Origin of the sequence: Methylobacterium currus, from assembly GCF_003058325.1 — a bacterium.
GTDB lineage: Bacteria > Pseudomonadota > Alphaproteobacteria > Rhizobiales > Beijerinckiaceae > Methylobacterium > Methylobacterium currus.
The window spans coordinates 994,224-1,105,998 of record NZ_CP028843.1 but is presented as its reverse complement, the minus strand read 5'-3'; the positions used below and the strand labels follow the sequence as shown (position 1 = coordinate 1,105,998).

Genomic DNA, 111,775 nt, shown 5'->3' with positions numbered 1-111,775 from the left:
GATCCGCACCGCCTCGACCAGGCCCGATTTCTGGCCCGGCGGCAGGTCGATCTGGCTCGGATCGCCGGTGATGATCATGCGCGAGTTCTCGCCGAGCCGCGTCAGGAACATCTTCATCTGCATCGAGGTGGTGTTCTGCGCCTCGTCGAGGAGCACCACGGCGTTGGTCAGCGTGCGGCCGCGCATGAAGGCGAGCGGCGCGATCTCGATCATGCCGGTCTGCAAGCCGCGATCGACGTGGCGCGCCTCCATGAAGTCGTAGAGGGCGTCGTAGATCGGCCGGAGATACGGATCGACCTTCTCGCGCATGTCGCCGGGCAGGAAGCCCAGCCGCTCGCCGGCCTCGACCGCAGGGCGCGACAGGATCAGCCGCTCGGCATGGCCCTGCTCGAGCAGCGAGACGGCGTAGCCGACCGCGAGCCAGGTCTTGCCTGTTCCGGCGGGGCCTTCCGCGAAGACCAGCTCGTGGGCGCGCAGCGCCTTGATGTAGGCGTCCTGCGCGGCGTTGCGGGCCCGCACGCCGCCGCGGCGGCGGGTGGCGATCTGGTCGAAGGACGGCCGCTCGCCGTTGGCCGGCGCTTCGTCCGGCGAGAACAGGTTGCCCTGGAGCGACGATTCCTGGATCACCCCGTCGACGTCGCCGAGGGTCAGCGGCGTCCCCCCCCCGTCGCGGACGCGGGCATAGAGCAGCTCCAGCACCCGGCGCGCCCGCTCGGTCGAATCGGGCGGGCCCTTGACCACGACGTGGTTGCCGAGCGCCGTCGCCACCACGCCGAGGCGCCGCTCGAGATGGGCGACGTTCTGGTCGTACTGGCCGAAGACCAGGCTCGCCAGGCGGTTGTCGTCGAAGGTGAGCGCGATCTCGGCCGCCTCGCTCAGGCCCGCCACCGCCCGGGGGGCCATCTCGCGCTCGCGCGAGGACTCGCGCGCGGGCTCACGCCCTCTCGGCCCGCGGCCGCCCGCCTCTCCCGTCGCCATCCTGTCGTTCCTCACGCGGCGGCCGTCGCGGCCGCGGCGGCCGTTGCGGCCGCATTGGCCGTCGCGGCCGCATCGGCCGTCGTTGCGGGTGCCGCAGATTCGGTGATCGCCTCGCCGAACAGGCTGTTCGAGCCGGCCCGGGTGATCCGCACCGGGATCACGGTGCCGATCGCGGCCGTGTCGCCCTCGATCTGCACCGCCTGGAGATAGGGCGACTTGCCGGCGACCTGGCCCGGATGCCGCCCCGCCTTCTCGAGCAGGACCGGCACGGTGCGGCCGACCGTGGCGTGATTGAAGTCCTGGCGCTGGCGCTCCAGCAGGTCCTGAAGCTCGGCGAGCCGGGCGCTCTTCACCGCCTCCGGCACCGCGTCGGCGCTCTCCGCCGCCGGGGTGCCGGGGCGCGGGCTGTACTTGAACGAGAACGCGCTGGCGAATCCGATGTCGGCGATCAGCCGCATCGTCTCGGCGTGGTCGGCATCGGACTCGCCCGGGAAGCCGACGATGAAGTCGGAGGACAGGGCGATGTCGGGCCGCGCCGCCCGCACCCGGTCGATCAGCCGGCGATAGGTGTCGGCATCGTGCTTGCGGTTCATCGCGTGCAGGATCCGGTCCGAGCCCGACTGCACCGGCAGGTGCAGGTAGGGCATCAGGGCCGGCAGGTCGCGATGCGCCGCGATCAGGGCCTCGTCCATGTCGCGCGGATGGCTGGTGGTGTAGCGCAGGCGCAGCACGCCCGGGATCGCCGCGACGCGGTGCAGCAGGTCCCCGAGCGTCCAGTCGCGCCCGTCCGGGCCCTCGCCGTGATAGGCGTTGACGTTCTGGCCGATCAGCGTCAGCTCGCGGGCGCCGGCCGCCGCCAGACGCTCGGCCTCCGCCACGATCTTCTGGACCGGGCGCGAGACCTCGGCGCCGCGGGTATAGGGCACGACGCAGAAGGCGCAGAACTTGTCGCAGCCCTCCTGGACCGTGAGGAAGGCCGAGACCCCCGGGGTGCGACGGAGCGGCAGGTGGTCGAACTTGTCCTCGACCGGGAACTCGGTGTCGACGACCCGGCCGTCCTTCGAGGCCGCGAGCAGCTGCGGCAGGCGGTGATAGCTCTGCGGGCCCACCACCACGTCGACGCCCGGCGCGCGGTTGAGGATCTCGCGGCCTTCGGCCTGCGCGACGCAGCCCGCCACCACCACCGTGGTGTCGCGGCCGGCCTCCGCCCGCTCGCCCTTCAGGACGCGCAGGCGGCCGAGCTCGGAATAGACCTTCTCCGCCGCCTTCTCGCGGATGTGGCAGGTGTTGAGGACGACGACGTCGGCCTCCTCCACGGCGCCGGTCTCGACGAAGCCCTCGCGGCCGAGCAGGTCGACCATGCGGGACGCGTCGTAGACGTTCATCTGGCAGCCGTAGGATTTGACGAACGCTTTCTTCAACGAACCGGCCCTGAGCGGAGATGATCGGATGCGGCGGGGGCGGCCCGATGGGGGCCGCGTTCCGTCATTTAAGCCGTCGCGGCCGGAATGAGAATAGGCGGCGCCTCGTGCACCGGCTGCGGCACGGGCACGGGCACGGGCTGGGGCGCGGGCTGGGGCGCGGGCTGGGGCGCCGGCGGGCGCCCGGTCACCGCCTCCTGCAGGGCGCGGCGCACCGAGGCCTCGGCCAAAGCCGTCGCGGCCTTGCGGTCGGTGCCGGCCGCGAAGGCGATCGGCTCGCCCCAGGTCACCTGGACGTCGATCGGGCCGCGCTCGAAGAACAGCTTGACGCTGGGGCCTAGCTCCATGTCGCCGTACCAGGCGATGTCCGGACGCTCGGCCCGGGTGAGCGGCAGGCCGTTGCGGCGCGTATAGGCGATGCAGAGCGGCTGGAGCCGTACCCGGTCGAGCCCGCCCTCGGTGATTGCCGCCCGGGCGGCGCCGACGAGGGAGGTGCGGAACGGCAGGAGCCGGGTGCCGTCGCCGGTGGTCCCCTCCGCGAACAGCACGATCAGCTCGCCGTCGCGCAGGCGCCGGCTCATCTCGGTGTTGACCACGGCGGTGTGGCGCTTCCGGGCGCGGTCGATGAAGACCGTGCGCTGGAGCCGGGCGAGCGTGCCGATCACCGGCCAGCCGGCGATCTCGGACTTCGCCACGAAGGAGAGCGGCCGCACCGCCCCCAGCACCGGGATGTCGAGCCACGAGATGTGGTTGGCGATGACGAGGGCCGCCTCGCCCGCGGCCGGCGGCGTGCCGGTCACGGTGATGCGCAACCGGAACAGCCGCAGGAAGACCCGGTGCAGCCAGCACGGCGCATGGCCGGCGAACCGCCCCCGCCCGAGCTTCAGGGTCAGCCAGTGCGGCCCGGCGAGGAGCGCGAAGGTGAGGGCGTAGGCGAGGAGCCGCAGGCCGGCGACGAGGTACGTCATGGTTCGGGCGGCGGGGGCTCGGCTCGGGGAGGTCGTCTGGCGGGCGGAGCGGCTCCGGGCCGCATCTCCCGCGCCGCATACCAAGTCCGGCCCGGAGCGTCCACCGTCGCCCCGGGCGCCCCTACCCCAGCGCCACCTGCATCATGATCGCGTTGGCGCGGCTGCCGTCGGGCCGTGCGTAGTAGCTCGCCCGGCGGCCGGTCTCGGTGAAGCCGAGGCGGCGGTAGAGGGCGAGCGCCGGGGCGTTGCCGTCATCGACCTCGAGATGGACCCGGCGCACGCCCGCATCCTCCAGGGCGACGAGGTGCGACCGGAGGAGCTGGCGGCTCAGGCCCGCGCCGCGGGAGGCGGGGCCGAGCACGATGGTGAGGATCTCGGCCTCGTCGAGCACCTGGCGCGAGAGCACGAAGCCGCCGATCACCGTGCCGAGCATCAGGGCGTGGGCGGCGTGGCCGCGCTCGCACAGCATGCGCTCGAACTCGTCCGCCTCCCAGGGCCGCGCGAAGGCGGTGGCGTGGAGCGCCGCGAGCTCCCCGGCCCGGTCGGCCGAGAGCAGGGGCGCGACATGGGCGGTCGGGGGGGAGCGGAACGGCATCCACTTCATCGGGGTCTCCGTCAGCGGCGGGCGAGGCGGGCATGGTCCTGCGGCTGGGCGTCCGGCCCGCGCAGGTAGAGGGGACGGGCCAGCGCGTGGGCCGGGTCGGCGACGAGGCCGAGGGAGGCCACCCAGGCGATCTGCGGGGCGATGTGGCCCTCCGGCACCACGGCGCGGTGCCCCTGCCCGGCCGCGGCGGCGGCCAGCGCCGGGGCGGCGGATCCGGCGAGCGCCGCCGGGCCGGGCCCGAGGAGCCGCACGGCCTCGGCCAGCGGCAGCAGGGTCGGCGGCACGGCGATGCCGCCGTCCTGGCTCAGGGCCTGGAAGTAGACGTGGCCGTGGCGGGCGTCGATCGCGGCGGCGAGCAGGTAGCCCTGGCCGAGGTAATCCTCCTCGGCGGCGAGCAGGGGCGCCAGCAGGGCCGACAGGGTGGTGACGCCGACGACCGGGATGCCGCAGGCGAGCCCCACCGCCCGCGCGGCCGAGAGCCCGACCCGGAGGCCCGTATAGGAGCCGGGCCCGACCGTGACGGCGACCCGGTCGAGGCTCTCGAACCCGCCCTCGACCCGGGCGACCACCCGCTCGACGAGGGGCAGCAGCGCCTCGGCATGGCCGCGCGCGAGGTCCATGCTCTCCTGGGCCAGGGGCTCGGGCGTGTCGTCCGCCATGATGCAGGCCGCGCAGCGCTCGAGCGCCGTGTCGATGGCCAGGATCCGCATCACCGTCAGGCTCCGCCCTCTCGCGCCCGCGGGTCTGAACGCCGCGGCCGGCTTCGTGCCGCCGGCCGCGCCGGGTCGCTCGTCGACCCGCCGCTTCGATCCCAGCGTGGCACGCACAGGTTAACACAAGAAGGACCGCCCCGCGTCAGGCAGGGCGGCCCGGTTCGGTTCAGCCTTTAGAGCATCCGCCGCGGCTGAGGAAACCGCCCGGCGGCGGAAAGCGGCGCCGCCTCAGGCGCCGTGCAGGCTCACGAGACCGCCTGGACCTCGCGCACGTCGGGCAGGAAGTGGCGGAAGAGGTTCTGCACGCCCTGGCGCAGGGTGGCGGTGGAGGACGGGCAGCCCGAGCAGGCGCCCTTCATCTCCAGGAACACCACGCCATCGCGAAAGCCCCGGAAGGTGATGTCGCCGCCGTCGCCGGCCACCGCCGGCCGCACCCGGGTCTCGAGCAGGTCCTTGATCGTGGCGACCGTGTCGGCGTCGGCCTCGTCGAAGAACTCTTCGGCCGCCTCCTCGGGGGCGTGGCCGGCCTCGAGGACCGGGGCCCCCGACATGAAATGCTCCATGATGGCGCCGAGCACCGCGGGCTTGACCTGCGGCCAGCCGGGCTCGCCCTCGGCCTTGGTCACCGAGATGAAGTCGTGGCCGAGATAGACGCCGGAGACGCCCTCGACGCCGAACAGGGCGCGGGCGAGCGGCGAGCGCGCCGCGGCGCCCTCGTCCCGCGCCTCGAAGGTGCCCTCGGGCAGCACGACCTTGCCGGGCAGGAACTTCAGGGTGGCGGGGTTCGGGGTGGCTTCGGTCTGGATGAACATCGGTGATCCTCAAGAAGTTCTCTGCGCCGGTTCAAGGCCGGCCGGGAACGGCGCGGGCCCCGCTGAGGCCGCCGCGCCTGCGGCAGATGTGGACCCGAACGGACGAAAGCTCAATGGACCCGTTCGGCATCTCACCCAGCGAGCGCGGTGATCTCCGCCTCGCTCAGGGCGCCGGGCACGATCACGACCGGCACCGGGAAGCTGCCGGCGTTGCGCCCGGCGATCGAGGTGACGAGGGGCCCCGGCCCGTCGCTGCCGGCGGCGGCGCCCAGCACCAGGAAAGCGATGTCCTCGTCGGCCTCGATCTGGCGCAGGATCGCGTCGGCGCGCTCGCCCGTGCGCACCACCAGCTCCGGATCGACGCCCGCGGCCTGGCGCGCCGCCGCCGCCAGGGCCTCCAGGCGCTCGGTCGTCTCGGCCTCGGCCTCGGCCCGCATCGCGTCGCCGACGCCGAGCCATTCCATCGTCTCGGGCGGCTCGGCCACCGCCAGCATCACCACCCGGGCCCCGAGCCGGGCCGCCCGGCGCACGGCGAAATGCACCGCCCGGTCGCATTCCGGCGTCTCGTCGACCAGCACCATGAACTTGAGCCGATGCCCGGCCTCGAAGGACCGCCGCCGCTTGATCTCGACCATGCCCGGACGCGCTCCGCCGACGCCGCGATGCTGCCCGCGCGGTTGGCCCGCCGCAAGGGGGCGCAGGCGTGCGCCGGTCCCGTCCGTCACCGGGCGAATCAGCGGAAGGATCCTCCGGCACGGGACTTCGCAGGCGGCCCGGAACCGGCTATCGCCGCGGCGCGAGCCTGCCATGCGGCGCAGGTCCCTGCGGCAGGATCGGCACCGGCTGCACAGCCGGAAAGCAAATCGCGGATTTTTTAAGCACATTCAGGATGGAAAATCCCCGTCCTCCGATCACGTGGCGAATTTTTCTTCGACGCGCCGCGGGACTTCCTGGCCTCGACGCAGTAACACTCTGGTCAGCCTTGGTGGGCTAACATGACGTGCGGGCGGCTCGGACGAAAGCCTTCGAGCCGGCGGTGTACCGGGCGGGAGAGAGCGGTGCTCGCAACTGACTTCCTGGCGTTTCACGAGGCGTCCCGGCGCAACGGGATCATCCTGTCGTTCGGCGGCGACCTGTCCGAGAACGTGCTGTTCTCCCTCGGCGAGGTGCTGAAGCTGCGCATGCAGCAGGGCGCCACCGACGCGGCGGTGTCGAAGCGGGTCTTCTCGGTCTTCGTCGAGCAGGCCCAGAACGTCATCCGCTACTCCGCCGACAAGCTCGTGCCGCACGGCTCGCCGCAAGGCGGCATGGTGAGCGCCGGATTGATCGTGGTCGGGATCGAGGACGGGCGCTTCTTCGTCGCCTGCGGCAACGAGGTCCCGGGCGAGCATGTCACCGCCCTGCGCGCCCGGCTCGACCACATCGCCGGCCTGTCGGGCGACGAGCTGAAGCAATACTACCGCGAGCGGCTGCGCCAGCCGGCCGAGGAGGGCAGCCTCGGCGGCAGCATCGGGCTGATCGAGATCGCCCGGCGCTCCAGCGCCCCGGTCGAGTACGACTTCCAGGCCCGCGGCGACGACCGCGCGTTCTTCTGCCTCAAGGCCTTCATCTGAGGCACGCGACGATGGACCGGATCCAGATTCCCGCCACCAGCCGCTCGCCGCTGGTCGATTTCGACTTTCCCGCCGGGCGCCTGCTCCTGCGCGGGGAATCCTACCCGGAGGATGCCGCGGCCTTCTACGGTCCGCTGCTCCAGGCCCTGCGCGCCTGCCTGGAGGAGGAGGGCGGGCCGCTGACCGTCGACGTGGCCCTGTCGTACTTCAACTCGTCGAGCGCCAAGGCCCTGATGAACCTGTTCATGCCCCTGGAGGATGCCGCAGAGGCAGGCCGCGAGGTGACGATCCGCTGGCTCTACGCCGAGGGGGACGACACCATCGCGGAGGCGGGCGAGGATTTCGCGGTCGATTTCTCGCATGCCCGGTTCGAGATGGTCCAGGAGACGGCGGCATGACCACCAGGGCGGGCCAGGGCGGGCGCGCGATCGGGCGCGCGGCGGCGACCGACGGCGAGGCGCCCCCGGAGCCCGACGGAGCCAGGATGGACGACGGCAAGAGCGACGGCGGCAGGAGCGATTCAGGCAAGGGCGACGCAGGCAAGGGCGACGCAGGCAGGGGCGACGCAGGCAGGGGCGACGCAGGCAAGGGCGACGCAGGCAAGCGGCAGGAGGGTGGCAAGCGCGCGGGCGGACCGGGCAACGTCTTCAGCCTGTTCGACAACGAGGAGGCCGTCCTCGACCGGACCGAGGTGATGCTGACCCAGCTCGCCGCGGTGGCGGACGGGGTGAAGGTGCTGGCCGAGGCCTATCGCCGGGGCTACCGCGAGCAGCGCCGGCTGGTGCGCCTGAGCGACCGGATGCAGGCCGACCTGCAGAAGGCCAACAAGCGCCTCGGCGAGCAGCAGCGCGACCTGCAATCCCTCAACGAAGCGCTTTCGGGCGAGATCGAGACCAGCGCCCGGCTGGAGGCGGAGCTGCGCCGGCTCGCCGATACCGACCCGCTGACCGGGGCGCTCGCACGCCGGCGCTTCCTGGAGGTCTGCGCCCGGGACTGGCCGCGCCGCCCCGGGCAGAAGGCCTGCCTGCTGATGCTCGACCTCGACCGGTTCAAGCTCGTCAACGACAGCCACGGCCACGCCGCCGGCGACGCGGCCCTGATCGCCTTCGTCGCCGCCTGCCGCTCCTCCCTGCGCTCCCTCGACGCCCTCGGGCGGCTCGGGGGCGAGGAATTCGGCATCCTCCTGGTCGAGACCGCGCCTGAGGACGGGGCGGTGATCGCGGAGCGGATCCGCGCCGCCGTGGCGGCGAACCCGGTCTTCACCGAGGGCGGGCCGATCGGCATCACGGTCAGCATCGGCCTTGCGACGGCCGTGCCGGAGGAGAACCTCCAGGCGGCGATGCGCCGGGCCGACGCGGCGCTCTACGCGGCCAAGCATGGCGGCCGCAACCGGGTCGAGCGAGCCCCTTCCCCGGAGACCGCTCCGGAGACCCTGCGTTGAGCGGCGAGCCCGCTTCGTCCGCGCCGCAAGCCGCCCCCCGTCGCGGCGGCTCCCTGCGGGGCGCCGGACCGATGCGCCGGGGCGACGCGCTCGCCCATCGCGGCTTCACCGGGGTGCCGACGACGCAGGATGGCGGCGCCGACACGATGCGTCCGGGGGCCCTGCGGGGCGCCGCCCGCGGCCGCAACCTCGACGGCCTCGCCCATACCCTGTTCCTGCGCCTCTCGCCGGTGATCGCTTCCGTGGTTCTGGCGACCCAGGTGGTGATCGCCTGGGTCAATTACGGCGACCAGATCCGCCTATCCGGCGAGCGCGCCCAGATGATGGCGGACATGACCGCCCGGTCCCTCGCCCGGCCGGGCTGGACCGCCGATCACGCGTCCCAGCTCCAGGCGCTCGCCCTCGATCCGGCCTTCCGCTTCGCCCTGCTGCGCGATGCCTCGGGGAGCGTCGTGGCGCGGCTGGGCGAGGAGCCGCGGGGGCGCAATTTCGAGCGCATCCAGGTCGCGGCCGAGATCGAGCCCGGTGCGACCGCCCAGCCCGCCGGCACCCTGACCCTGGTCCTGTCGGCGGAGGGCCTGCGGGCCAATGCCGAGAAGCAGTTCGTGATGGTGCTGGGCGCCAGCCTGGCGCTGATCCTGGCCTTCGCCCTCGCCTTGCGGCTGGCGGTGGGGCGGCATGTGCTGGCGCCCCTGCGCCGGCTCCTGTCGGCCATGGCGCAAGTCGAGCACAAGCAATGGGTCACGGTCGACCTCGCCGGCCGCCGCCGGCCGAGCCGCGAGATCGCCGACATCTCCGCCGCCTTCAACCGCATGGTCGAGGGATTGCGCAGCGGCGACGAGGCCCGCCACCTGCTGGCCGAGCTGGAACGCACCCACGCGCAGCTCGCCGAGGCGAACGGCCTGGTGATGGAGAGTCTCGGCTATGCCCGCCGCATCCAGCAGGCGGTGCTGCCAGGCGCTTCCGCCCTGCGCGGTGCCGGGTTCGAGGTCGCGGTGCTGTGGGAGCCGCTGCACGTCGTCGGCGGCGACTATTACTGGATCGAGGCGGTCGACGGCCTCGGCATCGTGGTGGTGGCCGATTGCACCGGCCACGGCGTGCCCGGCGCCTTCCTGACGCTGATCGTCGCGACCGCCCTCGACCGGATCCTGCACGATCAGGGCCTGCGCCGGCCGGACGCGATCCTGGCCGCCCTCGACGGCGTGGTGCGGGCGCGGCTGCGGCAGGAGATGGGGGTCTCGGAGGGGGCGTCGGATGACGGGCTCGATTGCGGGATCTGCGTCGTCGACCGGGCGGGCGGCACCCTGCATTTCGCGGGCGCCGGCCTTGCCCTGACGTTGCTGGCCGATGGGGAGACGACCCGGATCAAGGGCCGGCGTCACGGCCTCGGCTACCGGCGCACCGGGCGGGAGGAGCCGTTCGCGGAGGTCGCGCTCCCGCTCCGCGGCGGCCAGACCTTCTTCCTGATGACGGACGGGGTCAGCGACCAGATGGGCGGGGCGTCCCGGCGGCTCCTCGGGCATCGCGGCGTCGCCGAGATCCTGGAGAAGCACCGGCACCTGCCCCTCGCCGAGCAGGTCGCGGCGCTCGAGGCGGCGCTCGCCGCCCATCGCGGGCCCGAGCCGCGCCGGGACGACATGGCCCTGGTCGCGTTCCGGCCGATGGTGGGGTGAGCGGGGCGGGGAGCCGTCGCGGTCCCCGCCCGAGATCACATCTCGCCGATCAGAACCGGCAGATCCGGCGCGGCCCGTACGGCGTCGGGCGGATGAAGCAGCGGCGGCCGTAGGCCCGCGGCGGACCGTAGAAGCGGCGGCCGTATATCGGCCGGCAGCCGCCATAGGGCCCGCGGGCGAAGCCGGGGCCGCAGCCCTGGGCGACCTGCGTCACCGGCGCCTCGGGAGCGAGCAGGCCGGCGAGGCCGGGTCCGGCAGGGGCGGCGCTCGCGGGGGCGGCCGCGAGACCGCCGAACGCCAGGGCAGCGAGACCGGCGATCTTCCAACGCATCAGCATGGGGGATGGTCCTCCGTATGGTCCTTGGACTGAAGGGTCCGCGGAGCGGCCGGCGCCGCACCGAGCCGAAGCAACACGGTTCCCGCCGTTCCGTTCCCCTGCCCGGCCGGCTTCCGCCCGCCCGGCCGCGTGAAAAAATGCCGTGCCGGCACGTGTCGACAAGCCGCGGCCGTTCCTGTAAGGAGCCGGCAACTCACAACAGGACGCCGAAATCCTGACGCCGGATCCCATCCCGGGACGCGGCGGCGACGGCAGGAGTTTGACCGATGAACATCATCCAGCAGCTCGAGCAGGAGCAGATCGCTCAGCTCAACAAGACGATCCCCGACTTCGAGCCCGGCGACACGGTCATCGTGAACGTCAAGGTGAAGGAAGGCGAGCGCAGCCGCGTCCAGGCCTACGAGGGCGTCGTGATCGCCCGCTCCGGCGGCGGCATCAACGAGAGCTTCACCGTCCGCAAGATCTCGTACGGCGAGGGCGTCGAGCGCGTCTTCCCGATCTACTCGCCGAACATCGATTCGATCAAGGTGGTCCGCCGCGGCAAGGTGCGTCGCGCCAAGCTGTACTACCTGCGCGATCGCCGCGGCAAGTCGGCCCGCATCGCCGAGCGCGCCGAGCGCGGCGCCGAGAAGGGCAAGACCAAGAAGCCCGCCGCCGCGGAGTAAGGGTCTTCGCACTTCGCGAAGCCGAAGAGGCCGCCTCCCCTGCCGGGTCGAGGCGGCCTTGTTGCGTTTCGGAGCCTGTTCGATGGGCTTATTCCCTCCCATCCACGACCTCAGGACGAGGTGGCGGGTAGGATGGAATCTGACCGACCGGATCGGACAGATTCCCGCCTTACCCCGCCCCGAGCGCCCCTGGACCGAACCCGGCCTTGCGGGTGAGCCCCGCCTCCTGGCGGAACTGCAAGTGCAGCCCGCCGACCTTGAGCGCGCCGGAGCGGGCGAGCCGGGTCAGCGGCCCCAGCATCGACAGCAAGAAGCCCGCATCCGAGGCGTAGCGGGCGGCGAGACGCCGGGGATTGCTTGCGAGCCGCCAGGCCCATTCGAGGCCGGTGCGGCGCAGGAAGACCGGCGAGCGGGTCTGCTTGCCGAGCATGAACTCGAAGGCGGCGCCGCAGCACAGGATCGAGGGCGCGACGACGCCGGCGCGGCGCAGGCGCAAGGTCAGCATCTCGCTCTGCGGCGCGCCGACCGCGATGAACACCATGTCGGGCGCGGCCTCCCGCACCCGGGCGATCACGGCGTCCACCGCCGCCGGGTCGTGGATGAAGCCGAAGGGCGGGCGCAGGACCGCGAGGTCCCGGCTCGCCATCACGGATGCCGCTTCCTCCGCCGTGACGTTGCCGATCACCAGGACCGAGCGGTCGCGCAAGCTGCGCCGGGCCGCGAGGTGCTGGACCAGGTCGCTGCCGGTCGCCACGGTCATCCGCCGGCGCAGGAAGCAGGTGTTCAGGAGGTTGCTGTCGAGGGTGACGATCGCGGCCTGGCGGTAGCTCTCGCGGAATTCCGGTTCCCGCGCCAGGAGCCGCAGATGCATCATGTTGAGGGTGAAGATCGTGGTCCGGCCTCGGACCAGGGCCGTCGCCAGGGCGTCGAAGCTCAGGCCCCGGACCACGCAGGTCGGGGCTGTATCCGCTAAGGTCGGCATGAGGGTGCTCCTTCGCCGACGAGTGTCGGAATCTCGGGTGCCCCCTGCCCAGAGCCGAAAACGGCGAGGCGTCGCTCCCCGCCGGATTGGTCGTGACATCGGCAACTACATCCGAAGCGGTAGAAAGACTGGACCGTTCTGACGTCGATCGGGGTGATTAGGGTGTAACGCGTACCCTCGCATTGGCACGATTACTTGGCCGCGCCGGCCGCCTAGCGTCTCAAGCCTGGGATGCGACGGGGGACGGAATGCCGGTCGTGAATGCGAGGATCGATGCCAGCGCCATCATCGCCGATCCCGCCCTCGTCAACGTCTATGGCTGCACCGTCGGCGCCGGGTCGCGGATCGAGCCCTTCGTGGAGATCCAGCGCAGCGCCGTGGTCGGGGCGCGCTGCCGGATCGGCGCCAATGCCTTCCTGTGCGAGGGCGTGAGCCTCGAGGACGACGTCGCGATCGGTCCCGGCGTGATGTTCACCAACGACCGTCATCCCCGCGCCGTCACGGCGGCCGGCACCCTGATGGGGCCGGAGGACTGGACCCTGGAGACGACCCGGGTCGGGGCGGGCGCGGTCATCGGCGCCAATTCCACGATCCTGTGCGGGCTCTCGATCGGCGCGGGCGCCCGGATCGCCCCCGGCTCGGTCGTCACCCGCGACGTGCCGCCCGGCGCGCAGGTCGCGGGCGTGCCTGCCAGAGCCGGAGACGCGGCGGGCGTGACCGCCCAGGCCAGCGATGAGGCCGGCCTGCCAGCCACCCCCTCCCACCCCTCTTCCCTGCTCAACCTCGCGGAGGCGTCATGATCGGGATCGGAGTCATCGGTTACGGCTATTTCGGGCCGAACATCGCCCGCTGCGTCGCGGAGGCGAGCGGCACGACCCTGAAGGCGATCGCCGATCCGTCGCCGGCCGCGCAAAGTCGGGCCGCCACCCGCCATCCGGGGGTGACGATCGACGACAATTGGCAGCGCATGCTGGCCGATCCGGAGATCGACGCGATCGCCATCGCGACGCCGACCCGGCTGCATTACGAGATCGCGCTCGCCGCCCTCATGGCCGGCAAGCACGTGCTGGTCGAGAAGCCGATCACCCCGACCTCCCGCGAGGCCGCCCGCCTCGTGGCCGAGGCGGCCAAGCGCCGCCTCACGCTCATGGTCGACCACACCTTCGTGTATACCGGCGCGGTCCAGAAGATCCGCGAGCTGATCGATACCGGCGTCACCGGCAACCTGTTCTATTACGACTCGACACGGATCAATTTCGGCCTGTTCCAGGACGACGTGAACGTGATCTGGGACCTGGCGGTGCACGACCTCGCCATCCTGGACTACCTGCTGCCGGCCGAGACGCTGGCGATCTCGGCCACCGGCGCCGGCCACATCAAGGGAAGCCCGGAGAACCTCGCCCACATCACCCTCTACCTCGAGGGCGGGGTCACCGCGCATCTCAACGTGAACTGGCTCGCCCCGGTGAAGATCCGCCGCACCCTGATCGGCGGCAGCCGCCGGATGATCGTCTTCGACGACATGGAGCCGAGCGAGAAGGTCAAGGTCTACGACCGCGGCGTCGAGTTCGACGAGCGGCCCTCGCAGGAGGAGATCCGGCGCATCCTGCCGGCCTACCGCATGGGCGACGTCTGGACCCCGCACATCCCGGTCAAGGAGGCGCTCGTCACCGAGATCGAGCACTTCGCCCGCTGCATCACGAACGGCGAGACCCCGCTCACCTCCGGCGAGAGCGGGCTGCGCGTGGTGCGCCTGCTCGAAGCCGCCTCGCAATCCCTGGCCCAGCGCGGCCACCCGATCGACCTGTCTCCCCTGAGGGCCGCCTGATGATCCCGCTTCTCGACCTCGAGGCCCAGTACCGGGCCGTGCAGGAGCCCCTGGAGGAGGCGGTGCTGGCGGTGCTCCGCAGCGGCGCCTACGTGCTCGGGCCCCAGGTCGCCGCCTTCGAGCGCGACTTCGCGGCCCATTGCGGGACCGCGGAGGCGGTGTCGGTGAGCACCGGCACCGCCGCCCTCCATCTCGGGCTGATCGCCGCCGGGGTGCGCCCCGGCGACGAGGTGATCACCGTCGGCATGACCTTCGTGGCCACCGTCGCGGCGATCCTCTATGCCGGCGCCAAGCCCGTCCTGGTGGATGTCGATCCCCAGACCTACACCATGGATCCGGCGGCCTTCGCGGCGGCGATCACCCCCCGCACCCGCGCGGTGGTGCCGGTCCACCTGCACGGGCGCCTCGCCGACATGGCGGCGATCTGCTCGATCGCCGAGCGCCACGGCATCACGGTGGTGGAGGATGCCGCGCAAGCCCACGGCGCCGAGCGGGGCGGGCGCCGCGCCGGCGCCTTCGGGACGGTCGGCTGCTTCAGCTTCTACCCGGGCAAGAATCTCGGGGCCTGCGGCGAGGGCGGGGCGATCACCACCCAGGACCCCGACATCGCCAGGACCCTGCGCTCGTTGCGCGACTGGGGCCAGGAGGGGCGCTACAACCACGTCCGCCCGGGCTTCAACTACCGCCTCGACACCGTGCAGGCGGCCGCACTCGGCGTGAAGCTGCGCTACCTCGACGGCTGGACCGAGGGACGGCGGCGGGCGGCGGCGCGCTACGACGCGCTCCTCTCCCAGGCCGGTCTCAAGGCGCCGAAGGCCGGCGGGCGCGACCACGTCTACCACGTCTACGCCGTGCGGGTGCCGGACCGGGACGCGGTGCGGGCCCGGATGCAGGAGGCGGGCGTCGCCACCGGCATCCACTACCCGAGGGCGGTGCATCACCAGCCGGCCTATGCCGACCGGGTGCGCCTCGGCACGCCCTGCCCGGTCTCGGAGGCGCTGGCCGGCGAGTGGCTGTCCCTGCCGCTCTTCCCCGAGATCACCGAGCGGCAGATCGCCACCGTCGTCGCGGCCCTCACCGACAGTTTGGGAGACCGTTATGCTGAAGCCGTGTGAGCCGTCTCTCGTCGAGCCTTGCCGCGCGCTCAACCGCGTCCTCGTCACCGGCGGGGCCGGCTTCGTCGGCTCCCACATCGTCGACCTCCTGGTGGCGCGGGGCTGCCGCGAGATCGTGGTGGTCGACAACCTGGTCCGGGGCCGGACCGAGAACCTCTCCGGCGCCATGGCTTCGGGCGCGGTCGAGCTGGTCATCGGCGACATCCGCGACCGCGACCTGATGGCCGGGCTGGTGGCGGGCTGCGACACCGTCTTCCACCAGGCGGCTTTGCGCATCACCCACTGCGCCGCCGAGCCGCGCGAGGCGATCGAGGTGATGGTCGATGCGACCGCGAGCCTCGTCGAGCTCTGCGTCGAGGAGAAGGTGGGCAAGGTCGTCTACGCCTCCTCGGCCTCGGTCTACGGCATGGCCACGACCTTCCCGACCCCGGAGACCGAGCCGCATTCCGGCAACCGCACGCTCTACGGCGCGGCCAAGAGCTTCGGCGAGGGCCTGCTGCGCTCCACCAACGACATGAACGGGCTCGACTACGTCGCCTTGCGCTACTTCAACGTCTACGGACCGCGCATGGACCTGCACGGGCGCTACACCGAGGTCCTGATCCGTTGGATGGAGCGGATCGCCCGGGGCGAGCCGCCGCTGATCTTCGGCGACGGCTTGCAGACCATGGACTTCATCGACGTGCGCGACGTCGCCCGGGCCAACATCCTGGCGGCGCTCTCCTCGGCGAGCGACGTGGCGCTCAATATCGGGCGCTGCGAAGAAACCTCGCTCCTCGAACTGGCGCAACGGCTCGCCGCCGTGATGGGCCGGCCGGACCTGGTGCCGGTCCACGAGGCCGAGCGCAGCGTCAACCCGGTGCCGCGGCGCCTCGCCGATATCCGCCTCGCCCGCGCGCTGACCGGCTTCCAGGCCGGGATCGGCCTCGACGAGGGCCTCGACGCCCTGGTCGCCTGGTGGCGGGCCAACCGCATGGCCGCCGAGGCAGCCCCTGCCCCCCGCCCCGCCCCCGTGATGGAGCTCGCCTCGTGATCCCGATCATCAAGCCGAGCCTCGGCGAGGCCGAGGTCGAGGCGGCGAGCGCCGTCATCCGCTCCGGCTGGCTCACGCAAGGACCGCAGGTCGCCGCCTTCGAGGCCGAGTTCGCGGCGGCGGTCGGCGCGCCCCACGCCTGCGCGGTCTCGAACTGCACCACCGCCCTGCACCTGGCGCTGCTCGCCGCCGGCGTCGGGCCCGGCGACGAGGTCATCACCGTCAGCCACACCTTCATCGCCTGCGCCAATGCCATCCGGCAATGCGGAGCCGAGCCGGTGCTGGTCGACATCGATCCCGTCACCCTGACCATCGATCCCGATCTGGCGGAAGCCGCGATCACGCCGCGCACCAGGGCCATTCTGGCGGTGCACCAGATCGGCATGCCCTGCGACATGGCCCGGCTCGTTCCGATCGCCCGCCGGCACGGCCTCCGCCTCGTCGAGGACGCCGCCTGCGCCATCGGCTCGGAGATCCGGATCGACGGGGAATGGCAGCGGATCGGCCGGCCGCTCGGGGACGTCGCCTGCTTCTCGATGCATCCGCGCAAGATCCTCACCACCGGCGAGGGCGGCATGCTGGTCACCCGCCATGCCGCCTGGGACCGGCAGTTCCGGCTCTGGCGCCAGCACGGGATGGGCGTCTCCGACGTCGCCCGCCATGCCAGCCGGGCCGTGGTGTTCGAGGATTATCCCACGACCGGCTACAACTACCGATTGACCGACCTGCAGGCGGCGATCGGCCGGGTGCAGCTCGCGCGGCTCGATGCCATCGTGGCGGAGCGCCGCCGTCTCGCCGACCTCTACGCCGAGGCCCTGGCGGGCCTTCCCGTCGCGGTCCCGGCCGAGCCGGGCTGGGCCCGGTCGAACTGGCAGAGCTATGCCATCCGTCTCGACCCGGGGGCCGATCAGGTCGCGGTGATGCAGGGCCTGCTCGACCGCGGCATCGCCAGCCGCCGCGGCGTGATGTGCATCCACCTCGAGCCGGCCTATGCCGACTTGAGGCTGCGCAGCCCCCTTCCCCACTCGGAGGCTGCGCGCGACCGCTGCATCCTGCTGCCGCTCTATGCCGGCATGGGCGAGGAGACCGTCCACGCCGTCGCGGGCGCCCTGGCGGAGGCCCTGGCAGGCCGCCCCGCCCTGCCCCTCAGCGCCTGAGGAGTCCGGCCCGGTACAGGGATGAAGCAGCGGCGGGCGCCGAGCCCGCCGCTGATCTGTTCTGGTCTGAAGCGATGCGCTGCAACATTTACCGTTAAAAATTATCAAACGATATGGTTGATTGGACATGCCTCTGATGATTGTTGAGCGCGACCGAAGCGCGCCGCCCTAGAGCGGCAATGTCAGGTTCTCTACATAAGATAATGTACAGGATTGGCGATGAGGTGGATCGAGGACGATGGGCGGGGGCTGTTGTCCGCCCTGCTTCCTGACGGGGCTTGCGTGCGCCGCGCCGTCCTGCAGGCGGGTGCCTCCGAACCGGATCATTGCTGACGCGGCTGTATCCATCCATCATGCTCGAGAGAGGCGCTCAGGGCATGCCCCCATGCCGGGCATTGTTCCGGCTCGTGAAGCGCTAACAATCATTCCTGTCCAAGTATAAACCACTCGGGGATCGCATATGTTCCCGCCGAGTGTCTTTGCATGTCTGCATGGCATGCTCTAAAGTAACAAATGTTCCGCGTTGGATTGCGAAATACACGCAATGCGTGTGTATCAAATGATCGTATCTTCGTAGGCAGCAATCAAGTCGTCGGATCTCATCAGTGTAAGTCGGCCTAGACCATCATATTGAGGATTGTAACTGTTTTGTGGCCGTGTTAGGACTGAAATCAGAAGGAGCGGGCGGATGCGAGTGGCCGGATCGACTGGATCACCCAGTCGCGGGCCCGGCGGCGCCGGTTGCCTTCACAGATCCGGCTCCGGACAAGGGGTGGCGCCGCACGGTCTTGCCGGGCCGCGGCCATCAGTCCGGGAGGCGCATCCAACAATAATCATCGATCGTACAGTGGTGGAGGTGAAGCATGTCGACGCCCGCTCTCGTTGATTACGGCCTCGCTTCGCGGGGCCGCCGATTGGTCGAAGTGAGTGAGACCGTGGTGGAGGCGTCGGAGCCGGGCGAGGAAGCCGGCCTGAAGCCTGCCATCGCGATCATCGAGCCGCGGCAGCTGGTGCGGGAATGCCTGCGCAACTGCCTCGCCGAAGCGATCCCGAACCACGAGGTCGTGACCTTCGCGTCGATCGACGAGTGGGAGCGGGGCAAGGTCGGCCACCAGGATGGCGACCTGGTGGTGCTCTACTACGATCCCCGCGAGGCCGGCCGCGGCTCCGCCCAGCGCGAGGCGGCCCTGCGCTCGCGGATCGGGCCGAATACCAGCCTGGTCCTGCTCTGCGACAGCGAGGATCCGGGCGAGATCGTCGATCGCCTCAACGAGGGCGCCCGCGGCTACATCCCCACCAATGTCAGCCTCAAGGTAGCGATCGAGGCGATGCGCCTGGTGCGGGCCGGCGGCGTCTTCGTGCCGGCGAGCTGCCTGCTGCAGCGCCGGGGCGGCGCCGAGGATGCCGGGGCAGCCGATCCCCGCAGCCAGTTCACCCCACGCCAGACCGCGGTGCTGGAGCAGCTGCAGAAGGGCAAGGCGAACAAGATCATCGCTTTCGAGCTCAACATGAAGGAGAGTACCGTCAAGGTGCATGTGCGCAACATCATGCGCAAGGTCGGCGCGACCAACCGGACCGAGGTGGCGATCCGGGCCTTCGAATCCCGCTCCGATCTCAAGCTGTAGGCCAGTGGGCGCGGGGGAGGCCTCCCGCGCGGTCCCGCCCGGGGCGAGCCTGGAGCCGCCCCTTCAGGCTGCCTATCCCCCGACGCGGCCGAGCCGGCCGGCGTCGGATTTTCGTTGTCCCTGCGAGCGGTCTCACGGACCGAGCCTCCACCACCGGCGGCCCAGGTCCGCGGGCAGTCCATGTCTGGAGGCTCATCGTTCGCTTGATCCGCCCGACAGAGCTGAACATCTCCATCGTCATTCCGGGCTCCGCTCTCGCGGGCCCGACATGACGTCGCGGGTATCAGGTCGTCGGGGCAAGTCGAAAGGGATATCGTTTCGGCCGCATCTCGCGCCTGAGTGCACGGAGCGGAGACCCGGCCTGAATTCCTTCCCCGTGCGGGCGACGTCACTCCCCCTTGAGCGGCGGCGGCGGCGGCGCCACGCGGGGGCCGGGGCCGCCCGGATGGGCGGCGTCGTTGTTGGTCACCATCGCCAGCACCGACAGGATCTTGTCCTTGTCGGATTGCAGGTGGTTGATCTGCGCCTCGGTGCAGCCCTCCTCCAGATAGGCGATCACCAGAGTACGGCCGGCGGTGTCGGTGATGTAGCCGCCGAAATCCTGGAACGCCCGGGCGAGCGCCCGCCCCTCCGGTGTGGCGAGGCCGAGACGGCCGAGATCGACCTGCGGCGGGATCGCGAACAGCGCTCCCATCGGGATCAGGCCGGTATGCCCGTTCTGCCCGCCCCCATCGGTGGAAGAGGCCGGCCAGACGATGCGGGTCGGGCTCGCCTGGCTGGTGCTCGCCGCCATGGCGATGGCGTGGCGGATCTCGCCGCGATCGAGTTCGGCCTTTCGCACCAGGCCGCCGACGAGCGAGCCGCCGAAGGCGCGCACGCCCTCCGTGGTGCCGGCCTTGGCGGCGATGCCGCTGCCGCGCAGGTCGGTGCGCACCAGAAACTGCGCCGAGTAGAGGTTGCGGATCGGCTCGAACGCGCCGAGCCATATCTCGTAGGCGTAGCGGCCCTCCGCATCGATGAGGACCGCGTGCCGGTCGGTGCCGCCCAGGAAGGCGATGCCGGGCGGCGTGCGCAAGGTGAACCGGCCGCCGCCCGGGCTGCCGCCATGCGGCCAGGGCACGCCCGGCGGCCGGCCGCGATAGGTCCAGGTCCGTTCCGGGTCGTCCGGTCCCTGGCGGTAGATCCCGAAGGCGTGGCCGCCGATCCACGCATAGGCCCCCGCCGGCCCGCCGGCATTCTGGTTGCGCAGGAGCGCCGTCTCGGCACCGTCGCCGTGCTGGAACACGGCCTCGCGGCCGAGCGGCATGTTCCAGATGCTCGTCGAGGCGAAGGGCTGCGCGACGGGATCCCGGAACGGGTCTTCCGCCCGGGCCGGGGTGGTCAGCAGGGCGAGGCCGAGCGCGAGGGCGGCGGCGGAACGAGGCATCGGCGCGGATCTCCCGTCAAGGACCAGCCGCAGGGTAGCGGGCCGGCGCCTCGCGCGAAGCGTCGCCTTCGGGGCGCGAGGCCGTCCCGCATCTCGACCGGACGGTGCGTGAGCCTTGCGCCTTTCGGTGGTGCCCGTCGCCTTTCTCGGGGGGAGAGCCGCCGGATTGCGCCGCTCCGGCTCGTCCGGCCGCTCTTTAAGCTCTCGTCCCGCGCACCCCCCTCAGGCGGCTCGGCCGTGCTCAAGCGAGGCTTCGGATCGATCATGACGGCAGCCGGTTCGATGCAGTGGATCCTCGCGGTGCCCTTCCTGCGGGACGAGGGCGGCGACTGGATTCCCCGTCACGTCGGCGGGCCCCACCGGTTCGTGACGGCGCCGGCGCCCTATGACCACGACCGCTCGCGGGCCGTGACCGGCGCATCGGAATGGTCGGACTACCTGCGCCACGCTTGGGCCGCCTGGCGCCTGGTGCGGGCGGCCCCCCGTGGCGGCGCCGGCGTGATGACCGGATTCCCGCAGCTCGCCGTGACGGCGGCCCTGGTCAAGCTCGTCCTCGGGCGGCGGGACGTGCCCCTCGTCGCCTGGTGCTTCAACCTCGGCCGGACGCCGGGGGGCTGGAAGGCGCGCCTTGCCCGGGTGGTGCTGGGCCAGGTCGACGTGTTCGTGGTGCATTCGCGCCGCGAGATCGCGCTCTACGCCGAGTGGCTGGACCTGCCCCGCGACCGGTTCGTGTTCGTGCCCCTGTCGATCCACGACGAGCCGCGCGAGACGCGGGAGGACGAGGCGGCGCCCTTCGTGCTCGCCATGGGCTCGGCTAACCGGGACTACGCCACGCTGGTCGCGGCGACCGCGCCGCTCGGCCTGCCGACCGTGATCGTCGCCGGCGCCCACGCCGTGGAGGGCCTCGATCTCCCGCCGACCGTCACCGTGCGCAACGGCCTCACCATCGCGGAGTGCCACGACCTCTGCGGGCGGGCGCGGGTCAACGTCGTGCCCCTGCGCAACACCGATTTCACCTCCGGCCAGGTCACGGTGCTCGAGGCGATGATGCTCGGAAAGCCCGTCGTGGCGACCCGCGCGGCCGGGACCGAGGATTACGTGGTCGAAGGCGAGAACGGCCTCCTGGTGCCGTCACAGGACCCTGCGGCCCTCGCCGCCGCCATCGCGGCCCTGTGGGACGATCCCGATGCCCGGGCCCGCCTCGGCGCGGGCGCGCGCCGCACCGTCCAGGAGGGCACCACCTTCCGGGCGGTCGCCCCCGCGATGGCGGCCGTGCTCGATGCGGCGCGGGTGCGCGCGGCAGGGCCGTCCGGCGCTGCGGTACCGGGGGAGCCGTCGCGGAGTCCGACGGGCTGAGCCAGCTTCACAAGCTCCTGGTGCGAGCAGCGGGATCGCCCACCCGCAAAGTCCAGTCCGGGCTCCGTTTGATCGGTCCCGATGCCGGGCGGGCGCGTCTCCCCTCTCCCACGACGGGAAGAGAGGAGCCGCGCCTTATCGTCGTTCGAGCGGGTCGAGAGAGAAAATCGAGCTATTCCGGTCTCCGCGGCACGGCCCCGGAACGACTTGCCACGGAACGACTTGCCCCGGAACGACTTGCAGAGTGCCACTTCCGTCCGCGCGAGAAGCCGTCCGGATCCAAGCGATCGCCGGGGCTTTGACGCCCCGGCGCGCCGCCTCCTACCCGGCGGATTTCCCTGCCTCGGCCCGCTCGGTGCGCACCCATTCGGTCTGCCGTCGCGCCGCGAAGCGGCCCAGGATCCCGGCCTTGCCGGCGACGAGGCGCGGCAGGGCGGCGAGGTCCTGCCACCGCAGGAGACCCCGGCCCCAGCGCCGGGCCGCGAGGCCGAAGGCGAGGACGAGGACGGCGAGGCTCGCCACCGTGATCAGCAGCGGCCCCGCCCCGCCCCCGACGGCCCACCAGACGAGGGCGAGGCCGGCAAGCCCCGCCTCGGCGAGCGCCAGGGTCACCAGGGGCAGCACGCAGAGGTCGAGGGCCATGGCGGCGAGCCGGGCATCGCCCCGGCGCAGGGCGGCACGGAGAAGCGCGCCGGCATAGGGCAGGATCAGCGAGAGATGGCCGTGCTCCCAGCGGGTCTGCTGCGCCTGCCGCGCCGCCGCGCCGGCCGGGAGCGCGCTCGTCACCTCGGCCTCCGGGCAGAAGCGGGGCGGATGGCCGGCCAGCGCCAGGTCGAGGCCGAGCTTGACGTCCTCGGCGAGGTGCCCGCTCGCCAGCCCGACCGTGCCGAGGAGGCGCGTCGGCACGGCAAAGCCGGTGCCCGAGATGCCGCAGGGCCAGCCGAGGCGGCTCCCCCCGAGCGGCCGGCCGATCTGCTTGAGCGCCGTCGCGACAGTCGCGAGGCGCAAGGCGGAAGAGGCCTGCGGCGGCGGATCGAGGCGGTAGGCCGCCTGGACCGGCCCGTCGAGGGCGGCGCTCAGGCGCGCGATCCGGTCGAGGGCGGCCGGGCTCAGGACGCAATCGGCATCGACCACCACCAGGGTCTCGGGCGGGCCGGTGTGGGCGAGGTGGCGGTAGCCGAAATCGAGGGCGTAGCCCTTGCCGCGCCGCGCGGGGTCGTCGCGCTCCACCACCTCGGCCCCGGCGGCCCGGGCGGTGGCGGCGGTCGCGTCGCGGCAATTGTCGGCCACCACCAGCAGGCGGTCGCCGGCGGCGAGGCCGGGGCGCAGGGCCGCTACCGTGGCGGCGATCTGGCCGGCCTCGTCATGGGCCGGGATCAGCACCGCCAGGGAGGGCCGGCGCGGGGCCGTCGGTGCCGGGCGTAATGCAGGCAGCGAGGCCAGCACCTGGACGGTAAGGATCAGGACCGGCACGGCGCCGGCGAGGACCAGAGCCCAGAGCAGGATGCAGAGGAGGAGATCGATGAGGGTCATCGGCGCAAAGAATCCTCGCCCGGCCGCGCGGGCGCGCAGCCGGGACATGACGGGATGAGGGTCAGTAGGCGGCCTGCGAGCGGAAGACCTCGCGCAGCGTCATCGCGAGGATGATCAGGTCGAGCAGCAGCGACCAATGCTCGATATAGGCGAGATCGAGGTCGACCCGGCGCTGCATTGCGGCGGCGTTCGGCGTCTCGCCGCGGCAGCCGCGCACCTGAGCCCAGCCGGTGATGCCCGGCCGTACCGCGTGGCGCTCGGCGTAGCGCGCGACGGTGTGGGTGAACTGGGCGTCATGCGCCACCGCGTGCGGCCGCGGCCCGACCAGGGACATCGAGCCGACGAGCACGTTCACGAGCTGGGGCAGCTCGTCGAGGCTGGTGCGGCGCAGGATGCGGCCGATGCGGGTCACCCGCGGGTCGTCGCGCCGGGCCTGGCGGACCACGCTGCCGTTCTCGCAGCAGGTCATGGTGCGGAACTTCCACACCTGGAACGGTCGGTTGCCGAGGCCGATGCGGCTCTGGCGAAACAGCACCGGCCCGCGCGAATCGCACTTGATCAGCACCGCGATGACGAGGAGGAGCGGTAGCAGCATGAACAGGCCGAGGGTGGCGCCCACCATGTCGAGCGTGCGCTTGGCGACCGGGCACGCCCCGGGCCGGGCTGCGTCCGCCGGGCGGGGCCGGGCGACGACCGGCGCAGTCCCGGCCTCGATGGCCGGCGAGAGGGTCAGGGTTCCCGGCGTCAAGGTTCCCGGCGTCAGGAGCCCCGGGGCGAGCAGCAGCGCGAGGCCGCCGCTGGCCGGCACCGAACCCCCGCGCCCGCTCCTGGAAAGCCCGTTACTGCCAAGTTCATCACCACCGCCCACGCGGGATTGCGGTCGTGCTCCACGAGCCATGCGCCGTCTCCACCGTTAACGAGGGATTAACGATAGGCAGACGCGCGACCATGAGGTCAATTTCACCACAATATTGCGTGGATATACGTCGCTTCATCTTGGGTTACGCCGTTCGGATGCAGGTGGGTCGACCGAAGAAGCGAAGGTGAACGCGGGTCGGAGGGGCAAGGCGCGGGGGGTGGTGCGGGGCCTACCGCTTATTGGGAGGCTGCGCCTTGGGCCCGGACGACAGAGGGTTCGTGGCAGTTACCGGGACGAGCCCGGCGTCGCGCTTGCCGCCAGGGAAGCGTGCCGGGACGAGAAGGCCTGATCCACATGCGAGCAGCACACCGTCTTCCCGCCTCTGTCCGGCGCGGGCTCGTTCTCGGCGCGCTATGCCTGCCGGCCGGTCTAGCGGACGCGGCGAATGGGCCGCGCCCCCCGGTCGCTGCACCCCAGGTCGCTGCTCCCCCGCCGTCTCAACCGCCAGCCGCCGCGAGCAATCCTTCGGGGAGCCTCGCCAACTACGCCCTCGGGCCGCTCGACCGCGTCCGGCTCAGGGTGTTCGAGTGGCGGGCGAGCCGCGACGAGATCTTCGCCTGGACGGCGCTCAACGACGAGTTCACCATCGGGGCCGACGGCACGCTGTCGCTGCCGATCATCGGCGACATCCCGGTGGCCGGCCTGCCGACCCGGGAGGTCGGCCGGCTGGTGGCGCGGCGCCTGCGCGACCGGATGGACCTGGCGGACCCGCCCGACACCGCGGTCGAGATCGCCGTCTACCGGCCGTTCTACATCAGCGGCGCCGTCGACAAGCCCGGCGAATACGCCTTCCGGCCGGGGCTCACGGTCGCGAAGGCGGTGGCTTTGGCCGGCGGACCGCCGCGGGTCACCGATGGCGGGTTGCTGCGCCTGGAGCGCGACGCGATCACCGCGCGGGGCGACCTCGCCGGCCTGCACAAGGACCGCGATCAGCTCGCCCTGAAGCTGGCGCGCCTTGCCGCGGAGCGCGACGACAAGCCGAAATTCGAGCCGCCGAAGGAGCTGGCCGGGCGCCCGGATCCCGGCCTTCTCGCCCTCGTCGACCGCGAGACCTCGATCTTCGAGGCCCGCCGCAAGGCGCTGTCGACCCAGGTCGACGCCATCGAGGACCTCAAGCGCTTCCTGCGCCAGCAGATCGACGCGCTGAACGGCCAGCTCGCCACCATCGACACCCAGATCAAGCTGATCGCCACCGAGATCCGCAGCAACGAGCAGCTCGCCGAACGCGGCCTCGCCACGCAGCAGCGCACCATCGCGGCCGGCCGCTCGATGGCCCAGATGGAGAGCGAGAAGCTGCGCACCACCACCGACCTCCTGCGTGCCCGCGAATCGATCTCGCGTGCCGACCTGTCGATCCTCGACCTGCGCAGCCGGCGCGCCACCGAGGTCACGGCGGAGATGCGCGACACCCAGCGGAACCTGGAGCAGCTGAAGCCCCGGATGGAGGTGGCCGAGCGGCTGATCCTCGAGGCCGAGGTCTCCGCCCCGCGCTTCCTCTCCGACCGTGCACAGGCCCGCCGCGCCAAGCCGACCTACCGGGTCAGCCGCCAGGCCGGCGCGGCGGTGCAGGAGATCGTGGCCGAGGACACCACGATGCTGATGCCGGGCGATTCCGTCAGCGTCGAACTGCCCAATATCGACCTGCCGGTGGTGTCCTGGCCGGCGCCGCGGACGGGGGCGATGACGTCGTTGAACTGACGCGCGCGCTCAGCCCCGGCCGCGCCACCACGCGACGACCCGTGCCCACTTGTCCTCCAGCCACCGGGCCGACCGCTCCAGCGACGGCTTCATGCCCGGCAGGTCCTCGCTGAGGAGGGCGAGGCCCAGCGGCAGCATCCAGAGGCCAAAGACCGGCAGGACCGCCAGGACGCCGCCGAGGATCAGCAGCAGGGCGGCCGGGATGCGGATCCAGCGCCGGGACGGGGCGCGCAGCCAGGCGATCGCATCGCCCACCCGCCGGGGCAGAAGATCGAGCAGCCGGGCGATCCGGTCGTCCCAGGCCTGTGACAGCGGGTTCGGGGAGCCTTGCGGGGTCGGCATCGCCGTGGGGACGCGCGGGCGCGCGGTGTCGTCGGTGATCATGGCAGGACACTCATGGCGAGACACAAAGCGGCAAAGCGGCCGGACGGTTCCCCGTTCTTCCTCCCTGCGAGGCCGCGCCGCATTGCCGAGCCGCCGGCCGCGACCTAACTCCAGGCCCCATGGAGACAACCGGCGAAGCAGGGTGCGGCGCCACCCCGGCGGCGGGCGCCTTGCAGGTCCGCGTCGTCCAGCGCATCTCCGAGGTCGCGGCGGCCGACTGGGACCGCTGCGCCCTCTCGGCCGAATCGCTCGCGGGGGCGGCGGAGAGCCACAACCCCTTCGTCACCCACGCCTTCCTGTCCTCGTTGGAGGAGTCCGGCTGCGTCGGTGGCCGCACCGGCTGGCTGCCGCTGCACGTCGCCGCCGAGCGCGACGGGACGGTGATCGGCTACGCCCCGTGCTACCTGAAATCCCACTCGCAGGGCGAGTACGTGTTCGATCACGGCTGGGCCGACGCGTTCGAGCGTGCCGGCGGCCGCTACTACCCCAAGCTCCAGGTCAGCGTGCCGTTCACGCCGGTGACGGGGCCGCGCTTCCTGATCGCCCCGGGCGAGGACGTGAGTGAGGCCACCGCCGCGCTCGTCGCGGGCCTGCGGGCCCTGCGCCGGCAGGTCGAGGCCTCGTCGATCCACGCGACCTTCCTGCCCGAGGCGGAAGCCGAGCGGGCGGGCGATCTCGGCTTCCTGCGCCGCGTCGACCAGCAGTTCCACTGGGACAATGCCGGCTACTCCACCTTCGACGATTTCCTCGCGGCGCTGGCCTCGCGCAAGCGCAAGGCGATCAAGCGCGAGCGGCGCGACGCGCTCGCGGCCGGGCTCACCATCGAGTGGGTCACCGGCTCCGACCTCCGGGAGGCGCATTGGGACGCCTTCTACCGCTTCTACATGGATACCGGCTCGCGCAAATGGGGCCGGCCCTATCTCAACCGCCGCTTCTTCTCGCTGATCGGCGAGCGCATGCCGGAGCGCGTCCTGCTGGTGATGGCCCGGCGCGAGGGGCAGTACGTGGCGGGCGCCATCAACCTGATCGGCGACCGCGCCCTCTACGGCCGCAACTGGGGCTGCATCGAGGACCATCCCTTCCTGCATTTCGAGGTCTGCTACTACCAGGCGATCGATTTCGCGATCAGCCGTGGGCTCGACCGGGTCGAGGCCGGCGCGCAGGGCGAGCACAAGCTCGCCCGGGGCTACCGCCCTGTGATCACCCATTCCGTCCACGACTTCGCCGATCCGGGCCTGCGCGCGGCGATCGCCGATTACCTCGCCCGCGAGGCGCGCCACGTCGAGGCGGCGGCCGAAGCCCTCGACGAGGCGACGCCGTTCCGGAAGGGCGAGGACTGACGGCGCCGTAGCGCACCGGTGTCTCACCGGATACGCTTGCTCCACGGAGCCCGCAAAGAGGCTCCGGTTCGGGAGCGAAACATCATGCGGACGAGCGAGAGAGGGCGCGGGCACGCGTCCCGCCGGTTCATGCTGGGCTGCATCGGGGCGGTCCTCGCCGCGCTCGCCACCCCGGCCCTCGCCGATCAGGCCCTGAGGCCGCGCACCGGCGAGGCCCTGGCGCCGGCCCGGCCGGAGGAGGTCGGGCTGTCCTCGGAGCGGCTCGGCCGGATCGGCCAGGTGATGGAGGAGGAGGTGGCGGCCGGCCGCCTGCCGGGTGCCGTGGTGATGATCGCCCGGCGCGGCCGCCTCGCCTATGCCGAGAGCTTCGGGTTCCGCGACAAGGCCGCCGGGGCGCCGCTCGCCAAGGACGCGATCTTCCGCATCTACTCGATGACGAAGCCCCTCGCCTCGGTCGCCGCGATGACGCTGGTGGAGGATGGCCGGCTCCAGCTCACCGACCCGGTCTCGAAATACCTGCCCGAGTTCAAGGACCTGAAGGTGGCGGCAAGCCGCCCCAACGCGCTCGGCGAGGCCGCGCCCGACCTCGTGCCGGCCGAGCGCGCGCCGACCGTGCAGGACCTGCTGCGCCACTCGGCCGGCCTCGCCTATGGCGAGATCACCACCAACCCGGCGGTGAAGGCGGCCTACGCCAAGGCCGGCCTGTTCAAGCCCGATTTCGACTACAACACCACCGACCTCACCCCGGAGGAGTTCACCAGCCGGATCGCGGCCGCGCCGCTCGCCTACCAGCCCGGCACGGTCTGGCAGTACAGCCTGGCGGTCGACGTGCTCGGCCGCGTCGTCGAGAAGGCCTCGGGCCGGCGCCTCGGCGACTACCTGGCCGAGCGGGTCCTGCGGCCGCTGAAGATGTCCGAGACCGGCTTCTCGGTGCCGGCCGACAAGGCCGGGCGGATCGCCCAGGCCCTGCCGACCGATCCGGCCACCGGCACGCCGAACCGGCTCATCGACGGCGCGGTGCCGAAGAACGATTCCGGCGGCGCCGGCGGCTACGGCACCGCGGCCGACTACCTGCGCTTCGCGCAAGCCCTTCTCGACGGCGGCAGCCTCGACGGCGCCCGGGTGCTCAGCCGCACCAGTGTCGAATTGATGACCGCGGACCATCTCGGCGACCGGATCAAGCCCGTCGTCAGCCCCGGCGAGTTGCTGATGGGCGTGCCCGGCTACACGTTCGGCCTCGGCTTCATGGTGCGCAAGGAGGCCGGCATCGCCGGCGTGCCGGGCTCCAAGGGCGAATTCCTGTGGGCGGGCTATGCCGGCACGTTCTTCTGGGTCGATCCCAAGGAGGATCTGGCGGTGGTGATGATGACCCAGGCGCCGGGGCCGAGCCGGGCCTACTACCGGCGCGAGGTCAAGCAGCTCGTCTACGGCGCCATCGCCGATTGAGACGGGCCGGGCGCGGAGGCCATGCATCCGCGCCCCTGGACTCGCGGAAGTCGGCACCGGAGGATGCGCGCCGTCGAGGCCCTGCGCGAGGCGGGCCGAAGTCCGGAGTGTTTCAGCCACATGTCCCCGATCGACCGCATCTCCGCCGACCTCGAGGCGCTCACTGCCATCCGGCGCGATTTCCACGCCCATCCCGAGCTCGGCTTCGAGGAGGTGCGCACCTCCGGCATCGTGGCGTCGATGCTCGCCTCCTGGGGGATCGAGGTCCATCGCGAGATCGGCCGCACCGGCGTCGTCGGGGTGCTCAAGGGCCGCGGCACCAGCCCCCGGCGCATCGGCCTGCGCGCCGACATGGACGCCCTGCCGATCGAGGAGGCGACCAACCTCCCCTATCGCTCGACCGTGCCGGGCACGATGCACGCCTGCGGCCATGACGGCCACACCACGATGCTGCTCGGGGCCGCCAAGTACCTCGCCGAGACCCGCGACTTCGACGGCACCGCGGTGTTCATCTTCCAGCCCGCGGAAGAAGGCTTAGGGGGCGCCCGCGCCATGCTGGCCGACGGGCTCTTCTCGCGATTCCCCTGCGACGAGGTCTACGGCCTGCACAACAACCCGAGCGGGCGGACCGGCGAGCTCTCGGTGCGCCCCGGCCCCGCCATGGCGGCCGCCGACTTCTTCGACATCCGCATCATCGGGCGCGGCGCGCATGGGGCGCAGCCGAACCGCGGCATCGACCCGGTGGTGGTCCAGGCCGCCCTCGTCCAGGCGTTGCAGACCGTCGTCAGCCGCAACGCCGACCCGCTGCAATCGGCGGTGCTGTCGATCACCCAGGTCCATGCGGGTGCGGCCTACAACGTGATCCCGGAGGAGGCCCACCTCGCCGGCACGGTCCGCACCTTCGACGACGACATCCGCGCCCTGGTCGCCAAGCGCATGCGCGAGATTGCGGCCGGCGTGGCCGCGACCTTCGGGGCCGAGATCACGGTCGAGATCCGCGACATCTTCTCGGTCCTGCGCAACAGCGAGGAGCAGACCCGCGCCGCCGCCGAGATCGCCACCGAGCTGTTCGGCGCCGCCAAGGTCGACACGGCGCCGGAGCCCAAGATGGGCAGCGAGGACTTCGCCGACATGCTGCACGCGGTGCCGGGCGCCTATGCGTGGCTCGGGGGCAAGGCCGGGGCGAACCTGCACAACGCCGCCTTCGACTTCGACGACGCGATCATCCCGTTCGGCGCGGCGTATCTCGCCCGTCTGGTCGAGCGGCGCTCGGCGGCCGCGGCCGGCTGAGGCCGGTTCCGGGCGGACGGCCGTTCGGATAAGGTCCTGGCGACGCCGTCTCCCTGCGTCACCCCGGGTTCCGCCGCGCGGCCCCGGGTTGACAGGGAGCATGGCCCGATCGGCGAGCGAGCCGGTCAGACCCGACAGGACAGGACCATGACCGAGACCGCCTACGACCCCCAGAACATCTTCGGCAAGATCCTGCGGGGCGAGGTGCCCTGCCACAAAGTCTACGAGAACGAGCACGTCATCGCGTTCATGGACGTGATGCCCCAGGCCGACGGCCACACCCTGGTGGTGCCGAAAGTGCCGAGCCGCAACCTCCTCGACGCGGATCCGGCCACGCTCGGCCATCTCTACGCCGCCGTGCAGACCGTGGCGCGGGCCGCCAAGGCCGCCTTCGCGGCCGACGGCGTGGCGGTCTACCAGTACAACGAGGCGGCGGCTGGCCAGACCGTGTTCCACCTCCACGTCCACGTCCTGCCCCGGCACGAGGGTGTGGCGCCGCGCCGCCACGTCGATGGGATGGCGGATCCGGCTCTGCTGGCCCAGCACGCGGAGCGGATCCGGGCTGCGCTCGCGAATTAGGCCGGTTCTCGCCTGACGCGATCCAGTATCCAGACTCGCGTTCCCGTCTCCCACACGGAAGAGGGGAACGCCATTTGTTGTGACAGACCGATGCAATGATGGCGCGAGGCTTCCGCCGACGCTTGCTCATAGCCCAAAAAGAAAAGCCGCCCTCCCGGGCGGCTCTCCGATACTCTCTGGTCCTGCGTCGCGCGATCAGCGCGAGTAGAACTCGATGACCAGGTTCGGCTCCATCTGCACCGGGTACGGGACCTCGGACAGGGTCGGCACGCGGGTCATGCGCGCGGTCATCTTGCCGTGGTCGACCTCGATGTAGTCGGGCACGTCGCGCTCGGCGAGCTGGCTCGCCACGACGACGATCTCGAGCTGCTTGGACGATTCCTTGATCTCGATCACGTCGTCCGGCTTCACGAGGTAGCTCGGGATGTTGACGCGAACGCCGTTCACCCGGATGTGGCCGTGGTTCACGAACTGGCGGGCGGCGAAGGGGGTCGCCACGAACTTCGAGCGGTAGACCACCGCGTCGAGGCGGCGCTCGAGCAGGCCGACCAGGTTCTCGCCCGAGTCACCGCGCAGGCGGATCGCCTCGGCGTAGTAACGGCGGAACTGCTTCTCGGTGATGTTGCCGTAGTAGCCCTTGAGCTTCTGCTTGGCGCGCAGCTGCGTGCCGAAGTCGGACATCTTGCCCTTGCGGCGCTGGCCGTGCTGGCCCGGGCCGTACTCGCGGCGGTTCACGGGGCTCTTCGGGCGGCCCCAGATGTTCTGGCCCATGCGGCGATCGAGCTTGTGCTTCGCCTGAACGCGTTTCGACATCGCGTGTCCTCTAGAACTTATCGCATCACGTATGAGAGGAACGCGCCCTCCTCCCCCCGAATCCGGGGCGACAGAGCGGCCGTGACGAGCCGCTCGCGGGTGCGCAAAATGTTTCGGGGCCCCGAACCGGAGCCCCGCGAACCGGGCGCTCTTAGGCGACAAAGCGTGTGGGGTCAAGGGTTAGGGCGCGAGGGTCAGGGCCAAGAGGTCACGGCCAAGAGGTCAGGGCCAAGAGGTCAGGGCCAAGAGGTCACGGCCAGGCGTCAAGGCACCGGCCGGAACCGTCTCTCGGCCTCGGCGTCCCTGACCCCCAGGATCGAGACGTGGTCGCCCGGCACCTCGACGAAGTCGGAAGGGACCTCGGCATGGGCCGTTCGTGCCAGCCGCGCACCGTATTTCGGCGGGATCACCGGATCGGCGTCGCCGTGCACGATCAGGATCGGGACGGAGACGGCGCCGACGATCCGGTCGGAACGCCAGGTGTCGGAGAGCAGACCCGCCGGCAGGAACCGGAAATGGTGGCGTGCCATCGCGGTCATCGAGTCGAACGGTGCTTCCAGGTAGAGTCCGAGAAGACCGGTCCCGCCCGCGCGGGCCGCCGCCGCGACGGCGACCGCCGCGCCGAGGGAGTGGCCGTGCAGCAGCACCGGGACTCCCGGCGCCCGGCGCCGCGCTTCCGCCAGGGCCGCGAGCCCGTCGGCGATCAGGCCGGCCTCGCTCGGGCGGCCGGTGGAGCCCGGATAGCCGCGATAGGCCGGGGCCATCACGCCCCAGCCCCGCGCCCGCCAGGGCCCGGCGGCGAAGCGCTCGGCGTGCCATTCGGGCAGCGAGGCGTTGCCGTGGAACGTCACCACCACCCCGGCCCCTTCGGCCGGCGGCAGCCAGAGGGCGCGCAGGCGCTCGCCGTCCGGCGTCGCCACCGAAATCGTCTCGACCTCCGGCGGCAAACGGGCGCCGGTCACCGGCACCGCACCGCCCTGCCCCGGATAGAGCAGGCCGCGCTGGAACCACCAGAACGCCGCGATCACGGCGCCGTAGAGAATGAACAGCAGGCCGGCCGCGATCAGTGCGGCCCGCAGCAGGGTCAAGGCTCGTGCCTCACTGGAGAACGAGCGGCATCGCCTCGCACGCGATCTCGGCGATGCCGCGGTCACTGAGCGCCGCGCGTAAGGAAGGCGTCAGCCGGTCGCCGGAGGTGAAGGCGGCGAGCACCGGCCCGGGGACGTCGTCGCCGAATCCACGCGCGGGTCCGCCGATCAGCTGGGTCATGCGCCGGGCGATCGCCGGGGCGGGGTCGATCCAGGTCACCGGCCAGGGGGCGAGGGCCTGGTAGCGGGCGAGCAGCAGGGGATAATGGGTGCAGGCCAGCACCACCACGTCGGTGCGCCCCGCCTCGCCCTCGACGAAGCACGGCCCGATCTCGGCCCACAGGTCGGCGTCGGGGACCGGCAGCCCGGAGAGCGCCGCCTCGGTGAGCGACGCGAGGCCCGTCGCCCCGACGAGGGTGACCCGGCAGCCGGCCGCGTAGGTGGCGATCAGCTCGCGGGTGTAGTCGCGCCGCACGGTGCCGGGCGTGGCGAGCACGCTGACGAGGCCCGAGCGGGTCGCAGCCGCCGCCGGCTTGATCGGCGGCACCGTGCCGACGAACGGGATGTCGAAGCGCTGCCGCAGGGCCGGCAGCACCAGGGTCGAGGCGGTGTTGCAGGCCACCACCACGAGGTCGGGGGCATGCAGCGCGATCAGCCGCTCCATGACAGTGAGCACCCGCGCCACCAGGACCGGCTCGGCGAGGCCGCCATACGGGAAGGCGGCGTCGTCGGCGGCGTAGACCACCCGGGCGTCGGGCCGGGCGCGCCGCACCTCGGCGAGCACCGTGAGGCCGCCGAGGCCGGAATCGAACACGAGGACCACGGGGGCACGGGTGATCGGCGCCGGGAGCGCCGCGGCAGTGCCGGCCATCAGATCGAACCGCATGGGAGGTTTTGACCGAGTGGGATGAGAGGTTGCCGGCGAGAGTCCGGCGGGCTCGTTAAGGCTTGGTCACTGCGGCGGCAAAAAGGCTCCGCTCCTCCCGCCACTCACAAGCGCCGTGCAAGCTGCGCGGTAACGCCGCGCCGGAGAAACGAGTTCCCCAGACCCGCGTTAAGCGTGGACAATCAGTCTACGCATAAGGGAAAGTCCGATGGCAGCGACCGCGACCGCGCAGGTTCTCGACACGCGCCCCGCATTCCCCCCGCCCCCCGTCGGCGCCCGCCCGGTCGACCGGGGGGCCTGGACCGCGGCCTTCCGCCACGTCCGCGACGAGACCGAGCGCCGCGCCGCGCCGCTCTCGCCGGAGGACCAGCAGATCCAGTCGATGCCGGATGCGAGCCCGACCAAGTGGCACCGCGCCCACACGACCTGGTTCTTCGAGCAGTTCCTGCTGAAGGCCATGGTGCCGGGCTACACGGTGTTCGACGAGCGCTTCTTCTACCTGTTCAACTCCTACTACGTGCAGGCGGGTCCGCGCGCGCCGCGGATCAGCCGCGGCCTCGTCACGCGGCCGACCTGCGACGAGGTCGCGGCCTATCGCGCCCATGTCGACGCCGCCGTCGCCGACCTGATCGGGAGTGCCTCCGAGGCGCAGATCCCGGAGATCGTCGCCATCGTCGAGATCGGCCTGCACCACGAGCAGCAGCACCAGGAGCTGATGCTCACCGACATCCTGCACGCCTTCGCGCAGAACCCGCTCCTGCCGGCCTATGACGAGGGCTGGCGCTGGCCCGCCCTGTCGCAGCGGTCCGGACAGGTCGCCCTCGAGGGCGGCGTGACGCAGATGGGCCATGACGGCGGCGGCTTCCACTTCGACAACGAGGAGCCGCGCCACGACGTGCTGCTGCGGCCGGTGAGCCTGGAGCGCGCCCTCGTCACCAACGGCGAATGGCTCGAATTCATGCAGGATGGCGGCTACGCCAAGCCCGAGCTGTGGCTGTCCGACGGGTTCGTGGCGGCGCAAGACCAGGGCTGGGAGGCACCGGGCTACTGGCGGCGGCAGGACGGCGTGTGGTCGAGCATGACGCTCGCCGGATTGCGGCCCGTCGATCCGGCCCTTCCGGTGACCCATGTCAGCTACTACGAGGCCGACGCCTTCGCCCGCTGGGCCGGGCGCGACCTGCCGACGGAGGCCGAGTGGGAGGCCGCCAGCGGCTCCCTCGACGCCGCCTTCGGCCATGTCTGGCAATGGACCCGCAGCGCCTATTCCGCCTATCCGGGCTACCGGCCGCTGCCCGGCGCGCTCGGCGAGTACAACGGCAAGTTCATGGTCAGCCAGTTCGTGCTGCGCGGCGCCTCGGTGGCGACGCCGCAAGGCCACAGCCGGCCGACCTACCGGAACTTCTTCTATCCCCACCAGCGCTGGCAGTTCACGGGCCTGCGTCTATCTCACTACGGCGCGTGAGGCGCGGCCGGACGTGCCTCGACACGGGCGCCCGTCAGGGGCGCCCGCCCGATCTCGGAGATTCTTGCCCGTGAACGCCCCCCTTCCCCACCTCGCGCCCGCCGTTTCCCTCGAGAGCACAGACCGTGGCTTCCTGCAGGACGTGCTCGCGGGCTTACGCTCGCCCCGCAAGCACCTCTCCGCCAAGTACTTCTACGACCGGCGCGGCTCGGAGCTGTTCGAGGCGATCACCCGCTTGCCCGAATATTATCCCACCCGCACCGAGCTCGCGATCCTCGACCGCTATGGCCCCGAGATCGGGGCCGGCCTGCCGCCGGGTGCGGCTCTGGTCGAGTTCGGCAGCGGCTCCACCGCCAAGGTGCGGCGCCTGCTGCCCTACCTCTCCGACCTCGCGGCCTACGTGCCGGTCGACGTCTCGGAGGAGTTCCTGCGCAGCGAGGCGGAGGAGCTCGGCCGCGACTTCCCGCGCCTGCGCGTCGAGCCGGTGGCGGCGGACTTCACCAAGCCGTTCGCCCTGCCCGAAGACTTGAAGGACGCGCCGAAGGCCGGCTTCTTCCCGGGCTCGACGATCGGCAATTTCGAGCCCGAGATGGCCGCCGCGCTCCTCGGGAGCTTCGCCCGGACCCTGGGTGCCGGCTCCACGCTGATCGTCGGCATCGACCTCGTGAAGGACAAGGCGGTGCTCGACGCGGCCTACGACGATTCTGCGGGGGTGACGGCGGCCTTCAACCTCAACCTGCTCACCCGGATCAACCGCGAGCTCGGCGCCGATTTCGATCTCGACGCGTTCTCGCACCAGGCCTTCTTCGACGAGAACCTGGGCCGGATCGAGATGCATCTCGTCAGCCGGCGCAGCCAGCTCGTCACTGTGGCGGGCGTGCCGTTCCATTTCGGCTCCGGCGAGACGATCCACACCGAGAACAGCTACAAGTACACGGTGCCGGGCTTCCGGGCGCTCGCCCGGTCTGCGGGCTGGGAGCATCGCAGCGTCTGGATCGATCCGGACGGGCTGTTCTCGGTCCACGCGCTCACCGCCAGCACCATCCGGCGGCATTGACCGGGCGATGGGCGGTTCGGGCCGCGACCTCGACCCGGCGCGGGGCGGCGCCATCGACGCCTTCCTGGAGACGGCGCGGCAGGTCGCCTCGCCCTCGTCCGACGCGCCGCGGCTGATCTTCGCCCTCGACGCCACGATGAGCCGGCAGCCGACCTGGGACCTCGCCTGCGGGGTCCAGGCCGGCATGTTCGAGGCGACCGCCCGGCTCGGCGGCCTCGCCGTGCAGCTCGTCTACTTCCGCGGATTGGACGAGTGCCGGGCCTCGCGCTTCGTCGCCGACGCCCGCGCGCTCACCGGCCTGATGCGGGGCGTGGCCTGCCTGGGCGGCCGGACCCAGATCGGCCGGGTGCTGCGGCACGCCCGCAACGAGGCCGGGCGCGGCCCGGTCAAAGCCCTGGTGCTGGTCGGTGACGCGATCGAGGAGGACATCGACGACCTCTGCGGCGTCGCGGGCGAACTCGGCCTCCTCGGTCTGCCGGCCTTCTGCTTCCATGAGGGGCCCGATTCCGCGGTGGCGGCGGGATTTTCCGAGATCGCCCGGCTCAGCGGCGGCGCCTCGGCGCGCTTCGACCTCGCGGCGCCCGACGTGCTGGCGGCGCTCCTGCGCGCCGCGGCGATCTACGCCACACGGGGACTCGACGGATTGCGCCTCGCCGCGCATGAGGATGCGGCGGCGCGCCGGCTCCTCGCCGGCATGACCGGCCGGTCAACACGGCGTCCCGACGCCCGAGATCGAGAGTGACGTATAACGGATGATCGCCCTCGGCCTCGGTGTCCTGGTCCTCGTCGGCCTGTGGTGGCTCGGCCGCCACTACGCGACGGCCAACCCCGCGACGATCGCGCGGGTGATCCGCCAGGCCGGCGGCTGGCTGGCCCTGGCGGCGGCGGCCTTCCTGTTCCTGCGCGGGCGCTTCGACATGGCCGGCGCGCTCGGCCTCGGCGGCGCCTGGCTGCTCGGGTGGCGTCAGGGCGCTCCCCTGCCCTTCGGCCTCGGCAAGCAGGGACTCGGCCGGTTCGGCCTCGGGACCGCCGCCCCCCGCGCGGACGCCGTCTCGCGCGTGCGCTCCGCCATGCTCGAGATGGAGCTCGACCACGCGAGCGGCGCGATGCGCGGCACGGTGCTGACGGGGCCGCTGGCGGGCCAGGCCCTCGACGGCCTGGGCCTGCCGCGCCTCGTCGCGTTGCTCGCCGAGTGCCGCGCCGGCGACCCGGACGGTGCCCGCCTGCTAGAGGCTTATCTGGACCGCCGGTTTGCCGGATGGCGCATAGACGCTCAGGCTGATCGCGACCCGCGGACGGGCGGCGCGGCGCAGCCAGGGCCGATGACGGAGGAGGAGGCCTATCAGATCCTGGGGCTTCAGCGCGGGGCGCCCCTCGAGGAGGTGCGCCGGGCGCACCGGACCCTGATGAAGCGGCTTCACCCGGACCAGGGTGGGTCCGACTACCTGGCGGCCCGCGTCAACGCGGCCAAGGACTTTCTGCTCAACCGACATCGCTGATACTCCACGCGCGTGTCGACGAAGCCGCGGCAGGGACGCGCCGCGGCGGGGGATATTGTTCTCAGTGTTGACGAATCGGGCGCGGGATCCCCTCTCGCGTGTGGGAGAGGGGGGACCCGCGCCTCTTCCTTGTAGCGGACAGCCCTACCCTCCCGGGCAGGGGAACCTCATGCTAGCTCCGGGTCGCGAAGCAGGTGAAGCCGTTGCGCTTGAGGGCGCGGCAGGCGTCCTGCGCGGCCTCCGCCTCGGAGAAGCCGGAGAAGCGGGCACGGTAGAGCGTGGTGCCGCCATGGGTCACCCGCTCGGTGAAGGGCGCGGCCTTCGCCAGCGACCCGCCGCTGCGCTGGCGCGCCTCGGCGAGCATCGACTTCGCCTTGCCTTCGTCGTCCATGGCGCCGAGCTGGATCACCCAGGGCGTCACGGTGACGGGCTTGGCCGCCGGAGCCGCGGCCTCGCGCGGGGCCGGCGCCCGGGCCTCGCCGGGCTCGGAGGCCGGAAGGCGCGAGGCGTATTTGCCGTTGGCGGCCGGGAAGGCCGCCGTGGCGGCGGGGGCGTAGGCCTGGGCGCTCGCCGGCACGGCGCCGGCCGCACCCGCCCGCCACTTCGGCGCGGATTGCGGCGTGGCGCCGCCGCGGGGCGCGATGTCGAGGGGCTGGCCGGTGGAGTTCGTGGTCTCGATCGCCTCGTCGTCGTCGGCGGAGGCCACGAGGGTGCGGGTCGCGACCGGGCGTTCGGCCACCACGGCGGGGCGCGGCCGCTCGGCCACCTCGACCACCGGGGCCGCGGTGCGGGCGCCCGCATAGGCCACCGGCAGGTTGGACTGGACGAGCTTGGCCATGATGTTGTCGCGGCTCGCCACCGACTTGCCGCCGAGCACCACCGCCACGATGTGGCGGTCGCCGGTGCGGGCCGAGGTCATCAGGTTGAAGCCCGAATCGCGCGTGTAGCCGGTCTTGATGCCGTCGACGCCCTCGACCCGGCCGAGCAGGTGGTTGTGGTTGCCGATCACCCGGCCCTTGAAGGCGAAGGAGCGGGTCTGGAAGTAGCGGTAATATTTCGGGAAGCGGTCCTGGATGGCGCGGGCCAGGATCGTCAGGTCGCGGGCGGTGGTGATCTGGTCGGAATCGGGCAGGCCCGAGGCATTGGCGTAGTGGGTGCGCGTCATCCCGAGGGCGTGCGCCTTGCGGGTCATCATCTCGGCGAAGGCGGCTTCCGAGCCAGCGATGTTCTCGCCGATGGCGCAGGCGATGTCGTTGGCCGACTTCGTCACCAGCGCCTTGATCGCCTCCTCCACCGTCACGGTCGAGCCCGGCCGCACGCCGAGCTTGGAAGGCGGCATCCGGGCGGCGTTGGCCGAGACCGTCAGCGGGGTGTCGAGGTCCATCTTGCCGCGCTCGAGCTGCTCGAACAGCAGGTAGAGCGTCATCACCTTGGTGATCGAGGCCGGGTGGCGCAGGGCGTCCTCGTTGACCGCATGCATCACGCGGCCGGTCTTGGCGTCGACGACCATCGCGGCGTAGGGCGGATTGTAGCCTCCGCCGCCGCCGTGATGGGCGCGCCGGCGCGCCTCGGCGGGCGAGGCGGTGAGCGCCGTCAGCACCGCCGCGGCGGCGAGCACGGCCGGCAGCGCGGGTCCAGATTGGCCGTGAACGCAACGCATCACGCACATACCCCGTTCGACTGAAGGGGGCGCCTGCGACGGAGGCGGCGCCCTCGAACCGATGGCGCCCCGCGAAGACGGCGTGGCGCAGCGGCATCACTGTCAATCAGGCTAGGGAGGCGCGGTTACGCCCCGGTTAATCGGGCGCAAATTCCGATGCTCGAATTTGCTCATTGTGCGACGCACAATAACCCTTGACGGATTTTGTGCGGTGCACATATTGCAGGCCAGCGGGGCGCGACGCGCGGGTGCCCTGCCGAAGCCCTGAACGCCGCGCGAGGAGGGGCGCCCCCCTGAGGCGCCGCCACACCATGAACCAGCAGAACATCAGCCAGCAGGCCGAGGCGGCCCAGAAGTTCGGCAAGGACAGCATGGACGCGATGCTGCGCAGCTTCGGCACCCTGTCGAAGGCCAGCCAGGCGATCACCGTCGAGGCGACGGACTTCGCCAAGCAGTCCTTCGAGCACGGCACCGCCACCCTCGAGAAGCTCGCCGGCGTGCGCTCGCTCGACAAGGCGCTCGAGATCCAGACCGAGTACATGAAGACCTCGTACGAGCGTCTCGTGGCCCAGACCACCAAGATGACCGAGCTCTACCAGAACCTCGCCAAGGAGATGGCGAAGCCGTTCGAGGGCTTCGTCGCCAAGGCGCAGGAGCAGGCGTTCAAGGCCCAGGACCGCGCCTTCGCCACGGCCAAGGACGGCCTGAAGAAGGTCGAGGACGAGTCCCACAAGATCCAGGACGCCGCGTAAGCCACGCGCCGCGCGAGGGCGGACGGCCTCGCCGGGTCCCCTTTTGGGGGTTCCGCGTCGGGGCCGCCGCTCCACCATCGAGACCGCGACCGGCACGGGATCCCGTGCCGGTCGCACGCGTTTTCAGGGCCCCGCGAGAGGCTTGCACGACAAGAGCGCGCAGCCGACTGGCGAAGCGACGGCTCGGCCTATAGATTAGGCTCGGCACCGGCAGCCGACGTGATAGGCTGCCGTCCCGCATCACCGCCCAAGCCCCCCGGCAGAGGGAGGCCGGTGCGGTTCGGCGCGGTCGCCAGAGCGAGGTCGGTACGATTCAGATGGCTCAGGTCCCGAGGCAGGGAGAACCCTCCACCAGGCCGGTCGCGGCCAATCCCCGCGCACCCGGGAACGGCGACGGGCGATCGGGAACGGCCGTGATCACGCGGACGAAGCCGCGCACCAAGCGGCCCAATCTCTATCGCGTGCTGCTCCTCAACGACGACTACACCCCGATGGAATTCGTCGTCCACGTGGTCGAGCGCTTCTTCAACAAGTCGCGCGAGGACGCGACCCGCATCATGCTGCACGTCCACCAGAACGGCGTCGGCGAGTGCGGCATATTCACCTACGAGGTCGCCGAGACCAAGGTGACGCAGGTCATGGACTTTGCGCGGAAACATCAACATCCTCTGCAATGCGTCATGGAAAAGAAATAGGCACCAGCAAAGAGGCCCGCTTTGCCCAGCTTCTCACGCAGCCTTGAACAAGCTCTTCACCGCGCCCTGGCGCTCGCCGGCGAGCGCCGGCACGAATACGCCACGCTCGAGCATCTCCTGCTGGCCCTGGTCGACGACCAGGACGCGGCTGCGGTCATGCGGGCCTGCAACGTCGATGTCGACCTGCTGAAGCGCAATCTCGTCGAGTACATCGACACGGAACTCGCCAACCTCACGGGCGACGGCCGGCAGGACGCGAAGCCCACCGCGGGCTTCCAGCGCGTGATCCAGCGCGCGGTGATCCACGTGCAGTCCTCGGGCCGCGAGGAGGTCACCGGCGCCAACGTGCTGGTGGCGATCTTCGCCGAGCGCGAGAGCCACGCCGCCTACTTCCTGCAAGAGCAGGACATGACCCGCTACGACGCGGTCAACTACATCAGCCACGGCATCGCCAAGCGCCCCGGCCTGTCCGAGGGCAAGCCGGTGCGCGGCGCCGACGAGGACGGCCCGGCCGAGCGCCCGAGCGCGTCCGAGGACGAGCGCGGCGGCCAGAAGAAGAAGGGCGACGCCCTCGACGCCTACTGCGTCAACCTCAACAAGAAGGCCCGCGAGGGCAAGATCGATCCGCTGATCGGCCGCGAGAACGAGGTCCAGCGCACGATCCAGGTGCTCTGCCGCCGGCAGAAGAACAACCCGCTGCTGGTGGGCGACCCCGGCGTCGGCAAGACCGCGATCGCCGAGGGCCTGGCGCGCAAGATCATCCAGCACGAGGTGCCGGAGGTCCTGGCCGACGCGACCGTGTTCTCCCTCGACATGGGCACGCTGCTCGCCGGCACCCGCTACCGGGGCGACTTCGAGGAGCGCCTCAAGCAGGTGATGAAGGAGATCGAGGCGCATCCCAACGCCATCATGTTCATCGACGAGATCCACACGGTGATCGGCGCCGGTGCGACCTCGGGCGGCGCGATGGATGCCTCGAACCTCCTGAAGCCGGCTCTGGCCTCCGGCTCCTTACGCTGCATCGGCTCGACCACCTACAAGGAGTACCGCCAGTACTTCGAGAAGGACCGAGCCCTGGTCCGCCGCTTCCAGAAGATCGACGTCAACGAGCCGTCGATCCCGGACGCGATCGAGATCCTCAAAGGCCTGCGCCCGTCCTTCGAGGAGTTCCACAAGCTCAAGTACACGACCGAGGCCGTGAAGGCCGCGGTCGAGCTGTCGGCCCGCTACATCAACGACCGCAAGCTGCCGGACAAGGCGATCGACGTGATCGACGAGACCGGCGCCTCGCAGATGCTGGTGCCGGAGGGGCGGCGCAAGCGGACGATCGGCGTGAAGGAGATCGAGGCGACCATCGCCACGATGGCCCGCATCCCCCCGAAGACCGTCTCGAAGGACGACGCGGAGGTGCTCGCCCACCTCACCGACAACCTGAAGCGGGTGGTCTACGGCCAGGACGCCGCCATCGACGCGCTGACCGCCTCGATCAAGCTCGCCCGGGCCGGCCTGCGCGATCCCGACAAGCCGATCGGCGCCTACCTGTTCGCCGGCCCGACCGGCGTCGGCAAGACGGAAGCGGCCAAGCAGCTCGCCTCCAGCCTCGGCGTCGAGATGCTGCGCTTCGACATGTCGGAATACATGGAGCGGCACACCGTCTCGCGGCTGATCGGTGCCCCTCCGGGCTATGTCGGCTTCGACCAGGGCGGCCTCCTCACCGACGGCATCGACCAGCACCCGCATTGCGTGCTGCTGCTCGACGAGATCGAGAAGGCCCACCCGGACCTGTTCAACATCCTGCTGCAGGTGATGGACCACGGCAAGCTGACCGACCATAACGGCAAGCAGGTCGATTTCCGCAACGTCATCATCATCATGACGACGAATGCGGGCGCGGCCGACCTCGCCAAGGCGGCGTTCGGCTTCACGCAGAACAAGCGCACCGGCGACGACCAGGAGGCGATCAACCGCCTGTTCGCCCCGGAATTCCGCAACCGCCTCGACGCGACCGTGTCCTTCGGCCACCTGCCGAAGGAGGTGGTGGCCAAGGTCGTCGACAAGTTCGTGCTTCAGCTCGAGGCGCAGCTCGCCGACCGCAACGTCACGATCGAGCTCTCCGACGAGGCGCGGGACTGGCTGGTCGAGAACGGCTACGACGAGGCCATGGGCGCCCGCCCGATGGCCCGCCTGATCCAGTCGACCATCAAGACCCCGCTCGCCGACGAGGTGCTGTTCGGCAAGCTCAAGGACGGCGGCGCCGTCCGGGTGATCGTCAAGCGGCCCGACGGCGAGAAGCCGAGCCTCGGCTTCGTCTTCCCGGCCGGCCCGGTGACGCCGCGTCCCGAGAAGGACGTGACCATCGCGGCCAAGAAGGCGGCGAAGAAGCAGAAGCGCCCCCGCGCCGCGCCGAAGAAGCCGAAGGACGGCGGCTCGGGCGGCGGCGAGGGCGGGGTCCGCACGGTGCCGAAGGTGCCGCTGGTCCGGGCCTGACGCGAGCCAGGGATCGAGGGCACCCCCTCGATCCCCGGCCGCCTCCCGTGTATGAGGCTCTTAAGACGCGCGCATCCCGGCGGGGGCCTCCCCGCCGGGATGCGCATTTGAGGCCCCGCCCGCCCTCGCGGCGCCCCGGGCCCCCCGTGACGGATGCGCGAGGGCTTTCAAGGCCCCGCGCCCAGGAAGCGTGAGACGATCTCCATGAGCGGTGATCTGAACGAGGGGCCGCTGGCCCCGGCCGCGACGGTGACCCCGCCCTCCCCGAAGCTGACGGGGCGCGAGAAGCGGCGCCAGCGCCGCCGCCGCCGCAAGATCGGCGAGGAGATTTTGGGCTGGATCCTGGTGCCGGTGATCCTGTTCGCCTGCTACTGGTCGGTCAATGCCGGCTTTGCCTTCTTCGGGACGACGCCGAGCGCCGTGTTCGACCAGCTGAAGCAGGTGAAGACGCAGCTGGAGAAGCGGGAAGCGCGGTAGGATTGGCTGTGATCCGCTTGACCGCGGCGAGCGGCCACGAAGGCATCGAGGGCTCGGTGGGGTGACGGCCTGACCGGGTGAATGGGTTCAGGCTCACGATCGTCCCCGGCATGCCGGCCACCCCCGCCACACCCGCTGCCGCCGGATCGTGACACCCTCCCTGCCCTGCTGGCCGTGATGCTGCGCGACGAGGATCTCTGCATCATCGCGCGCGCCGATTACGGCTGGCAGGCCGATGAGCATCTCGCCGCCCTGCGCCACTTGGTGCATGACCGGGAACTCGACCTCGGCGCCTGGGTGCCGAGCGAGGTTCTGGAGCAGGCCCGCGGACGGTCCCGATCGGGTGCAGGGGCCTCGACGTCGCGCCTTTGCCTGCATGGTGCTCTTGCGCGCCATCTGCCGGAAGGAGAACGGCGACTATCTGACGGGGATCGAGGACACCCTCATCCACTTGGTCGACAGCCTGTCCGCACTCGACCGCGCCACGCCGTAATCCGATGCCGTATGGGTCGACGGGCCGGCCGCCGCGTTCCTGGTGTCGATCATCCCCCATCTGCCGTCGAACGCGGACAACCTCGCGGCGTTCTTCGGTGTCGCCCTGCTCTGGTTCGCGCTCGCCGCGGAGGGGCCGGACGATGCGCTCGTCGCCCTCCCCGACTGCACCCGGCCGCAGCCTTGTTCAGGCCAGTCCCGCCAGCACCGCCTCCCGCAGGGCCTGCGGCAGCGCCACCAGCTCGCCATGGATCGGCTCGCGCCGGTTGTAGACCGGAACGCTGCCGTCGAGGCCGAGCACCGCCCCGCCCGCCTCGCGCAGGATCAGGTCGGCGCCGGCGAGATCCCAGTCGCGGGCATCCGAGGAGACCAGCCCGACATCGACCAGCCCTTCCGCCACCCGCACGAGGCGCAGGGCCAGCGACGGGATTCGGGGCAGCCGCACCAGGGCGCCGGGCGTGCCGGACAGGCCGCTCTGGCGCTCGAGCCGGTCGGCCATCGGCTTCGGGCCGGTGACCCGGGCGCTCGCCAGGCTCGCCTGGGCGGAAACCCGGATCGGCACCCCGTCCTTCGTCGCCCCCTCCCCGGCCACGGCCTCGTAGAGGGTCGCGGTGACCGGCGCGGCGACGTGGCCGAGCACCGGCTCGCCACGGGCCAGGAGCGCCACGGCGATCGACCAGTCGGGATCGCCCGACAGGAAGGCGCGGGTGCCGTCGATCGGATCGACGATCCAGACGAGGTCGTGGGCGAGGCGGATGGGATCGTCGCGGGTCTCCTCCGAGAGCCAAGCGGCGCCGGGGATCAGCTCGCTCAGGCGCACCTTCAGGAAGGCGTCCACCGTCACGTCGGCTTCCGTCACCGGCGAGCCGCCGGCCTTGCTCCAGACCCGGGCGCTGGTGCGCTCGCCCTGGCGGAAATACGGCAGCGCCAGGAGAGCGGCCTCGCGGATGATTGCCCGGACCTGAGGCAGGGTGGCGCGCACGTCGTCGGAGAGAGGCATGGTCGGCCGCCGAAGGTTCGAGGAGAGCGCCCGGCGAACCCGCGGCGGGCACGGGTCGAGCACGGAGCGGGATTGCCATCCGTTGTAGGGCCCCCCACCCGGCGCCACAAGGACGCCGCGCCGATACCGCGGCGCCGGCGATGCCGCATTGTCTTAGCGAAGCCTTTCGCCCCGCTGTGATGCCGTGTACTGGCGGTGAACGATAAATGAATCGCGTCGGGACAAGGATCCGTTGAGCATTCGGCGCAGATGCGCCGTCACAACCATCGCTTAACGCTGCCTTTTAAGGCGTTCTGAGCCGGGGGCGGTCCAAAGTCCTGACAACAGCGGACGACACGACAGAGGTCGCCGCCTCTCGCGGACAGGGCGTCGAGCAGAACCATGATCACCCGATTCCCCTCTTCCAACCGTCAGGCCGCCCGTCGCGATGTCGGGCTCCCCGTCATCCATCGCGGCCCGGTCCAGGCCGAGCCGTCGGCGCTGCCGATCGTCGGCCGCCTGCCCGGCGGCAGCGCCGCCGGTAGCCTCGCGCTCTGCCTCGACGGCGACGCCAGCGACGCCGCCGGCGAGGACCGCTTCGCCGTGATGCTCCTCGACCGAAGCGGCGACCCGCTCATGCGGGTCGGCCTCTACGGCGACGACGAGGTGGTGGCGGTGTGGCGCCGGCTCGGCGCCGAATCGGGCCTGCCCCTGGTGGTGATCCAGGAGGACGGCGCGGTCTCCCCGATGGGCCAGCAGATCGGCCGGGTGAAGCTCGGCGCGGTGCGCATCCGCCGCCGGCACGGCCTTCTGAACCACCGCCGGCCGCGCTTCCTCACCCGCCGCAAGACCGGCCGCCTGCCGCTGCGCCCCCTGGTCTACCGCGACGAGGCGCTGATGACCGAGGGCGAGCGCGTCTGAGGCCGCGCATGAGCGATGGTTACATCAAACCTTGCCAGAGCGCGTCGAGGGTGAGGCCGATGAACAGGATCAGCCCCGCATCGCGGTTGGCGCGAAACAGCCGCAACGCCTCCGCGCCGTCGCGCGGATCGAGCCGCCCGACCTGCCAGGCGAGGTGGCCGGCGAACAGCGCGAGACCGGCGAGCCCGATCGGGCCGGCCCCGGCCCCGGACAGGGCGAGACCGATGAACAGGACGCAAGCCAGGAAACAGGCCGCCACCGCGAGCCGCACCCAGGCGCCGAAGAAGCGGGCCGAGGACTTGATGCCGGCGATCTCGTCGTCCTCGATGTCCTGCACCGCGTAGATCGTGTCGTAGCCGATCACCCACGCGATGGCGCCGGCATAGAGCCAGTAGGCCGGGGCGTCGAGGCGGCCGAACAGGGCGACCCAGCCCATGAGCGCGCCCCACGCGAAGGCGAGGCCGAGCACCAGCTGCGGCACCGGTATCACCCGCTTCATGAACGGGTAGATGGCGACGGGCGCGAGCGAGGCGAGGCCGACGAGGATCGCCGTCTTGTTGAATTGCAGCAGCACCGCGAGGCCGACCAGGGCCTGCACAATCAAGAAGATCAGGGCATGGCGCACGCGGACCCGCCCGGAAGGCAGCGGCCGCAGGCGGGTGCGCTCGACGCGGGCGTCGAGGTCGCGGTCGGCGATGTCGTTATAGGTCGAGCCCGCTCCCCGCATCGCCACGGCGCCGATCAGGAACAGCGTGAGATGCCACAGGCTCGGGCCCGGCTGGCCCGCCGCGATGGCGGCGAGCGCCGCCGACCACCAGCATGGCAGCAGCAGCAGCCACCAGCCGATCGGCCGCTCGATGCGGGCGAGGCGCAGGTAGGGGCGCACGGCCGCGGGGGCGTGCCGGTCGACCCAGTGCCCGGTGACTGCGTCGGCGACCGGACGATCGGGGGCGGAAGTCATGCCTGCGCGCGTCTGGCCTGAATGCGACGTCCCGACGCCGCCATCGGCATGCGGCTCACAGCGCGCCCTGTGGCACCCGGAAGCTGCCGGTCAGGCCGGGACCGCCGAGGAGGCCGCCGCCGCCCCCGCCCTGCTGCTGCTGCGCCGCCATGGCGCGGGCCTTCTTCTCCATCGCCGCCTGCTGCACCGCCGCCTGGCAGACCTTGGTGCGCAGGGTCGAGACCCGGCCGTGATCGGCCTTGAAGCCCTCGACGAAGGAATCCGGGATCGAGCACCAGTCCTTGTTGGCGGTGATCCACTTCAGGCCCTCGGTGCCGTTGGCCTGGAGCTTGGTGAACAGGGTGCAGGCCGCCGCCGCGGTGATCTTCGCCTTCTTGCCCTGGGAGGCGGCGTTGACCTTGCCGACGATGTCCTTGCGCTCGGTCAAGGTCTTCTGGATCGTCGTGCAATCGGCGCCCTGAGCCTGGGCGGCCCCGCCGAGGAGCGTCGCGCCGAGCAGGCTTCCGGCCAGCGCCGCCACGGTCACACGCATGCGAGTCATCTCCCAATCCCCCAATGCTCCGGCCCCGAATGGTCTGGCCCCGAAATGTCCGGTCTTCCGCCGGTCCGGCCGCACTCTCGGCGGCGGTCCCGACATACGTAAGAATCCCTTGCCGCTCCCGGCCTCGTAGCGCTTTCTGCACAGGAATGTGGCGCCTTCATGCGGGAGGCGGGCTTCGGCAACCCTCCGGCCACGGTCGCGGCCCCGTGTGGCACAGGCGCCACAGCCCGGACGATTGACATCCCGCCCCCATCTCGGCGAGCAGGACCGCCATGGCGGCCTACGATTTCAACGCTCCCCGGCTCTTCCTCGACATCCCCCTGCACGAGGGCGCGCGGCATACCCTCGACCGGGCCCAGGCCAATTACCTGCTCTCGGTGCTGCGCCGCGACGCGGGCGAGCCGGTGCTGGTGTTCAACGGCCGCGACGGCGAGTGGCGCGCCGAGATCGCGCCCACCGGCCGCAAGGCGGCGGACCTGGTGCTGCGGGGCCAGACCCGGCCCCAGACGCCGGCGGGCGACCTGCACTACCTGTTCGCCCCGCTCAAGGCGGCCCGCCTCGACTACGTCGCCCAGAAGGCGGTGGAGATGGGCGCGAGCCTGATCCACCCGGTGGTGACGCGGCGCACGCAGGGCGACCGGATCAAGCTCGACAAGCTGCGCGCCAACGCGATCGAGGCCGCCGAGCAATGCGGGATCCTGAGCCTGCCGGAGATCCGCGACGCCGCGCCGCTCGCCGACGCCCTGGCCGGGCTCGCGCCGGAGCGCCTGCTGGTGTTCTGCGACGAGGATGCGCCGGTGGCCGATCCGGTCGCGGCGTTGCGGCAGGCCGCCGCGGCGACCGGATCCGGGAACGGCACCGTTCCGCTCGCCGTTGTGATCGGACCGGAGGGGGGGTTCACGCCGGAGGAGCGCACCCTGATCGGAGATCGTCCCAACACCGTCCGCCTCTCCCTCGGCCCACGGATCCTGCGCGCCGATACCGCCGCCGTGGCGGTGCTCGCCCTGGTCCAGGCCGTGCTCGGCGACGGGCGGCGAGGCGCCTGACGAGGGGCCTGATCCGCCCCGTCCCGCGGCGGCGCCCGGTCGGGCTCGCGCCGCAATTCCAAGCTCTGATCGCCGAGCCGCCCTGCGGGCGTGAGCCGAGTCGCGGCTCGCGGCCGTCGGCGCGTCGCGGCCCGCTGTGTCCGGAGGTGTTGCGTATGCGAGCGGAATTCGACGTCTGCCTCGAGGAGGAGGTGTTCATCAACGATGCGGGCAAGCGCGACGCCGCCCGGGCCCGCACCCGCGATTTCCTGGCCGCCTGCCGGGCCGAATACCCGCAGGTGCGCACCGAACTGATGGAGCCGCAGCTCGTCTGGGCGATCGAGCCGGTGAGCGACCTCGGCGAGGCGCGACACGCCCTCGCCGCCCTCCGCAGCGGCCTCGGCGCGCTCGCCGCCGCCCGCGGCCTCGCCCTGATGGCCTCGGGCACCCATCCCCTCGCCCAGTGGAGCCGGGTGCGCCCCCGCGAGCAGGCCGCCCGCGGCCGGGTGCTGCGCGACCTCCAGATGGTCGGCAGCCGCAACGTGGTCTGCGGCCTCCGCGTCGGGGTCGAGGTGCCCCCGGGCGTGTCGCGGGTCGACCTGATGAACCGGATGCAGCCCTACCTCGCCCTGCTCCTGGCGCTCTCGACCTCCTCGCCGTTCTGGCAGGCGCAGCGCACCGGGCTCCTCGGCTACCGCCTCGCCGCCGCGCGGGAACTGCCCCGCAGCTTCCTGCCGCCGCTCTTCCGCGACGAGGCGGATTACGCCCGCTACCTCGACACGGTGATGGGGGCGGGAGCGATCGACGATCCGCGCCACGTCTGGTGGGTGATCTGCCCCTCGCCCACCGGCCCCGGCCTCGACCTGCGCGTCGCCGACAGCTGCACCCGCCTCGACGATGCGCTGGCCATCGCGGCGCTCTATCGCTGCCTGGTGCGCCGCCTCGCCCGCGAGCCGGAGCGTCACCGCGACCTCACCGGCGCCTCGCAGGCGATCGCGGCGGAGAATTGCTGGCGGGCGCAGCGCTACGGCATCCATGGCAGCTTCGTCTGCGAGACGACGCGGGCGGCGCATCCGGTGGCGACGGTGCTCGCCGACACCCTGGCGCTGGTCGCCGAGGATGCGCGGGCGCTCGGATGCGAGGCCGAGCTCGACCTCGCCCGCTGGATCGTCGCCCGCGGCACCAGCGCCGACCGCCAGCTCGCCCTGTTCACCGAGGCGCAAGGCCGCGGCCTGCCGCCCCGGGAGGCGCTGGCCGAGGTGGTGGATTGGCTCTCGGCCGAGACGGTGGGGGCGAACCCGACGCGGCATTGAGGTCCGTTCGCCCTGTTCGAGTTCCGTCCGGCACACTTTCGGCGCCGCGTCCTGGGCCACCAGGGTCGGCACCCGGAACGAGAGCGGTGCGGGAGAGGTCTGTGCTCCCGTTCAGGGAACGCAGCAACAAGGCGCAGCCGAAGCGAGGGCGAGGAGGCTCGATGCACGAGGCTCCTCCGGCAACACCCCCTCACCCTCGCCCTTCGGGTCCGCTCTGCCGGCGACAAGGTCGGCAGAGTCGTCTCCCCGCCCGCGGGGAAAGGGGAAATCCGCGCCTCATCGCTGGCCGGACAGCCTCACTCCATGCCGGGCAGCGTGCACTCCGCACCTGTCAATCCACCCTCACCGCCCCACCGTGCACTCGATCTGTCCATGCGGCTCGTCCGTCGCGATGAACACCTGGTTCGGGTTGTCGAGGCCGAACGGGCTCAGATTCGCCAGCAGGTAATGCTTGTTCGGGCAGGCGAGCGTGATCGTCGCGATCTCCGGCACCGCCTCCAGTGCCGCCATGCCCATGCGGTAGAGGCTGTCCTGAAGGCTGTGGCTGTAGCTGCCGGAAAACACCCGCAGCAGCGCATCGAGGATGCGGGTATTGGCGGCCTCGTAATCGGCGGGCTCGGCGGACCACGCCCAGGTCGCCTCCATGCTGGTGGCGGCGATGCGGTCGTGGGTCTCGGGGATCGTGGTGTAGGGATCCTTGACGTAGTCGGCCCAGCCCGATTCCGTGCTCTTCAGGAAGGTGAAGCCCGACAGGCCGGATTCCACCACCGCGCCGCTGCGGGACAATGCCACCCGGGCGAAGGGCTGGCCGTTGCCGTCGAGCGTGAAGGTGTGGGGGTGCGCCGCGCCGTCCACCGCGAGGCGGTTCCAGCGGGTCTCGTGGCCGGTGACGGTGGCGGTCTCCATCTGCGGGTAGCTGTCGAGCAGGCGTTGCGCCACCGCCCGGCAGAACGCCTCCGCCGGCAGGGCCGGGCATTCGCGGGCGACGATGTAGACCACGTTCTTGATCGTGTCGGTCGAGACGGTGGCGCTGTTGTCGGCGTGGGTGAAGGTGCGGTCGAAGGCGCCGGTCAGCATCGCCTTGACGGTCAGCTCGCGCACCTCGTGCCGGTCGCCGTCGCGGTGGACGCGCATCACCCGCACCCGGCCCTTGCCGTAGGTCTTGTGCAGCAGGGTCATCGGCTCCTCGTGCGATCCCGTGATTCAGACGTGTTCGGCGGCCGCGGCCGCCGCGGAGGCGTCCCGTCCCGCCTGCTCGGTGCTGCCCAGCCCGTTGAAGAAGGCGTTGAGCACGACCGCGGCGATCGAGGCGAGCAGGATGCCCGATTCGAGCAGCGGGTGCAGCGCGTGCGGCAGGTTGCGGAAGAAGGTCGGGGCCACCAGCGGGATCATGCCGAAGCCGACCGCGACCGCCACCACGAACTGGTTCTTCGGCTGGCCCCGGAAATCGACCGCCGTGAGGATGCGTGCGCCGGTGGCCGCCACCATGCCGAACATCACGAGGCCGGCGCCGCCGAGCACCACCTGCGGCACCGCCTCGACCAGGGCGGCCATCTTCGGCAGCAGACCGAGCGCCAGCATGATCACCCCGCCCGCCACGGTCACGGAGCGCGAGCGCACCCCCGTCACCCCGACGAGGCCGACATTCTGCGAGAACGAGGTGTACGGGAAGGTGTTGAAGAGGCCGCCCAAGAGCGTGCCGAGACCGTCGGCCCGCAGGCCGCGGGCGAGATCCGTCTGCGATACCGGCCGGCCGGTGATCTCGCCGAGCGCCAGGAACATCCCGGTCGATTCGATCATCACGACGATCATCACCACGCACATCGTGGCGATCGGCACCAGGTGGAACTCGGGCAGGCCGAAATGGAACGGCAGGACGGGGGCGAACCAGGGCGCCGCCGCGACCTTGTCGAGAGGCATCAGGCCGAGGCAGGCCGCGAGCACCGAGCCGGCGACGATGCCGAGCAGCACCGCGACGTTGGCGAGGAAGCCCCGGCCCCAACGGATCAGGCCCAGGATCGTCAGGAGGACCAGGAAGGCGATGCCGAGGCCGCCGGGCTGCGCGTAGTTCGGGTTCGGCACAGCGGCGGGCACGCCGTCGATGATCCTCGTCAGCGTCGGCTGGCCGCCGCCGGCCCAGTTGATGCCGACCCGCATCAGCGAGATGCCGATGACCAGGATGATGGTGCCGGTGACGACCGGCGGGAACAGCGGCAGGAGGCGGCTGACGAAGGGCGCGACCAGGAGGCCGAAGAGGCCGGCACCGATCACCGAGCCGTAGATGCCGAGCAGCCCGATCCCGGGCGTGGCCGCCATCGACAGCATCGGGCCGACCGCCGCGAAGGTCACGCCCATCATCACCGGCAGGCGGATGCCGACACCCGGAAATCCCGCCGACTGGATCAGGGTCGCGAGGCCGCAGGCGAACAGGTCGGCGCTGATCAGGAACGCCACCTCCTCGGGGCGTAAGCCGAGCGCCCGGCCGATGATCAGCGGCACCGCGACGGCACCCGCATACATCACCAGCACGTGCTGCAACGCCAGCGGCACGAGGCGGGCCGGCGGCAGCATCTCCTCGACGGCGTCGGCGGGATCGACTGGCATGGGGCGCGTCTCGTCTTCGGTGATCCCAGGGCAGCGCGGGCGGACCGACTGCGGCGCCTCTGCGTCGCGTCGGCGCCTCGTCATCGCGCATCCTGGATCAGCCGCAAGCGCCGTGCCAGCGCCCGCCCGGGTTGCGGAGGAGCGCGCCTGGGTATTTGTTCACCATTCCGGGCCGACACTGCCCACGCGGCCGGCAGCCCTCCCGGGGGCGGAAGCCCTCCCGAGGGGCGCGGCCGCCTTCCGTTTGTGACGTTCAGGCAAAGGCAGCCATGCGAACCATCGTGTACGCCGACGGCGGCTGCGATCCCAATCCCGGCCCGGGCGGCTGGGGCGTGGTGATCGAGGCACCGGAGGGCACCGTCGAGCTGTGCGGGGGTGATCCGCAGAGCACCAACAACCGCATGGAATTGACCGCGGCGATCCGGGCGCTGGAGCATTTCCCCGAGGGCGCGGCGATCGAGATGCGCTGCGACAGCCAGTACGTGATCAAGTCGATCACCGAGTGGATCCGCGGCTGGAAGCTCAAGGGCTGGCGCACCACCACCGGCCCGGTGAAGAACGTCGAGTTGATGCAGCGCCTCGACGAGCTGGCGGCGCGGCGCGACGTGCGCTGGGTCTGGGTGAAGGGCCATGCGGGGCACGCCGGCAACGAGCGCGCCGACCGCCTGGCCGCGCAGGGGCGGCGCCACGCCCTCGGCCTGCCGCCGCGGGCCGACATCGCGCCGGCCAGAACCCCCGTCATCGCGCCTGCCGCCTCCCCGGCCCCCGCGGCCTCGCCGTCTCCGCCCCCGGAACCGGCGCCCCGCGGCACCTCGATCCCGGTGGAGGGCGCCCTCGGTCTGCGCCTCGCCCGCGCGGCCAAGCAGGCCGGCACCACGCCGCAGGCCTATGCCGACGAGGTGCTGCGCCTCGCGCTCGATCTCGGGCCCGAGGGGCTGGCGCTGCTGCGCGAGGCGAAGGCGAGGAAGATGCCGGCGGCGTGAGCTGGAGACGGGAGCCCGCTTCGACGGTCAGCGCTTCCTGAATGGACGCATCGTGTCCGCCTCGCAGGGTCATCCCGGGCTCCGCTCCGCGGCCCCGGAATGACCTGGCGGGCAGCGGAGTCGTGAAGTGAAAGACCGGCTGCCGCTCACGCGCTCTTCGGGAACGGCACCACGGTCCCGTCCCCGCCGGCCTCCTCCGCCCCCCGCATCACCGCGTCGATCATCCGGGCGAGCGTCGCCTGGTCGTAGGGCTTGGCCAGACGCGGCAGGTGGGCCGCTTCATCCGGGGCGAAGTCGGCGTAGCCGGTGGCGAGGATCACCTTGAGGCCGGGCCGCTCGGCCGCGATGCGGGCGGCGAGCTGGAGGCCGGTCATCTCCGGCATCGCGTGGTCGGTCAGCACGAGGTCGAGGGTGCGGGCGCGGCGCATCAGCTCCAGCGCCTCCTGGCCGGAGCGGGCCTCGATCACCCGGTGGCCGAGATCCTCCAGCATCGCGGCGCTGTTCTCGAGCACCAGCGGATCGTCGTCGACGACGAGGACGACCTGGGAGGCGACGAGGCGGAGCGGAGCAGTGCGGGGCGCCGCGGCCTCTGGCTCGCCGCAAGCGGCTGCCGGCGCCGCCACCGGCAGCCAGATCTCGGCCGTGGTCCCGGCACCCGGCCGGCTGCGCAGCACCAGGCGGCCCCGCGACTGCGCCGCCAGGCCGTGCACCATCGAGAGGCCGAGGCCGGTGCCCCGGCCGACGCCCTTGGTGGTGAAGAACGGCTCCTGTGCCCGGGCCAGGGTCGCCTCGTCCATGCCGGTGCCGGTATCGGCGACCGCCAGGCAGAGCAGGGGGGCGCCCTCCCCGGCCTGGTCCTCGTGTCCAGGCTTCTCCTGGCCCAGCCGGGCCGCGATCGTGACGGTGCCGCCCTCCGGCATCGCGTCGCGGGCATTGACCACGAGGTTGAGGAGCGCGAGCTCGAGCTGGTGGGCATCGACCAGGGCCGGCGGCAGGCCGAGGGGAAAGCGCGTCTCGATCCGCACGGCCGGGCCGATCGAGCGCTGCAGCAGGTCTGACATGTTGCGCACCAGGCGCGCGAGGTCGACCGCCTCGGGCGTGAGCTCCTGGCGCCGGGCGAAGGCCAGCATCCGCTGGGTCAGGGCCGCGCCGCGCTCGGCGCCCTGCACGGCGTTGTCGAGCAGGCGCAGCAGGCGGGGATCGTCGGGCAGGCGCTTGCGGAGCAATTCCAGGCTGCCCAGTACCGCCATCAGCAGGTTGTTGAAGTCGTGGGCGACGCCGCCGGTGAGCTGGCCCACCGCCTCCATCTTCTGGGCCTGGGCCAGCGCGGCCTGCGCCTGCTCCAGGGCCGCCTGGGCCCGCTTGCGCTCGGTGACGTCGCGGGTGACCTTGGCGAAGCCGACGAGCCGGCCCTCCTCGCCGATGATCGCGTCGATCACGACGCTCGCCCAGAACCGGGTGCCGTCCCGGCGCACCCGCCAGCCCTCGGCCTCGACCTTGCCGCGTTCCGCCGCGGTGGCGAGCGCACGGGCCGGCACGCCCGCGTCCCGGTCCTCCTCGGTGTAGAAGCGCGAGAAGTGCTGACCCACGATCTCCTCGGCCTCGTAGCCCTTGATCCGGCGGGCGCCGGCATTCCAGTTCGCCACCACCCCGTCGCGGTCGAGCATGAAGATCGCGTAGTCGGTCACGCTCTGGAGGAGCAGGCGGTAGCGCTCCTCGCTGGCGCGCAACGCCGCGGCCTCGCGGGCGGCCCGCTGCGAGACGCGGCGGTCGATCGCGGCGGCGAGCAGCGCGAGGGTGAGGACCACGAAGGTCACCGCCGTGACGCCGACGGCGAGGCGAATCTGGTTGACGCCCGCCGCCCCCGCCCCGGCATGGTCCGCCCCCGCCTGATGCGAGACGTGCAGGCCCTGCATCGCCGCGTAGTGCATGCCCGCGATGGCGAGCCCCATCGCCCCGGAGGCCGCGATCCGCAGCGGGAGCCCGCTCTCGCCGAGCGCCAGCCGGATCGCCACCGTGGCGGCGCCGACCGCGATCAGCACCGAGGCGGCCGCCCAGGCCGGATCGTAGTGGAGGATGGCGGCCAGGCGGATTGCCGCCATGCCGGTATAGTGCATCGAGGCGATGCCGAGCCCGGTCACGAGGCCCGCCACCACGATGGTCCCCGGTCCCGCGCTCGGCCGCTGGGCGATGGCGAGGCCGAAGGCGGTCACGGCGACCGGAAGCGCGAGGGAGAGCAGCGTGAGGCCGAGATCGTAGGTGATCTCGAGATCCGGCAGGCGGAAGGCCAGCATCGCCACGAAGTGCATCGACCAGACGCCGCCGCCGAGCACCAGGGCCGCCGTCATCAGCCAGGCCCGCCGGGCCCAGCCGGTCGCGGCCTTCATCCGCCCCGCCAGGTCCAGCGCCACGAAGGAGGCCAGCATGGCGATCGCGATCGACAGGGAGACGAGGACGGGATCGTGGACGCCTTCATGCGCCATCTTGGACCTCGAGGCTCGCGTCGACCGCCGGACCGGGGCGGTCCACCCCCCGGCTCGACCGGACCGGGGGGCTACGAACCTCATTTCATAACGCAGCTTGTCCGCCCGCGCGATGCACGAAACGGGCGCCGCACCGTCGGATGGCCGGATCCGACGGTGGCCGGGCTACCAGGTGGTCGGCTTCGGGTTGCGCTCGTCGAAGCCCTTCTGGTGCCAGTAGGGATAGATCGGCGTTTCCTGGCTCGCCGCGTCGAGGCGGGCGATCTGGGCGGGGTCGAGGGTCCAGCCGACGGCGCCGAGATTCTGCTTCAGCTGCTCCTCGTTGCGGGCGCCGACCACGATGTTGGCGACCGTCGGGCGGCTGAGCAGCCAGTTGAGCGCCACCTGCGCCACGCTGCGCCCGGTCTCGGCGGCGAGCTCGTCGAGGACGTCGACGACGCGGAACAGGGCCTCGTCGGCGACCGGCGGGCCGCCCTCGGCGCCGCCCGACGCGATGCGGCCGCTGGTATTGGCGCCGCGGCGGATCTTGCCGGTGAGCCGGCCCCAGCCGAGCGGGCTCCACACCATCAGGGCGACGCCCTGGTCGAGGCCCAGCGGCATCAGCTCCCACTCGTAGTGCCGGCCGACCAGCGAGTAGTAGCCCTGATAGGCGACGTAGCGCGCGAGCCCGTAGCGCTCGGAGGTCGAGAGCGCCTTCATCAGCTGCCAGCCGGAGAAGTTCGAGGCGCCGATATAGCCGATCTTGCCCGCCCGTACGAGGTCGTCGAGGGCCCGCAGGGTCTCGTCGACGGGCGTGAGCGCATCGAAGCCGTGCATGAAGTAGACGTCGATATGGTCGGTGCCGAGCCGCCGCAGGCTCGCCTCGCAGGCGCGCACCAGATGGTAGCGCGACGAGCCCATGTCGTTCGGCCCTATCTCGTTCGGCCCCTCGCCCATCGGGAAGGTCGCCTTGGTGGAGATCAGCGCCCGGTTGCGCTTGCCCTTGAGCGCCTGGCCCAGGATCTCCTCGGAGGCGCCCTGCGAGTAGATGTCGGCGGTGTCGAAGAAGTTGACACCGGCCTCGAGACACAGGTCGACCATCCGGCTCGCCTCGGCGACGTCGGTCTGCCCCCAGCGCTGGAAGAATTCGTTGCTGCCCCCGAAGGTGCCGGTGCCGAGGCTCAGGACCGGAACCTTGAGGCCGGACCGTCCGAACTGCCGATATTCCATGGGTTGAGCCCTCATCTGGCACCGGGCGGCGTGCCCGGCGGTCGTGGGATGGGGGTGTCTTAGGGGGCTGGGCAGCGGCGACAAGCCGGATGGGCGCCGGGTGGCACTGCGTCGGGAGAGACCCGGTCTCCTCTCACGCCACTTGCCGCAGGTCCGGCCCGGCCAGCACCACCCGGTCCCGCCCCTGCGCCTTGGCTTGGTAGAGCGCCCGGTCGGCGAGGCCGAGCAGGGTGTCGAAGTCCCCCGCTCCCATCTTGCCCGTGCTTCTGGCGACGCCGATGCTCACCGTGACCGCGAGGCCCGGAACCAGGTCGGGGCGCATCGTCGCCACGGCGAGGCGCACGGTCTCGGCCGTGGCCGCCGCCTCGGCGACGCTGGCGCCGGGCAGCAGGCAGGCGAATTCCTCGCCGCCGAGGCGCCCGAACGCGGCCCCGTCGGGCAGGACCTGGCGGGCGGCGGCGCAGAAGCCGATCAGCACCGCGTCGCCGACGGCGTGGCCGTAGGTATCGTTGACCCGCTTGAAATGGTCGAGATCGAACAGCAGCAGGGCGGTCGGCCCGGCCGCGCGCAGCCGGCGGGCCGCGTCCGCCAGCGCTCGGCGGTTGGCGATTCCGGTGAGCGGGTCGGTCTCGGCGACGCGGCGCTGCTCGGCCTCGAGGCGCTCCTTGGCCATCGCCATGAACAGCACCGAGACCGCCACCGTGTAGAGCAGCGCGACGAAGGACAGGGCCGCCACCCAGAAGGTCTGGTCCGGGGTTCCGGTCGGCGGCGCCGGCAGGACCAGGGTGGCGGGAATCCGCGCCCAGATCAGCAGCGCCTCGCTGGCGAGCAGGATCGCCGCCGGCGCCCGGGACGGCAGCCGCTCGCCGCGATGGTGCCAGAGGGTGCGGGCGGCGAGCGCGCAAGCCAGGCCCGCGACGGCCGAGGAGAGGATCACCCGGGCGCCGAGCGAGGCGTAGAACGGCGGTACCAGGCAGGCGGCGAGCCAGACGATCGGGCCGGCGGCGATCCAGGGGAACGGGACGCGCCGTCCCTCGAACGAGCGGGCGCCGCCCCAGATCAGCCCGAAGGCCCCGAGCATCACCGCATTGGCGAGGCCGATCGACAGCCAGTCCGGGATGACGTCGCGCAGGCCGAACAGCGTGACCGCGGCGGCGCCGACGATCTGGGCGGCGCCGAGGAAGCCCAGCGCCCGGGTCTGCCGGGCCTGGCTCCAGGACAGGAGGTACAGCGCCCCCATCACGACCATCACGAAGACGGTCACGGTCACCAGGGTCGGCGCGTCCAGCTTCATTCCGTGGAATTCCCCGCCCGAGGCCGACTCGGCACGGTTATGTAACATGGACGCCTGCCCAAAGAATGTTCATTCAGGGCCGCAAAACCCTCAAATGAGTGAGGGCCGAGAAAAATATCGATCGCAAGCGCGAACAGATGGGCTCAATCCGCCAGGCGGCGGAAGCGCCAGGCCACCCGGGTCCCGTCGGCGACGGTGAGGTGGAGAACGATCTGCTCGGTGCGGCGGGCGCCGTTGAGAGCGGCGAAGAACACGCTCTCCTCGATCACCGGATCGAGCTCGTCGGCCTCGAACAGCCAGGGCGCGCCCGCCCCGGCGAGCCGCACCCCGCGCCCGACCCGGCTCGCCCGCACGGTCGGGTGGAGATGGAAGCGGATCGCCGCCTCGACCGGACCGCTCCGTCCCGCCCCGTCGCGCACGAAGCCGTCATGCCCCTCCAGCAGGGCGCCGTCCGGATGCAGGCGCCAGCGCCGCTCGTGGAGCAGGCCGAATGTCGGGGCGTAGCCGTCGTGCCGGCCGGCGAGCAGGCCGGCGCCCGCAGGGTCGGTGCCGCGCTCGACCGTGACGTCGGAGGGGCCGCGCACGACGATCGGCCCCATCCGGCGCTTCAGCCACGCGGCGAGCGGATGGATCAGGCCCGGCTGCGACAGGGCGAGGAAGCGGCAGGAGGAGGAATCGGCGAGGCACGCGGTGGAATGGGCGGCGGTGGTGCGGGCGAGCGCGCGCATCTCCTCGCCGGTCGCCGGCATGCCGCAATTCACCACCAGCCGCTGCGGCCCGCAGGACAGCTCGAAGGAGAGGCAGCCGGCCCCGGCCACGGCGGAATAGGCCGGCGGGGGAGCCGCGCCGATGTCGGCCACCACCAGGGTGCCGCCCCCGCCCTCGAGGCGGGCGTAGCCGGAATGGGGCGCGTGCATCAGCGGCTTGGCGAGCGCCCCGTCATAGACCAGCAGGGTGGCGAGCTGGTCGGCGGCGGTCGCCCCCATGCCGTTGTGGTGGCCCAGCGAGGCGTCGCCGTGGCGCAGGAGCCGCAGGAGCGGCAGCATCCGATCGATGGCGTTGAGCAGGGCCTCCGGCGGGGCGATGTCGCGGCTCAGGAAGCTCTGGCGCAGGGGCAGGAGGTCGAGGAGCAGGTCCTTGGCGAAGCCCGGGTCGCGGCTGCGATGGCCGCCATCGGGCAGGATCTGGCGGGTCAGCTCGCGGTGGAGGAGCCGCGTGCCCCGGCGCAGGACCGGCTCGAACCCCTCGCAGCACAGGCCCGCATAGGCGAGCGCCACCGCGGCGACGAGCCGGTCGCGGGGCATGATGCCGCGGCGCAGGGCCTGGTCGAGGCTGCGGGTGCAGCGCCCGATCAGCTTCAGGAAGGCCTGGTAGAAGGCGTGGTCCGCCCCCTCCAGCACCAGGGGCGACTGGCACAGGAGCGAGATCAGCCGCCGGGCGACCACCGTCGGCCGGTGGGCCAGGGCCTGGTCGCCGCGGCCCGCCATGACGTCCTGCACGAAGGCGCGGGCGTTGGCGCGCGACAGCGCGCTCTCGGCGGCGCGCAGGTGGCGCAGCCAGCCAAAGCCGTAGAGTTCCTCGCCCCATTGGGGCGAGGGCGGCGCGAAATCGAACGGCGAGCGCCCGCCGGTGGCGAGCGCCCGCCCGGCGAACACGAACAGCCCGGCATAGATGTCGGCCGCGATGGTCGCGTCGCTGGTGCGCAGGTCCTGCGGCGCGATCACGAGGCCGGTCGGTCGCAGGCGGGCCAGCGCCGAGGGGCGCGAGGTCGCGCGCACGGCGGCAGCCCGCAGGACGCGTCCCGCCTCGTGCCCGACGAGGCGGTAGAATCGCCAGCGGTCAGGCCCCCAACCCACGCCACCTCCTGCCCCGCAGGTTCCGCACGAGCGGCCGCCGGTCCTGCGACGAAACCCTGCGACACACCGAAAGCCTGAGCGGACGACGCGCCGGCACGCCGACGCAGGTCTGCTCAAGGGGCCGGCATCGGGCGGCGGCGCCTCTCGTCAAGGAATGGTCAAGGATCATCGCCGGGTCAAACCGTCAGGCCGACCCGTGAACAGATTCTGCGCGCTCCCCGTCCTCACGCTCCCCTGCGCTCCAGCCGCGCCGCGTAGAAGCCGTCGAGCCCGCCGCGGCCTTCGTCCGGCCAGTGCGACGGCAGGGTGCGCAGGTCGCCCGCCGCGGTGACGAGGGCGGGGTCGCCGACCTCCGCGGGAGCGATCGGGAGGCGGGCGAAGTCCGGGTGACGCGTCAGGAAGGCCGCGGTCTGGGCCTCGCCCTCCTCCGGTTCCAGCGAGCAGGTGCAGTAGACGAGGCGCCCGCCCGGGCGGACCAGCCGTGCCGCCTTGTCGAGGAGCCTCGCCTGGAGCGCGGTGAGGCGGGGAAGGTCGCTCTCGCGCTTCGACCAGGCGACGTCCGGGTGGCGCCGCACCGTGCCGGTGGCGCTGCACGGCGCGTCGAGCAGCACCGCGTCGAAGGGCTGGTCCTCCGGCAGCGCCAGCGCGTCGACGGCCCGCACCTCGGCGGACAGGCCGAGACGGGCGAGGTTCGCCTCGAGCCGGCGCAGGCGCGGGGCCGAGCGGTCGACCGCCAGCACCGCGGCGCCCGCGGCGGCGAGCTGAGCGGTCTTGCCCCCGGGCGCCGCGCAGAGATCGGCGACCCGCTCGCCGGGCCGCACCCCGAGGAGATGGGCCGGCAGCGCCGCGGCGGCGTCCTGCACCCACCAGGCACCGTCCTGGAAGCCGGGCAGGTCCGGCACCGGGGTTCTGGCATCGTCGAGGCGCAGGCTCAAACCGCCCGGCAGGCGCCGGCCCTCGAGGCCCTCAGGAATCGGGGCGCCGGGGCGCAAGGTCAGGTCGAGCCCCGCCCCGCCTGCATGGGCGGCCGCGATGGCCCGGGCCGTCTCCTCGCCATAGGCGGCGACCCAGCGCCGCGCGAGCCAGCCCGGCGTGTTGAGGCGCAGGGGCTCGGCATCGCCCTCCTGGCGGATCGCGTCGCGCTCCCGGGCGATCCGGCGCAGGACCGCGTTGGCGAGGCCCGGGAGGTGCTGCAGGCCGGGCTCGGCCTTGGCGAGGCGCACCGCCAGGTCCACGGCGGCATGGTCCTGGACGTTGAGGTAGAGGATCTGCGCCGCCCCGGTGGCGAGCAGGGCGACGAGGCCCGGCTGGTCCTGCGGCAGGCCCTTCGCCAGGCGCTGGTCGAGCGCATGGAGGATCACCCCGAGATGCCGGAACGTCGTGGTGGCGATGGCGCGGGCGAGGCCCGCATCCTGCGGCGGCAGGGCGGCCCGGTGGACTGCCGGCTCCATCGCATCCTCGAGCGTGGTGCCGCGGTTCTTGCCGAGCAGGTCCGCCACGATCCCCCAGGCGAGGCGCCGCGCCGGCAGGCCGGCGACCGCCGGGCCCGCGATCGCCGGGCCTGCGACCTCGTTGTGCTGTTCGTCCATCCTCACCCCACCGCGCCCGTGGCGCGGACTGAAGGCCCCTGCGGACATGATCCGAGACCGGGCCCGACCTTGACGCTGCCGCCCGTGCCCTCCACCTCGGAGGGACCGGCGGCCTTGCGTTCCGGGGTGGCATCCGGCCGCCCGAGATGCAAGCGCCGCGACGTGGAGCGATCGAGAGTCGACCGATGAGCGAGAGCGAGGCCCCTGCAACCAAGTCCGAGCCGAGGACCCTGTCGCCGGCCGCGCAGCGTGCGCTGGCCGAGGCCGAGGCCCGGCGGGCCGAGATCGACGCCCGGGCCGGGGAGATCCGGCGCGAGCGCGAGATCAACGGCCGCGGCGGCCTGGAGCCGGTGCGCTACGACGATTGGGAAGTGAAGGGCCTGGCGACCGACTTCTGAGGGGTGCGGTGATGGGATTGCTCGACGGCCTGCTCGGCCATGGCAGCGACGCGGCGCCGGAGGCGGTGGCCCAGGAACTCGACGGGATGCTGGTCCCGGGCGAGACCGTGCAGGTGGCGTTCCGGGTGATCCGCGACCTGATGGTCTTCACCGACCGTCGGATGATCCTGATCGACAAGCAGGGCGTGACCGGGCGCAAAGTCTCCTACCTCACCGTGCCGTACCGGGCGATCACCTCGTTCGCGATCGAGAATGCGGGCAACTTCGACCTCGATTCGGAGCTGACGATCTGGGTCTCGGGCCGGCCCGACCCGATTTCTCGCACCCTCAAGCGCGGGGCCGACATTCGCGGCATCCAGCGGGCGATCGCCGCGACACTCCGGTAGCCCGGGATCCGGAACGCCCGCCGCCCGCTGCCGTTGGGGTCGCGAAGACGCGACGATGGGGCCGCGAAGTCCCCGATACGGACATGACGTCCCCGACACGGGACATCATGTCCCCGGCAGGAGCAGGATCATGGGCGACACGACGATCAAGACGGTGCCCGGCGGACAGTCGCCGCAGGGACCGCACGGCGAGCGCATCCTCGCCTCCGGCAAGCATGTCGCGATGCGGCTGTGGGCCGACGAGCCGCCGACCCACGACAAGCCGAGCGCCGCCCGCGACTACGAGACCGTCGGCTACGTGATCTCGGGCCGGGCGGAGCTGGTGGTCGAGGGCCAGACCGTGCGCCTGGAGCCGGGCGATTCCTGGCTGGTGCCGGCGGGGGCCCGGCACACCTACCGCATCCTCGAGACCTTCACCGCCGTCGAGGCCACCTCGCCGCCCGCGCAGGTGCACGGGCGCTAGAGCATCGTCCGATCGCGCTGCAATCGGATGATGCTCTAGGTCTTTGATTCTGCCGCATTTTCTGCGACGAACCGGGATCCGCTTCGTCGGAAAATGCTCCAGGGCTCAGCGCGTCACCACCACGGTGGCGCCGACCTGGACGCGGCCGTAGAGATCGGCCACGTCCTGGTTGTACATGCGGATGCAGCCATAGGACGCGAAGGTGCCGATCGATCCCGGCCGGTTGGTGCCGTGGATCGCGTACTCGCCGCGGTCGAGGGTGAGGGCCGCGGCGCCCATCGGGTTGCTCGGCGAGCCGCCGGCAATCACGTCCGGCAGGCGGGGATTGTCCCGCTTCACCTCGTCGGGCGGCGACCAGGCCGGCCGGAGGTATTTTCCGTCGATGCGGGCGTAGCCGGTCCATTGCTTGCCGGCCTTGCCGACCGCCACCGGGTAACGGATCGCCGTCCCGTCCCCGTTGATGAAGTACAGCCGCCGCTCGGCGGTCCGCACCACCACCGTGCCTGCTTCCGCGGCCGCGTCGAAGGCGACCAGCTCCCGCGCCACGGCCGGCCCGGCCGCCATCGTCACCGCGACGATCCCCGCCGCGATCCATCCACTCTGCTTGTGCATCCCTGCGGTCCTCGAGCGTGACCTTATCAGCCCCGTGATAATCCGCCGGGAAACCTGTCGTTCCGGTTGGCAAAGATGCTTGCCGGGGGATGAAGAGGGGGATGCGCGTCGGAAGCGTTAAGGGGCGGTATGCGCCGGCCCCGACCCTCCCCTCCGCGGGGGAGGGTGCCCGACGGAGCCGGGCGGGAGAGGGGCAGAGCGACGCTGATCCGGGAGGCGCCTGTCATCACGCGCGACCTCTCTGGAAGCGTGGTTCCCCTCTCCCGGCTCGCTCCGTTCGCCATCGTCCCCCGCGGAGGGGGGAGGGTTCAGGCCGGCGCACCGGTCAGCGCCTCACACCACCCTGAGCGGCTTCTCCAGCACCCGCAGCACCTGCGCCAGATCGTGCCCGCGCTTCAGGATGCGGCCGGTCTCGGCGATCACCGCATAGGCGCCCTGGCGCCGGGCGAGGCGCGGGTCCTTCTCGATGCGGTAGAGCGGCCGCTCGGAGGTGCGGCGGTGGATGGAGAACACCGCCTTCTCGCGGGTGAAGTCGATCGTGTAGTCCCGCCATTCGCCCTCGGCGACCATCCGGCCGTAGAGGTTCAGGATGATGCGCAGCTCGTCGCGATGGAATGACACCTGCGGTGCGGCGCGCGGGAAAGGTCCCGGGAAAGATACAACCTGGGCGCCGGCGCTCCAGCTTTCGGCCGTCTCTCCTTCGCTCATCGTGTCTCCTGCCTGTCGGGGTGATTCGCGCGGGATAATTCGCACGTCGGGCGCAGCGATGACGAGCCGGCGAACGACCCGCTCCTGACCATGATGGGATGGCACCCACGGCCCCGCAAGGGTTGCGCCGGAGAGACAGGGCGTCAGCAACTCGCCGATGCGAAGCGGAAATACGCGGAAACGGGCGCATACGCCCACAAATCGCCGTAATCGCGCCGCGCGCCGGCCTTGATGCGCGCGTAGGGGTAAGCCGACCTCATGGCCCGGCCCGTCGGCCGCTCCGGTACCCAGCCCCCCAGCCCCCGCGATGCCGGCGGGCCGGGCCTCCTCCGAGGTTTCGAGACCCAAATGACTTCAGGGCCGCCTCCTCGGAGCGCGGTCCTTTTTTGAGCCGGTGTCTCAGGGCTGCATCCACATCTGCGCGGCCAGCGCCCGGGCGCGGGTGACCCGGATGTGGTCGAGGGTCCAGAACCCGATCGACAGGGCTCCGGCGAGCAGCGCGACGGGCAAGGCGAGCGCCAGGACTGGGTTCTGCCGCGGCGGCGTGGTCATGCATCCTCCTTGTCGCGGGGCCCTGCGCCCATTCGGAACGCGCCCGCCGCCCAGAGGTGGCAGCAAGCCGCCCGCCCGCCAAGGGGGAGTGTCACCCTGCGAGCGGCGCGAAGAAGCAGAACACGTAGCCGCCGCGGTGGCACCAGTGGTAGCGCCCATCCTGGCTCGGCCGCACCTTCGCCATCGGCACGAAGATCCCGTGCGTCTGGTAGCCGCCCGGTACCTCGACGGCGTCGGAGATCGGCTCGCAATCCTGGTCCGAGCAGCACTCGAAGGGATACCAGGAATGCGCCGGCTGGACGAGGGAGAGCGCGGCGACGGCGAGGGCGACCTTCATGGGCAGCATACCTCCAGCGGTTGAATCCGGGCCGAGCGAGGCCGGAAGCCGGGAGCGGCATGCCGCGTGCCAAATGCCGTGAGCCCAAGACACGACAGCGCGAGCGCGTGACCGGACCCGTAGGGCCTCAGGCATCCTCCCCGTTCCGGCGCCTCGACGCGCCTTCGTTGCGGCCGATCATCGCGCCGCGGCGCCCGGAAGGGAACGTCATCGGGTGGATTGAGAGGGATTTCGAAACCGCAACGCGCGCACATCTGCGCGATGCGCCCCTTCGATGCCCGCCACGCCGCCCGCTACCCCGTCCTCATCGGCTGCGACGAGGTCGGCCGCGGCGCGCTCTGCGGCCCCGTGATCGTGGCGGCGGTGCATTTCGACCCCGCCGCCCTGCCGGGCGACCTGCTGGAGGCCCTCGACGACAGCAAGCGCCTCGACGCCGCCACCCGCGAGCACCTGGCGCCGCGGATCTCGGCCGCTTGCCGCGTGGCGCTGGCCGGCGCCTCCCGCGACCTGATCGACCGGATCAACGTGCGCGCCGCCACCCTCGACGCCATGCGCCGCGCGGTCCTGCGCCTCGGCATCGACGCGGAGGTGGCGGTGGACGGGCGCGACGTGCCCCCCGGCCTGCCCCTGCCCTGCCGGGCGTTCGTCGGCGGCGACCGGCTGGTGCCGCAGGTCGCCGCCAGCTCGATCGTCGCCAAGGTGGTGCGCGACCGGCTGATGCGGGCGCTGGCCCGGCGCCACCCGGCCTATGCCTGGGAGCGCAATGTCGGCTACGGCACCGCCGTGCACCGGGCCGCGATGGCGAGCCTCGGCCTCACCCGGCATCACCGGCTCAGCTTCAAGTCCCGCAAGGTATGAGCCGGCGCATGCGCCCCCGGCGCTTCCGCTTCCCGCCCGGAGCGTCGTAAGCTCCCGGCGACGCGGACGCGCACGAGCCGAACGGCCGGCGCCGCCAGGGAGGACACAGCGTGACCACGACGACCCCGAGGGCTGCCCGATGATGACCCCGATGTCGCGCCGGGTGATGAACCTCGCCCATTCCCTCACCCAGGCCGCCGCGCGTCACCCGGACCGCCCGGCCATCGTCTGGGGCGAGCGGAGCTGGAGCTGGGGCCAGTTCGACGACCGGGTGTCGGCGCTGGCGGCGGCGCTTAGCCAGCGCGGGATCGCCAAGGGAGACCGGCTGCTGGTCCATGCCCGCAACGGCAACGCCATCCTGGAGATCATGTACGCGGCGTTCCGGCTCGGCGCGGTGTTCGTGCCGACGAACTTCCGGCTGATGCCGGGCGACGTCGCCTATCTGGCGCAGCAATCGGGCGCGACCGCCTTCCTGTGCCACGCCGACTACCCGGACCACGTCGCCGCCGTGCAGGCGGCCTGCCCGGATCTGCGCCACGTCGTCGTCATCGGCGAGGGGCCAGCCGCCGGCGTCGCCTACGAGGACGTGGTGGCGGAGGGCGCGGGCCAATGCGTGGCGAACGCCTCCGTCCAGCACGACGATCCGTGCTGGTTCTTCTACACGTCCGGCACCACCGGCAAGCCGAAGGCCGCGGTGCTGACCCATGGCCAGATGGCCTTCGTGATCACCAACCACCTCTGCGACCTGATGCCGGGCACCAGCCCGGAGACGGACGCTTCCCTGGTGGTGGCGCCGCTCTCGCACGGGGCCGGGGTGCACGCGGTGGCGCAGGTCGCCCGCGCCGTGACCTCCGTGCTGCCGGCCTCCGAGCGCTTCGACGCGGCCGAGGTCTGGGGTCTGGTGGCGCGCCACCGGATCACCAACATGTTCACGGTGCCGACGATCCTGAAGATGATGGTCGAGCATCCGGCGGTCGACGCCCACGACCACTCGTCCCTGCGCTACATCATCTATGCTGGCGCGCCGATGTACCGCGAGGACCAGAAGCGGGCGCTTCGCACCCTCGGCAAGGTGATCGTGCAGTATTTCGGCCTCGGCGAGGTCACCGGCAACATCACGGTGCTGCCGCCGGCCCTGCACGAGGCCGAGGACGGGCCGGGGGTGAAGATCGGCACCTGCGGCTTCGAGCGCACCGGCATGCAGGTGCAGATCCAGGATCCGGAGGGCCGCGAGGTCGCGCCCGGCGAGACCGGCGAGATCTGCGTCTGCGGCCCGGCGGTGTTCGCCGGATACTGGGAGAACCCGAAGGCCAATGCCGAGGCCTTTCGCGACGGCTGGTTCCGCACCGGCGACCTCGGCACCCTCGACGCGGAGCGGTTCCTCTACATCACCGGCCGCGCCTCCGACATGTACATCTCGGGCGGCTCGAACATCTACCCGCGGGAGATCGAGGAGAAGATCCTGGCCCATCCGGCGGTGGCCGAGACCGCGGTGCTCGGCGTGCCCGACCCGACCTGGGGCGAGATCGGCATCGCGGTCTGCGTCGCCCGCGAGGGCATGACACTCTCCGAGGACGACGTGATGGCGTTCCTGTTCGACAAGGTCGCCCGCTACAAGCTGCCGCGCCGGGTCATCCTGCGCGACTCGCTGCCGAAATCCGGCTACGGCAAGATCACCAAGAAGATGGTGCGGGAAGAGTTGGAGGCGGCGGGCCTTCTGGGCGGGAAGGCGCAGGGATGAGCGCGCCCCAGACGCGGACCGAAGCGCCCTTCGCCACCCTCGCCCAGCCGGGCCCCGCCCGGCCGGAGCGCTGGCTTGCCGCCAGCGGCGCCCTCCTCCATCGCGCCTTCGACCTGGCGCCGGGGCGCACGCTCCTCGACGCCGTCGCCGGGCCGCTCACTGAAGCCGGGATGCGGGGCGGCGTGGTGCATCTCTCCGGCGGGACCTTCTCGCCCTTCGCCTACGTGATGCCGGCCCTCTCGTCGGATCCGCGCTTCGCCGCCTATTACAGCGAGACCTTCCGCCCGGCGGGCGAGACCCGGCTGGAACGGGCGAGCGTCACCTTCGGCGAGCGCGACGGCGCGGGCTTCCTGCACGTCCACGGCACCTGGATCGAGCCCGACGGGCAACGCCGCGCCGGTCACCTGCTGCCGGCGGAGGTCGTGATCGCGGAACCGGTCCGGGCAGAGGCCTGGGGCGCGGCGGGCGCGGCTTGGCGGGTCATCCCGGATGCCGAGACCAATTTTTCGCTCTTCACCCCGGTTCCCCTGTCGGCGGGAGAGCCCGGGTGCCTGCTCCTGAAGATCCAGCCGAACGAGGAGATCCACGCCGCGATCGAGGCGGCCGCCCGCGCGCACGGCCTCGCGACGGCGCGGGTGCGCGGCATCGGCAGCATCGTGCAGCCGGCCTTCGCCGACGGGCGGGTGATCCCCACGGATGCCAGCGAGGTGTTGATTCCCGACGGGACCGTGCGCTCCGGGCCTGACGGTGACCTGGTCGCGCATCTCGATATCGCGGTGGTTGACGTGGCGGGCGCCATCCACGAGGGGGTCTTGCTCCGCGGCGCCAACGCCGCCTGCATCACTTTCGAGCTGTGCCTGACGGCGGAGTGAGGGCGTCGCGCGCGACGACGTAGACATGCACCAGCTCCTGGCGATTCCGCGCCGGGGCGTGGATCACCGCCTCGCGCCGGAAGGTCAGGCCGTAGGCCCGCATCACCGCGAAGGAGCCGGCATTCTCCGGTTGCGCGCTGGCCTCGATCCGGTCGACGTCGAGCCACGCGACCGCGACCGGGAGCAGCGCGTTGGCCGCCTCGCGCAGGTAGCCCCGGCGATGATGCGCCTCGCCGAGCCAGTAGCCGAGGGCGGCTTTTCGCGGGTCCTCGCGGGTCCGGTGCAGCATGATCCAGCCGAGGAGTTCGCCGGTGTCGCGGGCGGTCACTGCGAGCGACAGCGCCTGCCCCGACTCCGCCATGGCGCGCGCCGTCGCGATCCGCTCCCGCGCCATCGCGACGGTGAAGGGCAGCGGCCAGGAGGCGAGCCATTGGCTCACCGCCGGGGTCATCATGGCGCTCGTCGCCTCCGCGTCCTCGGGGGCGACGGGGCGTAGGTGCAGGCGGGGCGTGTCGAGGGTGGGCGGAAGCCGGCCGGTCATGGTGGGAAGGTAGCAGGGATTTCCCTAGGGGAAAGACGCATCGGTCCTTCCCGCGGATGGCAAGGTTGCCCGACGAAAAACCCGCGCCTCATCCGGTGATGCGCACCCGCCTCAAAACAAACTGTACTGCCCACCCACCCCCACCGGCACCGCGAACAGATCCGTCCGCAACCGCATCCTCTCCGCCGGATAGCCGAGCCGGCTCATCGCCACGCGCATCCGCTGGTCCAGCAGATCCGCATAAGGCCCCGTCCCGGTGAAGCGCCGCCCATAGGTCGCGTCATAGACCTTGCCGCCGCGGGCCTCGCTCAGCAGCGCGAAGGTCCGACCCGCCCGGTCGGGATAGTGCTCGGAAAACCAGTCGCGCATCAGGTCGGCGAGTTCGTGCGGCAGACGCAGGAGCACACCGCCGGCCTCGCTGGCGCCCGCCTCCCGGGCGCGGGCGAGCACGGCCTCGATCTCGTGGTCGTTGAGGCCCGGGATCAGCGGCGCCACCAGCACCATCACCGGTACCCCAGCCGCGGCCAGGGTCCGGATCGCCGCCAGGCGCTTCTCCGGCCGCGGGGCGCGGGGCTCCATCCGGCGGGCGAGGTCGGGGTCGAGGGTCGTGACCGAGAGCGCGACCTTCACCAGGCCTTGCGCCGCCATCGGCGCCAGGATGTCGAGGTCGCGCAGGACGAGGTCGGACTTGGTGACGAGGCCGACCGGGTGGCGGAAGCGCGCCAGCACCTCGAGGATGCCGCGCGTGAGGCGGTAGCGCCGCTCGATCGGCTGGTACGGGTCGGTGGCGGTGCCGAGCGCGATGGTGCGGGGCGCGTAGCCCCGAGCCGACAGTTCCCGCTCCAGGAGGGCGGCGGCGTCGGGCTTGGCGAAGAGCTTGGTCTCGAAGTCGAGCCCCGGCGACAGGCCCGCATAGGCGTGGTTCGGCCGGGCGAAGCAGTAGACGCAGCCATGCTCGCAGCCGCGATACGGATTGATCGAGCGGTCGAAGCCGATATCGGGCGAGTCGTTGCGGGTGATGATGCTGCGCGCCCGCTCCAGCGTCACCTCGGTGCGCAGCGGCGGCAGCTCCTCCTCGATCTCCCAGCCATCCGCGAAGGCCTCGCGCGCGGCGGCCTCGAACCGGCCGGTCGGGTTGGCGGTGGCGCCGCGCCCGCGGCGGGATTCCGCCACCGGAGTCGACCCGGCGAGGCGCCGCGCCGCCCACCCGCATCCCGATTCCATTCTGGTCTCCCCCGTCGAACGCGGCCGAGATTTGAACAAAACAGGAACAAGCGCAAGTGCCAACGATCAAGGCAGGACGCGCCGCCTCCCATCCGCTATGGCGCGATCATGTTCACGGCAGCCATCCACCTTCCCGGCGCGATCGATCCGGAGCGCATCGACGCCCTCGCCGACACCCTGGCGGCCCTCGTGGCCGGCGTCGCGGCGGGCGTGGTGGGCGATGCGGTGATCGCAGCAGAGCATCCGGACGATCCGGAGGTCGCCACCATGGCGGAGAGCACCGGGGCGGCCCTGGTGGCGCGGGGCAAGAGCCCGTGGGTGGCGGCGGCAGGATTGGCGCGCCGGCCCTGGATGCTGTGCCTGGAGGCCGGGGACGTGCCGGCGGAGGGCTGGATCCGCGTGCTCGACCGGTTCGGCGCCACGACGCAAGCCGACGCGGTCGGCCGGCTGCGCCGCCCGCACGCCGCCCTGTTCGAGCGGATCGCCGGGCGGCGCGAGGCGCTGACAGGCACCCGCCAGGTGCGGGCCGGCGACCTCGTGCGGGTGCAGGCCGTGCGGGCGGGCCTGCCGCTCAAGGCCCGCCTGCCGGTCAGGCCCCTGCGGGGGGCGCTGCTGCGGGGCTGATCGAACCGCGCTTCAGGTGCTCGTCGAGGCGCGGCATGATCTCGACGAAGTTGCACGGCCGGTGCCGGTAATCGAGCTGGGCCGCCAGGATGCCGTCCCAGGCGTCGCGGCAGGCCCCGGGCGAGCCCGGCAGCACGAAGACGTAGGTGGCTTTCACCACTCCGGCGGTGGCCCGCGATTGCAGGGTCGAGGTGCCGATCTTGTCGTAGGAGATGCGGTGGAAGATCGCCGAGAACCCGTCCATCCGCTTCTCGAACAGCGGCTCCAGCGCCTCCGGCGTCACGTCGCGGCCGGTGAAGCCCGTGCCGCCGGTCGTGATGACGACGTCCACGGCCGGATCCGCCGCCCATTCCCGCACCTGAACGCGGATCGCCTCGACGTCATCCGGCACGATCGCCCGGGCGGCGAGGCGGTGGCCCGCTTGTGTCAGGCGCTCGGCGAGCGTGTCGCCCGAGCGGTCGTCGGCGAGCGTGCGGGTATCCGAGACGGTGAGCACCGCGATGCCGAGCGGCACGAAGGCGCGGGCCTGGTCGAGCCCGGCCATCAGAGCTGCGCGGCCCGGAAGGTGTCGCAGGACTGGGTCTGGCCGCTGCGATAGCCGGTCTGGAACCAGCGCATGCGCTGGGCCGAGGAGCCGTGGGTGAAGGAATCCGGCACGACGTAGCCCTGGCTCTGCTTCTGCAGCCGGTCGTCGCCGATGGCGCTTGCCGCCTGCATCGCCTCCTCGATGTCGCCGGGCTCCAGCGCCTTGAAGCGGTCGTCCGAGTTCTTGGCCCAGACGCCGGCGAGGCAATCGGCCATCAGCTCGACGCGGACCGAGAGGGCGTTCGATTCGCGCTCGCCGACCTGCTGCTGCTTGCGCTGCACCTTCGGCAGGATGCCGAGCACGTCCTGGACGTGGTGGCCGACCTCGTGGGCGATGACGTAGGCGTAGGCGAAGTCGCCCTTCACCCGGAACTTCTGCTCCATCTCCTTGAAGAAGGTGGTGTCGAGATAGACCTTCTTGTCGAGCGGGCAGTAGAACGGGCCCATCGCGGCCCGTGCCTGGCCGCAGCCGCTGCGGGTGCCGCCGGTATAGAGCACCATCGTGGTCGGGGTGTATTGCCGCCCGGTCTGGTTCGGCAGCACCTGGTTCCACACGTCCTCGGTGTTGCCGAGGATGGCGGCGGCGAACTTGCCGGTCTGGTCCGAGGGGGCGCCGGTGCGCCGGTCGGGCTGCTGGCCCTGCTGCTGGCCTTGTTCCTGGGGCGCGCGCTGGCGCGTCACGGTCTCGGCGCCGCCGATCAGGATCGCCGGGTTGATGCCGGTGACCCAGCCGATGATGCACAGGATCACGATGGTGCCGATGCCGAGGCCCCCGGCACCGCCTCCGGGGAAGCCGAAGCCTCCGCCGCCGCCGCCTTCGCCGCGACGGTCCTCGACGTTGTCGGAGGTGCGAAAATCTTCCCAGCGCATGGTCAGCTACCCGTTGGCCCCTTGCCTCATGCGGCGACGGCTACGCGGCGCAGGCCTGAGGCTCAAGAGTAATCGACGGGAGCCGGCACGGTTCCGCTTAGGCGGCCTACCGCTCCCCCTCGTCGAGGGCGGCGCGCAACGCGCGGAAGTCGCGCCAGGCGAGGCGCTTCTGCAGCGGCTGGCGCAGCAGGTAGGCCGGGTGGAGGGTGGCGAGCAGCCGGATCTCGCGCTTGCCGGTGCGATAGGGGAACCAGCGGCCGCGGGACTTCAGGATGCCGTCCTTGGTGCCGGCAAGCGCCTGCGTGGCGACGCCGCCGAGGCAGACCAGGAAGTCGGGATCGGCCAGCGCGATCTGTCGCTCGATGAACGGCTTGCAGGTCGCGATCTCCTGCGGGGTCGGGTTGCGGTTGCCCGGCGGGCGCCAGGGGACGACGTTGCCCACATAGGCGTTCGAGCGGTCGAGGCCGATCGCCGCCATCATCCGGTCGAGGAGCTGGCCCGAGCGGCCCATGAACGGCTTGCCCACCCGGTCCTCGTCGGCGCCGGGCGCCTCGCCGACGAACATGACCCGCGCCTGCGGGTTGCCGTCGGCGAAGACGAGGTTCTTGGCGGTGAAGCGAAGCGCGCAGCTCTCGAACCGGGCAAGCAGGCCTTCCAGCTCCTCCAGGCTCGCGGCGGTGGCGGCGAGCTCGCGGGCATCGCCCGCCGCCTCGCCGGGGGCCGCGGCGGCGGAGCGCCCATAGGTGCTGGGCGTCTCCGCCCGAGGGGCTTCTCGTCGCGGGATCTCCTGTCGACCCGAGACCTCCTGTCGAGGCGGGATCTCCTGGCGCGCGGGCACCAGCCGGGCCGGCTCATCGGGCGGCGGCGGTTCCGCCGACGCGGCGCGGCAGGTCGGTGCCTCGGGCTCTGCCGCTTCCCGCGCCGCCCGGCGCGGCGCCTCCGGCTCGGCGAAGCGGTCGTGCGGCGTCTCGTCCAGCACGGCATCGACGCCCGCCGCGACGTGGAAGTCGAGGAAGGAGAGAAGGTCGCGGCTGTCGGAAGCGTCGGGTGTCATAAGTCTGATGTGGCGTGCCGCGCGGCTGTGGACAACAGGCGCGACATGACGCGCACAGGCATTCTCGCGCGTGAGGGCCGGGCGCCGCCGCTTGCGCCCGGGGACACGCCGTCGCACGGTCCGGCCGCCGGAACCGCTTGAGGCGGCCCGAGATCGTTTATATGTGAACTATTGCGACACCAGGGAGGAACGGGATGGAGCTGCCGGAACGCGAGGCGATGGACTTCGACGTGGTGATCGTCGGAGCGGGTCCGGCCGGGCTGGCTGCCGCCATCCAGCTCAAGCAGCTCGCGGCCGAAGCCGGCACCGAGGTGTCGGTGGTGGTGGTCGAGAAGGGCAGCGAGGTCGGCGCCCACATCCTGTCGGGCGCCGTCATCGACCCGAGCGGCCTCGACTCGCTGGTGCCCGACTGGCGCGAGGATCCGGACCGCCCCCTCAAGACCGAGGTGGTGAAGGACGAGTTCATGTTCCTCGGGCCGGCCGGCGGCATCAGCCTGCCGAACATCGCCTTCCCGAAGCTGATGAGCAACCACGGCAACTTCGTCGGCTCGCTCTCCAATGTGACCAAGTATCTCGGCCGCAAGGCGGAGGAGCTGGGCGTCGAGATCTATCCGGGCTTCCCGGCGGCCGAGATCCTGTACGACGAGGCCGGCGCGGTGGTCGGCATCGCCACCGGCGATCTCGGCATCGCCCGCTCGGGCGAGGCACGGGACGACTTCACCCGCGGCATGGAGCTGCGCGCCAAGTACACGGTGTTCGGCGAGGGCGCCCGCGGCTCGCTGACCAAGAAGCTGATCGACCGCTACCGCCTCAACCAGCATTCCGACCACCAGAAGTACGGGCTCGGCGTGAAGGAGCTGTGGCAGGTCAAGCCCGAAAAATTCCGGCCGGGGCTGGTGCAGCACTCGATGGGCTGGCCGCTGCCGAACAAGGCCGGCGGCGGCTCGTGGCTCTACCACTTCGACGACCACCTGGTCTCGGTCGGGTTCGTGACGCACCTGAACTACGAGAACCCGACCCTGTCGCCGTTCGAGGAGTTCCAGCGCTTCAAGACCCACCCGATGATCCGCGACGTGTTCGAGGGCGCCAAGCGCATCGGCTACGGCGCGCGGGCGATCATGGAGGGCGGCTGGCAATCGGTGCCGAAGCTCGTCTTCCCGGGCGGCTGCCTCGTCGGCGATTCCGCCGGCTTCGTCAACGTGCCGCGGATCAAGGGCTCGCACAACGCGGTGCTGTCCGGCATGCAGGCCGCCGGCGCGATCCACGAGGCGCTGGCCGCCGGCCGGGCCCAGGACGAGCTGACCTCCTACGAGGAGGGCTGGCGGTCGAGCCCGATCGGCTACGACCTGAAGCGGGTGCGCAACGTCAAGCCGCTCTGGTCGAAATACGGCACGGTGATCGGCGTGGGACTGGGGGGCCTCGACATGTGGCTCAACGAGCTTGCCGGCCTGTCGCTGTTCGGCACGCTGAGCCACGGCAAGCCGGACTATGCCTGCACCAAGCCGCTCAAGGACGTGACGCCGATCAAGTACCCCAGGCCCGACGGGGTGCTGACCTTCGATCGTCTCTCGTCGGTCTACCTCTCGAACACCAACCACGAGGAAGATCAGCCGGTCCACCTCCAGGTCAAGGATATGGGCCTGCAGAAATCCTCCGAGCACGATGTGTTCGGCGGGCCTTCCGGCCGCTACTGCCCGGCAGGCGTCTACGAGTGGATCGAGGAGGGCGGTGCGCCGCGCTACCAGATCAACGCGCAGAACTGCGTCCACTGCAAGACCTGCGACATCAAGGACCCGAACCAGAACATCAACTGGGTCACGCCGGAAGGTCCCGGCGGTCCGAACTACATCAATATGTGAGAAGGCGCGCGGGCTCGGATCGCGGGCCCGCGCGTTCCTTCGACACTCTGCCTGACCGGACGACGTCCGCGCGGTCGGGCAGGATCGCGCTGAACGGTTCGACCTCGCGGAAGCAGGTCCGCTGAAGCAGCGCCCGATCACGGTGCCTGACGGTACGCGACCGTAACGTGAAGGCCGCAAGCATTGGCTGTCCCACCCGCACCCTCATCCCGAGGTGCCGGCGATCTTCAATCGACTGACACCTCAGGATGAGGGCGTGGATGGGGTGGGCTGGCAACCGCCACGTCGGACAATGCTTGCGCCCGGCCGGCGTCCGGACTGCGCGACGCGGCAGCCCCCTTCTCCATCACGGGCGCACCGGCGCAATCGGCCGGGTCTCGCCCAAGACGAACGATCCGGGGACGCGGCAGCGCGAGCCGCCGGCCCTACCCCTCCACCACCAGCTCCACCCGGTCCGCCGCGAACAGGCTGCGCGTCGCCTGGATCGGCACGCCTGCCGCGTCGACATTGACGCTGGTGAGCACGATCAGGACCCGGCCGGGCGCCAGATCGAGGCGGGCGGCCTCGTCGGCGGCGGCGGGGCGGGCGCCGATGCGCGTCGAGAGACGGGTGTAATCGGCGATGCCGAACTCCGCATAGGCCCGGGTGAGCGAGCCGAGCGCCGCGTAGGCGCGGTCGAACCCATCGAAGCGCGGCAGCGGCAGGCAGGTGCGGGCGGTCGAGAGCGGCGTGTCGTCGGCGCGGTGGATCGTCTGCAACTCGAGCATGGCTGAGCCGGGAGCGATCGCCAAGGCCTCGGCAGTCGCCGCATCCGCCGGCACGGCGGCGGCCCCGAGCAGGTCGCCCCAGGCCTCGCGACCCGCCTTGCTGACGATCTCCGAGAAGCGGGTGCGCCGGCCGATCGGATAGGCGAGCCGCGGCGTCTCCACGAAGGTGCCGCGCCCTTGCGTCGCCCGCACCAGCCCGCGCTCGGCCAAGGCTGCCAGCGCCCGGCGCACGGTGTGGCGGTTGACCCCGAACCGGGCCGCCAGGGCCGCCTCCGTCGGCAGCTGGCTGCCCGCGGCGAGGCGACCGGCCTCGATGTCGGCGGAGAGGCCGTCCGCGATCTGGCGCCACGCCGCCAGACCCTCGCCCCGCGCCAGGACCGTCACCGTGCCGTCGCTGCCCGCGCCCATACCGTCATCCAAACTTCATTTGCCCGAGGTTCGTTGGTTGTCTATACCACTAGACAACACGGAGGCCAGCAGGCAATCCCGATGCCGGACCATACCCCACCCTTGAGCGAATCGCCCGATCCCGCCGCCCGCCGCGCCGTGATGGCGCTCTGCGGCGAGGCCCGCGCGGAGGAGCTGCGCGACGCCCTGGCGGCGCTCGGTGCCGTCGACGAGCCCGAGGACCTGCGCCCGCCGGAGACCGGCCTGGTGATGACCCGCGGCCGCATCGGCGGCGACGGACAGCCATTCAACCTCGGCGAGGCGACGGTGACCCGGGCGGCGGTGCGCTTGAGCGGCGGCGAGACCGGCTTTGCCTATCATCTCGGCCGCGACCGGGCGAAGGCGCGGCTCGCCGCGACCCTCGACGCCCTGTGGCAGCGGCCGGAACGGCGCGAGGCGGTCGAGGCCGTACTCGCCCCCGTCGCAATCCGCCGCAGGCATGAGCGCGCGGCCGAGGCCCGCCGGATCGCGGCGACGCGGGTGAACTTCTTCACCATGGCCCGGGGAGAAGACTGATGCTCGCTCGCGGCTTTGCCGATCCCGTCCACGACGCCCAGGGCGTCTTCCGCGCCGTGATGGATGCGCTGGCGCGTCCCGGCACGATCCAGCCTCTCGCGACGGACCTGGATCCCCCGGCGCCGCTCGACCCCGAACTCGCCGCGGTCGCGCTGGCGCTGGCCGACGGCGACGCGCCGCTCTGGCTCGATGCGGCCCTCGCGCGGAGCCCGGCCGTGGCGGGTTTTCTCCGCTTCCACACCGGCGCGCGCATCACCGAAAATCCGGCGGAAGCGGCCTTCGCGCTGGTCTCAGACCCCGCCGCCTGCCCGGAATTCGGCATGTTCGCGCAAGGAACGCCGGCCTATCCGGACCGTTCGGCGACCCTGGTGCTGGCGGTCTCCGACCTCTCGGACCGCGCGGGCTGGCGCCTCGACGGACCGGGCATCCGGGGCAGCGCCCGCCTCGCCGCCGCGCCGCTGCCGGCGGACATGCTCGACCGGCTCGCCCGCAACCATGCGGGCTTCCCGCAGGGGATCGATCTGATCCTCGCAGCAGCCGGCCGCCTCGCGGCCCTGCCGCGCTCCACCCGCGTCACCGGAGGCTAGCGCCATGTACGTGGCCGTGAAGGGCGGCGAGGCCGCCATCGCCAATGCGCACCGGCTGCTCGCCGAGACCCGCCGGGGCGACACGAGCGTGCCCGAGCTCTCGGTGGCGCAGATCCGCGAACAGATGGCCTTGCTGGTCGACCGGGTGATGACCGAGGGCTCGCTGCACGATCCCGACCTCGCCGCCCTCGCCCTCAAGCAGGCCCGCGGCGACCTCATCGAGGCGGTGTTCCTGGTGCGGGCCTACCGCACCACCCTCCCCCGCTTCGGCGCCTCCGAGCCGGTCGAGACCGGCGCCATGACCTTACGCCGGCGGATCTCCGCCACCTACAAGGACCTGCCCGGCGGCCAGGTGCTCGGCCCCACCTTCGACTACACCCACCGGCTGATCGACTTCGCGCTCGCCGCCGAGGGCGAAGCGCCTCCGGCCGGAGAGGCCGAGCCGCTGGCGGATGCCGCCCACGCCCCACGGGTCACCGATCTGTTGGGCCATGACGGCCTGATCGAGCCCTCCGCCCCCGACGACGGCACCCCGCCCGGCGACCTCACCCGCGAACCGCTCGACTTCCCGGCCGACCGGGCCTTGCGGCTGCAAGCGCTGGCGCGCGGCGACGAGGGCTTCGTCCTGGCGCTCGGCTACTCGACGCAGCGCGGCTACGGCCGCACCCACCCCTTCGTCGGCGAGATCCGGGTCGGCACGGTGGCGGTCGAGTTCGTCCCGGAGGAGCTGGGCTTTGCCGTCCCCCTCGGCGAGATCGCCCTCACCGAGTGCCAGATGGTCAACCAGTTCCACGGCAACGCCGAGGTGCCGCCCCAGTTCACCCGCGGCTACGGCCTCGCCTTCGGCCAGAGCGAGCGCAAGGCGATGGCGATGGCCCTCGTCGACCGCGCCTTGCGTGCGGAGGAACTCGGCGAGCCGGTCGGCGCCCCGGCGCAGGACCAGGAATTCGTGCTCGCCCATTGCGACGCGCTCCAGGCCACCGGCTTCGTCGAGCACCTGAAACTGCCGCACTACGTCGATTTCCAGGCCGAGCTGGAGCTGGTGCGGCGCCTGCGCGCCGAGCACGCCGCCCGGCACGCGACGCCTGAGACCGAGATGAAGGAGGCCGCGGAATGAGCGCCGCCACGCCTGAGACCGGCTACAACTTCGCCTATCTCGACGAGGGCACCAAGCGGATGATCCGCCGGGCGATCCTCAAGGCCATCGCGATCCCCGGCTACCAGGTGCCCTTCGCCTCCCGCGAGATGCCGATGCCCTATGGCTGGGGCACCGGCGGCGTGCAGGTCACCGCCGCGATCCTCGGGCGGAGCGACGTGCTCAAGGTCATCGACCAGGGCTCGGACGACACCACCAACGCGGTCTCGATCCGCGCCTTCTTCGCCCGCACGGCGGGGGTCGCGGTCACCACCCGCACGCGCGACGCGACCGTGATCCAGACCCGCCACCGCATCCCGGAGGCGCCGCTGCATGACGGCCAGGTGCTGGTCTACCAGGTGCCGATCCCCGAGCCGCTGCGCTTCCTGGAGCCGCGGGAGACCGAGACGCGCCAGCTTCATGCCCTGTCCGAGTACGGGCTGATGCATGTCAAGCTCTACGAGGACATCGCCCGCCACGGCCACATCGCCACCACCTACGCCTACCCGGTCGAGGTGGCGGGCCGCTACGTCATGGACCCCTCGCCGACCCCGAAATTCGACAACCCGAAGATGGACGATTGCCCGGCGCTCCAATTGTTCGGCGCGGGGCGCGAGAAGCGGATCTATGCCGTGCCGCCGCACACGCGGGTCCGGAGCCTCGATTTCGAGGACCATCCGTTCATGGTCCAGAGCTTCGACAGGCCGTGTGCGCTCTGCGGCGCCGAGGGCGTCTATCTCGACGAGGTGCTGCTCGACGATGCCGGCGGGCGGATGTTCGTCTGCTCCGACACCGACCATTGCGAGGAGCGGCGGGCTCAAGGGCATGTCGGGACCGGCGGGGTCGAGGAGACGGCGCATGGCCGACCCCGCAATGGCTGAGGCCGTCATCCGCCGCGCCGGCACGCCCGACCTGCCGGCCGTGCTCGGCCTCTACGCCGAGCTGAACAACGCCCGGGTCGCGACCTTGCCACAAGCCGAGGCTCTGCTCGCGCGCCTCGACGCCTATCCCGATTACGGGCTCTACGTGGCGGAGATCGAGGGGCGCATCGTCGGCACCTTCTGCCTCGTGATCCTCGACAACATCGCCCATTGGGGCACGCCCTCCGCCCTCGTCGAGAGCGTGGTGGTGGCAGAAGCCCAGCGCGGCACCGGCCTCGGCCGGCGGATGATGCGGGAGGCCGGCCGGCTCGCGGCCGGGAAGGGCTGCTACAAGCTCGCCCTGTCCTCGAACGTCGACGCCAAGCCCGCGCACCGCTTCTACGAGAGCCTCGGCTTCGAGGCCTACGGCTACAGCTTCCGCCTGGATCCCCCCTTCACCGGCGACACGGAGGAGACCGCATGAGCGACGCCCTGCTCCAGGCCCGCGGCCTGACCAAGCATTACGGCGCCCGCCTCGGCTGCGCCGAAGTGTCCTTCGATCTCGATCCCGGCGAGGTGCTGGCGATCGTCGGCGAATCCGGGTCCGGCAAGTCGACGCTTCTCTCGCTCATCGCCACCGAGCTCCAGCCCGATTCCGGCAGCGTCTCCTACCGGATGCGCGACGGGGCATTGCGCGACCTCGGCCATCTCTCGGACGCCGAGCGCCGGGCCCTGATGCGCACCGACTGGGGCTTCGTGCGCCAGGACGCCCGACAGGGCCTGCGCATGGCGGTCTCGGCCGGCGGCAATGTCGGCGAGCGGCTGATGGGAGCCGGCGCCCGCCACTACGGCACCATCCGCGGCACCGCCCTCGACTGGCTGGCCAAGGTCGAGATCGCCGCCGACCGGGTCGACGACCCCCCGACGCGGTTCTCCGGCGGCATGCGCCAGCGGCTCCAGATCGCCCGCAACCTCGTCACCGGCCCGCGCCTAGTGCTGATGGACGAGCCGACCTCGGGGCTCGACGTCTCGGTCCAGGCGCGCCTCCTCGACCTGATCCGCGGCCTCGTCGCCGAGCTCGGCCTCGCCGTCATCATCGTCACCCACGACCTCGCGGTGGCCCGGCTCCTGTCGCACCGGGTGATGGTGATGCGGGCCGGCCGGGTGATCGAGACCGGCCTCACCGACCAGGTGCTCGACGATCCCCGTGAGCCCTACACCCAGCTCCTCGTCTCCTCGGTGCTCGCCGCATGATGCCCGCCCTCGAATTCCGCGACGTGGCCAAGACCTTCACCCTGCACCTGCGCGGCGGCGTGCAGCTGCCGGTGATGGCCGGGGCCGACCTCGCCGTGCACCCGGGCGAGTGCGTGGTGCTCGGCGGGCCCTCGGGGGCGGGCAAGTCCTCGCTCCTCAAGATGGCCTACGGCAATTACCGCTGCGACCGCGGGCAGATCTGGGTGCGGGACGGGGAGGACCGCATCGACGTCGCCGCGGCCTCGCCCCGGCAGGTGCTGGCCTTGCGCCGCCGCACCATCTCCTACGTGTCGCAGTTCCTGCGGGTGATCCCGCGGGTCGGCGCCCGCGAGGTGGTGGCCTCGGCCGGCCGCGAGGGCGGTCTTCCGGCCGAACTCGCCCTCGCCCGCGCCGAGGAGCTGCTGTCCCGCCTCAATCTCCCTGAGCGCCTGTGGGACCTGCCGCCCGCGACCTTCTCGGGCGGCGAGCAGCAGCGGGTGAACATCGCCCGCGGGCTGATCGCCGAGCGGCCGATCCTGCTCCTCGACGAGCCCACCGCCTCCCTCGACGCGCAGAACCGCGCCGTGGTGGTGGAGCTGATCCGCGCCCGCCAGGCGGCCGGGGCCGCGCTGCTGGGCATCTTCCACGACACCGACGTGCGCGAGGCGGTGGCGACCCGGGTGGTCGACGTCACCGCCTTCGCCCAGAACCGTGCCGCCTGAGGGCTCTCCCATGCAAGACCGGATCCTCGAGAACGCCACCCTGGTGCTGCCCGACCGGGTGCAGCGCGGCTGGCTCGCCATGGTCGGCGGCCGCATCGCCGAGATCGGCGAGGGCCGTGCGCCCGAGCGCGGCCTCGACCTCGACGGCGACCACCTGATCCCGGGCCTCGTCGAGCTGCACACCGACCACCTCGAGAGCCACTACGCGCCCCGTCCCAAGGTGCGCTGGCACCCGCTCGGCGCCGTGCTCGCCTACGACGCGCAGATCGCGGCCTCCGGCATCACCACGGTGTTCGATTCCCTGCGCGCCGGCAGCGATCCGGACGGCAGCGGGCTCGGCCCCGAGCTGATGCAGCTCGCCGGAGCGATCGCGACCGCCAAGGGCGCCGACCTCTTTCGCGCCGAGCACCTGACGCATCTGCGCTGCGAGATCCCCTCGGCCGACGTGATCGAGACGGTCAAGGATTTCACCGCGCGCTACCCCGTCGGGCTGATCTCGCTGATGGACCACACCCCGGGCCAGCGCCAGTTCCGCGACATCGAGAAGTACTATACCTATGCCACCCGCGGCGGCCGCTCGATCGTCGAGATCCAGGCCAACACCGCCATGAAGATCCGCGACGGCGAGGCCTTCAACGCGATCAACCGCCCGGCTCTCGTCGCGCTCGCCCGCCAGCAGGGCATCGCGCTCGCGAGCCACGACGACACCACGCTCGCCGACGTCGACCTCGCCAGGGGCGAGGGCGTGCGGCTCGCCGAGTTCCCGACCACGCTTCAAGCCGCGCAGGCCGCGCGCGCGGCCGGCATCACCGTGATGATGGGCGCGCCGAACCTGATCCGCGGCGGCTCGCATTCCGGCAACGTCGCCGCCGAGGCCCTGGCCCGGGAAGGCCTGCTCGACGTGCTCTCCTCCGACTACGTGCCGGCGAGCCTGATGATGGCGGCGTTCAGCCTGCCGCAGCGGGTCGGGAGCATCACCCTGCCGGAGGCGATCGCGACCGTCACCGCTAACCCCGCCCGGGCCACCGGCCTCGACGACCGCGGCGCGATTCGGCCCGACCTGCGCGCCGACCTCGTGCGGGTGCGCCTCGCCGAGGGCGTGCCGGTGGTCCGCCAGGTCTGGCGCCAGGGCAAGCGGGTGGCCTGATGGGCGACGGCGGCTTCGTCCTCGTCGTCGGCCCGAGCGGGGCCGGCAAGGACACCCTCCTGCGGCTCGCCCGCGAGGCCCTGGCGGGCGAGCCCCGCTACGTCTTCCCGCGCCGCCTCGTCACCCGTCCGCCCTCGGCGCACGAGGACAACGAGCCGATCGGCGAGGAGGATTTTTCGGAGGGCGAGGCGGCGGGCCGCTTCACCCTGTCCTGGCGCGCGCACGGCCTCGGCTACGCCCTGCCGGGCTCTTGCGCGGCGCTCGCCCGCGAAGGGCACGTGGTGGTCTGCAACGTCTCGCGCCGGGTCGTCGGCGAGGCGCGCCGGCGCCTGCCCGCCGTCACCGTGGTCGAGGTGACGGCACCGCCCGAGGTGCTGGCCGCCCGCCTCGCCGCCCGCGGCCGGCGCGAGGACGGCGATCTCGGGGCGCGGCTCGCCCGCTCCGCCTCGGTCACCGCCGACCTCGTGGTGATGAACGACGGGCCGCCGGAGGCGGGGGCCGCCAAGCTCCTCGCCCACCTGCGGGCGCGCTGAGGCGCTCCCGTGCGGGCGCGCCGAGGCGCGCCTCCCGTCGACGCGCGCCTCATGCCTGACCCAGGGATCGCGGCCCGCTTCCGGCGGCCTTTGCGAAACTTTTCGGCCTCGTCCATGATTTCCGTCGCGCCACCCTCGACGGGGTCGGCCGAACGGGAGATCAGGACCGCCGTGATGAGCGAACCGCGCGAGACCGAGCTGAAGCTGGATGTCGAAGCCTCCGACATCGCGCGCCTGCGGGAGCATCCGCTGCTCGCCGGAGACTGGACCGAGACCGAGCTGACCTCGACCTATTTCGACACGCCGGACGGCCGCCTGCGCGAGGCCGGCTACACCCTGCGGGTGCGCCAGGACGGCGACCGGCACATCCAGACCGTGAAGGCCCGGGGCGGCGGCGGGGTCGGCCTGTTCGACCGGCCGGAATGGGAGAGCGACGTCGCCGGCCCGAATCCTGAGCCCGCTTCCTTCGCCGGCACGCCGGTCGCAGCAATCCTCGACGACGCGACGGAGTTGAACCCCCTCTATACCTCCACGGTGACCCGCAGCGTGCGCCGCATCGCCGATACCGGACCGTCCGGCAGCCGCATCGAGGTCGCCCTCGATCGCGGCCGGGTCTGGGGGCCGGACGACCGCGTCTCTCCCATCAGCGAGATCGAGTTCGAGCTGACCGGCGGCGCGCCCTCGGCCCTGTTCGACCTTGCCCGCACCCTCGGCGCCGACGTGCCCTTGCGGCTGGGCGTGCTGAGCAAGTTCGAGCGCGGCGACGCCCTGATCGGGGGCCGCCTCGGCCGCGCCGTGAAGGCCGAGCCGGTGCCGCTCGACCCGGACATGACGGCCGCCCAGGCCTTCCAGGCCGTGGCTTTGGCCTGCCTGCGCCAGACCCGCCTCAACGAGACCGTGCTGCTCGCGCGCCGCGACGTCGAGGCCCTGCACCAGCTGCGGGTGTCCTTGCGCCGCCTGCGCTCGGCCTTCTCGCTGTTCGGCAGCGTGATCGAGGACCGGCGGGTGCCGGCGATCAAGGCCGAGCTGAAGCGCCAGATCGAGCCTTTCGGCGTTGCGCGCAACCTCGACGTCTATCTCGGCAAGACGCTGCCGCGGGAGCGCGAGCGGCGCCCGGACGAGAACGGCCTCCTGATCCTGGAGCGGCACCTCGAGACCGAGCGCGCGGTCGCGCACGATGCGGTGCGGGCGGTGCTGGAGAGCCGGGATTGGCGCGACGTCCTCCTCGACCTCGTCGCCTGGATCGAGGCCGGCCCCTGGCTCGGCCCCGACAACCCGAACGCGGCGCGGCGCGACGGCCCGGCCAAGGCCTTCGCCACCGAGGAGCTGGAGCGCCGCCGCCGCCAGGTGAAGAAGCGCGGCCGCCACCTCGCCGAACTCGACCCGGAGGCGCGCCACCGGGTGCGGATCGCCGCCAAGAAGCTGCGCTACGGCGCGGAGTTCTTCGCCGCCCTCTACGACGGCAAGAAGGCCGTGAAGCGTCACGCGGTTTTCGTGGAGGCCCTTTCCGACCTCCAGGACCACCTCGGCGACCTCAACGACATCGCCACCGCCCACGCCCTGGCGGCCGAGCTCGCCAAGGGCGCGCCGGAGGGCGCGGTCTTCGCGGCCGGCATGGCCACCGCCGACACCGAGGCGCGCACCGGGCATCTGCTCGCCGAGGCCGCCAAGGCGCACGAGGCGCTGATCGACGTGCGCCCGTTCTGGCGCTGACGGCGCCGCTCCGCGCCGAGGGTGTCCTCAGGCGCGGGGCATCAGGGCGTAGAGGGTGATCGCGGCGGCGTTCGAGACGTTGAGGCTCTGGATCGCGCCGCGGAACGGGATCCGGGCCATCACGTCGCAGCACTCGCGGGTGCGCTGGCGCAGGCCCTTGCCCTCGGCCCCGAGCACCACCACCAGCGGCGCCTTCGGGCCTACCGCGTCGAGGGTCTCGGGCGCCTCGGAATCGAGCCCGACCCGGGTGAAGCCGCGCTCGCCGAGCTCGATCAGGGCCTCGGCAAGGTTGCGCACCACCACGAACGGCACGTGCTCGAGCCCGCCCGAGGCGGATTTGGCGAGCACGCCGGTGACCGTCGGCGAGTGCCGCGCCGTCGTGACGATGGCGGTGACGCCGAAGGCCGCCGCCGTGCGCACGATGGCGCCGACATTGTGCGGATCGGTGATCTGGTCGAGGGCGAGCAGCACCGCGTCGTCGGGCAGCGCGTCGAAGGCCGGGCCGGCCAGGGGCTCCGCCTCGAGATAGAGCCCCTGATGCACCGCGTCCGGCCCGAGGAGCCCGGTGATGGCGCCGGGCTTGACGATCTCAGGGGTGATGCGCAGCTCGCCCACCTCTTCGGCGAGGCGCAACGCCGCGTTCTCGGTGGCGAGCAGCCGGCGGATGTCCCGCTTCGGGTTGCGCAGGGCCTCGGAGACCGGGTGCCAGCCATACAGCACCGTCAGCCCCTCGCGGTCCTCCCGCTCCTCGCCCCCGAACCGGCGACCGCCGCCGCCCTTGCCGGGCCCGCCTCTGCCGAACCCGCCCTTGCCCTGGCCCTGCCCGCCCTTCCAACCGCCCCCGCGCGGCGCCTGCCTCGTCGTCATCCGTCGTCCCGCCCGCGTTCAAGGCCCAACCAAGCGCCGACAAGACTGAGCCCTTGTCCCCCGTCAAGCCCATCAATCCGGTTGCCCTCCCGGCAGAACCCGACTATAGCTCCCCTCGCCCCGCACCGGCGCCCTTCGTCTAGCGGTCTAGGACGTCGCCCTTTCACGGCGAAAACACGGGTTCGAGTCCCGTAGGGCGCGCCATGCGGGCGTAAGTCGTTGATACGGCTAAAACTCTGTGACAATCAGTGCCTTGTGAGCCGCCGGTCCTACAAACCGGTGCTACAAACCCATGGCACGAATGACCTACCGTATCCCGGACCGTCACGGCACCTTCTACTTCCGGCGCATCATCCCGAAGGCACTGCGGCCCTTCATGCCGGCCCCGTGGACGGGCAAGACGGCTTGGACGAAAAGCCTCGGCACGAAGGAGGAGCGGAAGGCCAAGTTGCCCTTCGCACGCTGCCTGTCGGACTGTGAGGCGGACTTCGCGCTGGCCGAGCGTGCCATGCGCGGCGAGCCCATCCAGGCGCCACGAAGCACCCCCGCGCTGCCCTCCGATGCTGATATTGAAGCCGAAGTCTTGGCTGGTCTCCTCGCCGCCGATGAGCTGGAGCGGCAGGAAGGGGACGCACGGCGGCAGCTCCAGACCGCCGAGGAGCGGGCGCAGTGGCCCGACTTGGCGAAGCTGAAGCCCCGCGGGATGGCCGAGGATCACCACCACGTTCTCGGCGGAGAGCTTGAGGCCCAGCACGCCGCCTACCGCAAGGCGCTGGCGCGGGTAGACCCCGAGATCGTGGACGGCGAGTGCCGTGCCTTCCTCGGCAAGCACGGGCTGCCCATCGATCCCACCTCCGACGCCTACCACGCGGTCGGCCTCGTGATCCTCAAGGCCCATGTGCGGGCCTACGGTCTCCTGTTGCAGCGCCACGAGGGCGAGCTGGTCGAGACCCCCGCCCCTCCTATCCCGTCCGCTGCCAGCAAGGGCCCGAAGCTCTCCGAGGCGTTCGAGGCCTGGAAGGCGGGGAGCGGTGCCCGGGGTGGCAAGAAGCCGTCCGACCGGACCCTCCTGGAAGCCTCCTACGCCGTGCGCCGCCTGGCAGAGTGGCATGGTGACATCCGCCTGGGCGACCTCACGCGGGAGCTGGCCCGGGACTTCCGGGATGCGCTGGCGACGGTACCCACCCGCCTCCCCGACAACCTGAAGCGGCTCCCGATGCGCGAGTTGCTGGGCAGGGACCTCAAGGCCTACCCCCCGGTTCACGCCGCGACGGTCAACAAGACCCTCACCATTCTCGCCGCCATCATCAGCCACGCCGAGCCCCGTAGCCAAGTCGCTATGCGGGTGCTGGTTGACGCAGATCACGTTGGCGGGCGGCAGCGGCGGAGGCGACCACTCGCCCTCGATCGGTAGGCCCAGCCACCAGAGCTTCCGAGAGGCAGCCTCGCGGGCGACTCGAAGCACCTTCTGGTTGACGCGCATCAGAGGAGCGGCCGGCACTGGCCCTGCGTTGCTCACGGCCAAATAGGGAAACGACATTCGCTCAGTCCCTCAACAGGCTGACTTGCTGACACTCAGATGTGAAAGGGAAGGTCGCGCGATCCGCCTCACGCGAACGCCTTATGAGAAAACCCAACGGGGCATGTCAAGCGGCAAAACAAATAAAATATGACCTCTCAGAAAGAAAAATGAGCTGTGTGCGGGGGTGGTGAGCTAGTTGGTGGTTCGTGAGGGGGGGTTAGTGGGGGGGCCTTGGGGGAATATGCTGTAGTAGGGGTTAAGGGTGGGGATTGATGCTATGAACCCCTACCTGTTGCCCGGGACCAAACTTGGGGTCGGGTGGGCGTCACCTGGGGACCTGGTGGGAAGTGACTTGGTGGTCACCTCCGGGCTGTCGTGATGCCCCCTGGTGGCTGCCAGGTAGGCTCCCGTGGTCACCTCATGGTGTTGCCCGCGCTGCCCCTGGTGCTCCTCAGGTTGCCATCCCGTGGCCTATCTCTCTCATGGGTTGGTGGCGTGGGTAGCGCAGTGCTGGGACTTGAGGGGGAGTGCCCCCGGGGCTGCCCTGTGATCCCCCCCTGGCAGCGAGTCATGAGGGTGGGCAGGGTGGTTGCCGAAGGGCGTCCTCTGCCCCCGAGCCCCCCCCTCGCGTTGCATGGGGCAATGGTGGTGCCGGGGTGGTGCCCATGGTCGAGGCCAGCGCTGGCATGGGAATGGCTGTTGGGTCCCTCATGCCTGGGGCGTAGGTCCACTGGCCTGGCCTCAGGGTGTGCGGTAGTCTCGCGGGCAAGTGCGAAGGTTGCTAGGGTACTGCTCCGGCCCCTCGCCATTCCAGTGGAAGAAGACTGCCTGATGCGCATCAAAGCCGCCCTTGCGCTCGCGCTCGCGCTCACTTCGGCGGCTCCGGTGGGTGCTGAGCCCCCCAACGCAGCCGAGAAGGCTGCCCTCAATGCCCACGTCGCATGCGCCAATCGTGCAATTTTGGCGCTGGATGACCGTGTCTCAGATGCTGCCACGATAGCAGGGGCAGCCTTGCTAAGTTGCGAGAGGGAGGAAGCCGCGATCATCCGCGCCTTCACCGCGGGTCTCCGGTCAGACCAAGTAGCGCAGGTAGCAGCTTCGACGCGCAACACTTTGGTGGGGCTCGTCACCCAAGCTGTGCTCCGCCAGCGCCGTGCATCTCGCTGAGCCAGCACGATGCCGCCTCCTGTCTCAGAAGGCTGAGCGACCTGACCGAACCTGTGCGCCTCTGCATCTCAAAAGCCTCGCATGCAGCTTCCCCAACCACACCCGCAGGCCCCTGCGGCCTGCCCCGGCTTGGCGGCAACCTGATGCCCGCGTACGCCCCCTCCGGGTGCCGGGCTGCCGCCTCTTCGTGTCTGCCACAGGTGGGGAGGACTCAGAGGCACTAAGGCAAGGCGATTGTGGGCGGCTGGTGACGTGAGCCGACATCAAATCACCCCCGCGACGTAGCATGGTCAGCGCCTACTACGAACACCTCCCTGAGCAGGCAATTTTCAACTACTTCTCGTATCCGCCCGTATAACTATCTAAAACGGTTCCGCCCTGTCGAAGTTCTAGGCAAATACGAGTACGATCCGGACCTGGAGAAAACGCTTTAGAGGTGTCTCTCCAGGTGTAGTTGACGACAAGCTCCAAGGGTCCAAATTTCCCAGTGTAATCCTGATCGATTCCAGCAGACCCCTTATCGGGCTGCTCCGCCAGACCGGCCCTGCTAACAGCCGCTCGCCACGCGCCATCGCTCTGAGCGGATGACGACGCATCGATTGCTGCACGAATGGTTGTGATTGCCTCAATAATCTTCATTTCTTCCTCATGTGCGCTTTCGCCCGCGCCAAGGTCTTATTCTCCCAAGTCTCCCGTCGCGCAAGAGCTGCCTTAGGCCTCCTGAGCCCCCCGTGCGGTGGATCGTCTGCTTGCTCACACCGCCACCCTCGCAAGAGCCCGCTTCACCGCTGTGGCGGTCCAAGACCCATTCCCCCGTGGCGTCGGTTGGCCCATCTCATTGAGGCGCCGAGCCAGCTCGCTGAGGCCCACCACGCCATCCCCCTGCAACCGCTCCAGGACCGGCAGCACGGCGAAGGCCTTATGGTCCGCCTTCCGCTGCCATACCGCCGCCGCTTTGGCTCTATCCTCGGCCGTGGGCGGGGCCTCTGGCCGGTAACCCCGGTCGCCCCCGAGCTTCTTCCCCCGCGCCTTGGCCGCCGCCAGGGCTGCCTTGGTGCGCTGGGAGATCATCTCCGCCTCGTGCTCCGCGAAGGCCACGAGGATGTGCACCATCAGCCGGTTGGCGTCTGGGAAGTCGCAGGCCCGGAACTCAACCCCGCTGTCTTTCAAGCTCGACACGAAGGCCACATTGCGGGCGAGGCGGTCTAGTTTGGCGATGAGCAGCGTCGCGCCGGTCTTGCGGCAGCGCTCGATGGCGGCCTGGAGCTGAGGGCGATCGGCCCGCCTCCCGCTCTCAACCTCGACGTAGGGCGGCTGGAGCAGCACGTCGCTGGGCCGGAGGTGGGCCTGGATGGCGGCTAGCTGGGCTTCGAGGCCGAGACCGGAGCGGCCCTGCTTGTCGGTGCTCACGCGGCAGTAGGCAACGTAGGTGGTCACGGCGGCGGCCCTCGGTGGTGCTCGCTTTAGGCTGAGTCCGGCGACTCGCTGTGTCAATGCCCATCAGGGCTCGATGATGTGTAATGACAAGAGCAGCCGATGGCGTGGCTGGTGGTCGGTTCGGTGCTCGGGCAGCGGCCGAGGGGCTTGGTGGCACGGCGCGAGGATAGCCTAGGGCCGGGCACGCGGCTGGCCTAGCGATGGCCCAAGGTGCTGGGCGGCAGTGCTCCTCCTGGCGCGGGAGGGCCAGCCTCAGGGTGGCACGGCGCCGACTCGGCGGCTGGCTCACGGAGAGGACCTCGTCCGGGCTCGCGTTCGCTGCGGAGGGCATGGGCGGGTCGGGGTACGGGGGGAAGATCTGATCCGCCCGTGCGAGGGTGAGGCCTCAGGTGGGTGACCCCTTGGGTAAACCGCGAGTCCGATTAGGCGGCGCACTTCCCATATCTAGATCCTGCCGCCGGCTGATGTGTGCAGGCATCGTCAGCTCGTGATTCTGCTGTACGCAGAGGCCATCACGATGAGCCGGCCGGCCACAAACAGGCAAGCGCCCACAACTGCCAGGATCCTTCCGAGCTTAGCGCGACGGTGCAGGGTCCGCAGGAAAAGGTAAAATGCGACGAATAGCGCCGGCCCAATGACTACGGAGGCAACCGAAGCAAACATTATGGACTCGCTCCGCGGAACGTCAAAGCCGAGAAGTGCTGCGATGCCAAAGCTGACAATGATGACTAAAATCATGGCGGAAGATGGCGGTACTGGTCCAAACTCCCGATCGAACCAGACACTGCGAAACCAATCATTAAGGCGTCCCATTCGCGCGAAGAGTGCTTCTAAGCGGCTCCTCCCAATCACCTCGGGGGTCACCAGGAAGAAGGCCACTAGTTCTAGGATGGCAACAAACAGTTCCAGTCGGGGCGGCATTGCAATCTCAGAGGCGGCGTAGGCGAATCCATCTTGCAGCAGTTCAGCACCAAGCGGCAAAGGCAAGGGACGCCCCCTCCCCGCCCGCCTTGCATCTCCAGCGCATAGGTCCTACAAAGCTCAGACCTCCAGCGCCTCCAGCGCATTGATTTTGTTGCAGAATTAGCGCCGGCCGCCGTTTCCCGTAGGGCGCGCCAGCGGGTTTTTTCGTTGAGTCACAGTCACTTAGCGAATCGCCTATCCGAATTAGGATAAGGCGTTAGGATAAGCAGCTTTTGGCGGTTTCGAAAATCGGGCACGCCCGAAGTCTCTTAGTCTGCTGGATTTTCGGTTTCGGCCCGCTCGCTAAGCCGGGCGCAAACTCTCGATCGTGGCCCGTTGCGCCCGCCCGTGGCGTGTCCCTAAGCCCGCACGCCGATTAAGCGGCTGCGCACGGGAATAGGACCCATGAACGAGAGTTCGGGGCGCAGGACCACCGAGTCCTTTGGTCGCTGGGTTCGCGACCGTGCCGAGAGCACCGCCTATCGCGCTGGCTACGGCTGCTGCGTTCGTCGCCTCTTTGAAATCTGGCGACACGGACACTGACCAGTACCAGCGCTTTAAGCTCAGATTAAATCGGCCCAGCCGATGGCATGTGCGACCATCACACGATCCGAGGCCAGAAGCCTCGCCCATCGCGACCGGGGCGACGAGACCGAAAGCCACCTCGACCGCCAGCAAATGCTCGTACCACCGCAAATAGATGATGAAACTCCAACAATGCATCTCACGCAGGCTTAATCTTATCAAGTAATCCCTCAACGCCTCCGTATTTACCGATTAGGCCCTTGATCTTCCAGTAAATTTGCGAACGATCTACATCAAGTCGAGCATTGATAAGCTCTCCCGACGATATTAAGAATTTTTCAGCCAAGTGTATCTCGACCCGTGACAGTTGGTTTTTGACAATTGACGCAAGGATGATTTGCTCGACAGATGTGAAACCGTACCTTATAGCTGAGCCTGCCATTGAGATTGCTTCGGCTCTAGCTACGCCGCTTTCAGTGTCAATTCTTAGTGCAGATGCGATTTGCGAAAGAACGGAAGCTCCAAATCCAATATCAGACACCATGTTAAGTACAAAATTTCGTGCGGTGGGCCAATCTTTTTGCATTTTACGAGGCTTATTCTTATATATTTTCTTAAAATTGTATACAGTCGGGAATATAGTTCGTTCAATGTCGCCGATCGTTTTTCCAGAGCACCAAGCGTAAATACCTTTTCTGATTACTTCGCGAGCATGATTTATGAAAATATCTGCGTCCACTCCCTCGATTTTGACGCCGAACACCCTTTCGACATTCTCAAGACGAATGACATCGAATAAATGGAGACGCTCACAAGTTAGGCAATCAATTACTATCTTGATTACATCCTCTACATATAATGTATCCGGCACCCAGCGCGTATTGAATTCTTCCTCCAATGTCCTTACCGCTAAAACAGGAAGTCCGGCATGAGCAGCGATTTGATCCCGCCAACCAAGAACCAATGGATCTACTGTTTCCGTCAGCAACATCGCAGCTAATGCGGCTCGTTTAACAGGCCATTCAATATCGCCTTTTCTACGAGCCCTAAACGCGCCGAGTGAGTTAGCAATAAAACCGCCCACTACTCCCTTCTCATCAGATTGTAGAGAAAGCCTTAGACGATAAAGAGCATGTTGGAAATCGCGTGATTTTCGAGCGCTTTCTACTTCGAGTTTATCTAATAGTATGCTAGTAAGCGGGTCATCTACATTAAGACAATTGTCGCTTCCGAAAAAAATATTTTTCAAAGAGTCGTTGTTCGACAACGATTTGACATCATCATCTTTAAAGGTGATGACCTTGCCAGGAACAACAATAGAAACACCAGCCGCAGCAGAGCCTGCTCTCCCTGCTCGTCCCAATGCGTTCAGTAACTCGTATACAGGGATATCCTCTCTTCCGGGATCATCAAATGCGTCATCATAACGATCCGTGCCCGCCATTACAACGATTTCGCATGGTAAGTTCAAACCTTGAGCTAAGGTCGAGGTTGCTACAAGTATGTTATATCCACCGGTCCGTCTAAACATCGACTCGGCATAGCTTCTTTCACACGGCAGCATATTTCCATAATGCACTCCTACCTTAGCGCTAAGTGGATTGAGTGGGAAATAGTCGTCGCCGAACTCCGCCATGATTATGCGTTGATAAACAGCCTCTTCCGGTGTAATTTTGGGTACAGTTCGTATAGTTTTCTTATTCAGCATATTCGCGATACTATGAACCGCGACCTTATTTTCAGCAAATACAAGGACTTTTGGATTCAAAATATCCCCTGGAATTTGGGTCGCCGCAGCGATTTCGCCAGCAACTATATTTCTATTGGCTGTTATTCCGTACTTTCCGCGAGCTAGGGTAACATTGTTGGGTAGCAGCGACTGGAGAATAATACTGTTAGGGTCATTAGGATTCCAACCTCTAACGAGATTAAAAACGCCGAAGGCTTCGGCTATTGGACGTTCGTGATGTTGCTGTTTAGCTAAACGGATTTCAGTATCGCGGTACAGAATCGCCGCGCGGGCTTGTCTCGTTGGCTTCCATGGATCTTCAAACGCCACACATGGAAATTTACCAATCGAGTTCAGCCAATCGGCGAGTTCCTGTGCGTTTTTAATCATTGCAGACAGGAGCAACACATCTGACTCTGGGCACAAATCTATAAACGCAAGTAGGGTCAACATTGCGTCTAGCGAACGACGGCTTCCACGACTTGCGGAAGGATGAAGTAAATGGCACTCGTCAAATACTAAAAGTCCTATACTCGAAAAAAATTCTTTCCGAAACGCTATACCAGCTAGACATTGCTCAGGAGTCATCACATATACTACAGGATCAATGTCATCGATAGATATTTCCTCGAATGGATTCGTGGCAATTTGTCCGATGCCTGCAAGGTCGCGATCTAATTCGGTACTGACCTGATCACAGAGAGCATGTGTCGGAGCCAAATAGATTGTAGATTTCTTTTTGAGATAAGTTGCAGTTATTTTCAGTGATGCAAGCGTGCTTTTTCCTGCACCAGTAGGAAAATTCATAACGGCAGAGGTTCCGATATCAAGCAACCCGCCGTCTATCGCTCCTCGGTGGTTGCGCCAGATCAAAGGTCGTCTTTGTGCTAATCTTTTTAGAGATTGTTGCCAATGATCATTTGGCGCTTCATCTGGATCATTGGCTCCGAGTCCGGATGGCAACCTTGTCCGCACTAAAGCTAGTTCACCCAGACCCGATGTAGCAAGAAGTAACAGGCACGCTAGATGGTGAGGTCCCGGTAGAAGAAAATTGGCTCGTCCAAAACCGGGTATTTCGTCTTGTTGCGCAGCAATTGCTCTTACTGTATTGAAAATTCCTTCGGCAGATCCAATTTCTCTTTCACCAAGCATTTCATGAGAAAAATCAATGATTCCCTTAGGCAGCATATAAAATAAGTGGTCTGCGGCTATTTCCTGGAGATCGAAATCTCCCATGTCTTCAACAACTTCAGAGAGACCAACTGTCGTTTCCCATGTCGTTATTGCAGCAAATTGTGCTCTGCACAGCGATTGGACAAGAAATACTAAATCGCTTCTAACTGGATTCTGTTGAAAACCTGAAATACGATCTGCGCTCGCTTGGGCGTCGGCGTGAGATTCTGACGCAAGAAAAAGTAGAGCGGAGACAATATCTGAACTGATAGATCGAGAGCGAATGAAGCTCGCTTTGATTTCTGACGGATTTAACTGCGTGGTGTCGAATATAATTTGCCTACATACACCTGTAACGAAAGCTGCCGCACGATCAACGGCAGCTTCTGATATAATGATTCTCGCTTCATAAGTGTTGGCGATGCGCATTAATCGCCGTACTGTCGCAGCAAGGTGAACAATATCCGGTTCAGGTTTGAATTCCTGACCTCTTAGTTTTAGCCGTATGGCGGCTAGTTCGGCAAATGCTGCGGATAATTCCCTAGCGAGCGCAGAGGGGTCTACGCCCGCAAGGTTTTGCTCCGGGACCTCACGGAGAACAGGGGCTGACGCTATCAAGCGTTCTGTGGTCGGATCAAACATATCTACGCTGCCACCACAGGAGTTTTTATAGCGTTTAATTCATCGATGACGTTCTTCGCAAAATTGCGAAAAAATTTACGAACGTCGTCAGAGGCCATGAGGTGTCCAATTCGCCTGTCTACTGGGCCTAAAACCGCCTTCCCGAAATTTCTAAAAAGATGTTGAGCTCCTGTCTCAGTACAGTGAGAATCTAGACTGGCGAGACTTGCTCGGTATTTACGGTTCTTTAGCCAAAAAGCATCATTTATAAGGTCCTCCCAACCTTCGGGACGATGCATTCTCAATAGTGTTGCCGTTTCTTGAAGTATTTCTTCTGCCTTATAGGAGTCATCGAACTCCATTTCACGGAATTCGGTCATGATTTTAGTAATCAACCCCTCCGGATTTCCTGCTTTATCTTCAAATATAGTCAAGCATATATCATTGTTATCAATGTTTACTAATAGTCCGTCTAATCCTTTATGGGCTTTGATCACATGTGGTGCAGCGATCAGAGCATTGCTTGGCTTTTCCAAGTTGGCGGCAATCCAAGATATAGCTTGAAACAAGAGGCCATCACGATGCCAAAGAGGTGCTTTATCTTCCATTTCCACGGCGGGTGTTAAATATATCTTGCTGATTGCTGAGTCGATGGCCTTGTCAATGCGTGGCGATGTTCCTTTGATCCCTGAAATTATCTTCTCTGCATGGTACGAGGCTCCCGCGACTATATATGCTACCGCTCTCGCGAGTTCGGGCATATCTCTGATAACCCATTGGTGCGCAATGCAATTATCGTTACAGTCTATGGCCACGTGCTCAAGGGGCATGGATGTCCTCTTTGCGAAGCAAAAAGCCGCGCTCGGCTTCTATTGTCGCAGGCGACCAGCAGGTGCAATCACCTCTTGGCCACACCAACGGATTGCGTTGTGCATATGAGACTCGATCACAGCGACCCGGTCCTGACCATATAGCTGGCTGGCTGCGAGCGCCGGCTCGGGAGCTTGCGATGGAGCGCGTCAGCGCGCTGAATGCCAAGTTTGCTGAGTTGACGACTGCGCGGGACGGCAGCAGTGGGTCTGCTGGACCCTTTCCCCTCATTATGGCGTTCGCCGATTCATGGGCCGGGCGCTCCTGCAAGAGGTCCGTGTTCAAACCTCGTCGGTCCCATTCACCACCCCGCGAGCCTAGTACCTACGCTGGCACCTCACCCCGGACTCTCGCCGCGATCTTCGCGACCGTGGCCCGGCTGCACCCTGCCGTGCTCTGAATCTGCGACCACGGGATTCCACTTGCCAGCATCGCAGCGATGCCGGCGTTACGACGGGTGTCCTCCGGGCGTCCCCTATACTTGCCCTCGGCTTTGGCTCGCTCCTGGCCCTGCGCTTGACGGCGGCGGCGGTCGTCGTAGTCCTTCCGCGCGACGGCGGCCAACATGTCCATCAGCATCGCGTTCACCGCGCTCAGCATCCGACCGGTGAAGTCATCCGTGTTCGTGGCCATCGACCAGCTTGTGGGGAGATCGAGCGCCACGATGCGGACGGCCTTCGCCTCGATCTCAGCCCGCAGCTTGCGCCAGTCAGAGTCGGTCAGCCGCGCCAGTCGGTCGATCTGCTCACAAAGACAAATATCTCCGGGTCCAGCATCACGCAGCAGTCGGAAAAGCTCCGGGCGATCCAGCTTGGTCCCGCTCTCGTGCTCGATGTACCACGACGCGATCCGCAGCCCGCGCTCGTCTGCCCACGTCTGTAGCTGCGTCCGAGCCCGATCAGCATCCTGATCCTGTGTCGAAGCTCTCAGGTAGGCCCGGATGTACATCGCGCTTTCGCCTTCAGTCCAGTTTGAATGGTCTGCACCATACTGGTTCGTTTTAGATCTAGAAACAGATCTCATGAACCATCCACATGCTGGTTCAGGAATGGCATACCCAAATCATACCTGCCTCGTCAGACGGCATTGCAGATTATGAGCACACTGCACAAATAGCGCTGGTGCAGACAGGGGCGAAGCCGCGGTGGCTATGCACATCGGATCGTGTTTCGCTCCAAAACCGTGCATATTTCCGCGTATATCTGCGACGAGGGCTTATCTGATCAAGCCGGTGTCGCGAATAGCCACATCACGAGATTCGCGAAGGTGTTTGAATACGTGAACCCGCAACGGGTACATCAAGCGCGAAACGCGCGTCGGCAACGGCTGGCTGGTATGCATTGTGTTCGGTGACCGTACCGAAGCGAAGCTTCTCCGAACTCTATCGTTTAGATGAAAAGGATCTTGGCGTCTCGACGCCTGAGCGTTGTCGCGACAACGCTCAGGCGTCATATTGAAGGGGTTGCTGGGGATCAGAAGCCAATCACATCGACCCAGCGTTTCAACATTGGAACTGGAAAACCTCGCCCATGTCCACGCCACGGCGATTTTTCCTCGTATCCTAAGAGTTCGCACATCAACTCTGAAGGGCAGCCCTCCGCCCGTAACCGGTTCATGGCCCGGTGACGGAGCGAGTGGATAACCTTAGTCTCGCTGAGTATGCCAAGTTCACGAATCCGACTCAGGAGCCGTTTGCCGACGATCCCAGGATCAGCGCCTCCAAATAACGGCTTATTGATCTTGGCTGGAATGTACGGGAGCAGTATATCCGGCAAAGGCATACGGCGATCCGACTGCCTTGTTCTTGTCCGCACGCCCACGTCGATGATCACACATCGAATGCCAGCCTCTTGGAACTCTCGATCGATGTGGAATGCCTCCGTGCGGCGCATCCCCGTTGTCGCCAGGACACGCCATAATAGCTGCTCGTCCGGCTTCAATCGACTGAAGTTTTCCCTCACCAGCGCCATGTCCATGTCTGACATCGGCTCCCGGCGCAGGCTCTGAGTTTTAGTTGGCGTGCTTTGGTGCGACGTTGGGTTGTTCATCGAGTGACCGAAGCCTCCCTGTTCAGATAAATAGGGGTATGAAGTACTTCGAGATTGTCGAAGCGACGGATGCATTCCGTCGCCCAAATTCACCATCGGGAACGAAGCCCCCGCTGACGCCGGAAAAGGCCCGCCGAGCGGCTGAGCGTGATAAAAATGTGCAGCGTCAGATGCGCGACGAGAATCAGCGCCACAACATCAAGGTGGATGACTTACGCCACAAGCTCAATCATGGCTCCTGATTCTCCGAAGAGAAAAGCTTGATCACAGCTTCTTCAGTGAGGATGCCCTCAACATCGACGACGCCGTCCCGGAGCATCTCGCGTGCTCGAAGCGCCTCGATAAGGAACTTGGCGTGTTTGATCAGCCGTATGTCAGTGTAACGCTCGTAGGGGTTGCTCTCGCCGCTCTTGCCCGCCTCCTCCTTCATGTCGAGCTTGAAGAGCCTTACGAAGCGCTCCATCCCTCCGTGGTCCGGACCCCCGTCTTTGACGGGCTCGCGCTTTCTAAACTCCGCCATGACAGTTGCGGACGTGATCCCTCGCTGATCGAGGGCGGCCAGGACGTATCCGAATTTTGAGACCTGCGGGCGCTTCGTGGTCGGAGGGCAGCAGACCCGTGCGAGGCGCTGCAACGGGTTTTTTGGTGGCGTCTTAAGACGGCCGCGCTGGTTGTCGGCATACGCATTAAAGCTTACCCAATCGAACTGGCCATCTATCTCAAAGCTCTCACGGACGATAAGCATCCGGCGAATAGCTTCCTGGCCTTGGGCGTCCACCTGTTCGGCCGCCCGACTATCGAGTCCCGTGTACTGCTTCACTGCGTCAACTGCGTGGGCCACCAGTGCATTGTGATCGACCGGCAGCGCTGTCGCGGCGACGCTGGACGTTTGATCCAACGGCAGGGTGATGATCTCGACGGTCTCAGGATCACGCGCGGCAATTTGCACGTCAGACCGCTGGCTCGCGTCGGACTTCACGCCAGCAATGCGTGCCTTGCTGTCGGAGGGGCCAGCACCCTGTGTGGGTGCTGGCTTCGCAAATGGCACGTGGACGATCTTGGCCTCGTCGGAAGCAGCCGCAGATGCTCCCTCGGGCTGCTGAGTGTTGGTGACTTCGGCGATGTTAGATGGATTTTGGTTATCCGGGTTGTTGTTGCTCATGGCAGATTCCTCACTGTCCACGGCTTCCCTTGCAAGATTTGCTGGGATAATCGTGGTCAATGAGGACCCGTCAGATCCTCATAGAGCACGATTACACCCACTAATTCAGCAGGTTGTAACCGTGGTCCATGAGGACCCGTTTTTACGATCTCATATGTACTCGACCGTACGTCGAGTGGCAAGCGCGCATCGAATTAACGGCATATAGATAGTTAAAAATTTTTATAGAAATCGACCTACCTCCTTCCTGGCACGCTTCCATGAAGGCGAAACACCGACTACAAATTTACTCTTTGAGCCCGAACTCACTTCGTTCATTCTGGCTTCTGCCTCGCGTCACACGCACTTACTGCGCGCGTGCGTGCTTTCGCTCGACAGAGGAGATCCTATAGTCATCATTAAGGAGTGATAAGTCACTGTCTTGAGTTAATCCACACTTCTAATCCCCCCTACACCTCACCATGCTTATAGCCAAGGGTTCCAATGCTTGGCGTCATGATGAAGTGTGGGGGGATGAGGTGTGGGGTACTGTCTTTGAGAGCACCACGTGATCTCGCGCCGTACTCCTCTCGGAGAGCAGGTGGCTGCCCGAACCCTGCTTGTATGCGCGCCTCTCGAAGGCTCAAAACCTTCCAGCGGTTAAGACGGAAAATCCGTCTAGCGCTCTGAATCGGCCGATCATCTTGACCGATCCAGAGTGGGCCGTCGTCGTGTAGACGTTGCGGCCCTCTTAACTCCTGTATCCCTTGGAGCCGCCTAATGATCGGAAGTCCTCTCGGGCCGATCGGGCTTAGTTGGGCGCAGTGCTCGCTGCGATCTCAAGCCCGTCTGCGGCACGACTGGTTACGGCCTTAATTCCGGACGTGAGGGTCAGTCCGGGGCCGGACCTGTGTTCCCCTGAGCATGTACTAATCATGTCTATTCTAATTTATAAGAAAAAACTGATCAATAAAAAAATGTCTCGCCTTACGATAAATATTTATCCCGGCAGGCATCCCGTCTGCCATCCCGGTTATTTAGGAGAAAACACTGAATGTATGGACATCAATTGTTGAGTACGTTCGAGCGTCTGCACGCGCTCGGCCTTACGAGTTCGCGCGCTGCGTTCTCAATACGGTGGTGCGGGAAGGGGGAAGATCTGTTGCGCGACTACGCCAGACACCCGACTGCCAGGGTCAGTCCTTGCGTGGTAACGCGGCTTCGCCAGCGGCTGGGCGAAGCCGCCAAGCTGTTGCCGGACGATCTTGCGGCTCAGATCCATGAAGTCGATGCGGGCGTCGTGCGCGACCTGCACATTGCCGATCTCCTGGGGCGGAGGGCGGTTAGATGAGCATGTTTCGAGTGACGATGATCGTTTCAGACGGCGACCTCGCCAGCCTCGTAAAGGTGCTGAACGCGAGGAGCCGCGACGGTTACATCGAGCGCGAAACACGCGTCGATGGTGGCTGGCTTGTATGCTTAGCGGTCGGCGAGCGTAGTGATGCGGAGCATCTCCGAACTCTGTCGCTCAATTCAAAGGGATGGCCAAGTCTCGACGCCTGAGCGTTGTCGCGGCAACGCTTAGGCCGGTCATCCACCTGCGCAGTGGTCGAGGGCTGGTCACCTGTTGCGGGGCGAGTCCATCAAACTACGGGCTCGGCTTGAGTGTCAAAAATCAATCCGTCATCACCAGCCCAGGGCAAGCCCCGCATGGCGTCGAGAGGGCTGACGCCGTCACTAGTTGAAGCGATCCATGCTAGAGCGATTTCTAACCCATCGTAGCTGGGAGAGAAGGTCTACGAGCGCCCTGTTGCTTACCCTATGCGGGAAATCTCTGCTATCACCCGCATCTAAACCGATTTTTGTGCTGTTTCACAGTCACAGTGACGAACTTTCTTTTAGTCTTGTTCCGGGTGAGGCCGTATGGTCATGGAGGTCTAGTAGATTAGATCGATCCACGGCTTGGTCGTCGCCAACGGCATCTTGCCGTACCGGTCGTGAACGGTCCGCTCCTCGTGCCCGACGATGGCGAGCAAAACCTTCGAGTCTATGCCGTGGCCGTTGATCTTGACTTCCCGCAGCCGGGTGATCCCGCGATGGCGCAGGCTGTGCAGCACCTTCCTCTCGTCCTGAATGCCGAGTTCGCGAATCCGGCGCATCAGCCTCTTGCCGACGTTTATTGGCCCGCGGATCGGGTCTCTGTCGTGGAACAGGCAGCCCGTGATTCGCGAGGGTAGGTAGGGAAGAACCTCGTCCGGGAACGGGATATCCCGCTCGGAGGTCGGCGTCTTGCTGCCGATGGTAGCTCCGCGAATGCCGCTCTGGCGGATCTCCTCGGTGATGTCCCACGCCTCCGACCTCCGCATCGCTGTCGAGGCGAGCAAGACCCACAAAAGCCTCTCGTCGTGGTCGAATGTGTGTAGGTTCGCCTTCACCAGCGCCATATCGTTGTCGTCGAAGTCGAGCCGCTTCAGCGGGTCATCGTTCTCCTTGTCGGGTGCCACGCCCGCGAACGGGTTGCTATCCAGTTCAACGAGTCCCTTCTTGACAGCGAAGTTTATGGCTGCGCGCAGGTGCCCGACCTTCTTCCGGACGGTGGGCCGCTCAAGCTCAGCGACTCGTAGTGGGCGCTGAGCTTGAGGCCGTCCGCGCGCTTGCACTGGCGGAACGGCTTACCGACGAGTTGCTGGAACACTGTGTACACCTCGCGGGCCTCGCGCTGGAGGTGCGGGCTGACTTTGTTCTTCTCTATCCAAAAGTCGATGATCTTGATATCCTCACTGTTGTCAATCGCGCGCTTCGGCGTGACCCGATTAACCGCCTTCGGCCCGGCGAAGCTAAACAGAGTCTCAGGCGGGTTGTCGGGGTCGAAATCCCGCACCACGTCGTATCTTTGGATATTGAGGTGTTTCTCTAGCAGGCTGCTGAAAAAGGGGCTTGTCGCTTTGATGCCTGGCTTGGCGCCGTTTGGTTTGCTGGTTTTCGCCTTGCACCGGCGTTGCGGTGGCTCGTCGTGCCGGGCTCAACCGCTGCGCTGGGGCAGGGTTCGGCTGCGTTGAGCAAGAGGCGGCACCGTTCTGTCGTCAGGCGGTCGCTTACGCTCCGAGGAGTTTTGGCAGCCGCACGAGGTTGAAGGCTGCGGCTGTGAAGGTGAAGGCCATGTCGATCCGCTCCCGCCCGCGGACCCGGATGCGGCCGATCAGGCCGATCTCCTTGCTCCAGCCGAAGCTTTCCTCGATCCGCTTGCGGATCGTCTGGCTGATCGCATAGCCGGGCTGGCGTGTGGTGCGTCCGTCGATGGCGGAGCGGCGTCCCGCCGTGTTGCAGGCCACGTGCGGCGTCACCGCCATGGCGCGCAGTTCGTTCACGAAGTCCGCGGCGTCGTAACCTTTGTCGGCGCCCAGGGTGACGCGGGTGGGACGGTTGGCCCGTTTCTCGATCATCGCCAGGGCCGCGACGCGCTCGGCCTGCCCCGTCGCCTGGGTCACGCAGCCATCGACGATCAGCCCATTGCGGTTCTCCATGAGCGCATGACCCATGAAGCAGAGCTTGGCTTCCTTGCCCTGACCCTTGCGGTAGAGCCGCGCCTGGGGGTCAGTGCTGCTCTGATGAGTGTCGTTGGACAGGCTCTTGCCGCGAAAGTCGACGTCGGGATTGCGCCCGCCTGCCGGGGGATCAGGCGGGTCGGAGGGCGCAATGTCCTTGGGCTTGAGGCTCTTCATCGAGGCCCAAGCCTGGATCAAGGTGCCATCGACGGTGAAATGATCCTGCGACAGCAGCCGCTTGACGCGCGGGATCGCCAGCACGGCGCTCAGGAAGGCGGCGGCCACGCTGCCGCCCAGCAGCCGATCGCGGTTCTTGGAGAAGGTGGAGGCATCCCAGACGGGATCGTCGATGCCGAGGCCGACGAACCAGCGGAACAGCAGGTCGAAGTCGAGGCGCTCCATCAACTGTCGCTCGGAGCGCACGGAGTAGAATGCCTGGAGCAGCATGGCGCGCAGGAGTTGCTCGGGTGGGATCGAGGGGCGGCCAATCTGCGAGTAGATCTCCGAGAACTGCCCGTCGAGCGTCGTGAGCGCCTCGTCGACCAAAGTTCGGATCGTTCTCAGGGGATGGTCAGGCCGAATGCGGCGCTCGAGATCCACGTAGGAGAACAGCGAGCTGCTTCGGAGATCCTGACCACGCACTGAAAACTCTCCCGATGATCCCAGAAGAGTGAATCACGCTTCTGCCGACAGGCGAAGCCCTTTTTCAGCAGCCTGCTAGTGGTTGGCCCGGTCGGATAAGGTAGACCATGGTCTCCGTCGCGATTTGAGTTGTGCCGTCCTCCAAGACGTGCTCTCCGAGCGGCCACCGGTAGGAGGGCGGTGATACGGTCCACTGCCCCTGCCGCAGGTTCTGTGACACCCATAACCGCTTCCGGTGCGCCTGGATCTCCTCGGCCGCCTTCATCTCGGCGAGTCGCCGATCATGGGTGCCGAGGCTCTTGCGGATCTCGGCCGGCTCGCCCAGCGCCCTCAACTCCGTGGGGATCTGGAGTCGCAGGTACCAATTTTTTGAGCGGGGATAGCGGAATAAGTATGGTGCCGGACGGGTCATGAAACCCTCTCAGGATAAGCGGTCAGGCCGTCATCATAGGATAAGCGGTAGGATAACTCTATGTGATTGTATCAAAACATACTTTTTATTTGTGAAATGTACTGGAATTCCTTCCCGTAGGGCGCGCCATGCGGCGGCTAAGGCATTGCGATCTCAGAAGCTGTTCGTTTTCATGCGCATGGCCTCCGGCGCGTGCTGCATGCGCGTGCTACGGGACCCGGTACGATGGGTTGCATGACGTTCGTTGAGCGCCGCGCCGGCCGTTAAGAGGTTCGCTTTCCCCTCCCCGACAACCTCGCCGGCAAACCGGCCCCGCCTCCCTCGCCGGAAACGCTTGCGGCTCTCGCCAATGCGCGAATCGGCCGCTTCGAGGCCGAGGTCTTCCGCCCCTCCAGACCAACGACGGCCCGACGGCCGACCGGTGGGTCCTCGCCCCCATCGCCGAAGCGCACCGGCTCGTCGATCAAGCGCGGTGCTTCCGCCGCGAGGACCGGCGGCCGGAATGAGGGCGAACCAGATCGCTGCTTGGGTGCGCGTCCGCGAGACCCAACTCCTCGGGACGGACGAGTTGATCCGCACGAGAGACATCGGCCTCGACCTGACTCGTGAGGATGGCCAGGGCCCTCGCGACGGGCTCGGCATGACGCTCGACGACGACGGGTCTAGATCCTCGTGGCGCGGGCGACGACGTCCTGAGGGTCGAACCGGCGATGCCGGTCCTGTCATGCGTGCAGGTCAGGCGTAGGGAGAAATCCACCTCGATCATGCTTCTTATGCATGTCTCTCATCTCAACTTCGTGATGCTCCCCGGCGCGGGCGGATGGCACGACACAAAGGGTCCCCCAAGCCGCACCGAGACGGGCAGCGGATCGGGGAGACGGTGTCGCGGGTGTTGCGGGGGACGCCTGTGGCCTTGCTCACGACCATGGGCGTTGCGGTGGAAGGCGGCAACCGGCCTCTCGGAGCGGCCTCGACACCGATGGGAGACGAGCGCGGGGGGCATCGACGAGCTGGGGCGCCCCCTCTCCACACCCCTCTTCCGATGGCGGGTCACGAGCTTAGGAGAAGAGGATGGGACAGAACACCCGTATCCGGCATGCCGTCCTCCGGACGAAGGTGACCAGCGCCGAGCATGCGGCCAGCCTGATCGCCCCAGGCAGCACCATCGGAATGAGCGGGTTCACGGGCTCGGGGTACCCCAAGGCCGTCCCGATCGCCCTGGCAGCCCGGATGCGCGCTGCCCATCAGAGCGGCACGCCGTTCCAGGTCAGCATCTGGACGGGCGCCTCGACTGGCCCGGAACTGGACGGCGCGCTCGCGGCTGCCGACGGCATCTCCCTGCGCCTGCCCTATAACTCGGATCCGGTCGCGCGAGACAGGATCAACCGCGGCGAAATGGATTACGCGGATCTCCACCTCAGCCAGGTGGCGCCGATGGCCTGGCAGGGCTTCCTCGGGCCGCTGGACACGGCGGTCGTCGAGGTCTCGGGGATCCGGTCTGACGGCGCCCTGGTGCCGTCCTCGTCGGTCGGCAACAACAAGACGTGGCTGGACCGGGCACGCCAGGTCATCCTGGAGGTCAATCGCTGGCAGAGCCCGGCGCTGGACGGCATGCACGACATCTACTACGGCACGGCCCTGCCACCTCACCGCGTGCCGATCCCGATCCTGCGGCCGGAGGATCGCGTCGGCGAGCCGGCCCTCCGCTGCGATCCCGACAAGATCGTCGCCATCGTCGAGACCGACGCGCCCGACCGCAACCTGCCCTTCGCCGCGCCCGACGCGGTTGCCCAGGGCATCGCCGGCCATCTCATGGACTTTCTCAGCCACGAAGTGGCGCGGGGGCGGCTGCCGGCTTCGCTGCTGCCGATCCAGTCCGGAGTCGGCAACGTCGCGAACGCGGTGCTCTCCGGCCTGCTTCACGGGCCGTTCGAGGGCCTGACGGCCTACACGGAGGTGATCCAGGACGGCATGCTGGATCTCCTGGAGGCCGGCAAGCTGCGCGTCGCGTCCGCGACCGCCTTCTCCCTCAGCACCGGGGCCGCCTCGCGGCTCAATGCCGACATGGCGCGGTTCCGCGACCGGATGATCCTGCGACCGCAGGAGATCAGCAACCATCCCGAAGTGGTTCGGCGCCTCGGCTGCATCGCCATGAACGGCCTCATCGAGGCCGACATCTACGGCAATGTGAATTCCACCCTCGTGATGGGATCGCGCATGCAGAACGGTATCGGCGGCTCCGGCGATTTCGCCCGCAACGCCTTCGTGTCGATCTTCATGACGCCATCGACGGCCAAGGACGGCACGATCTCGGCCATCGTGCCGCAGGTCTCGCATGTCGACCACATCGCCCAGGACGTCCATGTGCTGGTGACGGAGCAGGGCTTGGCGGATCTGCGCGGGCTCTCGCCACGGCGGCGGTCGGAGTTGATCATCGCCCGCTGCGCCCATCCCGATTATCGGCCGCTGCTCATGGAGTACGCGGAGCGCGCCCGGCACCGCTCCTTGGGCCTGCATGCGCCCATGATCCCGGGCGAGGGCCTGTCCTGGCATCAGCGCTTCCTCGATCACGGCTCGATGCTGCCGTCGAGCGACTGAAGCTCCAGGCCGCAACCCAATGCGGCCCGGAGTAAGGATCCGTGCGGTACAATGCGTGTGGACGTCCTGCTGGCCCCTCCGCACAGGTCCGGCAACGCGCCTGCTCGTCCGGTGACCGCTTCGGCGACGGATGCTTGGAGGCTGCCTTGATCGCGGCCGGAACGGAGACACCATGTTCGAGACTGCCGCCACGACCCTCGACTGGCTGGGCGTGATCGTTTTCGCGGTCACGGGCGCCCTCGTCGCGTCGCGCAAGGAGATGGATTTCGTCGGCTTCGCCGTGCTCGGCACGGTCACGGGCATCGGCGGCGGAACTCTCCGGGACCTGCTGCTCGGGGTGCCGGTCTTCTGGATCCGCGTGCCGGCCTATCTCACGACCTGTGTCCTCGTCTCGTGCCTGACCTTCTTCGTCGCGCATCTTCCGCAATCCCGGTACCGGTACCTCCTCTGGCTGGATGCGCTGGGTCTGGCGCTGTTTGCGGTCGTCGGCGCCGAGAGGGCCCTGCTGTCGGGGGCGGGCGCCCAGGTCGCCGTCGCGATGGGGGTGATCACCGCCACCTTCGGCGGCATCATCCGCGACCTTCTCGGCGGCGAGAGCCCGGTGATCCTGAGCCGGGAGATCTATGCCACGGCCGCCCTGGCGGGGGCCTTCACGTTCACCGCCCTGACCGCCTTCGAGGCGCCGCGCGACGTCGCGGTCGCGATCGGCTTCTCGGTCGGCCTGCTCGTCCGCGCCGCCTCGCTCCGCTTCGGCTGGACGCTCCCGCGGTACCGCCCCCGTCCCGGCCTCCCCTATCGTCATCCCCGGTAGAAGCGATCGGACGTCGCCCCATCCCCATGCCTTTGTGGACCACGCACACCCCGTGTCTGGAGATGCAATCTCCTGGGATCGGCGAAGAGCCGCGTTCCGGCGAGGAAGGGAGCATCGGCGGGTGCCGGGACCTGGACCGCATCGCTCGGGCTCCGCGCGGCCTCGCGGCAGGAATTCGGACCGTGCTCGTCCCGAATCCTCATGACGGGCAGAATGCGCGTCGCGCAGCCATGACGCACGAAGACCGGCGGAACCAGGATGGCCGACGAGATCAGTGACCTTCGGTTGTTCGCCGCCATGGTGGCGGCCGGCAACCTCTCGGCGGCGGCGCGGGCCATGGGTTCGTCGCCGGCCGTGATGAGCCGGCACCTCACCGCGCTGGAGAACCGGCTGGGCGTTCGTCTCGTCACACGCACCTCGCGCCGCTTCGACCTCACCGACGAGGGCGCCCTGTTCCACGAGCGCTGTATCGGGATCCTGGCCCAGATCGACGATGCCGAGGCCGAAGCGGCGCAGGGGGTGGGACAGCCACGGGGATCTCTGCGGATCAGCGCGCCCTTGCAGTGGGGTCGGCGCGTGCTGGCGCCGATCATCGCCGATTTCAGTGCCGAATTTCCGGTGGTCAGCGCCCATCTCGTTCTGACCGACACGAGCCTCGACGTGGTCAATGGCGGGCTTGACGTCGCGATCGGTGCGGTGCCCCCGCAAGCCTCCGGCGTGATCGTCCGAAAGCTCCTGTCCGGCAGGCGCATCGTCTGCGCGGCGCCGCGCTACCTGCGCGAGCGCGGGATCCCCGCGACGCCGGAGGACCTCAAGGATCACGATTGCATCCGCCTCGTGACCGGACACCAGGACGTGGACCGCTGGTCGTTCCGGGATGGCGACGGCGTGAGCACGATCGACATCCGCGGCAAGCTGTCGACGACGAGCACGGAGGTGGTCAACGCCTGGGTCCTGGCGGGGCACGGCATCGCCTCCCGGGCCGAGTGGGATATCGCGACCGAACTCGAGGCGGGACGCCTCGTGCCGTGCCTCGAACCCTACTGGTCGGACCCGATCGCCCTCTACGCCTCGTATGCGAGCCGGCGGCATCTGCCGCCGCGCATCCGCGTCTTCATGGATTTCCTGGCCGCCGCTATCGCGCGCCCGGTTCCCGCGCCGCGCCCCTGATCCCCCTGGCGCAGGCGGCCGGCCCTGCCCGGTCACATGTTTGCGATTTCCGCAAAGATGCTGTTCCGCCCCGTGACTCACGCCGAGGCGGGCGAAGCTCGTAACTGGGCGCCGACAGGGGAGAGGTGATGCCACACGGCGCGCGAGACTTCGATCGGGGCCGACCATCCAGATTCTTGCTCGAGCCCGTTGCTGACCGAACGGAGCAGCGGGCGGCGAGGCAGAACGGTCTGCGACCGGACCCGGACGGGGATCGCGCATGGTCGAGCGGCTGGCGGCCTATCACGATATACGTCGCGATCGGCGCGATCGTGATGCTCGATCTCTTCTCCCTATTCGTCGAGCTCCTGCATTCATAGGTCATACCGTGAGATATTCGACACTGATCCCGATCGCGTGTTCGTGGCTCGTGATCGTGCCGGCGGCCGCGCTGGCTCAGCCGGACGCCCCGGGCGGGAACCGTCAGATGGCCCCCAAATCGCAAAGGTTCGTGGGCTCGTGCTTGCCGCAGGACGAGAACGGCCGGGATCTTCCCAACCCGAACGCGTCGTCGGTATGCGGACAGTTCCGGGACGGCCGGTCCGAGTGCGCCATGCAGGAGCGCCTCGGCAACCGCCGGGCCCTTGCCCTGCACTGCTTCGGCTTCGACAACGTCGCGGACGTCGCGCCGGCTGAAACGCCTGTCCGATATACGTCGGGGACCCGACGCTGAGCAACGCTCCGCTCCTGATGCCGGCTGCGGACCGGCGCGCTGCCCCTCTGGCTGTCTGGCCCTGCCAGCGCCGGGACGCAGGAGCCACCGCTCGGCTTGGCCTGGGGGCCGAATGGACGGGATGCATGATCACCACCACGGCCGCTTGAGGCGTCATCACCAACGTCGCGGCCGCGCGAGGCGGCCCATGCACCCTCATCATCGCCGGTGACGGACCGGGCCCCGTTCCTCGCCTGGGGCTCGCGCCGGCCCCTTTCGGCCGGTGCGGCGACAGACGAAGTTGCCGGACGCTCCCCCCGATCCAGGAGGGCGAGGACACGCAGATGGCCGTACCGCACGTCGTGCCCGTACCATGGCGCGGATGCCGCCACGGGGATTGGAGCGGGCGCGGCGATCAGGCCAGTGATGCGAAGCGTCCTGGGAGAACCCGTCGCCTTCGAGACGTCCCCGGTCTCCGCGGCACGCATCGAACCTGCTCCGCATTCGCCCCGCAGCGTTCGTCCAGCGGAGGGGGCCGCCCTCATCAGCAGGCGCCGGTCGCGAGACCGGCATGCTGCCTGGGACACGCCCCGCCATCCCCATGACGATCCGATCCATCCTCGGGGCAATCTCGACCGCTCGGGAAGCAGGTCGTCCCGGGCGTTCGCCTTGCCCCGGGGCAGGCGCAACCAGCAAGAGATGGCCGGTCCCAGCATTCAACCTCTGCTTCCGACCTTGGGCATGAGATGTCTTATCCGGATGGATAGGTTATAAGAGGTTAAAACGTGCCGAATTGAGAAGAGTCGCACGGTGGTTTATTTGCGTTGCAGCATTGAAAAGCGTTCACCCCGCGCACGATCAGGGGTAAATATTGGGTATGTGGCAGTTTCGCCGTTGACACGAGTCTCGCGAATGCGCCTCATGAGGCGGGAGGTGCAAGACGATGCGGACGACCCGACGTCAGATGCTGGCCGCCGGAGCCGGATTCGGCCTCATGCCGATGCTGCCGCGCCTGTCGCGGGCGCAGGCCGCGAACACGATCCGGATCGGCGTTCTCAACGACCAGTCCGGGCCCTACCGCGACATCAGCGGGCCCTATGGCGTCGCCTGCACCCAGATGGCCGTCGACGAGTTCGCCGCCGGCGGCTTCCGGGTCGAGGTGATCTCGGCCGACCACCAGAACAAGCCCGATGTCGGGGCCGGCATCGCCCGGCAGTGGTACGACCGCGACGGTGTCGACCTGATCATCGACGTGCCGACCTCCTCGGTCGGCCTTGCGGTCAATCAGGTCGCCCGGGAGAAGAACAAGGCCTACATCAACACCGGCGCGGCCACCTCCGACCTGACCGGGGTGCAGTGCACGCCGGTCACGATCTCCTGGATGTACGACACGTACATGCTGGCGAAATCGACCGGCGGCGCCATGGTGAAGGCCGGCGGCGACTCGTGGTTCTTCATCACCGCCGACTACGCCTTCGGTCACGCGCTCGAGCGCGACACCGGCACGTTCGTGAAGGCCAATGGCGGGCGCGTCCTCGGCAGCGTGCGCTACCCGTTCCCGTCGACCGCGGACTTCTCGTCGTTCCTCCTCCAGGCCCAGAGCAGCGGCGCCAAGGTGATCGGCCTGGCCAATGCCGGGGCGGACACGGTCAACTCGATCAAGCAGGCGGCCGAGTTCGGGCTGACCCAGCAGGGCTTCAGGCTGGCGGCGCTGCTGATGTTTCTGTCGGACGTGCACGCGCTGGGCCTCAAGGCGGCGCAGGGCCTGGTCCTGACCGAGAGCTTCTACTGGGACCTGAACGACCGCACCCGCGCGGTGACGCGGCGGGCGCTGCCGCGGCTGAAGGGCACGTACCCGAACATGGCCTCGATCGCGAACTACTCGGCGGTGCTCCACTACCTGAAGGCCGTGACCGACATGGGGGTGCCAGCCGCCAAGGCCTCGGGCGTCGACGTCGTCAACCGCATGAAGGCGATGCCGACCGACGACGACGCCTTCGGCCCCGGCCGTATCCGCGAAGACGGCCGCAAGCTCTGCCCGGCCTACCTGTTCGAGGTCAAGAAACCCTCCGAGAGCAGCGGCCCCTGGGACTATTACAAGCTCGTCGGGACGACCCCGATCGACGAGGCGTTCCGGCCCCTCGACAAGGGCGGCTGCCCGCTCGTGCGTGCGTGAGGGCATTGACGGCGCTACGCACCGACCCAAGGTCGTTCGTCAGCTTGCCAAACCTGGCGTCGAGCAGGGCAAGGCCACGACGCGCCGAGCGGCCATGCTGGCGGCTCCTAGAGAACGCGTTGCTGCCAATCAGCGGGCGAACTCCCGACCCCTTGCAGACCTTCGTCCCTGCCGGCCCGGGCGTCCGCTCCGCAAGGAGGAGCGGCCCCGCAGAGTCGAGCACGATTTCAGCAGGTTTGGGCCGCGCAGCGCATGGCGACG

At 69.3% G+C, this 111,775-nt stretch carries 105 protein-coding genes, 1 tRNA gene and 1 pseudogene (2 of these 107 only partly in view); 57 read left to right on the top strand and 50 right to left on the bottom strand.

Going from position 1 to position 111,775, the window contains the following annotated elements:
• The 7 genes from DA075_RS05035 to DA075_RS05005 all read right to left on the bottom strand — a co-directional run.
• Positions 1–978: the 5' portion of a PhoH family protein gene (locus DA075_RS05035; protein ID WP_420813115.1), read on the bottom strand. 177 nt of this gene lie to the left of the window's left edge; the window shows 978 of its 1,155 coding nt (coding positions 1–978); its start codon is at positions 976–978; its stop codon lies beyond the left edge, outside the window.
• Between the two features lie 11 nt (positions 979–989).
• On the bottom strand, positions 990–2,399 hold the full coding sequence (gene miaB, locus DA075_RS05030) for a tRNA (N6-isopentenyl adenosine(37)-C2)-methylthiotransferase MiaB (RefSeq protein ID WP_099952285.1): 1,410 nt from the start codon (positions 2,397–2,399) through the stop codon (positions 990–992).
• A 68-nt stretch (positions 2,400–2,467) separates the two neighbouring features.
• Entirely contained in the window at positions 2,468–3,367 is a 900-nt protein-coding gene (locus DA075_RS05025) for a lysophospholipid acyltransferase family protein (RefSeq protein ID WP_099952284.1), read from the bottom strand.
• A gap of 121 nt (positions 3,368–3,488) precedes the next feature.
• Positions 3,489–3,971 carry a GNAT family N-acetyltransferase gene (locus DA075_RS05020; RefSeq protein ID WP_099952283.1) on the bottom strand — a complete coding sequence of 161 codons (483 nt, stop codon included), beginning with the start codon at positions 3,969–3,971 and terminating at the stop codon, positions 3,489–3,491.
• A gap of 11 nt (positions 3,972–3,982) precedes the next feature.
• A complete protein-coding gene (tsaB, locus tag DA075_RS05015) occupies positions 3,983–4,681 on the bottom strand; it encodes a tRNA (adenosine(37)-N6)-threonylcarbamoyltransferase complex dimerization subunit type 1 TsaB (RefSeq protein ID WP_099952282.1) in 699 nt (232 codons plus the stop codon).
• A 248-nt stretch (positions 4,682–4,929) separates the two neighbouring features.
• A complete protein-coding gene (locus DA075_RS05010; protein WP_099952281.1) occupies positions 4,930–5,496 on the bottom strand; it encodes a NifU family protein in 567 nt (188 codons plus the stop codon).
• A 131-nt stretch (positions 5,497–5,627) separates the two neighbouring features.
• Complete coding sequence (locus tag DA075_RS05005; protein ID WP_099952280.1) at positions 5,628–6,131, bottom strand: universal stress protein; 504 nt, start codon at positions 6,129–6,131, stop codon at positions 5,628–5,630.
• A gap of 423 nt (positions 6,132–6,554) precedes the next feature.
• Between DA075_RS05005 and DA075_RS05000 the strand changes: the two genes are divergently transcribed.
• The 4 genes from DA075_RS05000 to DA075_RS04985 are packed head-to-tail and all read left to right on the top strand — an operon-like array spanning position 6,555 to position 10,223.
• Positions 6,555–7,109: a SiaB family protein kinase gene (locus tag DA075_RS05000; RefSeq protein ID WP_099952279.1), complete on the top strand. Its 555-nt coding sequence runs from the start codon at positions 6,555–6,557 to the stop codon at positions 7,107–7,109.
• An 11-nt stretch (positions 7,110–7,120) separates the two neighbouring features.
• Positions 7,121–7,507 carry a DUF1987 domain-containing protein gene (locus DA075_RS04995; RefSeq protein ID WP_099952278.1) on the top strand — a complete coding sequence of 129 codons (387 nt, stop codon included), beginning with the start codon at positions 7,121–7,123 and terminating at the stop codon, positions 7,505–7,507.
• Positions 7,504–8,550 carry a GGDEF domain-containing protein gene (locus DA075_RS04990; RefSeq protein ID WP_244936504.1) on the top strand — a complete coding sequence of 349 codons (1,047 nt, stop codon included), beginning with the start codon at positions 7,504–7,506 and terminating at the stop codon, positions 8,548–8,550. The genes DA075_RS04995 and DA075_RS04990 overlap by 4 nt, the downstream gene beginning before the upstream one ends.
• Complete coding sequence (locus tag DA075_RS04985) at positions 8,547–10,223, top strand: SpoIIE family protein phosphatase (RefSeq protein WP_232386263.1); 1,677 nt, start codon at positions 8,547–8,549, stop codon at positions 10,221–10,223. The genes DA075_RS04990 and DA075_RS04985 overlap by 4 nt, the downstream gene beginning before the upstream one ends.
• A 49-nt stretch (positions 10,224–10,272) precedes the next feature.
• Here the strand turns inward: DA075_RS04985 and DA075_RS04980 are convergent, their stop codons facing one another.
• Positions 10,273–10,560 carry a GCG_CRPN prefix-to-repeats domain-containing protein gene (locus DA075_RS04980; RefSeq protein ID WP_331254745.1) on the bottom strand — a complete coding sequence of 96 codons (288 nt, stop codon included), beginning with the start codon at positions 10,558–10,560 and terminating at the stop codon, positions 10,273–10,275.
• A 266-nt stretch (positions 10,561–10,826) separates the two neighbouring features.
• On the opposite strand from DA075_RS04980, the gene rplS reads away from it, so the two are divergent.
• Positions 10,827–11,225 (top strand): 50S ribosomal protein L19, encoded by a 399-nt coding sequence (gene rplS / locus DA075_RS04975; protein WP_093567864.1) that lies wholly within the window; start codon positions 10,827–10,829, stop codon positions 11,223–11,225.
• Between the two features lie 169 nt (positions 11,226–11,394).
• Here rplS and DA075_RS04970 read toward each other — a convergent pair whose 3' ends face one another.
• A complete protein-coding gene (locus tag DA075_RS04970; RefSeq protein ID WP_164712210.1) occupies positions 11,395–12,207 on the bottom strand; it encodes a WecB/TagA/CpsF family glycosyltransferase in 813 nt (270 codons plus the stop codon).
• Between the two features lie 248 nt (positions 12,208–12,455).
• Between DA075_RS04970 and DA075_RS04965 the strand changes: the two genes are divergently transcribed.
• From DA075_RS04965 to DA075_RS04940, 6 genes are all read left to right on the top strand, one after another.
• Complete coding sequence (locus tag DA075_RS04965) at positions 12,456–13,007, top strand: acyltransferase (protein WP_099952275.1); 552 nt, start codon at positions 12,456–12,458, stop codon at positions 13,005–13,007.
• Positions 13,004–14,035 carry a Gfo/Idh/MocA family protein gene (locus tag DA075_RS04960; protein WP_099952274.1) on the top strand — a complete coding sequence of 344 codons (1,032 nt, stop codon included), beginning with the start codon at positions 13,004–13,006 and terminating at the stop codon, positions 14,033–14,035. Before DA075_RS04965 ends, DA075_RS04960 begins: the two co-directional genes overlap by 4 nt.
• A complete protein-coding gene (locus DA075_RS04955; RefSeq protein ID WP_099952273.1) occupies positions 14,035–15,150 on the top strand; it encodes a DegT/DnrJ/EryC1/StrS family aminotransferase in 1,116 nt (371 codons plus the stop codon). The genes DA075_RS04960 and DA075_RS04955 overlap by 1 nt, the downstream gene beginning before the upstream one ends.
• A complete protein-coding gene (locus tag DA075_RS04950) occupies positions 15,134–16,183 on the top strand; it encodes an NAD-dependent epimerase/dehydratase family protein (protein WP_099952272.1) in 1,050 nt (349 codons plus the stop codon). Before DA075_RS04955 ends, DA075_RS04950 begins: the two co-directional genes overlap by 17 nt.
• On the top strand, positions 16,180–17,340 hold the full coding sequence (locus DA075_RS04945) for a DegT/DnrJ/EryC1/StrS family aminotransferase (protein WP_099952271.1): 1,161 nt from the start codon (positions 16,180–16,182) through the stop codon (positions 17,338–17,340). Before DA075_RS04950 ends, DA075_RS04945 begins: the two co-directional genes overlap by 4 nt.
• An 863-nt stretch (positions 17,341–18,203) precedes the next feature.
• A complete protein-coding gene (locus DA075_RS04940) occupies positions 18,204–18,965 on the top strand; it encodes a response regulator transcription factor (RefSeq protein ID WP_099952270.1) in 762 nt (253 codons plus the stop codon).
• A gap of 388 nt (positions 18,966–19,353) precedes the next feature.
• On the opposite strand, the gene DA075_RS36405 is transcribed toward DA075_RS04940, so the two are convergent.
• On the bottom strand, positions 19,354–20,391 hold the full coding sequence (locus DA075_RS36405) for a hypothetical protein (RefSeq protein ID WP_164712209.1): 1,038 nt from the start codon (positions 20,389–20,391) through the stop codon (positions 19,354–19,356).
• Between the two features lie 264 nt (positions 20,392–20,655).
• On the opposite strand from DA075_RS36405, the gene DA075_RS36400 reads away from it, so the two are divergent.
• Complete coding sequence (locus tag DA075_RS36400; RefSeq protein WP_164712208.1) at positions 20,656–21,747, top strand: glycosyltransferase family 4 protein; 1,092 nt, start codon at positions 20,656–20,658, stop codon at positions 21,745–21,747.
• Positions 21,748–22,068: 321 nt separating this feature from the next.
• Here the strand turns inward: DA075_RS36400 and DA075_RS04930 are convergent, their stop codons facing one another.
• Together DA075_RS04930 and DA075_RS04925 are read right to left on the bottom strand one after the other, a co-directional pair.
• Positions 22,069–23,280, bottom strand: a complete 1,212-nt coding sequence (locus tag DA075_RS04930; protein WP_164712207.1) for a glycosyltransferase family 2 protein — start codon at positions 23,278–23,280, stop codon at positions 22,069–22,071.
• 61 nt (positions 23,281–23,341) lie between these two features.
• Positions 23,342–24,088, bottom strand: coding sequence for an exopolysaccharide biosynthesis polyprenyl glycosylphosphotransferase (locus DA075_RS04925; protein WP_244936503.1), 747 nt, complete (start codon positions 24,086–24,088; stop codon positions 23,342–23,344).
• Positions 24,089–24,493: 405 nt separating this feature from the next.
• On the opposite strand from DA075_RS04925, the gene DA075_RS04920 reads away from it, so the two are divergent.
• Positions 24,494–25,897, top strand: coding sequence for a polysaccharide biosynthesis/export family protein (locus DA075_RS04920; RefSeq protein ID WP_099952267.1), 1,404 nt, complete (start codon positions 24,494–24,496; stop codon positions 25,895–25,897).
• A 9-nt stretch (positions 25,898–25,906) separates the two neighbouring features.
• Here the strand turns inward: DA075_RS04920 and DA075_RS04915 are convergent, their stop codons facing one another.
• A complete protein-coding gene (locus DA075_RS04915) occupies positions 25,907–26,239 on the bottom strand; it encodes a hypothetical protein (RefSeq protein WP_099956410.1) in 333 nt (110 codons plus the stop codon).
• 161 nt (positions 26,240–26,400) lie between these two features.
• On the opposite strand from DA075_RS04915, the gene DA075_RS04910 reads away from it, so the two are divergent.
• From DA075_RS04910 to DA075_RS04895, 4 genes are all read left to right on the top strand, one after another.
• Positions 26,401–27,621, top strand: a complete 1,221-nt coding sequence (locus tag DA075_RS04910) for a GNAT family N-acetyltransferase (RefSeq protein WP_099952266.1) — start codon at positions 26,401–26,403, stop codon at positions 27,619–27,621.
• Between the two features lie 84 nt (positions 27,622–27,705).
• On the top strand, positions 27,706–29,067 hold the full coding sequence (locus DA075_RS04905) for a serine hydrolase domain-containing protein (RefSeq protein ID WP_099952265.1): 1,362 nt from the start codon (positions 27,706–27,708) through the stop codon (positions 29,065–29,067).
• A 120-nt stretch (positions 29,068–29,187) separates the two neighbouring features.
• On the top strand, positions 29,188–30,357 hold the full coding sequence (locus DA075_RS04900) for a M20 aminoacylase family protein (protein WP_099956409.1): 1,170 nt from the start codon (positions 29,188–29,190) through the stop codon (positions 30,355–30,357).
• Positions 30,358–30,504: 147 nt separating this feature from the next.
• Complete coding sequence (locus DA075_RS04895; RefSeq protein ID WP_099952264.1) at positions 30,505–30,936, top strand: HIT family protein; 432 nt, start codon at positions 30,505–30,507, stop codon at positions 30,934–30,936.
• A 195-nt stretch (positions 30,937–31,131) separates the two neighbouring features.
• Here DA075_RS04895 and rpsD read toward each other — a convergent pair whose 3' ends face one another.
• From rpsD to murI, 3 genes are all read right to left on the bottom strand, one after another.
• The gene (rpsD, locus tag DA075_RS04890; protein ID WP_048433566.1) at positions 31,132–31,749 is read right to left on the bottom strand and encodes a 30S ribosomal protein S4; all 618 of its coding nucleotides are present in this window, start codon (positions 31,747–31,749) and stop codon (positions 31,132–31,134) included.
• 263 nt (positions 31,750–32,012) lie between these two features.
• A complete protein-coding gene (locus DA075_RS04885; protein ID WP_099952263.1) occupies positions 32,013–32,837 on the bottom strand; it encodes an alpha/beta hydrolase in 825 nt (274 codons plus the stop codon).
• Positions 32,838–32,847: 10 nt separating this feature from the next.
• Positions 32,848–33,723 carry a glutamate racemase gene (gene murI, locus DA075_RS04880; RefSeq protein ID WP_099952262.1) on the bottom strand — a complete coding sequence of 292 codons (876 nt, stop codon included), beginning with the start codon at positions 33,721–33,723 and terminating at the stop codon, positions 32,848–32,850.
• A 208-nt stretch (positions 33,724–33,931) separates the two neighbouring features.
• Here murI and egtB point away from each other — a divergent pair, with 208 nt between their 5' ends.
• From egtB to DA075_RS04860, 4 genes are all read left to right on the top strand, one after another.
• Positions 33,932–35,185 (top strand): ergothioneine biosynthesis protein EgtB, encoded by a 1,254-nt coding sequence (gene egtB, locus DA075_RS04875; RefSeq protein ID WP_099952261.1) that lies wholly within the window; start codon positions 33,932–33,934, stop codon positions 35,183–35,185.
• Between the two features lie 70 nt (positions 35,186–35,255).
• Positions 35,256–36,242 carry an L-histidine N(alpha)-methyltransferase gene (gene egtD / locus DA075_RS04870; RefSeq protein WP_099952260.1) on the top strand — a complete coding sequence of 329 codons (987 nt, stop codon included), beginning with the start codon at positions 35,256–35,258 and terminating at the stop codon, positions 36,240–36,242.
• Positions 36,243–36,249: 7 nt separating this feature from the next.
• Positions 36,250–36,984, top strand: coding sequence for a hypothetical protein (locus DA075_RS04865; protein ID WP_099952259.1), 735 nt, complete (start codon positions 36,250–36,252; stop codon positions 36,982–36,984).
• Between the two features lie 10 nt (positions 36,985–36,994).
• Positions 36,995–37,741, top strand: coding sequence for a DnaJ domain-containing protein (locus DA075_RS04860; RefSeq protein ID WP_174800059.1), 747 nt, complete (start codon positions 36,995–36,997; stop codon positions 37,739–37,741).
• A 172-nt stretch (positions 37,742–37,913) separates the two neighbouring features.
• Here DA075_RS04860 and DA075_RS04855 read toward each other — a convergent pair whose 3' ends face one another.
• Positions 37,914–39,401, bottom strand: coding sequence for a D-alanyl-D-alanine carboxypeptidase (locus DA075_RS04855; protein WP_099956407.1), 1,488 nt, complete (start codon positions 39,399–39,401; stop codon positions 37,914–37,916).
• A gap of 326 nt (positions 39,402–39,727) precedes the next feature.
• Here DA075_RS04855 and DA075_RS04850 point away from each other — a divergent pair.
• From DA075_RS04850 to DA075_RS04835, 4 genes and pseudogenes are all read left to right on the top strand, one after another.
• Positions 39,728–40,054 (top strand): annotated as a pseudogene (locus tag DA075_RS04850) (phasin family protein); the annotation flags it as partial.
• A 416-nt stretch (positions 40,055–40,470) separates the two neighbouring features.
• Positions 40,471–40,848 (top strand): ATP-dependent Clp protease adapter ClpS, encoded by a 378-nt coding sequence (clpS, locus tag DA075_RS04845; protein ID WP_048433572.1) that lies wholly within the window; start codon positions 40,471–40,473, stop codon positions 40,846–40,848.
• Between the two features lie 21 nt (positions 40,849–40,869).
• A complete protein-coding gene (gene clpA / locus DA075_RS04840; RefSeq protein WP_099952257.1) occupies positions 40,870–43,335 on the top strand; it encodes an ATP-dependent Clp protease ATP-binding subunit ClpA in 2,466 nt (821 codons plus the stop codon).
• Positions 43,336–43,539: 204 nt separating this feature from the next.
• Positions 43,540–43,812 (top strand): hypothetical protein, encoded by a 273-nt coding sequence (locus DA075_RS04835; protein ID WP_099952256.1) that lies wholly within the window; start codon positions 43,540–43,542, stop codon positions 43,810–43,812.
• A gap of 679 nt (positions 43,813–44,491) precedes the next feature.
• On the opposite strand, the gene DA075_RS04830 is transcribed toward DA075_RS04835, so the two are convergent.
• On the bottom strand, positions 44,492–45,304 hold the full coding sequence (locus tag DA075_RS04830; RefSeq protein ID WP_099952255.1) for an inositol monophosphatase family protein: 813 nt from the start codon (positions 45,302–45,304) through the stop codon (positions 44,492–44,494).
• A gap of 381 nt (positions 45,305–45,685) precedes the next feature.
• Here DA075_RS04830 and DA075_RS04825 point away from each other — a divergent pair, with 381 nt between their 5' ends.
• The gene (locus DA075_RS04825) at positions 45,686–46,204 is read left to right on the top strand and encodes a DUF6101 family protein (protein ID WP_099952254.1); all 519 of its coding nucleotides are present in this window, start codon (positions 45,686–45,688) and stop codon (positions 46,202–46,204) included.
• Positions 46,205–46,223: 19 nt separating this feature from the next.
• Here the strand turns inward: DA075_RS04825 and ubiA are convergent, their stop codons facing one another.
• A complete protein-coding gene (gene ubiA / locus DA075_RS04820; protein ID WP_099952253.1) occupies positions 46,224–47,165 on the bottom strand; it encodes a 4-hydroxybenzoate octaprenyltransferase in 942 nt (313 codons plus the stop codon).
• 55 nt (positions 47,166–47,220) lie between these two features.
• Entirely contained in the window at positions 47,221–47,706 is a 486-nt protein-coding gene (locus DA075_RS04815) for a hypothetical protein (RefSeq protein WP_099952252.1), read from the bottom strand.
• Positions 47,707–47,978: 272 nt separating this feature from the next.
• Here DA075_RS04815 and DA075_RS04810 point away from each other — a divergent pair, with 272 nt between their 5' ends.
• Positions 47,979–48,752, top strand: a complete 774-nt coding sequence (locus DA075_RS04810; RefSeq protein WP_099952251.1) for a 16S rRNA (uracil(1498)-N(3))-methyltransferase — start codon at positions 47,979–47,981, stop codon at positions 48,750–48,752.
• A 155-nt stretch (positions 48,753–48,907) separates the two neighbouring features.
• Entirely contained in the window at positions 48,908–50,044 is a 1,137-nt protein-coding gene (locus tag DA075_RS04805; RefSeq protein ID WP_099952250.1) for a carboxylate-amine ligase, read from the top strand.
• Between the two features lie 342 nt (positions 50,045–50,386).
• On the opposite strand, the gene pucL is transcribed toward DA075_RS04805, so the two are convergent.
• Positions 50,387–51,223, bottom strand: coding sequence for a factor-independent urate hydroxylase (gene pucL, locus DA075_RS04800; protein ID WP_099952249.1), 837 nt, complete (start codon positions 51,221–51,223; stop codon positions 50,387–50,389).
• Between the two features lie 24 nt (positions 51,224–51,247).
• Positions 51,248–52,648 carry a nucleobase:cation symporter-2 family protein gene (locus DA075_RS04795; RefSeq protein WP_099952248.1) on the bottom strand — a complete coding sequence of 467 codons (1,401 nt, stop codon included), beginning with the start codon at positions 52,646–52,648 and terminating at the stop codon, positions 51,248–51,250.
• 269 nt (positions 52,649–52,917) lie between these two features.
• Between DA075_RS04795 and rnhA the strand changes: the two genes are divergently transcribed.
• Positions 52,918–53,631, top strand: a complete 714-nt coding sequence (gene rnhA / locus DA075_RS04790) for a ribonuclease HI (protein WP_099952247.1) — start codon at positions 52,918–52,920, stop codon at positions 53,629–53,631.
• Between the two features lie 146 nt (positions 53,632–53,777).
• Here the strand turns inward: rnhA and DA075_RS04785 are convergent, their stop codons facing one another.
• The 5 genes from DA075_RS04785 to DA075_RS04765 form a co-directional block, all read right to left on the bottom strand.
• Positions 53,778–56,114, bottom strand: coding sequence for an MHYT domain-containing protein (locus tag DA075_RS04785; protein WP_099952246.1), 2,337 nt, complete (start codon positions 56,112–56,114; stop codon positions 53,778–53,780).
• Between the two features lie 165 nt (positions 56,115–56,279).
• Positions 56,280–57,323 carry an aldo/keto reductase gene (locus DA075_RS04780; protein WP_099952245.1) on the bottom strand — a complete coding sequence of 348 codons (1,044 nt, stop codon included), beginning with the start codon at positions 57,321–57,323 and terminating at the stop codon, positions 56,280–56,282.
• A gap of 133 nt (positions 57,324–57,456) precedes the next feature.
• Positions 57,457–58,617, bottom strand: coding sequence for a GGDEF domain-containing protein (locus DA075_RS04775; protein ID WP_099952244.1), 1,161 nt, complete (start codon positions 58,615–58,617; stop codon positions 57,457–57,459).
• Between the two features lie 143 nt (positions 58,618–58,760).
• Positions 58,761–60,473, bottom strand: coding sequence for a heparinase II/III family protein (locus DA075_RS04770; protein WP_099952243.1), 1,713 nt, complete (start codon positions 60,471–60,473; stop codon positions 58,761–58,763).
• 224 nt (positions 60,474–60,697) lie between these two features.
• Positions 60,698–62,062: an RsmB/NOP family class I SAM-dependent RNA methyltransferase gene (locus tag DA075_RS04765; RefSeq protein ID WP_099952242.1), complete on the bottom strand. Its 1,365-nt coding sequence runs from the start codon at positions 62,060–62,062 to the stop codon at positions 60,698–60,700.
• 185 nt (positions 62,063–62,247) lie between these two features.
• On the opposite strand from DA075_RS04765, the gene DA075_RS04760 reads away from it, so the two are divergent.
• The 3 genes from DA075_RS04760 to DA075_RS04750 all read left to right on the top strand — a co-directional run bounded on the left by DA075_RS04760 (position 62,248) and on the right by DA075_RS04750 (position 63,309).
• Positions 62,248–62,460 carry a DUF1674 domain-containing protein gene (locus DA075_RS04760; RefSeq protein ID WP_099952241.1) on the top strand — a complete coding sequence of 71 codons (213 nt, stop codon included), beginning with the start codon at positions 62,248–62,250 and terminating at the stop codon, positions 62,458–62,460.
• Between the two features lie 11 nt (positions 62,461–62,471).
• Positions 62,472–62,846 (top strand): PH domain-containing protein, encoded by a 375-nt coding sequence (locus DA075_RS04755; protein ID WP_099952240.1) that lies wholly within the window; start codon positions 62,472–62,474, stop codon positions 62,844–62,846.
• A 130-nt stretch (positions 62,847–62,976) separates the two neighbouring features.
• On the top strand, positions 62,977–63,309 hold the full coding sequence (locus DA075_RS04750) for a cupin domain-containing protein (RefSeq protein ID WP_099952239.1): 333 nt from the start codon (positions 62,977–62,979) through the stop codon (positions 63,307–63,309).
• 105 nt (positions 63,310–63,414) lie between these two features.
• Here the strand turns inward: DA075_RS04750 and DA075_RS04745 are convergent, their stop codons facing one another.
• The 4 genes from DA075_RS04745 to DA075_RS04735 form a co-directional block, all read right to left on the bottom strand.
• On the bottom strand, positions 63,415–63,921 hold the full coding sequence (locus DA075_RS04745) for a L,D-transpeptidase (protein WP_099952238.1): 507 nt from the start codon (positions 63,919–63,921) through the stop codon (positions 63,415–63,417).
• 333 nt (positions 63,922–64,254) lie between these two features.
• A complete protein-coding gene (locus DA075_RS04740; protein WP_099952237.1) occupies positions 64,255–64,629 on the bottom strand; it encodes a DUF2794 domain-containing protein in 375 nt (124 codons plus the stop codon).
• 399 nt (positions 64,630–65,028) lie between these two features.
• Positions 65,029–65,181 (bottom strand): hypothetical protein, encoded by a 153-nt coding sequence (locus DA075_RS36395; RefSeq protein ID WP_164712162.1) that lies wholly within the window; start codon positions 65,179–65,181, stop codon positions 65,029–65,031.
• A 91-nt stretch (positions 65,182–65,272) separates the two neighbouring features.
• Entirely contained in the window at positions 65,273–65,518 is a 246-nt protein-coding gene (locus DA075_RS04735; RefSeq protein WP_099952236.1) for a hypothetical protein, read from the bottom strand.
• A 261-nt stretch (positions 65,519–65,779) separates the two neighbouring features.
• On the opposite strand from DA075_RS04735, the gene DA075_RS04730 reads away from it, so the two are divergent.
• The 3 genes from DA075_RS04730 to DA075_RS04720 all read left to right on the top strand — a co-directional run bounded on the left by DA075_RS04730 (position 65,780) and on the right by DA075_RS04720 (position 68,989).
• Complete coding sequence (locus DA075_RS04730; protein WP_099952235.1) at positions 65,780–66,376, top strand: ribonuclease HII; 597 nt, start codon at positions 65,780–65,782, stop codon at positions 66,374–66,376.
• Positions 66,377–66,518: 142 nt separating this feature from the next.
• Positions 66,519–68,117: an acyl-CoA synthetase gene (locus tag DA075_RS04725; RefSeq protein WP_099956406.1), complete on the top strand. Its 1,599-nt coding sequence runs from the start codon at positions 66,519–66,521 to the stop codon at positions 68,115–68,117.
• On the top strand, positions 68,114–68,989 hold the full coding sequence (locus DA075_RS04720) for a PCC domain-containing protein (RefSeq protein ID WP_099952234.1): 876 nt from the start codon (positions 68,114–68,116) through the stop codon (positions 68,987–68,989). Before DA075_RS04725 ends, DA075_RS04720 begins: the two co-directional genes overlap by 4 nt.
• Here DA075_RS04720 and DA075_RS04715 read toward each other — a convergent pair.
• Both DA075_RS04715 and DA075_RS04710 read right to left on the bottom strand, forming a co-directional pair.
• Positions 68,958–69,530 carry a GNAT family N-acetyltransferase gene (locus DA075_RS04715; RefSeq protein ID WP_099952233.1) on the bottom strand — a complete coding sequence of 191 codons (573 nt, stop codon included), beginning with the start codon at positions 69,528–69,530 and terminating at the stop codon, positions 68,958–68,960. The genes DA075_RS04720 and DA075_RS04715 overlap by 32 nt on opposite strands.
• Before the next feature lie 111 nt (positions 69,531–69,641).
• On the bottom strand, positions 69,642–70,754 hold the full coding sequence (locus DA075_RS04710) for a PA0069 family radical SAM protein (RefSeq protein WP_099952232.1): 1,113 nt from the start codon (positions 70,752–70,754) through the stop codon (positions 69,642–69,644).
• 108 nt (positions 70,755–70,862) lie between these two features.
• Here DA075_RS04710 and DA075_RS04705 point away from each other — a divergent pair, with 108 nt between their 5' ends.
• Positions 70,863–71,378, top strand: coding sequence for a hypothetical protein (locus DA075_RS04705; RefSeq protein ID WP_099952231.1), 516 nt, complete (start codon positions 70,863–70,865; stop codon positions 71,376–71,378).
• Here DA075_RS04705 and moaB read toward each other — a convergent pair.
• The 3 genes from moaB to DA075_RS04690 form a co-directional block, all read right to left on the bottom strand.
• A complete protein-coding gene (moaB, locus tag DA075_RS04700) occupies positions 71,344–71,922 on the bottom strand; it encodes a molybdenum cofactor biosynthesis protein B (RefSeq protein ID WP_099952230.1) in 579 nt (192 codons plus the stop codon). The two genes, DA075_RS04705 and moaB, sit on opposite strands and share 35 nt — an antisense overlap.
• Entirely contained in the window at positions 71,922–72,833 is a 912-nt protein-coding gene (gene ypfJ, locus DA075_RS04695; protein WP_099952229.1) for a KPN_02809 family neutral zinc metallopeptidase, read from the bottom strand. Before ypfJ ends, moaB begins: the two co-directional genes overlap by 1 nt.
• 106 nt (positions 72,834–72,939) lie before the next feature.
• Positions 72,940–73,887 carry a uracil-DNA glycosylase gene (locus tag DA075_RS04690; RefSeq protein WP_099952228.1) on the bottom strand — a complete coding sequence of 316 codons (948 nt, stop codon included), beginning with the start codon at positions 73,885–73,887 and terminating at the stop codon, positions 72,940–72,942.
• Between the two features lie 194 nt (positions 73,888–74,081).
• Here DA075_RS04690 and DA075_RS04685 point away from each other — a divergent pair, with 194 nt between their 5' ends.
• Positions 74,082–75,746: an electron transfer flavoprotein-ubiquinone oxidoreductase gene (locus DA075_RS04685; protein ID WP_099952227.1), complete on the top strand. Its 1,665-nt coding sequence runs from the start codon at positions 74,082–74,084 to the stop codon at positions 75,744–75,746.
• A gap of 425 nt (positions 75,747–76,171) precedes the next feature.
• On the opposite strand, the gene phnF is transcribed toward DA075_RS04685, so the two are convergent.
• Positions 76,172–76,921, bottom strand: coding sequence for a phosphonate metabolism transcriptional regulator PhnF (gene phnF / locus DA075_RS04680; RefSeq protein ID WP_099952226.1), 750 nt, complete (start codon positions 76,919–76,921; stop codon positions 76,172–76,174).
• Positions 76,922–77,002: 81 nt separating this feature from the next.
• On the opposite strand from phnF, the gene phnG reads away from it, so the two are divergent.
• The 10 genes from phnG to DA075_RS04630 all read left to right on the top strand — a co-directional run bounded on the left by phnG (position 77,003) and on the right by DA075_RS04630 (position 85,406).
• Complete coding sequence (phnG, locus tag DA075_RS04675; RefSeq protein WP_099952225.1) at positions 77,003–77,476, top strand: phosphonate C-P lyase system protein PhnG; 474 nt, start codon at positions 77,003–77,005, stop codon at positions 77,474–77,476.
• Positions 77,476–78,063, top strand: a complete 588-nt coding sequence (gene phnH, locus DA075_RS04670) for a phosphonate C-P lyase system protein PhnH (RefSeq protein WP_099952224.1) — start codon at positions 77,476–77,478, stop codon at positions 78,061–78,063. The genes phnG and phnH overlap by 1 nt, the downstream gene beginning before the upstream one ends.
• A gap of 4 nt (positions 78,064–78,067) precedes the next feature.
• A complete protein-coding gene (locus DA075_RS04665) occupies positions 78,068–79,180 on the top strand; it encodes a carbon-phosphorus lyase complex subunit (protein ID WP_099952223.1) in 1,113 nt (370 codons plus the stop codon).
• Positions 79,177–80,079, top strand: coding sequence for an alpha-D-ribose 1-methylphosphonate 5-phosphate C-P-lyase PhnJ (locus DA075_RS04660; protein ID WP_099952222.1), 903 nt, complete (start codon positions 79,177–79,179; stop codon positions 80,077–80,079). The genes DA075_RS04665 and DA075_RS04660 overlap by 4 nt, the downstream gene beginning before the upstream one ends.
• Entirely contained in the window at positions 80,057–80,542 is a 486-nt protein-coding gene (locus tag DA075_RS04655; protein WP_232386295.1) for a GNAT family N-acetyltransferase, read from the top strand. The genes DA075_RS04660 and DA075_RS04655 overlap by 23 nt, the downstream gene beginning before the upstream one ends.
• On the top strand, positions 80,539–81,312 hold the full coding sequence (phnK, locus tag DA075_RS04650; protein WP_099952221.1) for a phosphonate C-P lyase system protein PhnK: 774 nt from the start codon (positions 80,539–80,541) through the stop codon (positions 81,310–81,312). The genes DA075_RS04655 and phnK overlap by 4 nt, the downstream gene beginning before the upstream one ends.
• Complete coding sequence (gene phnL, locus DA075_RS04645) at positions 81,309–82,013, top strand: phosphonate C-P lyase system protein PhnL (protein WP_099952220.1); 705 nt, start codon at positions 81,309–81,311, stop codon at positions 82,011–82,013. Before phnK ends, phnL begins: the two co-directional genes overlap by 4 nt.
• 10 nt (positions 82,014–82,023) lie before the next feature.
• Positions 82,024–83,160 carry an alpha-D-ribose 1-methylphosphonate 5-triphosphate diphosphatase gene (locus tag DA075_RS04640; protein ID WP_099952219.1) on the top strand — a complete coding sequence of 379 codons (1,137 nt, stop codon included), beginning with the start codon at positions 82,024–82,026 and terminating at the stop codon, positions 83,158–83,160.
• Complete coding sequence (phnN, locus tag DA075_RS04635) at positions 83,160–83,693, top strand: phosphonate metabolism protein/1,5-bisphosphokinase (PRPP-forming) PhnN (RefSeq protein ID WP_099952218.1); 534 nt, start codon at positions 83,160–83,162, stop codon at positions 83,691–83,693. The genes DA075_RS04640 and phnN overlap by 1 nt, the downstream gene beginning before the upstream one ends.
• A 174-nt stretch (positions 83,694–83,867) precedes the next feature.
• The gene (locus tag DA075_RS04630; RefSeq protein ID WP_099952217.1) at positions 83,868–85,406 is read left to right on the top strand and encodes a CYTH and CHAD domain-containing protein; all 1,539 of its coding nucleotides are present in this window, start codon (positions 83,868–83,870) and stop codon (positions 85,404–85,406) included.
• 27 nt (positions 85,407–85,433) lie between these two features.
• Here the strand turns inward: DA075_RS04630 and rlmB are convergent, their stop codons facing one another.
• Positions 85,434–86,273: a 23S rRNA (guanosine(2251)-2'-O)-methyltransferase RlmB gene (gene rlmB / locus DA075_RS04625; RefSeq protein ID WP_099952216.1), complete on the bottom strand. Its 840-nt coding sequence runs from the start codon at positions 86,271–86,273 to the stop codon at positions 85,434–85,436.
• Positions 86,274–86,401: 128 nt separating this feature from the next.
• Between rlmB and DA075_RS04620 the strand changes: the two genes are divergently transcribed.
• Together DA075_RS04620 and DA075_RS04615 are read left to right on the top strand one after the other, a co-directional pair.
• Positions 86,402–86,477: transfer RNA gene (locus DA075_RS04620), tRNA-Glu, on the top strand.
• Positions 86,478–86,574: 97 nt separating this feature from the next.
• Complete coding sequence (locus DA075_RS04615) at positions 86,575–87,687, top strand: DUF6538 domain-containing protein (RefSeq protein WP_099952215.1); 1,113 nt, start codon at positions 86,575–86,577, stop codon at positions 87,685–87,687.
• A gap of 2,028 nt (positions 87,688–89,715) precedes the next feature.
• Here DA075_RS04615 and DA075_RS04610 read toward each other — a convergent pair.
• The 6 genes from DA075_RS04610 to DA075_RS35735 form a co-directional block, all read right to left on the bottom strand.
• Positions 89,716–90,399 (bottom strand): recombinase family protein, encoded by a 684-nt coding sequence (locus tag DA075_RS04610; RefSeq protein WP_099952214.1) that lies wholly within the window; start codon positions 90,397–90,399, stop codon positions 89,716–89,718.
• Between the two features lie 480 nt (positions 90,400–90,879).
• Positions 90,880–91,386, bottom strand: coding sequence for a hypothetical protein (locus tag DA075_RS35750; protein WP_123834145.1), 507 nt, complete (start codon positions 91,384–91,386; stop codon positions 90,880–90,882).
• A 700-nt stretch (positions 91,387–92,086) separates the two neighbouring features.
• A complete protein-coding gene (locus DA075_RS35745) occupies positions 92,087–95,431 on the bottom strand; it encodes a DEAD/DEAH box helicase (RefSeq protein ID WP_123834143.1) in 3,345 nt (1,114 codons plus the stop codon).
• Positions 95,432–95,433: 2 nt separating this feature from the next.
• The gene (locus DA075_RS35740) at positions 95,434–96,171 is read right to left on the bottom strand and encodes a hypothetical protein (RefSeq protein ID WP_123834141.1); all 738 of its coding nucleotides are present in this window, start codon (positions 96,169–96,171) and stop codon (positions 95,434–95,436) included.
• A gap of 433 nt (positions 96,172–96,604) precedes the next feature.
• Positions 96,605–97,228 (bottom strand): recombinase family protein, encoded by a 624-nt coding sequence (locus DA075_RS04595; protein WP_099952212.1) that lies wholly within the window; start codon positions 97,226–97,228, stop codon positions 96,605–96,607.
• A gap of 524 nt (positions 97,229–97,752) precedes the next feature.
• A complete protein-coding gene (locus DA075_RS35735; protein ID WP_123834139.1) occupies positions 97,753–98,256 on the bottom strand; it encodes a site-specific integrase in 504 nt (167 codons plus the stop codon).
• 110 nt (positions 98,257–98,366) lie between these two features.
• Here DA075_RS35735 and DA075_RS35730 point away from each other — a divergent pair, with 110 nt between their 5' ends.
• Positions 98,367–98,570, top strand: a complete 204-nt coding sequence (locus DA075_RS35730) for a hypothetical protein (protein WP_123834137.1) — start codon at positions 98,367–98,369, stop codon at positions 98,568–98,570.
• Here DA075_RS35730 and DA075_RS04590 read toward each other — a convergent pair.
• Both DA075_RS04590 and DA075_RS04585 read right to left on the bottom strand, forming a co-directional pair.
• Positions 98,558–99,490: a hypothetical protein gene (locus tag DA075_RS04590; RefSeq protein ID WP_123834135.1), complete on the bottom strand. Its 933-nt coding sequence runs from the start codon at positions 99,488–99,490 to the stop codon at positions 98,558–98,560. The two genes, DA075_RS35730 and DA075_RS04590, sit on opposite strands and share 13 nt — an antisense overlap.
• Before the next feature lie 1,108 nt (positions 99,491–100,598).
• Complete coding sequence (locus tag DA075_RS04585) at positions 100,599–100,784, bottom strand: hypothetical protein (protein WP_099952210.1); 186 nt, start codon at positions 100,782–100,784, stop codon at positions 100,599–100,601.
• Between the two features lie 32 nt (positions 100,785–100,816).
• Between DA075_RS04585 and DA075_RS35725 the strand changes: the two genes are divergently transcribed.
• Positions 100,817–101,032 (top strand): hypothetical protein, encoded by a 216-nt coding sequence (locus DA075_RS35725; protein ID WP_123834133.1) that lies wholly within the window; start codon positions 100,817–100,819, stop codon positions 101,030–101,032.
• 374 nt (positions 101,033–101,406) lie between these two features.
• Here the strand turns inward: DA075_RS35725 and DA075_RS04580 are convergent, their stop codons facing one another.
• From DA075_RS04580 to DA075_RS38490, 4 genes are all read right to left on the bottom strand, one after another.
• A complete protein-coding gene (locus DA075_RS04580; protein WP_099952209.1) occupies positions 101,407–101,973 on the bottom strand; it encodes a site-specific integrase in 567 nt (188 codons plus the stop codon).
• Between the two features lie 53 nt (positions 101,974–102,026).
• Positions 102,027–102,350 carry a hypothetical protein gene (locus DA075_RS04575; RefSeq protein ID WP_123834131.1) on the bottom strand — a complete coding sequence of 108 codons (324 nt, stop codon included), beginning with the start codon at positions 102,348–102,350 and terminating at the stop codon, positions 102,027–102,029.
• A gap of 214 nt (positions 102,351–102,564) precedes the next feature.
• Positions 102,565–103,656 (bottom strand): IS5 family transposase, encoded by a 1,092-nt coding sequence (locus tag DA075_RS04570; protein WP_099951685.1) that lies wholly within the window; start codon positions 103,654–103,656, stop codon positions 102,565–102,567.
• Positions 103,657–103,720: 64 nt separating this feature from the next.
• Entirely contained in the window at positions 103,721–104,068 is a 348-nt protein-coding gene (locus DA075_RS38490; protein ID WP_099952207.1) for a DUF6538 domain-containing protein, read from the bottom strand.
• A gap of 1,071 nt (positions 104,069–105,139) precedes the next feature.
• Between DA075_RS38490 and DA075_RS04560 the strand changes: the two genes are divergently transcribed.
• The 6 genes from DA075_RS04560 to DA075_RS35715 all read left to right on the top strand — a co-directional run.
• A complete protein-coding gene (locus tag DA075_RS04560; protein WP_099952206.1) occupies positions 105,140–106,666 on the top strand; it encodes an acetyl-CoA hydrolase/transferase family protein in 1,527 nt (508 codons plus the stop codon).
• 172 nt (positions 106,667–106,838) lie between these two features.
• Positions 106,839–107,477, top strand: a complete 639-nt coding sequence (locus tag DA075_RS04555) for a trimeric intracellular cation channel family protein (RefSeq protein WP_099952205.1) — start codon at positions 106,839–106,841, stop codon at positions 107,475–107,477.
• A gap of 258 nt (positions 107,478–107,735) precedes the next feature.
• The gene (locus DA075_RS04550; RefSeq protein WP_099952204.1) at positions 107,736–108,647 is read left to right on the top strand and encodes a LysR family transcriptional regulator; all 912 of its coding nucleotides are present in this window, start codon (positions 107,736–107,738) and stop codon (positions 108,645–108,647) included.
• 367 nt (positions 108,648–109,014) lie between these two features.
• Positions 109,015–109,359, top strand: coding sequence for a hypothetical protein (locus DA075_RS35720; RefSeq protein ID WP_123834129.1), 345 nt, complete (start codon positions 109,015–109,017; stop codon positions 109,357–109,359).
• Between the two features lie 922 nt (positions 109,360–110,281).
• A complete protein-coding gene (locus tag DA075_RS04540) occupies positions 110,282–111,514 on the top strand; it encodes an ABC transporter substrate-binding protein (protein ID WP_099952202.1) in 1,233 nt (410 codons plus the stop codon).
• 152 nt (positions 111,515–111,666) lie between these two features.
• A protein-coding gene (locus DA075_RS35715) for a hypothetical protein (RefSeq protein ID WP_123834127.1) crosses the window boundary here: on the top strand, positions 111,667–111,775 show its beginning. The gene runs 224 nt beyond the window's last position; 109 of the gene's 333 nt are visible here — the first part of the coding sequence; its start codon is at positions 111,667–111,669; its stop codon lies beyond the right edge, outside the window.

Coding starts and splice junctions, on each gene's coding strand:
- DA075_RS05025 (WP_099952284.1), bottom strand. CDS start 3,367: ATGACGTACCTCGTCGCCGGCCTGCGGCTCCTCGCCTACGCCCTCACC.
- DA075_RS05020 (WP_099952283.1), bottom strand. CDS start 3,971: ATGAAGTGGATGCCGTTCCGCTCCCCCCCGACCGCCCATGTCGCGCCC.
- tsaB (WP_099952282.1), bottom strand. CDS start 4,681: ATGCGGATCCTGGCCATCGACACGGCGCTCGAGCGCTGCGCGGCCTGC.
- DA075_RS05010 (WP_099952281.1), bottom strand. CDS start 5,496: ATGTTCATCCAGACCGAAGCCACCCCGAACCCCGCCACCCTGAAGTTC.
- DA075_RS05005 (WP_099952280.1), bottom strand. CDS start 6,131: ATGGTCGAGATCAAGCGGCGGCGGTCCTTCGAGGCCGGGCATCGGCTC.
- DA075_RS04995 (WP_099952278.1), top strand. CDS start 7,121: ATGGACCGGATCCAGATTCCCGCCACCAGCCGCTCGCCGCTGGTCGAT.
- DA075_RS04990 (WP_244936504.1), top strand. CDS start 7,504: ATGACCACCAGGGCGGGCCAGGGCGGGCGCGCGATCGGGCGCGCGGCG.
- DA075_RS04980 (WP_331254745.1), bottom strand. CDS start 10,560: ATGCTGATGCGTTGGAAGATCGCCGGTCTCGCTGCCCTGGCGTTCGGC.
- rplS (WP_093567864.1), top strand. CDS start 10,827: ATGAACATCATCCAGCAGCTCGAGCAGGAGCAGATCGCTCAGCTCAAC.
- DA075_RS04970 (WP_164712210.1), bottom strand. CDS start 12,207: ATGCCGACCTTAGCGGATACAGCCCCGACCTGCGTGGTCCGGGGCCTG.
- DA075_RS04965 (WP_099952275.1), top strand. CDS start 12,456: ATGCCGGTCGTGAATGCGAGGATCGATGCCAGCGCCATCATCGCCGAT.
- DA075_RS04960 (WP_099952274.1), top strand. CDS start 13,004: ATGATCGGGATCGGAGTCATCGGTTACGGCTATTTCGGGCCGAACATC.
- DA075_RS04955 (WP_099952273.1), top strand. CDS start 14,035: ATGATCCCGCTTCTCGACCTCGAGGCCCAGTACCGGGCCGTGCAGGAG.
- DA075_RS04950 (WP_099952272.1), top strand. CDS start 15,134: ATGCTGAAGCCGTGTGAGCCGTCTCTCGTCGAGCCTTGCCGCGCGCTC.
- DA075_RS04940 (WP_099952270.1), top strand. CDS start 18,204: ATGTCGACGCCCGCTCTCGTTGATTACGGCCTCGCTTCGCGGGGCCGC.
- DA075_RS36405 (WP_164712209.1), bottom strand. CDS start 20,391: ATGCCTCGTTCCGCCGCCGCCCTCGCGCTCGGCCTCGCCCTGCTGACC.
- DA075_RS36400 (WP_164712208.1), top strand. CDS start 20,656: ATGACGGCAGCCGGTTCGATGCAGTGGATCCTCGCGGTGCCCTTCCTG.
- DA075_RS04930 (WP_164712207.1), bottom strand. CDS start 23,280: ATGACCCTCATCGATCTCCTCCTCTGCATCCTGCTCTGGGCTCTGGTC.
- DA075_RS04920 (WP_099952267.1), top strand. CDS start 24,494: ATGCGAGCAGCACACCGTCTTCCCGCCTCTGTCCGGCGCGGGCTCGTT.
- DA075_RS04915 (WP_099956410.1), bottom strand. CDS start 26,239: ATGCCGACCCCGCAAGGCTCCCCGAACCCGCTGTCACAGGCCTGGGAC.
- DA075_RS04910 (WP_099952266.1), top strand. CDS start 26,401: ATGGAGACAACCGGCGAAGCAGGGTGCGGCGCCACCCCGGCGGCGGGC.
- DA075_RS04905 (WP_099952265.1), top strand. CDS start 27,706: ATGCGGACGAGCGAGAGAGGGCGCGGGCACGCGTCCCGCCGGTTCATG.
- DA075_RS04900 (WP_099956409.1), top strand. CDS start 29,188: ATGTCCCCGATCGACCGCATCTCCGCCGACCTCGAGGCGCTCACTGCC.
- DA075_RS04895 (WP_099952264.1), top strand. CDS start 30,505: ATGACCGAGACCGCCTACGACCCCCAGAACATCTTCGGCAAGATCCTG.
- rpsD (WP_048433566.1), bottom strand. CDS start 31,749: ATGTCGAAACGCGTTCAGGCGAAGCACAAGCTCGATCGCCGCATGGGC.
- murI (WP_099952262.1), bottom strand. CDS start 33,723: ATGCGGTTCGATCTGATGGCCGGCACTGCCGCGGCGCTCCCGGCGCCG.
- egtB (WP_099952261.1), top strand. CDS start 33,932: ATGGCAGCGACCGCGACCGCGCAGGTTCTCGACACGCGCCCCGCATTC.
- DA075_RS04865 (WP_099952259.1), top strand. CDS start 36,250: ATGGGCGGTTCGGGCCGCGACCTCGACCCGGCGCGGGGCGGCGCCATC.
- DA075_RS04860 (WP_174800059.1), top strand. CDS start 36,995: ATGATCGCCCTCGGCCTCGGTGTCCTGGTCCTCGTCGGCCTGTGGTGG.
- DA075_RS04855 (WP_099956407.1), bottom strand. CDS start 39,401: ATGCGTTGCGTTCACGGCCAATCTGGACCCGCGCTGCCGGCCGTGCTC.
- clpS (WP_048433572.1), top strand. CDS start 40,471: ATGGCTCAGGTCCCGAGGCAGGGAGAACCCTCCACCAGGCCGGTCGCG.
- DA075_RS04835 (WP_099952256.1), top strand. CDS start 43,540: ATGAGCGGTGATCTGAACGAGGGGCCGCTGGCCCCGGCCGCGACGGTG.
- DA075_RS04830 (WP_099952255.1), bottom strand. CDS start 45,304: ATGCCTCTCTCCGACGACGTGCGCGCCACCCTGCCTCAGGTCCGGGCA.
- DA075_RS04825 (WP_099952254.1), top strand. CDS start 45,686: ATGATCACCCGATTCCCCTCTTCCAACCGTCAGGCCGCCCGTCGCGAT.
- ubiA (WP_099952253.1), bottom strand. CDS start 47,165: ATGACTTCCGCCCCCGATCGTCCGGTCGCCGACGCAGTCACCGGGCAC.
- DA075_RS04815 (WP_099952252.1), bottom strand. CDS start 47,706: ATGACTCGCATGCGTGTGACCGTGGCGGCGCTGGCCGGAAGCCTGCTC.
- DA075_RS04810 (WP_099952251.1), top strand. CDS start 47,979: ATGGCGGCCTACGATTTCAACGCTCCCCGGCTCTTCCTCGACATCCCC.
- DA075_RS04805 (WP_099952250.1), top strand. CDS start 48,908: ATGCGAGCGGAATTCGACGTCTGCCTCGAGGAGGAGGTGTTCATCAAC.
- pucL (WP_099952249.1), bottom strand. CDS start 51,223: ATGACCCTGCTGCACAAGACCTACGGCAAGGGCCGGGTGCGGGTGATG.
- DA075_RS04795 (WP_099952248.1), bottom strand. CDS start 52,648: ATGCCAGTCGATCCCGCCGACGCCGTCGAGGAGATGCTGCCGCCGGCC.
- rnhA (WP_099952247.1), top strand. CDS start 52,918: ATGCGAACCATCGTGTACGCCGACGGCGGCTGCGATCCCAATCCCGGC.
- DA075_RS04785 (WP_099952246.1), bottom strand. CDS start 56,114: ATGGCGCATGAAGGCGTCCACGATCCCGTCCTCGTCTCCCTGTCGATC.
- DA075_RS04780 (WP_099952245.1), bottom strand. CDS start 57,323: ATGGAATATCGGCAGTTCGGACGGTCCGGCCTCAAGGTTCCGGTCCTG.
- DA075_RS04775 (WP_099952244.1), bottom strand. CDS start 58,617: ATGAAGCTGGACGCGCCGACCCTGGTGACCGTGACCGTCTTCGTGATG.
- DA075_RS04765 (WP_099952242.1), bottom strand. CDS start 62,062: ATGGACGAACAGCACAACGAGGTCGCAGGCCCGGCGATCGCGGGCCCG.
- DA075_RS04760 (WP_099952241.1), top strand. CDS start 62,248: ATGAGCGAGAGCGAGGCCCCTGCAACCAAGTCCGAGCCGAGGACCCTG.
- DA075_RS04755 (WP_099952240.1), top strand. CDS start 62,472: ATGGGATTGCTCGACGGCCTGCTCGGCCATGGCAGCGACGCGGCGCCG.
- DA075_RS04750 (WP_099952239.1), top strand. CDS start 62,977: ATGGGCGACACGACGATCAAGACGGTGCCCGGCGGACAGTCGCCGCAG.
- DA075_RS04745 (WP_099952238.1), bottom strand. CDS start 63,921: ATGCACAAGCAGAGTGGATGGATCGCGGCGGGGATCGTCGCGGTGACG.
- DA075_RS04740 (WP_099952237.1), bottom strand. CDS start 64,629: ATGAGCGAAGGAGAGACGGCCGAAAGCTGGAGCGCCGGCGCCCAGGTT.
- DA075_RS36395 (WP_164712162.1), bottom strand. CDS start 65,181: ATGACCACGCCGCCGCGGCAGAACCCAGTCCTGGCGCTCGCCTTGCCC.
- DA075_RS04735 (WP_099952236.1), bottom strand. CDS start 65,518: ATGAAGGTCGCCCTCGCCGTCGCCGCGCTCTCCCTCGTCCAGCCGGCG.
- DA075_RS04730 (WP_099952235.1), top strand. CDS start 65,780: ATGCGCCCCTTCGATGCCCGCCACGCCGCCCGCTACCCCGTCCTCATC.
- DA075_RS04725 (WP_099956406.1), top strand. CDS start 66,519: ATGACCCCGATGTCGCGCCGGGTGATGAACCTCGCCCATTCCCTCACC.
- DA075_RS04720 (WP_099952234.1), top strand. CDS start 68,114: ATGAGCGCGCCCCAGACGCGGACCGAAGCGCCCTTCGCCACCCTCGCC.
- DA075_RS04715 (WP_099952233.1), bottom strand. CDS start 69,530: ATGACCGGCCGGCTTCCGCCCACCCTCGACACGCCCCGCCTGCACCTA.
- DA075_RS04710 (WP_099952232.1), bottom strand. CDS start 70,754: ATGGAATCGGGATGCGGGTGGGCGGCGCGGCGCCTCGCCGGGTCGACT.
- DA075_RS04705 (WP_099952231.1), top strand. CDS start 70,863: ATGTTCACGGCAGCCATCCACCTTCCCGGCGCGATCGATCCGGAGCGC.
- moaB (WP_099952230.1), bottom strand. CDS start 71,922: ATGGCCGGGCTCGACCAGGCCCGCGCCTTCGTGCCGCTCGGCATCGCG.
- ypfJ (WP_099952229.1), bottom strand. CDS start 72,833: ATGCGCTGGGAAGATTTTCGCACCTCCGACAACGTCGAGGACCGTCGC.
- DA075_RS04690 (WP_099952228.1), bottom strand. CDS start 73,887: ATGACACCCGACGCTTCCGACAGCCGCGACCTTCTCTCCTTCCTCGAC.
- DA075_RS04685 (WP_099952227.1), top strand. CDS start 74,082: ATGGAGCTGCCGGAACGCGAGGCGATGGACTTCGACGTGGTGATCGTC.
- phnF (WP_099952226.1), bottom strand. CDS start 76,921: ATGGGCGCGGGCAGCGACGGCACGGTGACGGTCCTGGCGCGGGGCGAG.
- phnG (WP_099952225.1), top strand. CDS start 77,003: ATGCCGGACCATACCCCACCCTTGAGCGAATCGCCCGATCCCGCCGCC.
- phnH (WP_099952224.1), top strand. CDS start 77,476: ATGCTCGCTCGCGGCTTTGCCGATCCCGTCCACGACGCCCAGGGCGTC.
- DA075_RS04665 (WP_099952223.1), top strand. CDS start 78,068: ATGTACGTGGCCGTGAAGGGCGGCGAGGCCGCCATCGCCAATGCGCAC.
- DA075_RS04660 (WP_099952222.1), top strand. CDS start 79,177: ATGAGCGCCGCCACGCCTGAGACCGGCTACAACTTCGCCTATCTCGAC.
- DA075_RS04655 (WP_232386295.1), top strand. CDS start 80,057: ATGGCCGACCCCGCAATGGCTGAGGCCGTCATCCGCCGCGCCGGCACG.
- phnK (WP_099952221.1), top strand. CDS start 80,539: ATGAGCGACGCCCTGCTCCAGGCCCGCGGCCTGACCAAGCATTACGGC.
- phnL (WP_099952220.1), top strand. CDS start 81,309: ATGATGCCCGCCCTCGAATTCCGCGACGTGGCCAAGACCTTCACCCTG.
- DA075_RS04640 (WP_099952219.1), top strand. CDS start 82,024: ATGCAAGACCGGATCCTCGAGAACGCCACCCTGGTGCTGCCCGACCGG.
- phnN (WP_099952218.1), top strand. CDS start 83,160: ATGGGCGACGGCGGCTTCGTCCTCGTCGTCGGCCCGAGCGGGGCCGGC.
- DA075_RS04630 (WP_099952217.1), top strand. CDS start 83,868: ATGAGCGAACCGCGCGAGACCGAGCTGAAGCTGGATGTCGAAGCCTCC.
- rlmB (WP_099952216.1), bottom strand. CDS start 86,273: ATGACGACGAGGCAGGCGCCGCGCGGGGGCGGTTGGAAGGGCGGGCAG.
- DA075_RS04615 (WP_099952215.1), top strand. CDS start 86,575: ATGACCTACCGTATCCCGGACCGTCACGGCACCTTCTACTTCCGGCGC.
- DA075_RS35745 (WP_123834143.1), bottom strand. CDS start 95,431: ATGTTTGATCCGACCACAGAACGCTTGATAGCGTCAGCCCCTGTTCTC.
- DA075_RS35740 (WP_123834141.1), bottom strand. CDS start 96,171: ATGCCCGAACTCGCGAGAGCGGTAGCATATATAGTCGCGGGAGCCTCG.
- DA075_RS04595 (WP_099952212.1), bottom strand. CDS start 97,228: ATGTACATCCGGGCCTACCTGAGAGCTTCGACACAGGATCAGGATGCT.
- DA075_RS35735 (WP_123834139.1), bottom strand. CDS start 98,256: ATGGACATGGCGCTGGTGAGGGAAAACTTCAGTCGATTGAAGCCGGAC.
- DA075_RS35730 (WP_123834137.1), top strand. CDS start 98,367: ATGAAGTACTTCGAGATTGTCGAAGCGACGGATGCATTCCGTCGCCCA.
- DA075_RS04590 (WP_123834135.1), bottom strand. CDS start 99,490: ATGAGCAACAACAACCCGGATAACCAAAATCCATCTAACATCGCCGAA.
- DA075_RS35725 (WP_123834133.1), top strand. CDS start 100,817: ATGAGCATGTTTCGAGTGACGATGATCGTTTCAGACGGCGACCTCGCC.
- DA075_RS38490 (WP_099952207.1), bottom strand. CDS start 104,068: ATGACCCGTCCGGCACCATACTTATTCCGCTATCCCCGCTCAAAAAAT.
- DA075_RS04560 (WP_099952206.1), top strand. CDS start 105,140: ATGGGACAGAACACCCGTATCCGGCATGCCGTCCTCCGGACGAAGGTG.
- DA075_RS04555 (WP_099952205.1), top strand. CDS start 106,839: ATGTTCGAGACTGCCGCCACGACCCTCGACTGGCTGGGCGTGATCGTT.
- DA075_RS04550 (WP_099952204.1), top strand. CDS start 107,736: ATGGCCGACGAGATCAGTGACCTTCGGTTGTTCGCCGCCATGGTGGCG.
- DA075_RS04540 (WP_099952202.1), top strand. CDS start 110,282: ATGCGGACGACCCGACGTCAGATGCTGGCCGCCGGAGCCGGATTCGGC.